The sequence below is a fragment of the Orlajensenia leifsoniae genome (assembly GCF_004570845.1).
In the GTDB taxonomy this organism is placed as follows: domain Bacteria; phylum Actinomycetota; class Actinomycetes; order Actinomycetales; family Microbacteriaceae; genus Orlajensenia; species Orlajensenia leifsoniae.
Window position 1 is genome coordinate 112935 of the sequence record NZ_SPQZ01000006.1, and the last position, 112281, is coordinate 225215.

Below are 112281 nucleotides of genomic sequence, written 5' to 3' on the forward strand. Positions count from 1 at the left end.
TCCAGCGCCACGCCTCGAGTCCGAGCCACAGCACGTCGTCGGCGCCGCCGGCGACACCCGCGAGGAGGGCGTCAGACAGCAGGGCGGCGAAGATACCGATCGTGATGGCGAGCTGCTGCAGCGAGGCGAGGCCACCACGGATCTGGCGGGGCGCGATCTCGGCGATGTAGGCCGGGGCGACGACCGAGGCGATGCCGATGCCGAGACCGCCGATGACCCTCCAGAGGCCGAGGTCCCAGACGGAGAAGGCGAGGCCGGCGCCGATGGAGCTGACGAAGAACAGGATGGCACCGAGGAGCATCACCTTGAGCCGGCCCCAACGGTCGGCCAGCGTGCCCGCGAGGTAGGCGCCGAGCGCGCAGCCGAGGAGGGCGACGGCCACGGTGAAGCCCGTGATGACGTCGTTGAGTCCGAAGTCCTTCTGGATCGAGTCGACCGCGCCATTGATGACGGACGAGTCGAAACCGAACAGGAAGCCACCGACGGCTGCCGAGACCGCGAGGCCTATCGCCCGGCGTCGATACTTGCCGGTCGGGGCCTTGCCGCTCGTCTCCGTCGACTTGGCACTCTCATTGGAAGTCGTCACGACTCTCCCCTTCAATCGGTCCGGCGCGCTCGTCTGGGCGTGCTCGTGTCAGCTGCGCACTGCGGATGCGATGACGTGGCTGAGTGGAGTTTCGTACGGACTGCAGACGGCTTCCTCGGCATCATCAGGTCCTCGGCTCGCACAGGAGCCGCCCTTTCCACGGCATCCATCGTATGCCTGCGACAGGTTGCGAACGTCAACTCGGGGGAGGGTTGACAACGCGGGTTCCGGCGCGGTCGATCCCGGCGACGCCGAAGAGGCATCCGCTGACCACCAGCACGACACCCGGCAGGAAACCCGTTCCGATCGGGGAATCGTGGGAGGCGAGGAACAGGTTCGACAGGATCACGAACTCGGCGACCTGACTGCCGAGGCACAGCCCGATGGCGAGCACGGCCCAGGCCAGGCGACCCCGGCGCGACGGGGAGAGCACGAGCAGGACGACCGAGGCCACGACCGGCGCCAGGAGTGCGATGAGGCCGAGAACGGATGCCGGAACCCAGCCGAGCACACCGAGGGCGCCATCCGTCAGCGCCGCCAGAAGCTGGCCCGAGCCGATGACGGCGCTCGACGCCGCTGCCACGAGGCAGGCGACCACAGCTGTGCGCGACGCCGCGGCCCAGGACGCCCACAGCAGCCAGAATCCCGTCATCACGAACGAGGCGAGGGCGGCGAGCACGACGGCGCCGAGGATCGGCTCGAACGGTGCGCTGACGATTCCGTAGTCGCGCAGGTGATCCTGCGCCGCGACGCACGCCCGGGTATCGAGGCCGATGACGCACGGACGCCACCTGATGCCGGCAGCGAGGAGGAGAGCGGTTCCGGCGACTACGAGGAGGATGGCGGTCGGAACCCAGGGCGCGCGGATGGCCGAGCGTGGCGGCACCACCGTCGTTGTCGAGGCAGACGCCGGGTCGGGCGCCGACATCGCCGTCACCGCCGTCACCGCCGCCGCGCGTCGACGGCGAGAGCGCCGATGCCCGTGACGAACACGGGGAAGGCAGCCAGGACCAGCAGGAACGCGATCTTGGTACCCGTCATGACGATGGCGATCCCTGCGATGGCCGCGATGACCGACGTCGCCACGCAGAGCACCCCGACGACCGCCGCCGGCGAGATCGTGCGCGGCATCCGTTCGTCACGTGCTCCCATGGCACGAGTCTGGCCGGATCCCGCCGGCGGCGACAGGGCGTTCAGGTGAACTCTTGCGTGCCGGGTGCTCCGACGGGTTGAGTCGGAGCACCCGGATGCCTACGCGTTCGCCGGGTCGCTCTCCGATTCGACGACGTCGGTTCCGGATGCCGCAGACACCGAGCCGGTGACGGCGGCGAGCTCGGCGTCGATGTCGGTCGCGCCCTGGAACTGCGAGTTGTAGAGGCGGAAGTACGCCCCCTCGCGTGCGATGAGCTCCTCGTGCGAACCCTGCTCCACGATGTCACCGTGCTCCATCACCAGGATCAGGTCGGCGTCGCGGATGGTCGACAGGCGGTGCGCGATCACGAACGAGGTGCGACCGTTGCGGAGCGCCGCCATGGCGTGCTGCAGGAGCAGCTCGGTGCGGGTGTCGACCGATGAGGTCGCCTCGTCGAGGATGAGCACCGACGGAGCCGATACGAACGCTCGCGCGATCGTGATGAGCTGCTTCTCGCCGGCTGACACGTTGGACGCGTCCTCGTCGAGGACGGTGTCGTAGCCCTCGGGCAGGGAGTGCACGAACCTGTCGACGTAGGTGGCCTTCGCCGCCGCCACGATGTCGTCATCCGTCGCGTCCTGACGCCCGTAGCGGATGTTCTCGCGGATGGTTCCGGCGAACAGCCACGGATCCTGCAGGACCATGCCCGTGCGCGAACGCACGTCGTGGCGCCGCAGGTCGGCGATGTCCTGGCCGTCGATGAGGATGCGGCCGCCGTTCAGCTCGTAGAACCGCATGATGAGGTTCACCAGCGTGGTCTTGCCGGCGCCCGTCGGCCCGACGATCGCCACGGTCTGGCCCGGCTTCACGCTGAACGACAGGTCGCGGATCAGGGGGCGATCGGGTGTGTAGGAGAAGGCCACGTTCTCGAACGAGATCGTGCCGTCGCCATCGACCGGCTTCGGGGCGTCGACGGCGTCGGGCTCCTGCTCCTCCTCGTCGAGCAGTTCGAAGACGCGCTCGGCGGAGGCGACGCCGGACTGCACGACGGCGGCCATTCCGCCCAGCTCGGACAGCGGCTGCGTGAACTGCTGCGAATACTGGATGAACGCCTGCACATCACCGAGGCGCAGCTGACCGCTGGCCACCATGAGCCCGCCGAGCACGGCGATGCCCACGTAGGTGAGGTTTCCGATGAACATCATCCCGGGCATGATCATGCCCGAGAGGAACTGCGCCTTGAACGAGGCCTGGTAGAGCTCCTCGTTCTCCGCCTTGAACTTCGCCATGGCGTCTTCCTCGCGACCGAACACCTTGACGAGGGCGTGTCCGGAGAACGACTCCTCGACGCGGGCGTTGAGTCGGCCGACCTTGCGCCACTGGATGTTGAAGGCCTTCTGCGACTTGGGACCGATGACCCCGAAGATGACGCCCATCAGCGGCAGGGAGACGAGGGCGACGATGCTGAGCTGCCACGAGATCGAGAACATCATGATCATCACGCCGACCACGGTGAGCACACTCGTGATGACCGTCGAGAGCGACTGCTGCATCGTCTGCGTGATGTTGTCGATGTCGTTCGTGACGCGCGAGATGAGCTCGCCGCGCTGCACCTTGTCGAAGTAGCTGAGCGGCAGGCGGTTGATCTTCGCCTCGACGGATTCGCGGAGGCGGTACATGGTGCGCATCATGATGATGTTGATCACGAAGCCCTGCACCCAGCTCAGCACGGAGGCCACCAGGTAGAGCGCCAGGACGAACATGAGCACCTGGCTGAGCCGAACGAAGTCGACGCCCTCGCCCGGCGTGATGTTCATGGCGGCGATCATGTTGGCCTGATCGGTCTGCCCGTCGGCGCGGAGGCCCTCCACGACCTGGTCTTGGGTGACGCCGGCCGGCAGCTGCGCGGAGACGACGCCCTCGAAGATGATGTTGGTCGCCTCGCCGAGCACCTTCGGTGCCGCGACGGTGAGGAGGACGCCGATCGCGCCGAGCAACGACACGAAGATGAAGGCGACGCGGTGCGGCTTCAGCAGGCCGATGAGTCGACCGAAGCTCTCGCGGAAGTTGGCCGCCTTGCCCGGCTTGACGCTGTCCCAGTCGCCGGAGGCGAGACGCGCCTGCTCGGCGAGTTCGAGTTCGAGCTGCTCCTCTGCGGAGATCGCGCTGGTTGTCCCGGTGCTCATGCGCTTGCCTCCACTCCGAGCTGCGATTCGACGATCTCACGGTAGGTCTGGCTCGACTCGAGCAGCTGCTCGTGCGTTCCGACCCCCACCATCCGGCCGTCGTCGAGCACGACTATGCGGTCGGCATCGGTGATGGTCGAGATGCGCTGGGCGACCACGATCTTCGTCACCTGGGGCAACTCCCTCCAGAGGGCTTGTCGTAGTCGGGCGTCGGTGGTGAGGTCGAGGGCCGAGAACGAGTCGTCGAACACGAGCACGTCGGGCTGGTGCACGATGGCCCGCGCGATGGCGAGGCGCTGGCGCTGGCCGCCCGAGACGTTCGTGCCGCCCTGGGCGATGCGGGCCTCGAGCTGGCCGTCCATCTCGGAGACGAAGTCGGCGCCCTGGGCGATCTCGAGTGCGCGCCACAGCTCGTCGTCCGTCGCATCCTCCCGCCCGAACCGGAGGTTGGATGCGATGGTCCCGGTGAACAGGAACGGACGCTGCGGCACCAGGCCGATGCCGTTCCACAGGAGGTCGAGGTCGGCCTGGCGCACGTCGACGCCGCCGACCGACACGGAGCCGGCCGTCACGTCGAACAGTCGGGGGATGAGCGAGACGAGGGTGGTCTTGCCGGCTCCGGTCGATCCGACGACGGCCACGGTCTCACCCGGCTCGGCCCGGAACGTGATGCCGGAGAGCACAGGCTGCTCGGCACCGGGGTAGGTGAAACCGGCGCCGTCGAAGGCCACCGACCCGGGCTCGGGGAAGGTGGTCGCCGGCTGGGTCGGGCGGATCAGCGTGCTCGAGCTGCCGAGAACCTCTCCGATGCGGTCGGCGGAGACGGCTGCGCGCGGGATCATGATCGTCATGAAGCTCGCCATGAGCACGCCCATGAGGATCTGCATGATGTACTGCATGAAGGCGAAGAGCGTGCCGACCTCTATGTCGCCGTCGTTCACCCGGATCGCGCCGAACCAGATCACGGCGACGACGGTGACGTTGAGCACCAGCATCGCGAGCGGGAACAGGACGACGAAGAGCGAACCGACCTTGCGGCCGACGACCATGATGTCGTAGTTGGCCCCGGCGAAGCGCTCCTCCTCGATGGGCTCGCGCACGAACGCGCGCACGACCCGGATGCCGGTGAGCTGCTCGCGCATGATGCGGTTCACGGCGTCGAGGCGCTTCTGGTAGGTGCGGAACAGCGGCACCATGCGGCTGATGATGAGACCGGCCACGACGAGCAGGGCCGGAACCGCGATCGCGATGATCCAGGTGAGGCCGATGTCTTGACGGATGGCCATGATGACCCCGCCGATGGCCAGCAGGGGCGCTGAGACGAGCATGGTCGCGCCCATCATGGCGAGCATCTGCACCTGCTGCACGTCGTTCGTGTTGCGCGTGATGAGCGAGCCGGCGCCGAACTGCGACACCTCGCGCTCGGAGAATCCGCTCACCTTCTCGAAGATGTTGTCGCGGATGTCGCGGCCCATCTGCATGGCCGCACGAGCGGCGAAATAGGTGGCGATGATCGACGCGATGATCTGGCCGAGGGAGATGCCGAGCATCATGACGCCGGTCGACCAGATGTAGGCGGTGTCGCCCGTGGCGACGCCCTCGTCGATGATCTGGGCGTTCAGGGTGGGCAGGTACAGCGACGCGAGGGCCGCGATGAACTGGAAGACCAGCACGCCGAGCAGCGCCCAGCGGTACGGCTTCAGGTAGCGGACGAGGAGTTTTCCGAGCATCAGATCTCCGAAGGGTGGTGGAAGGCAGAGGAATGCGGGGTGTGAGGGCAGTATCCCGGTACCCACCGACACTGCAGGAAGCAGGAGCTGTCGCCGGTGGGACGAGCGCGGAGGAGGGTGGTCCCCGCGCAGCCGATCAGCCTTTCAGAGTCGCACTTGTTCGCGACGAGGTCAAGCGAACAATGCTCGTTTCAGGTGACGGATGCCGCAGCCAGCGGTCGCGGCCGCCGGGAGATCGAGATGCTCACGACCGCGGCCACGATGCACAGCCCGGCAGCGCCGAACCAGGCCAGTGTGTATTCGCCTGTAGCGTCGCGCACCGTCGCTGCCGCAGTGGCGGCGATGGCGGCTCCGACCTGGTGCGATGCGAACACCCAGCCGAAGACGATGGGGCCGTCCTTGCCGAACACCTCGCGGCAGAGGGCGACCGTCGGCGGGACCGTCGCCACCCAGTCGAGCCCGTAGATGACGACGAAGATGATGATGGGCGGTGCCACGGTGGCCGACAGCAGGAACGGAAGCACGAGCAGGCCGACGCCGCGTCCGGCGTAGTAGACGGCCAGCAGGATGCGCGGGTTCACCCGATCCGTCAGCCATCCAGAGGCGATCGTGCCGACGATGTCGAAGATCCCCACGACCGCCAGCAGACCTGCCGCCGTCGTCTCGGCCATGCCGTGGTCGTGCGCGCTCGGGATGAAGTGGGTGCCGACCAGGCCGTTGGTGGTCGCGCCGCAGATGGCGAACCCCGCCACGAGCGCCCAGAAGGTGCGCACCCTGCTGGCCCTGGCGAGGGTCGACAGTGCGAGCTTCGCCGCGTTGCCCCGCGCCGGCGGCTGGTAGACGTAGGAGTCTGGGGCGCCGAACGGCGTGAGCCCGAGGTCGACGGGGTTGTTGCGCAGGAAGAGGAGGACCAGCGGAACCACGGCGAGCGCCCCGCAGGCCACGAGCAGGCTCGCCTGGCGCCAGCCCTGCTGCTCGACGAGGATCGCGATGAACGGGAGGAACGCCAGCTGGCCCGTCGCGCTGCCGGCCGTGAGGATGCCCACCACGAGTCCGCGGCTGCGCACGAACCACTGATCGGCCACGGTCGCCGCGAAGACCAGCGCCATCGATCCCGTGCCGATGCCGATGAGGAACCCCCACGTAAGCACCAGCATCCACGGCTCCGTCGCGAAGATGCTGAGGCCTGCACCGGCCGCGACCAGCAGCAGTGCGCAGGTGGTGACGATGCGCATGCCGAAGCGGGCCATGAGGGCCGCGGCGAACGGCGCCATCAGGCCGTAGAGCAGCAGGTTCACCGTCACGGCCACCGAGAGCTGGGTGCGCGACCACCCGAACTCGGCCTCAAGCGGCAGCATGAGCACGCTCGGTGCCGCTCGGAACCCGGCGGCACCGACCAGCGCGAGGAACGCCACCCCGGCGACGATCCACGCCGGGTGCACGCGCCAGTTCGGGTGCGGGCGCTGCGTGCTGTTCGGCGCTGGCGGGATGGACATGGTCTCGAGTATGGCCGACTCCCGGGCGGCATCCGTTTCACCAACCCCATGCGATGACGGTGCCCGACCTAGGCTGGGTCGTGTGAGAAGACTCATCGCCCTGACCATCGCCGCCGCGATCGCCGTCGGCGGAGCAGTGCTCCCGGCGGCCCCGGCGCTCGCCGACGTCGACGACTTCACCTTCGAGAGCTTCCACGGGGACTATTCGCTGGATCGCGACGCGGAGGGCCACTCCACGGTGGACACCGTCGAGACCCTCGTGGCGGTGTTCCCGGATGCCGACCAGAATCGCGGCATCCGTCGCAACCTGAACGCCGAGTACGACGGGCATCCGACCGAGCTGACCATCGTCTCGGTCACCGACGGCGACGGCGAGAAGCGTGCTTTCGAGGAGGACAGCGACGACGGCGTCGTGAGCCTGACCATCGCGGGCGACGAGTACGTGCACGGGCGCCAGACCTACGTGATCACCTACACCGAGAAGTACCTCGACAAGTACTACTCCGACACCGATGCGCAGGAGTTCTACCGCGACACGAACGGCACGGACTGGGCGCAGCCGTTCGGCCGGGTCACCGCCAGCGTGCACCTCACCGACGAGCTCCTGGAGGCGCGCACCGGAGAGGCGGATGCGGCCTCGGGCGCCGAGGGCGCAGACGGACCGGCCCAGATCTCCGAGACGGCCGACGGCTACGAGTTCGCGGCATCCGATCTCGGACCGCACGAGAACCTGTCCTTCTCCATCGGCTTCGAGAACGGCACGTTCGTCCCGCGCGACGACAGCTTCACTGCGGCCCCGTGGCCGATCATCGCGCTCGTGTTCACCCTGCTCACCGTGCTGGCCATGATCGGGGCGTTCGTCGTGCGCTCGACCCGGCTGAAGGATGCCCCGGGCCGGGGGATCATCGTGGCCGAGTACCTGCCTCCGCCCGGGGTCGGCATCGCCCTGGCCGGTGTCATCCTCAACAAGACCACGACGGCCCCGCCGGCGCAGATCCTCGCGCTCGCCGTGGCCGGACGCGTGCGCATAGTGGAGGTGGCGAACGAGAAGCCCGGGGGCAAGGACTCCTACGAGATCGAGTTCCTCCAGACCCGCGCAACGGGTCGCGAGGCCTACCGCAATCCCGAGCCGAGTGTCGACGACCTCGAGGTGCTGCATGCCATCTTCGGGGACGAGCTCACCCCCGGCGAGCGCCGGCCGCTCGGTAAGACGGACTCGAAGGCGCTGAAGCGCCTCACCGCTGCGGGCAAGAGGGTGCGGGCTGACGCCGTGACGGATGCCTACCGCAAGCCGTTCCCCACGGGAGCCGTCACGCTCGTCATCGTCGGAGCGATCGTGGCCGGCGTCCTGGCGGTCCTGTTCTCGGCCATCTCCCTGGCCACCGTCTACGGCGGCTTCTGGCCCGGCGTGTTCATCGGCGTCGCACTGCTGGCCCTGGTCGTGGCGTGCATCGCCGTGGCCAAGTACCCTCTCGACGCCAAGGGCGTCGCGGCCCGAGACCACCTCAAGGGGCTCGACGAGTACATCGAGCTGGCCGAGGCCGACCGCATCCGCTACCTGCAGTCGCCGCAGGGAGCCGAACGGACGCCGATCGCCACCGACGACAGCGAACAGATGCTCGACCTCACCGAACGGCTGCTGCCCTGGGCCGTGCTGCTCGGTCACGAGAAGAAGTGGACTGCCGAACTCGCCCGCTACTACGAGCAGACCGGATCGCAGCCGGATTGGTACGCCGGGTCCCATCCGTTCAATGCGGCGCTCTTCGCGACGAGCATCAGTTCCGTCTCGACGAGCGTCACCTCGAGCTACTCGGCCGCGGGTGGCGGCTCCTCCGGCGGTGCGTCGTCGGGCGGCGGCAGTGGCGGAGGCGGTGGCGGCGGGGTGTAGCGAGCCAGGCGCCCACCGCTCGCTGAGGGCCGAGCGCAGCGACCGCCCGAAGCGCGCTTAGCCCGCGGACTCCATCCGGGGCTCAGCGAGCGGGGATGCCTACGCCGTCGGCGGATGAGTCATGTCGGTGAACGACAGGGCCGAGTCCCACGCCAGCCGGCTGGAGGCCTCGCCTCGGCCGGTGCGCACCCGGTACGCCGCCCACTTCGCGTACCGGCCGTCGGCCCGACGCGCCAGCACGGGAACGGCGCGCAGGTGCACGCCCTCCCGCGGCAACTCCTCGCCCGGGAAGGTCAGCGGAGTCGGACTCAACGTGACGCCGCTCGGAATGACCGGCACCCCGTCGCGCAGCAGGGCAGCCTTGCGCAGCGACACCTGACCGGGCTTCAGGGCCACCGGCGCCAGCGGAATCCAGTGCGCCGGCACCGGTGACTGCAGCCTGTAAGCCCGCTCCTCCTGAGTGAGGCCGGTCGGCCACGGATCCGGCTCGGGAGGCCGCTCGCTCGAGCGTCGCCGCGGATCGCCGCTGCGACCCTGCACGGAGTTCTCGATGGCCCACGCCATGTTCGCCATCTCGTCGCGAAGGAACAGCACGTCCTCGAGGGCCTCGCCCACGAGGGTGCCGACAGCGGTGGGAGGAAGCACGATGCCGGGCAGCATCCGCCCGGCGGCAGACGCCACCCCGAACATCGTGAAGGCCGGATCGACGAGTTCGGGCACTGTCACGGCATCGCCGAAGTCGTCGGTGAGGGTGACGACGCCGACTCTGTTGACGGCCCCCAGCAGGCCGTCGACAGGCACGGCGAGCCAGTCGTCGCCGGAGGACAGTGCGAACTCGGCCAGGCAGAGTCTGGCGAGGTCGTTGGTCTGCGCCTCGATGGCGCCGAGGTCGACGGCGCCGTCCTCCAGCTGCCAGTAGCGGTCGGCTGGCATGCCCGGGAACCGCAGCGGAGTGGCGAGCATCGTCGCCTCGCTGGTCACGGGGGTGCCCGCCGCCGACTCGTCGGGGACCGCGCCGCTCGCGCCTTCCACCCACTCGAGGTCGCTCCAGCGCACCGATGCCGAGCCGAACTGGGTGCCGCGTGCGAACACCGCGTTGTCCTCGTCGCCGAAGCGCAGGGCGAAGCTGTATTCGAGCCGCTCGGTCGACCACGCTCCCCCTGAGTCCGGCGCGCCGCCCAGCCAGTCGAGCCACTCGACGATCACGGCACGAGTGGCAGCGGCATCCGTCGCCTCCCCGATCCAGGATGGGTCGCCCGCCCCCAGCTCGGTCGCGAGGGAGCCGCCGTCGGGCACCGCACCTCCGAGCACGGCGAACAGCCGCGCGGCCTGCGGGTCGTTGAGGCCCAGGGGGTCGTTGGGGTCGTCCTCGAGGGCGAGCGGATGCCGCGCTGCGAGCGACCGCGCCAGTGTCTTCTCGCCGGCGTCAGTCAGCAGGTCGACGAGCTGGGCGCCGGCCTCGGCCCGCTGCCGCAGGCCGTCGCCGAAGGCCAGCTCGGGGACGTCCTGCACGAGTTCCTCGAGCAGGGCTCCCTCGCGCCAGGGCCGCCACTCGACCCCGGCCAGATCGGACGAGGAGGCCGCAGCCCCCACGAGCGGCGCCCACGCCGTGATCGGCAGCGCGCTCGACGCCACGTGCACGGAGACGACGGAGCCGGCGTCCTCGCCGGTGAGCTCGCCGAACTGCCACTGCCGCCCGAGCATCCAGGCCGGGTCGCCGATGCGCGCCTCGGAGCCGGGAGCCGGATCGCCGGTGATCGAATCGGGCTCGAGTCGCACCATGGCCGGAGGATCGGCGACCTGCAGCAGCTTCACGATCGCCGCCAGGTTCTGGTCGGTCACGGCGTTCACCATCATGTCGATGGGGATGTTGACGGCCATCACTTCACCTCCGAGAGGAACGGGATGGCATCCCCGGACCATTTCACCTTGGCCAGTTCGGCGAACTGGAGTCCCTTGCGGATCTGCAGCCACGGGCTCGCCACGTAGATCGCGGGCAGGATGGCCGCATCTCCCGGGGTGTGCTCGTAGGTCACCAGTCGGGCCTTGGCCAGGTCGACGGCCTCGAGCACCGTCGCCACGACGGAGTCGGTCGTCCACCGCTTCCCGTCCGGTGACACAGCCGAGAGCAGCACCTGCGGAGCTCGCGCCGAGGCCTGATTGGCATGCACGGCCAGTCCGGTGGTGGCCCGAGCCGCGCGCAGCGGATTGTCGGGAGCGGCCGGGTCGAACGCCCGAGGGTCGGGCTGGTAGGGCAGCGTCTCGGCCCAGCCGTCGATGGCGAGCCCGGCGAAGGCTCCGGCCACGGCATCGTCATCGCCCACGATCTCGACGACGAGATGGCTCGCGGATGCCGCGGGCCATGGCACGTCGTCGGGCAGGGGCCCGGCCAGCCAGCGGTCGGTGCCGGTGGCCGGCTTGCCCGTGGCCTCGTCGCGCTCGGTGAGTTGCACGACGCGCAGCGGGATCGGGGTGCCGAGGGCGCCGCCGAGAAGCTGCGCCTCGGCCAGCCGCCCCACGCCGGCCTGCACCGTCGCGTGGTCGCGCACGAAGGCGTTGAGCTGCGCCCGAGCCGGCTGCTTCTTCAGAGCCGGCTTCGTGACGGCCTCGGCGAAGGAGTCGGCGCCGGCCGGCTTCGCCAGCAGCGGAAGCAGCAGGAAACCATCGCCGAGGATGCCCTCGGCCACGGCGCGGCAGGCGTCGACGATCTCGCCCTCGGTGGCGGCGGGGTTGCGGGTGGGGTCGCGCAGGGCGGCCAGAGTCGCCCTGGCCTGCTCGAGGCGAGCGGATGCCGCCTGCCAGGCGCCGACGGCCCAGGCCACGTTCGACGGGATCGCGGCATCCGGAACCAGGGGAATCCCGAAGGCAGCGAGTCCCCGCACGGCGGCGACGACGTCGGCCACGTCGTCCTCCTCGATCGCGAGGGTGTCTTCATCGACGGCGGTGATCACGGCCTGGCCCGAGGCCAGCACGTCGCCGAGCGCGTCGAGCACGGCGTCGCAGCGACCCAGCAGTTCGGCCGTGTCGAACCGGCGTTGGGGGGTGACGCCGGTTCGCACGAGGGAGTCGGGGCCGAGCGGTGTTCCGCCGGCCGCGAGGGAACGGAGGCTGCCGGCGAGCGCGGCAGCGTGCAGCAACTCGTCGGCGAGCGGGGCGTCGGCCATCGCGGGGATGGCGGCGCGCAGCTCGCGGTCGAGGGAGGCCGCGTCGTCGGTGAAGACCAGGTCGAGGGCTGCCCAGCCGGCCTCGGCGAGGGTGTGCCTGTTGCCTGCGGCATCCGTCACCGCGATCTCGGCCGGATCACCGAGACGCCTGGCCGCCCACGCCTCGAGCCGGGGTTCGGCCAGAGCCCGGGGGCGGGTGCTCGACCAGCCCGTCGCCCCGACCGGAATGACCGCGAACACCCCGTGGGTGAGGATCCGGCCGGTCTGGCGCACGTTCAGCACCCCGAGGTCGGGGTCGACGGCGGCGCCGCTGGCCATGGCGTCCATCGCGGCGGAGGCTCGCGACGGGTTGCCCGACGAGTACTGCAGAACGCTCTCGCTGAGGAGGGCGTCCGAGACGGCGTCGAGGGTGGCCGCAGCCCCACGCAGGGCGGCGAGCACGAGGTCCCACTCGGCGTTCGACACCGGATCCCAGGTCTCGATGAAGGCGTTGTCGGGCTTGCGTGAGAGGCGCGTGCGCAGCGGTGGGCTGCCACCTTCGAGTGACTCGAGGGGGAACAGCCGCAGCAGCTCGGCGCCGTCGACGACGTCGCCACCGGCGACCCGTGCCGCAGCGACCTCCTGTGCCTCGTCGTTGCCGAGCTGGTCCGTGGCCTCCGGCGCGATCTGTCGCAGCGACAGCTGGAAGCGGGCTGCCGATGTTCCGGCGAGTCCTCGCTCGATCTGGTAACCGAGCAGGGCGCCGATGGACTGGCCGGCCTGCACGCCCTCGAGCACACGGCGGAGCTCCACGCCCCGGCGGCTCGACAGGTCGATCGCGAACGGCTGGGCGCCGGGCTTCGCGCCGATGTTGGAGCGGTGGGCACTGGCGAGCACTCCGGCGGCGACGGCGTGCGAACTGCTCGGCGCGTGGATCCAGCCGTCGGGATCGCGGCGGGTCGCCCCCAGCCTGATCTGCTCGACGTAGCCGAACGCCCCGATGGTCATGCCGACGGGGGCGGATGCCGCGAGCGTGGCCCGGCGCGACGTCGCCAGGCCTGTCGCCCAGGCATCGACGCGGTGCGACGCGAGGTCGAGCGCGTGGGCGACGGCGATGCGGCGCTCCTCGAGCGGAGACGCCGCGAGCGCGATCATGGCCGCCCGCACCTCGCCGCCCACGCCGAAGGCGTAGAGCAGCTCGGTGATGGCGCTGCCGCCCAGCCACTTCGCCTGCGCCGTGTCGCCCAGGTCGAGGGCCACCTGCGCGAGCGAGGTGCGCGCTTCGGCGACGGGCTCGAGGGCGGAGATGCTCACGCGCTCCGCCGGCTGCCCGTCGAAGTGCTGCACGGCGGCCACCTTCTCTGCCGCGGCGAAGAAGCGCGACGGTGCCGTGTCGTCGACGGCGGCGTCGGCGGATGCCGCCGTCTTCACGATCGCGGCGATGTCGGGGTCGAGCTGCACGAAGTCGAGCAGGGGGCCCACGAACTCCTGCGGCGTCGCCCGGAAGCGCAGCCGCTGGGCGCTGTCCCACGCGATGTCGAGCAGGGCCTGCAGCACGCTGTCGACCTTCGGAGTGGTGCCGGCGAGGATCTCGGCCACGACCTCGGCGTCCCGATCCGACACCAGCGGCAGGCCGATGGTGCGGGACTCGTCGTGCGGCGCCGGGGTCTTCAGGATCTTCGCGGCATCCACCGAGAACTGCGCCAGCATGGCCGTGCGCAGCTGCGCCTCGGCGAGCAGCTGGGAGGGGTCGGCTCCCGTCGCCGCTGCGAAGGGGGCGAGCTGGGGCCCGTCGACGGCGGGCCTCGCCCGCACGCCTATGGCCACGGGGCTGGTGCCCAGCATGTCGAGCAGGTCCTGGTCGCTGAGCTGGTCGCCGGGGCGCACGTGCGGCACCACGGGTGCCCGACTCGCCCAGCGCGCCAGCGTGCGGCGGATCAGCGGCACGAGGTGCGCCGTGATCTCGCCCGACCTCGGGCTCCAGGCGTCGAGATCCGTCACGGGAAGCACGCCGTAGGGCTGGGCGCCGATGCGCAACGTGGGCGCGGGGCCGGCTCCGCGCACGTGATCGCGGTGCAGGCGCCGGGCCGACTCGATGCTGCTCGGGGTGACGGCCGGGATGGCGGCGTCGTCGAGGCGCTCGAGCACGCCCTCCCAGGTGGCGAACCAGAGCGCGGTGTTCGCGGCGGCCTCCGCCTGGTCCTGGGTCGAGACGGGGTCGTTCGGATCGAGGAGATGCTCGACGGATGCCGCATCGAGGCCGAGCGCCGCCGCGAGCCGCGTCGCGTCTCGCGACGGCGTGCGCGGCTCCAGCGCGGGGGCGCCGACGCTCGCGGCCGGGCGGTAGGGCGAGCGCTCGGCGTCGGCGTTGTTGGTGGCGGTTCCGGCGGCGAGGAGGGAGACGCCGTCACTGAACCGGTGGCTGGTGAGCAGCTCGACGAAGTCCGCAGCGTTGGCCTCCTCCGACACCGAGTTGCGGGTGCCGACGACGACGATGCGGTCGATGAGGGTGGTCCCTCCGGGCAGCGGTACCTCCACACCCAGGCCGGCCTTCATCGCCGCGGTGAAGTCGATCGTCCACTCCGAGCCGACGGGAACGTTCAGGCCGGCCACCTCGCTCAGCTCGTCGTCGCCGAAGGCGATGGGCGAGAGCGGAACGTCGGGCGCGACGGGCGACCCCGTCACGGTGATGGGCGCTCCGCCGCTCGGGAACACGCGCACCACGAACTGGTCGGGCAGGCAGCGCGCCACGGTGCCATGAGCGACCTCCTCGGGAGTCTCCGGGAAGGCGGGGTCGCCCTGACCTCGTGTCGCGAGGTTCGTCGGTGTCGTCACCTCGGCCACCCAGCCGGCGCGGCGGGCGCCGACGGCCTCGGTGAGCTCGGACCAGGCTGCGGGGTCGGCTGCGTCGACCCAGACAGTGCGCCAGTAGGCCTGGCCGGCGGCCACTTCCGCATCCGTCACCGACCGCAGCAGGCTGTCGATGTGCGCCTCGTCGGGCGAGATGCGCACCCGAAGGGTCGAGGTCCCGGGTGCGAGCTTGCTCTCGATGCGCACGGGCAGCAGCACGAGCGGCACCTCGGGGGAGGCGTCGCACGGGTCGAGTCGATCGCGGAGGCCGCCGATGATCTCGCGCAGGTCGTCGTCGAGTTTCAGGATGTCTCCGCGCAGGCCGCGGTCGGCCGGCTTGCGCAGGAGCGTGCGGCGTTTCTCGGCCAGGGTCGCGATGCTCTCGCGCACCCTGGCGAGGTCGGCGGGGGTCTCGACGGGCATGGTCTACGCCTCTCTCACGATGAGGTCGGTCGCCTGGAACGCGACCCGCACGGGGCGGTGCAGGTGGTCTTCGGCGTAGTCGGCGGAATGCGGTGCTGAGTCGGTGAGGAACTTCTGGGCTGCCGGCAGGTCGGAGTCGGCGGGGCGGGTGAAGCGCGTGGCGCTCGGATGTTCGGCGATGGTGATCCACCACTTCTCGGCGTCGAGCTCGTCGACGCTGAGATCGACGCCCACGAGCGCGATGTCGGGGTCGAGTACCTCGGAGAACAGGATGCGGGCTGTCTTCTGAGGCGAGTCGACCTTCTCGAAGACGGGGTCGCGTACGGTGCCCTGGTTCTCGACGGCCTGGATGATGAGATCGGGGAAGCGCCGCACGAGTTCGCTCTTCACCACGATCACGGCGCAGTCCTTTCCACCGCTGCCGCCCAGGGAGACCTGGTCGGCCAGGGCCTTCTTCGGGAACAGGTGGATGGGCTTCGGGAGCTCGTCGGCGTTCGGGTTCCAGAATCGGTGGAAGTAGGTGCCGCGCTGGTCGGTCGGGTAGCCGCGCCAGAGCAGCTCGCGCCCCATCTCGTCGCTGAGGCCGACGAAGAACGCCGCCATGAACTCGCGGTTGGTCGAGAGCACCGTCACGAAGTCGTCTGCCGGCAGCAGGCCGAGCCCCGGCACGAGCCAGTCCCGGTCGTACTCCTCGAGGGCCCGGTACATGGGCCGGTCGAAGCGCGGCGCCGCCATGATCGGCGCGATGCGCGGCTGTGCGACCCACCGCTCGGCGAGACCGGCGCTGAGGTGCAGCCGCCCCGCGAGCGAGGCGCGCACAGTGTGCCGCGGATCGATCGCCGACGTGATGGCGGCGGATGCCACCTCCAGGGCCTCGCGATGGGGAACCGTGTCGATCGTGAGCAGGGCGCCGGGGTCGATGAGGGTGGTCATCTCGGCGCGCAGCACATCGAAGGGCAGTTGGTCGATGCGATCGAGGGTGGGGGTGAGCTTCACCTCGGCCAGGTCGGCGAACTGCGCCAGCCCGGCGTCGAGTTCGGCCACGTCGCGGGTGTCGCCGAGCTTCTTGAGGTGCTGCACGTCGATGACCCGCAGGCCGCGGCCGCCGATGAGCACGTGGCCCTCGACGGGGATGCGGCGAGCTCGCAGGGCGCCGCCCCCGGGCACACCGCCGCCGACGGGGATCCGGACCGCGGGTCCTGCGCCGCCCTGCGGCAGGCGACCCACAGCTCCGCCGATGGGGGAACGGCGGGTGAGCGGGATGCGCGGGTTGAGCGGCGAGACGACGGGACCGCGGATGACCGGGCCGTCGATGACCGGTCCGCGGATGATGGGGCCGTCGATCACCGGTCCGCCGATGATCGGACCGTCGATGACCGGGCCGTCGACAACAGGCCCGTCGGGCGGCACGTCGACCACGCCGAGATCGACGAGCACCCGGTCGTTCAGCGTCACGGCCGTGCCCTTCAACTGCTCGCGCAGCGGGCTGGAGCTCGTCGCCTTCGACAGCGACAGCTCGGCGGCGAGCGGTCCGACGCGCTGGGCGCGGATCGACTCGACAGCGGGGATCGGCGAGGAGCGCAGCAGCTTCTCGGTCCACTGGGTGGCCACGGCGGCGCCGAGGTCGAAGCTCGTGTCGGCCGCCTTCCACCGGCTCGGTTCGGTGAGGTAGGTGGCGAAGCCGCCCTGGCCCTCCACCTGGGCATTCGCCTGCTTCAGCAGTCCGCCGACGGCATCGACGGGCGTGCCGATGGCGGCGCTCACCAGCTGCAGGTCGAGGTGGGACACGACGTCGGAGGTGAGCCTGCCGATGCCCTCGGGGTTCGCGTACACCCGGGTGAAGTCGCGCAGGGTGGCCTCGGTGCCCACCACGTTGCCCGCGCGCTCCTGGGAGGCGGCATCCGTTCGCCGGATCATCGGACCGGCCGGCCGGGTGACCCGTCGGAACGCGCCGCTCGTGGCCGCGACGGGAGTGGCGCTCAGGGTGACGTCGGCGAACAGGGTGCTTCCCGCGCTGATGGAGATGCGCGTGGTGAGGGGCGATGCCACCTGCAGCAGGTGTCCGGTCTGCAGCTCGCCGAGCCTGTTGTGCAGCCTGGTGGCGAGGAGCTCGGCGAGCTGGGCCAGACGGATGGCGCGGTTGGCCGCCTCGACCTCGCCGAGCTGCGCCCAGGCCGACTGCATGAGGCGTTCCTGGTCGCGCTGCACGACGCGGGTGCCGAGACCGCCGACGATGCGCTTCACCGGAGCGAGGTTGAGCTCGGCGAACCAGTCCGAGCCCTCGATGACGGCGCTGCCGCGGTGCAGCTTGGCGTAGATGCGCGGCCCGATGATGGGCAGGTCGGGAACACCGTCGGTCTGCTTCTGGGTGCCCTCGATGGTTGCCGGGAGGTCGAGCTCGGCGTGCAGCTCGTCGATCATGGCGTCGGGCCAGACCGCTGTCTCGGCCACCTTCTGCTCCGGGGTCTTCGGCTGGCTGGGGGAGAACAGGGCGCAGCGCAGCACCTGCTTGCGCCCCACCTCGTCGGCGCCGAGGGCGCGCAGCGGCTTGCCCGGCTGCGAGGTGTCGATGAATTTGCGTCCGACCTCGTAGGGTGCGGCGATTCCCTGCAGCTCGAGTGCGAGCGAGCGGAAGTCCCCGTCGGGACCGGTGCGGAACTCCCAACTGTCGTAGACGGGCAGGCGCACCGGGTCGGGAGAGGAGGTGGTCCAGGCCGGCTCGAGGGTGCCGCCGGTCAGGCCGAGTCCGCCGCGCACCCCGACGTCGGTCGTCGGAACGAGGGCGGCGATGTAGTCGGTGTCCTGCGTGAGGATGCGCGGGGAGATGACCCGCGAGAGGTTGACCGGAGCGTGTGCCGGCGAGAGCCGCGCGCTCAGGTCCTGCCCCGTGGTGGTGGCCGGCGCCTGAGCGTGCGCCCAGAGGTCGGCGTGGGTGAGCGCCGGCAGCTGCGCCAGCGGAACCTGGAACACCGGCAGCAGGGCGCTCGTCGCCGGCTCGCGGACGACGCTCGAGCGTTCGAGCACCACGAGGGTGAGCCACGGGCGCAGGACGGCGGCCTGCTTCGTCGCGCTGAACGCCCAGGGCAGCTCGGGGCGGTCGAACTCGATGTGCGCGAGCACGGTCTCCTCGGCCGTCTGGGCGCCCGGCGCCGGGAAACGCCGCACGATCTGCGCCGGGTCGATTCCGCGCACGTCTCCCGGGCCGTAGAGCGTCACCGAGAGACCCGCGGATGCCGCTCCCCCGGCGCTGTCGGCCAGGGGCACCTCCACTCGCGAGGTCGAGCGGACGGTGCCGGCCGCCGGGGTGCTCGCGGCCGACGACAGGCCGCCGACGGCCGAGGAGGCGAACTCGAGCGACTCGATCGCGACGGCGCTCTCGTCGAACTCGTCCTCCGGCTTGATCACGAGAGAGAAGGCGTCGCGCACCACGTGGGTGGCCGTGCTGGTGAGAGGCGAGACGACGCTCGCGGCGATGGCATCAAGGTCGGCCATCAGGTCACCCCTTCACGATCAGGCGCGTCGCCGATGCGGCGCTCGCGGAGTTGACTGCCGCCGTCACGAGGGCGGCCTGCGTGGCGCTGAGTTCGCCGAGGCCGGCGACCAGGGCTGCGCCGGTGACGGCATCCGCGATGGTCGAGGTGCCCTTGTCGGAGACCGTGACGCCGGCGTTCGGCGGTTTCGGTTGGGAGTAGGGATTGCCGACCTCGGCCACGGCGCGCCCCACGTTGGTCTTCGTGGCGTAGGAGCTGGCGTAGACCCCGAACTTTCCGGCGAACTCGATGAGCGACCCCGGCTCGTCGGGGTTGCGTACGTAGGTCCGGTAGGCGACCTTCGCGGGGGTGGCCGTGCCGACCTTGGGAGTGGTGGCGGCTGCGATGCGGCATCCGCCCGTCATGTCCTCGAAGCCGGAGCGGGCGAGGAGGCCCTCACCCTCGAGCTCGAAGAACTGGCCGGGGGCGAACGCCGTCTTGAGCTCGCTCACGGCGCCGACGAGGCCGGAGTCCGGTGTCGACGTGGGGGTGCCGATGGTCACCATGTCGGCGGCGACCGGAGCCGAGCCGATTCGGGCGATCTTGACCCCGAACGGCACCTGCGTCTGCGAGACCTCGACCCCGGCGAGCGGATGCGCGATGCGTCCGTCGATGTCGTCGACCTCGGCGAGGGTGACGAGCTGCGCGGCGTGATCCGGCAACTGCACCTTCCACGCGTCGTCCTCGTTCATCGCCTTCGCCGCGATCTGGAGCGCGTCGACCTTCGTGAGGATCGGAGCGGGCTGCTCGCCCCACTCGACCGGACCGAGGTCTTCGTCGAAGGTGGGAAGGAACCAGACGTCGACCTTGATGTGACCTGCCAGGCGGAAGGGCTTGGTGCCCTCGAGCGAGCCGCGGAACACGATGGAGCAGAGGGTGCAGCCGAACAGCTCCACCTCGACGCCCACCTCGATGGAGATCGTGAACGCGAAGCGCGGCGCCCAGATGAAGATCATGTCGAGGGTGAGCCAGGCCTTCGCCGAGATGACGGCGAAGTCGGCGTTCAGGCGACCGTCGACTCCGAGCATCACCGATCCTGCCGTGATGGCGAAGTAGGCCTTGATGACGAAGCTGATCGCCTTCGAGGGCGACAGGTCGATGGTGACGCGGTCCATGTCGCCGAGCTTCGGCTTGCCGCCGGTCAGCTTCTCGTACTCGGGGTGGAAGCCGCCGACCGAGAACTCGAATGCGCCGCTGCCCGACCACTGGATGTAGAGCCCGAGGTCGCCCGAGATCTTGATGCCGGCGACGGTGGAGTCGCGCATGCTGGCGAAGAGCAGCAGGTAGTCGGGCGTGATGGCGACGAACACGTCGGCGCGGATGTCGGTGATCGGCGCCTCCTTCGTCGGCACCCGCACCCGCAGCGAACCGAGGATGACGATCATCGGATCGGGCAGGGCCAGCACGACGCCGAGCTTCATCTCGACGAACTTCGCCTGCGAGCCCCAGCCGAGCTCGACGATCGGACCGAAGACGAATCCGCCGTCCTTCGGCGGGAACACGTTCGCCACCTTGTCGAGCAGCTTCGGCGCCTCGGCGACGGGGTTGTCGGGGAACAGCATCTTGTCGAGGATGTGCTCCTTCATTCCCGACCGCAGGGCTTCGAGGTCGAGACCGCGGTTGATGGCGAGGATGCCGCCGATGCCGTTCAGCGTGAAGCCCATGCTGAGATCGATGGCCACGGGGAAGCGCACGCCGATGACCAGCACGAGCGAGAACGGATCGGGCGACAGGATGACGATGGCCGACACTCCGAACTTGAGGATCTGCAGTTGCACGACCCCGCCGAACTCGATCCGCTTCACGTCCTGGCCGTCGACCTTGTAGGTGCGCTCGACGCGCTGGATGAAGCCGCCGCCCGTGACGGGGCCGGCCTTCACGCGCAGGCCGATCGCATCGGGCCAGCGCGGCGAGACCGGGATGTCGAAGATCGCCTGCTGCTCCACGTCGCCGTTCAACGCGACGATGAAGCCGGTGCCCACGATCTGCAGGCCGACGGCGTCGCCGAGCTTGGCGGCGATCGACGTCGTGAGCTCGAACCCCGTCACGTCGCGGGCCTCGTTGCGCCGCAGTCCGAATGCGACCTCGCGCAGTTCGACGCCGGGGAAGGAGAAACGCACCGGCAGCACCGCACGCTCGTTGCCACGGCCGTCGCCGAGGTAGACGCCCTGCCCGGTGTCGATCGAGATGGTGGTGAGGGTCGTGGTCTTCGGCTCCTGCGAGCCCGGCATGACCTTGGAGAGCAGTGGGTCCTTCGTGAGACCGGGCTCGAGCATGGTCTGCATCCGCAGGCCCAGGATGGCCACGTCACCGATGAACCACTTGCCGTCGCGCTCGAGCAGGCTCGTCTCCTCCTCGGCGGTGGGGTTGGCGATCTCGCGGTCGCTGAACTGCAGGAACGCCTCGAACGAGACCTTGTCGAGCGTCATGGCGCCCAGCGTCACCGGACCGAGGTTCTGCAGCTTGGCTGCGAGCAGGAACGTGCCGCCCGTGCGGTCGAGCACGAGCACGTCGCCGAGCTTCTTGGTGAGGTTCTGCACCCCGAGCACCGTCGAGCCGAAGCTGTCGAGCAGCTTCCCGGAGCCGGCGCCCAGATCCTTGAACGGCTGGGCCCACGGGTTCCAGAGATCCATCAGGCCGGAACGGATGGTCTCGTCGACAGTGCCGTCGGCCTTCTTGGCGAGCTCCTTGGCGACGATGTTGAACGCCTCGTCCATGGCGGCCAGGGCCATGCCCAGTCGCACGGCGACGCGGGACGCCGTGTCGACGTCGAAGTCGTCCTTGTCGATGTCGTCAGCCGACTCCTTCACCATCTTGGCGATGAGGTCGGTCTGCTTCTTGATCGCCTTCGCGATCGGCTCGACGAGGGCGACGGCGGCTTTGATGTCGGCCTTGAGCTTCTCGAAGGTCGGCTTGACGTCGCCGACGATGCCGAACGTGACGATGGACTCGAGGAACGGCACCGTGTCCTTGAACGACGTGCCGCTCATCTCGCCGAGGCGGGAATTGGCGAAGGCTTCGATTCCGTTGAGGAATCCGGTTCCGATGTCGGTCATCGTGTCCCACTGTGCGGTGCGGGCGCTTCGTGGCGGCGTGCGTGCCGTGACGCCTGGCTTCCTGGTGTGCGTGCGCCCGCGACGGTGCGGGCGAATCGGCTCCGGGCGAGCGATCGGGCGGGTGGAAGCTCGACGCGCGGGCGGAGGACGCCCGAACACAGCGGGCATCGCGAGAATTCAGTTTGTTCGGGAGGCAGTCAACGACGCGAAGGGGCGGAAGCTGACGACTGATCTGCAGCCGACTATAGACCCGGCGCGGGGCGCGCTTCTAGGGGCAGACCCCTGACCTCGGTTCGCCGAGAACCGCGTGGAGCGACCGTCCGAAGCGCGCGGGCACACCTGTCGAAATCGCGCAGCCGGCATCGACATACTGATGGGAACGCCATCCGGGTTCCCGAATCCCAGCGCAAGGAGTGGACCGTGAAGTACCTCATCCTCATCAAGAGCAACCCCGAGTGGGCCGGCGCCTTCGCCTCGTTCACGCCGGAGCAGCAGGCCGAGGGCATGGCCCTCTACGAGCAGCTGTTCGCGGACCTGCAGGAGTCGGGCGAGCTCGTCGACGCCGAGCAGCTCGCGGCCCCCGAGACCGCGCGCGTCGTGAGCGTCGGCGCCGATGGCCCCGTCGCCAGTGACGGCCCGTTCATCGAGGCCAAGGAGTGGTTCGGCGGCTACTACATCGTCGACGTCGCCTCACTCGACCGTGCCGTCGAGATCGCCGGGCGCCTGCCCGAGGCCCAGGGCGGCATGGTGTCTGTGCATCCGGTCATGGCCAACGCCGGCATGGAGCTCTGACCACCTCCGGCCGCTGATGACCGACATCGAACGGATGCTGCGGGCCGCCGCCCCGTCGGCCCTCGCGATCCTCGTGCGTCGCACCCGCGACTTCGAGGCGAGCGAGGACGCGATGCAGGAGGCGTTGCTCGCGGCATCCGTTCAGTGGCGGACCGACCCACCCGAGAACCCGCGCGCCTGGCTCGTGACGGTCGCCCACCGCCGCTATGTCGAGCAGGTGCGCAGCGAGGTCGCCAGGCGTCGTCGCGAAGAGGGCGTGTTCGATCTGGAGCCGCCTGGCGACGCCGTGCCGTCGCGCGACGATTCCCTCACCCTGTTCCTGCTGTGCTGTCACCCGGCGCTGCCCCTGCCGGCGCAGGTCGCCCTGACGCTGCGCGCTGTCGGAGGCCTCACGACCGCCGAGATCGCCCGAGGGCTGCTCACGCCCGAGGCGACGATCGGACAACGCATCTCGCGGGCGAAGACGCGCATCCGGGCCAGCGGCTCGGAGTTCCGGATGCCCTCGGACGACGAGTTGGGTGACCGGATCGCCGCTGTCTGCGCCGTGCTCTACCTCGTATTCACCGAGGGGCATACAGCGACGGGCGGGGAGTCGCTCACGCGAGTCGACCTGTCGTCCGAGGCCATCCGGCTGGCGAGGCAGCTGCAGACCGCCACGCCGGTGACTGCACCGTGGCGAGGGGAGGTGGCGGGATTGCTCGCTCTCATGCTCCTGACGGAATGTCGACGTGCTGCGCGCATCCGCTTCGACATCGACGGCGGTCCCGGCATTCTCGTGCCGCTCGCCGACCAGGATCGCTCGCTCTGGGACCGAGCACTCATCGACGAGGGCGTCGAGCTGGTGACGGGCGTGCTCGAGTCGGCCCCGGCCGGGCCGTATCAGTTGCAGGCAGCGATCGCCGCCGTACACGACGAGGCGCCATCGACGGCCGACACCGACTGGCCGGAGATCCTCGGGCTCTACGAGCTCCTGCGCCGCATCGCGCCGGGCCCGATGGTGGAGCTCAACTGGGTGGTGGTGATGGCCATGGTGTGGGGCGCCGACGTCGGGCTGCGCGAGCTCGAGACGGTCGCGCTCGAGCCGGCGTTGGCCGGACACTTCAGGGTGCATGCCGTGAGGGCTCATCTTCTGGAGCTGTCGGGGGCGACGGATGCCGCCCGCGCCGAGTTCGCGACGGCGGCGCGGCTCGCGCTCAACGCCGCCGAGCGCCGCTACCTGGAGGGCAAGGCCGGCTGAGCCGCCCACTCGCCCACCCCTCGCTCGCTGAGGGCCGAGCGCAGCGACCGCCCGAAGCGATGAAGCGGGCCTGCACCCTTGCGCGCTGCACCGCTGCGGGCGTGGGATGGGTCTCGCGATGCGCCACCCGACGCACCTGCACCTGCACCTGCCAGAAGGAGCGTTCTCATGACCAGTCCCATGTTCTTGAAGCTCGCCGGCATCACCGGCGAGAGCGTCGATGCCGAGCATCCTGACGAGATCGAGATGCTCTCGTGGAGTTGGGGCGCATCGAACCCCGGTGGCGGAGGATTCGGAGGTGGTGGCGGCGGTGTCGGGCGGGCCGGCAAGGTGACGTTCCAGGACTTCCACTTCACGCATCACGTCGATGCGGCATCCGCCGGTCTGCTACTCGCCTGTGCCACCGGCAAGCACAGCCCCGATGCCGTGTTCGCGGCGCGGCGACCGGGCGAGAGTCCGTCGCAGTACCTGGTGGTGCGCTTTCGAGATGTGATGGTGACGTCTGTCTCGGGCGCAGGTGCCGCGACGGACGACGCGTCCCTGGAGAGTGTGAGCCTCGTCTACGACGCGGTGAGCTTCGAGTACAGCAGGCAGATGCCCGACGGGTCGCTGGCTCCGGCCTCGGTGTTCCAGTGGGACGTGGCGGCCAACCACGAGGGCTTCTGACTGGTGACAGCGGATGCGGTCGGGGCGTAGCGTGGCGCCATGGCCGACTGGGACGAGGTGCGACGGCTCACGCTCGAGCTGCCCGACACGACCGAGGCCGTGAGTTGGGGCAGCGCGCACTGGCGGGTGCACGACAAGGGCTTCGTGTGGGAGAGGCCGTTGCGCAAGAAGGAACTCGTGCACCTCGGACTCGCCGAGCAGACCGAGCCCGTGCTCGGCGCGCGGGTCGAGGAGGAGGCGACCAAGCTCGCGCTGCTCGAGGAGGACCCGGCCGTGTTCTTCACCACTCCGCACTTCGTCGACTTCCCGGCGATCCTGGTGTGGCTCGATCGCATCCCGCAGCGCCGCCTCGAGGAGCTCGTGGTCGAGGCCTGGTTCGCTGTGGCGCCGCCCAAGCTGGCGAAGGGCTGGCTGGCGGCGCATCCGGACTGACGAAACGGGGCCGACCCGAAGGTCGACCCCGTACCCGTCACGGCTGACTCAGGAGGTCAGCGCTCTCAGTGCCCCACGGCGCGCAGCGCGTTGACGATGCCGGATCCGTAGAACCCGTTCTTCGCCTTCGTGCCCTCGCAGGTGTGGGTGTCGGTCACCACGGCACCGGTGGGCAGCGTCCGCGTGTAGGTGAACGCAGCCGGTACCGGGCAGGCCGTGGCGACGGCGCTCTGCTTGAGCCGCGCCTCCACCAACTGGGCCGGCAGGTACTTTCCGCCCCGGATGATGTCGGGCAGGCCGTACTTGCTCACGATGAGCGCGGCGACTCCGACGGCGTGCGGCGATGCCATCGACGTGCCCTGCAGGTACTGGTAGTACCCGCAGGTGGTGCCGGCTGCATCGCAACTCTTGACCGCCCACGGAACGACCACGTTGCCGGCGTCATCGATCGCGCCCTCCGACGCCGCGAGAGCGGCCGGGTAGGCGGCCAGGATGCCACCCGCGTAGTCGCGCGTGCCTGCCGGGGTGTCGTAGACGTCGCCACCGGGAGCCGCGACATCGACGTAGCCGTTGCCGTAGTCGGAGTAGTACGCCTTGCGCTTCGTCTGGCCCGTGCTGCTGACCGCGACCACGCCCTTGCCCTCGGACGGCATCGAGACGCAGCTCGCGGGGTCGAGGAGGTCACGCGTGTAGGCGACCTCGCCGGGAACGTCGGCGAAGTCGGGGCTGCCGGCATCCGTCATCGCCTTGGTGTAATCGGTGGCGCCGTTGCCCGCGGCCGCGATCAGCGTCACGCCGCGCAGGCGTGCGAAGTCGAGCGCGCGCTGCATGGCCGTGATGATGGTGCGCTGCTCCTGCTGGTCGGCGGGGGAGTCCGCCGAGTTGTTCGTGCAGTTGAACAGCCACGGGTCGACGTAGTAGCTCATGTTGACGACGTCGACGCCGATCTTGCCGGCGTAGGTGAGGGCGTCGAGCGACGGCTGCAGGAAGAAGTATCCCGAGTCCTGACCGGCACGCAGGTTCACCAGCGACACGTTCGGAGCGACGCCGGCGATGCCGATGCCGTTGATGGGCGAGCCGATGGTGGAGGCGACGTGGGTTCCGTGGCCGTTCTCATCGACGTCGGACGGGTCGGTGCACGACTGATCGGGCTCCTCCTCGCACGGCCCATCGATCGTGGCGCCGTTGGCGTCGACGGGGATGTCGACGGTGAAGTTGCGGCTGCGCTTCGCATCGAAGTTCGGTGCGATGTCGGGATGCGCTCCATCGACGCCGGTGTCGAGGATGCCCACGAGCACCTTCTTGCTGCCCTTCTCGTACTTGTACGAGCCGTCGGGCGTCGCGCCGATCTGCTTCATGTCCCATTGCAGCGATGCCAGTGGTTCCACGGCGGCCGCACCCTTCTTGGCGGCGGCGACCTTCGGCGCCGTGGCGGTGCCGGCTGTGGCGCGCACCTCGGCCTCGGCCTCGTCGAGCTTCTTCGCGTCGCCCGAGGCTGAGCGGGCTTCAGGCACGTCGGCGACGACGCGGTTCTGCGCCGTTCCCTCGATGACTCCCTGGGCTGCGGCATCCGCCACGAAGTCGGCATCGGTCGTGCGCACCGTGGCCACGCCGACGTCGGTGTTCTCGGAGACGATGGTGCCACCGGCCGCTGTCACCGCGGCTGCGGCGTCGGCCTTCGAGGTGCCCTCGGCGAAGAGGACGACGAACTCCTGCTCGCCCGTCACCTCACCTGCCTCGGACGTGACCGCACTCGCCGGAACGGCTGCCAGAGCCGTGAGGGCGAGTGCGATGGTCGATGTCACTGCGATGGTTCTCAATCTGCGCATGTCTATCCTGACGTCGTAGTAGGAGTGCGCGCCGGTGGACTCCGGCGTATGAGTCGCGATGATTCCACCGCTTCATCGCAGCCTGCAAGGGTCGGGAGCCAAGAACGTCGATGTCCCACAAACGGGTGACATGAAACCGCAGATCCTGCGATGAGAGAGCCGGGATGGTGTAGTCGCGCGCAGCATCCGCAGAGGCCTGTTCGACGGCCGTGTCGATTCCGCTGCGGCCCGTTCGACGTCATGATGAGACGGATGCTCCGCCTCACGCAGAACGACAGGGAACCCACATGCGCACGCTCATCGTCACCGAATTCATCTCCCTCGACGGAGTCATCGACTCCCCCGGCGGAGGCACCCACCCGCGGGCCGGGTGGACGTTTAAAGAGGTTCCCTTCGTCGCCGAGGCCTACGAGATCAAGGGCACCGAGCAGCTCGAGGCCGGCGCCATGCTCATGGGTCGCGTGAGCTACGAGGAGTTCGCGCCGGTGTGGCCGAGCATGGTCGAGGACTTCGCCCAGTACAACGCGATGCCCAAGTACGTCGTGTCGACGACGTTGACCGAGGAGCCGACGTGGAACAACACGTCGATCGTGCGGTCGCTCGACGACGTGGCGGACCTGAAGCAGGGCGATGGCGGACCGATCATCGTGCACGGGAGCGCGACGCTGGCGCAGGGCCTGGCCGCGGCCGGGCTCGTCGACCGCTACCACCTGCTCGTGTTCCCGGTGCTGCTGGGCGCGGGCAAGCGGCTGTTCGCCGACGACGCCGGGGCGCAGTTCGCGAAGCTCGAGCTCGTGGAACAGGCGGCCTACGAGAACGGGATCATCAAGGCCGTGTACGACGTGGTGCGGTAGGAGCCCGCTCGGGGCGCTTCGACCGCCGACTGCGTCGGGGCCTCAGCGAGCGGGTCCTGAGTTCCTGCTCGCTGAGGGCCGAGCGAAGCGACCGCCCGAAGCGCTTTCAGCGAGCGGTCTCCCTGATGATCCGCACGGCCCCAACCGCCACCTCAGTGTCGGCGGTGACCGGCTCGCCCGTGGCGAGGTCGGTTCCCGCGACGCCGACGGATGCGGCCGTATCGGCGTGGTTGATCAGGACGGTGAACCGCGTGCCGTCGTCGGCGACACGGGTAACCCGCTCGAGGCCGGGGGCCGGGCGGGAGACCGAGACGCCCGCCGAGGTGAGCACGTCGGAGACGAAGCCCTCGAGGTCGGCGCCGTCGAGGCGGGTCGAGAGGTACCAGGCCGATCCGTCGCCCAGGTCGTTGACGGTGATGGCGGGCTGACCGGCGGCCGGGCCGTCGACGTAGCTCGTCACCGCTGTCGCGCCCTCGAGCACGATGGCGTCGCTCCAGACCGAGCCGGACCAGGCGGCGGAGGTCGAGGCGGCAGCAGAGGGCGAGCCGGCGGCATCCGTCGCCGCAGACAACCCGACCCGATCGCCCGACTTCAGCGGCAGGAACTCCTCGATCGACAGCCCGAGCACCTCGCGCAGCTGGCCGGGGTAGGAGCCGGCGGGCACGTCGTCGTTCGACGACACGATGCCCGAGAAGTACGAGACGGCGAGGGTTCCTCCGCCGGCGACGTAGCCGCGCAGGTTGGCAGCGCCCTCGTCGTCGAGCAGGTAGAGCGACGGCGCGAAGACCGTCGAGTAGCCCGAGAGGTCGGCGGACGGGTGCACGAAGTCGACGGTCACGCCGAGGCTCCAGAGAGCCGTGTAGAACGCCTCGACGCGCTCGCGGTGGGCGAGGTCGACCGAGGGGCGCCACTCCAGGTCCTGCGCCCAGAACGATTCGGTGCTCCAGACGATGGCGACGGATGCCTCCACCCGCGACCCGCGCAGCTCCGACGCGGCGCCCAGCAGCCCCCCGAGCGACACGACCTCGCGCCAGGTGCGCGACGACGTACCGGCGTGGGGGAGCATCGCCGAGTGGAACTTCTCGGCTCCGAACCGGCTGGCGCGGAACTGGAAGAACAACACGGCGTCCGAGCCTCGGGCGACGTGCGACAACGAGTTGCGGGCGAGTTCACCCGAACGCTTGGCGATGTTGCGCGGCTGCCAGTTGACCGCGGACGTGGAGTGCTCCATGAGGATCCACGGCTTGCCGCCGGCGAGGGAGCGGGTGAAGTCGGCGTCCATCGCGAGCATCACGTGGTTGTCGTCGCGCTCGGCCGTCAGGTAGTGGTCGTTCGAGACGATGTCGACCTCCCGCGCCCACGCCCAGTAGTCGACCGAAGGGCAGCTCGTCGCCATGAAGTTCGTCGTGATGGGCTGCGGTGCGTGCGCGCGGATGGCGTCGCGCTCGCCGATGTAGCAGGCGAGCAGCGCATCCGAGGAGAACCGCTTGAAGTCGAGGCGCTGAGCGGGGTTCGTGATGGAGGCCGATAGGCGTGGAGCGTCGATCTCGTCCCACTCGCCGTAGCGCTGGCCCCAGAACGACGTGCCCCAGGCGGCGTTCAGTTGCTCGAGGGATCCGTAGCGGTCCTGCAGCCAGCGCCTGAAGCCGAGCACCGAGTAGTCGTCGTAGCTCTCGCCGATGGGTGCGCCGTACTCGTTGTGCACGTGCCAGAGCACGACCGCGGGGTGCTGGCCGTAGCGCTCGGCGAGGGCCGAGGCGATGGCGACGGATGCCGCACGGTACTCGGGCGACGACGGGCTGACGAGCCCGCGCGAACCGAAGCCGAGGGTCACGCCTTCCCGCGTCACCGGGCGGGATGCCGGGTACTTCTTCCAGAACCAGGCCGGCGGCACCGTCGTGGGGGTTCCGAGGTCGACGTCGATGCCGGCGCCGGCCAGGAGGTCGAGCACCTCGTCGAGGAAGCTGAAGTCGTACTCGCCCTCGCGCGGCTCGAGAAGCGCCCACGAGAAGATGCCGACGCTGACGAGGTTCACGCCGGCCTGGCGCATCAGCTCGATGTCCTCGAGCCAGGTCTCGCGCGGCCACTGCTCGGGGTTGTAGTCGCCGCCGAAGCGCAGCCGGCTGGTTCCGGGGATCCAGCCGGAGCGGACGGATGCCGCAGGGGAGGAGCCGACGGTGGGCTCGGCATCCGCCACCCCGTCCGACACGACGAACGCGTGCTCGGCAGGTGCCGCGAGCGGGCTTTCCGTGTGCTGGGTCGACATGGGGCGATCTCCTTTGACTGTGTGCGTTCCCAGTTCTAGCACACAAGCAAACACAAGCAAAAGCAGGCTGCAACCGTGTTGACAACCCATTCAGTCTGTGCGTTACTGGGATCGCTCACAGGCACATCGGCGTTCTTCTCAGCGAGAGCGGTGGTGCCGAAAACCTGCACAACACAGCTTTCGACAAGGAGGACGAAATGCGAGCTCGACTTCGCATCGGCGCCATTGCAACAGCCGCCGCAGCAGCGCTCATCATGACGGGATGCACGGCGACAGCCGATTCCGGCAGCGGGAGCGGATCATCGGACGAGAAGGTGGAACTCACCTACTGGGCCTGGGCGCCCAACCTCGACAAGGTGGTCGACATCTGGAACAAGGCGAACCCGAACATCCAGGTCACCGTCGCCAAGCAGGACGGCGGCGACCCGGCCATCACCAAGCTCCTCACGGCCATCAAGGCCGGCAGCGGTGCCCCCGACCTGATCCAGGCGGAGTACCAGAAGATCCCCACGCTCGTCTCGGCGGACGCCATCGCCGACATCGCGGGCGACGGTGCGAAGGATCTCTCCTCGACGTTCCCCGACGGCGTCTGGAACTCGGTCACCCTCGGCAGTGACGCGGTCTACGCGATCCCGCAGGACACCGGGCCCATGATGTTCTTCTACCGCGATGACATCTTCCAGCAGCTCGGCGTGAGCGTCCCCACCACGTGGGACGAGTACGCGGATGCCGCCCGCAAGATCCACACCGCAGACCCCACCAAGTTCCTCGGAACCTTCTCGGCGAACGACGCCGGCTGGTTCACGGGCCTCTCGCAGCAGGCCGGCGCCTCGTGGTGGAGCATCGACGGAGACGCCTGGGGCGTCGACATCGACGCCGAGCCCACGCAGAAGGTCGCCGAGTACTGGGGCGGACTCGTCGAGGAGGGCGTGATCGACAACAAGCCGATGTACACCCCCGAGTGGAACGCCGGACTCAACGACGGTTCGCAGGTGGGCTGGACCGGCGCCGTCTGGGGTCCGGGTGTGCTCTCGGGCAACGCCGCAGACACCGCAGGCAAGTGGAAGGCGGCTCCGCTCCCCAACTGGGACGCCTCCAGCCCCTCGAACGGCAACTGGGGTGGATCTTCGACCGCCGTCACCACGCAGTCGAAGCACGCCGCGGCCGCCGTCGAGTTCGCCACCTGGCTGAACACCGACCCCGCGGCCGTCCAGGCCCTGGTCACGGAGACCGGCATCTACCCGGCGGCGACGGATGCAGCGGCATCCGCCCTCACCGAGGCTCCGGCGTTCTTCAGCAACCAGCCCGACTTCTACGACGTGGCCGCCGAGGCCGCTCAGTCGGTCGGCGACTTCACCTACGGACCGAACGTCAACGTGGCATTCAGCGCCTACAACGACGAGTTCGCGAAGGCGGCGGAGTCGAAGCAGGCCAGCGCGTTCCTCGAGGCCGTCACGGCGATGCAGAAGATCACGCTCGACGACATGAAGGCCAGCGGCTTCACCGTCAAGTAGTGCCACAGGGCGGGGGCCGAGTCCATGCGGCCCCCGCCCACCCTTCCCTCGCTCATACTCCAGGAGAACCTGATGACAGCCACAGTCGAGAGGTCGGTCAAGCAACGACGGGCCTCGCAGCGACCCGCAGCGCTCAGCCCGGCCAAGCGCAAGGCGGCCCGCAAGCGGGCGGTCGTGCCCTACATGATGCTGCTGCCCGGCATCGTGCTGTTCGTCGTGTTCATGGCGGCGCCCATCGTCTACACGCTCTATCTCAGCTTCCAGAAGACCGTCGTGAAGGGTCTGGGCCTCGGCTCGGGCGCCCGCTCGCAGGTCTTCGCCGGGTTGGACAACTACATCGCGTCACTGACGGACCCCGCCTTCGCGGCATCCGTCGGCCGGGTGCTCCTGTACGGGCTCATCCTGATTCCGACCATGCTCGTCCTGGCATTGCTCTTCGCGTTGCTGCTCGACTCCCGCCGCACGCGCGCCCGCGGCTTCTCGCGGGTCTCGATCTTCCTGCCCTACGCCGTTCCGGCCGTCATCTCCTCGCTGCTCTGGGGCTTCCTCTACCTCCCCGGCGTCAGCCCGTTCTACTGGATCTTCGACCAGCTCGGCTGGGACGTCCCGTCGATGCTGTCGCCCGGTCTGGTCATGTTCGCCATCGCCAACATCGCTCTCTGGGGCGGCGTCGGCTTCAACATGATCGTGATGTACACCTCGCTGAAGGCCGTGCCGAGCGAGATCTACGAGGCGGCCACCATCGACGGCGCATCCGAGGTGCAGATCGCACTGCGCATCAAGATCCCGATCATCGCGCCGGCGCTGGTGATGACGGCGCTGTTCTCCATGATCGCCACGCTGCAGGTCTTCGCCGAGCCGATGACGCTGCGCCCGCTCACCAACAGCCTCTCGACCACGTGGTCACCGCTCATGTTCGTCTATCGCGACGCCTTCATCCGAGACGACGTGTACACGGCGTCGGCAACGTCGATCCTCATCGCCCTGGCCACCTTCGCCATCTCGTTCTTCTTCCTCCGCGTCGTTCAGCGTCGCGCCTTCGGTCAGGAGGACTGATCCATGACTGCCACCACGAACATGCCCGCCGTGAACCCCGGCGCATCAGGCTCGGGTTCGGGCTCCGGCGCCGGCCTTCCGTCGACGACGGATGCTCCGCGCCTGCCGTCGCTGTCTCGCCGGTCGTCGTCGGCTCCGGCCGCCCGGCGCGCCAAGGCGCCGATGTCGATCGGCACCACGCTGGTGCTGCTCATCGGGGCCCTGTACTGCCTCACACCCGTTCTCTGGGTCGTCATCGCGTCGACCAAGGACGGCTCCGAGCTGTTCAGCACCTTCACCTTCCTGCCGTCGAGCCACCTGTGGGACAACATCGTGGAGCTCACGCAGTACCGCGGCGGCCTCTACTGGCGCTGGATGGTCAACACGGCGCTGTACGCCGGAGTGGGCGCCATCCTGTCGACGTACGTGTCGATGCTCTCGGGCTACGCGCTGGCCAAGTTCACGTTCCCCGGCAAGTCGGGCGTCTTCAAGGTGCTGCTCATGGGCGTCCTCGTGCCCGGCGTGATCCTCGCGATCCCGCAGTACTTCATGCTCGCGCAGGTGGGGATGACCAACACCTACTGGGCCGTGCTGCTGCCGCAGATCATCAGCCCCTACGGCATCTACCTGGCACGCATCTACGCGGCCGCCGCCGTGCCCACCGAGATCATCGAGTCGGGCCGCACCGAGGGTGCCAGCGAGCTGTTCATCCTGCACAGGCTCGCCATGCCGATGATGCTGCCCGGTCTCGTGACCGTGTTCCTGTTCCAGTTCGTGGCCATCTGGAACAACTTCATGCTGCCGTACATCATGCTCGGCGACGACAAGCTGTTCCCGATCACCGTGGGGCTCTCGGGCCTGCTGAACCAGGGGTCGACCGTGCCGGCGCTGTACACATTGGTGATCACGGGCGCGCTGCTGTCGATCATCCCGCTGATCGCCCTGTTCCTCGTGCTGCAGCGCTACTGGCGGGTGGACCTCGCGGCCGGTGCGGTGAAGGCGTGACGAGCGCCCTTCCGCCCCTAGGCTGACACCGTGGCAGAGAGCACCCCGCGCAAGCGCCCGACGATCGAGGATGTCGCGCGCGAGTCCGGCGTCTCGCGCGGCACGGTGTCGCGCGTGCTGAACGGTGGCCATTGGGTGAGTCCGGATGCCGCAGCCGCCGTCGAGAAGGCGATCAAGAAGACCGGCTTCCGAGCCAACCCGCACGCCCGCAACCTGGCGACGGCCCGCGCGAACTCCATAGCGTTCCTGCTCACCGAGTCGCACGAGCGACTGTTCGAGGACCCGAACTTCTCCGCCCTCATGCGCGGGGCCGCCCAGGCGCTCGCCGAGCGCGACCTCCCGCTCGTGCTGCTGATGGCCGGGTCGGATGACGAGCAGCGCCGCGCCACCGAGTTCATCACCGCCGGTCACGTCGACGGAGCCCTGCTCGTGTCATCGCACCGCGGACGCGAGAGCTTCCTCGGGGAGCTCGTGGCCGCCGAGATCCCGGTGATCGCCTGCGGCATCCCGCTCGGCTACGAACGTCGCATCGGCTACGTCTCGGCCGACGATCTCGAGGGAGCGCGCGACATGGTGCTCTACCTGCGCGGCCTCGGACGCAGGCGCGTCGCCCACATCGCCGGCCCGCTCGACACCTCCGGGGGAACCGGGCGCCTCGAGGGGTATCGCCTCGAGATGGGCGACGACTTCGACGAGTCCCTCGTCGAGGAGGGCGACTACTCGCGTACGAGCGGGGAGCGGGCCATGCGCGCACTGCTGGAGCGGCATCCGGATGTCGACGCCGTCTTCGCCGCCAACGACCTCATGGCCGCGGGCGCGCTCGACGTGCTGCACGCCGCCGGACGCTCGGTGCCCACCGACGTCGCCGTCGCGGGCTTCGACGACGCCCCCATCGCCACCCGCACCTCGCCCGAGCTCACCACGATGCGCCAGCCCTTCGATCGCATCGCGCGCGAGATGGTGCGGATGCTGCTCGAGGTCATCGACGGGCAGCCGGCCGCACGGCTCACGATGCCCACGGAGCTGGTGGTGCGCGGGTCGGCTTGATCCGCCCGTCCGGCCGCGCGTTCCTCCCTCCGCTGATCGAGTAGTGTCGCCCGCCGTCTCGCCTCGCTGATCGAGTAGTGCCCGACGAAGTCGGACACGTATCGAGATCACCCCGACGTGGTCTCGATACGCCTGCTCGCTGCGCTCGCGGGCTACTCGACCAACGGACAGCAACGTCGTGTCGAAGTTGGGGGTAGACGCAGCGACGCTCGCGCTTGTACCGTGATCGAAAGGCTCCATCGAGGGGGGTGGTCAGCATCGACGCAGAAGTTCGATCCAGCCTGTACCCCGTTCGGCGGTTCATTCTCGGCGGGCTGCTCGCCTCGACCGCCCTCGGAATCGCCGGCTTCTTCTTCGGCTCGGCGTCGGCATCCGCCGAGGAGGCCTCGCAGCCGCCTCGCTCGCCGTCCGCGGTGTCGTCCCTCGTCTCGACTCTCGGCTCGACCGTCGGAGGGGTCGTGACGGATGCCGTCGACGTCGTCGACGCCACGGTCGATGCCGTCGTCCCCACCGTGACAAGCGTGGTCCCTGAGCCCGTCGCCCCGGTGGTCGACGCCGTGACCGACCCCGTGTCCGACGTGGTTCAGGCCGTGGCCGATGCGGACCCCGTATCGAACGTGGTGACGCCGGTGACCGACGTTGTCGACGATGTCGTCGGGGGTGTTCCGATCGCCTCAGACCTGCTCGGCGACTCGCCGACCGGCGACCTGCTGAACCCGGCCGTCGACGCCGTCGACGGCACCCTCGACGTTCCCGCGCAGGCCCTCGACGACCTCGGCGGCACCCCCGGCGTTCCCGGCCTGCCGCCCGTGATCCCGCCGCTGATCCCGCCAGTCGAGGGCGCCGACGCGGACGGAGACGACCCTGTCGGCACCCCTGGCACCGATGGATCCAGCGTTTCAGGCCACTCGCCCGAGCAGCTCGGTCCGCGCGCGCCGCTCGCCGCCGACGCTCCCGCGCTCGCCCCGTTCGCCGGCCTCGAACTCTCGGGATCGCCCGCCGACTCGGCCGGTTCTGCCGCGCTGTCGTCCGCGGCATCCGTCGCCGGATCCGCCTCGGCGCCCGACCCCTCGGCTCCGTTCGCGCCCCGCGACGGCTCGCCGGCTCCAGCACTTCCCGCGGGCCCGACCACGGCCGGCGGATCATCGGGCGCGTCCGGCGGCGGTGGCCACGGCGGCGTCGCAGCCGAGGCATCCGCTCGCACGGTCGTCCCCGACCCGACGACAGCACTCTTCGACCGCCCGACCGACGACCGCATCCCGGCGTCGCCCGTCGCCGCGCACGACACCACCCCTGGCTGAGTGGGATCCGTCTGCCCGTGAGGCAGAACGCGATCCGAAGCCTCCCGCATGGGAGCACCAACACTCGACCAAGGAGTTTCATCATGAACAAGTACGTCTCCAGAGGGCTCTGGCTCGCCCTCTTCGTCGGCGGTCTATCGGTGGGCGGGGCCTGTGCAGCGAACGCTGCAGAGACCGACGGCACCGACGCCATCGCCTCGGGCACCCAGAGCGGGTTGTCCATCTCAGTGCCGGTCACTCTCGTCGGTGACGCCATCAGCGTTCTCGGCGATGCCGTGACGGATGCCGCGGCTCCTGCTCCGGCTCCGGCTGAGGCTCCCGCACCGGCCGCTCCGGAAGCATCGCCGGAGGCCGTGCCGCCAGCGCTGTCGACGTCGGGTTCCGATGGAGTGGCATCCGGAACCCAGGCCCCTATCTCGATCGAGGTGCCGGTGACCATCACCGACACGGCGGTCAGCGTGCTCGGCGACGCCGAGAGCTCGCACGAGGCCGAGGCCCCGGCTGCGACTGAGCCGGCTGCCCCGGCTCCGGCGTCTGGCGGGGACCTCTCCACCTCGGGAGAGGACGGCGTCGCATCCGGAACGCAGGCGCCCATCGCGGTGAGCGTGCCGATCACGATCGGCGGCAACGCCATCAGCGTGCTGGGCGACTCGCAGACCGCCGGAACCGATGACGCGGCCCCTGCCGCGCCGTCGGCGCCCGCCGGTCCTGCCGCTCCTGCCGCTGGATCGATCACCGACGGCAGCGGCAGCATCCTCGGCGGCACCCAGCTGCCGATCGACGTGGCGATCCCGGTGACGATCGACGGCAACGCGATCAGCGTCGTGGGCGATGCGGCCAGCGCGACGGGCTCCCCGTCAGGAGAAGCATCCGGTGAGGCACCCTCGGGCTCCGCTCCGGCTGCTCCGAGCGTCACCTCGGGCGACGACGGCGTGCTCTCGGGCACGCAGCTGCCGATCGACGTCGCGGTTCCGGTGACCGTCACTGACACGGCCGTGGCGGTCGTGGGCGACACCACCAGCGCGGGTTCGACGGGTACGACGGATGCCGCTCCCGTGGGTCCGGCTGCTCCGAGCGTCACCTCGGGCGACGACGGCGTGCTCTCGGGCACGCAGCTGCCGATCGGGGTGTCGATTCCGGTGATGATCAGCGGCGACGCCGTGAGCGTCATCGGTGATGCCGAGACCGGCGGATCGGATGGGAGCGATCCGGTGACGCCGGTCGACCCGACCGACCCGACCGACCCGACCGAACCCGTCACGCCGACTGATCCCACGGACCCGGTGACACCGACGGATCCGACCGACCCGGTGACGCCGACCGATCCGACCGACCCGGTGACGCCGGTGGACCCCCAGGGCCCGCAGGACACGACCGACTCGGCCACGACGGCCGGAACGTCGGCCGCAACGCCCATCGCGGCGGCGGCGGACGCCGGCGCCCTCGCGTCCACGGGAACCGACGTCGGATCGGCCCCGCTGTTCGCGCTGATGCTGCTCGCTGCGGGGGTGCTGCTCATCGTGACGCGTCGGGTGATGATGACGCGGCGGTGATGCTGCCGTCGTGACCGCCGCCACCATCGGCGGCTGGCAGAATCCGGCATGGGGTGGAGTTCGGGTCTCCACCCCATGCCGGCCTGCCCGCGCTCGCTCGGCTCTTGTCCGATCCGGCACCCGGGTCTAGCGTGAGGAAGACCGCACTGTAACCATTTCGGGGGACAAGCTCATGGTCACCATCTCCACGCACACTTCTTCGCAGCGTCGGCGCCCGATGCTGCGACGGCTGGCGCTCGCCACCGTCGGCGTTCTGGCGTTCGGCGCTCTCGCGACGGTCGCTCCGGCGACGGCTCAGCCGCAGAACGCAACGGTCTCGGCGGCATCCGTCGCCGGGAACGGAGGAGGCCACGGCGGCCATCCGGGCTCGAAGCCGACCACCTCGACCTCCACGGGGTACGGCGGCGCGGTGTCGTCGGTCGACGCATCCGCGAGTCGGGTGGGCATCGAGGTTCTGAAGCGCGGCGGCAATGCCGCGGATGCCGCAGTCGCCACGGCGGCAGCCCTCGGCGTGACCGAGCCGTACAGCGCGGGGATCGGCGGCGGCGGATACTTCGTCTACTTCGACGCGAAGTCGGGCGAGGTCAGCACCATCGACGGCCGCGAGACGGCACCGGCGGGCATCACCCCCGACGCGTTCATCGATCCGGCGACCGGAGCGCCGTACCCGTTCACGCCGCAGCTCGTCTCCTCGGGCGTCTCGGTGGGAGTGCCCGGAACCCTCGCCACCTGGGATGCCGCCCTCGACGAGTTCGGCACGAAGCGACTCTCGACGATGCTCGCGCCGGCCATCCTGTTGGCCGCGAAGGGCTTCCCGGTCGACGACACCTTCCGCAACCAGACCCTCGACAACAAGGCGCGCTTCGCCGCGTTCCCCGACACCGCCAAGCTGTTCCTTCCGGGAGGCGACGCGCCGAAGGTCGGCACGACGTTCCGCAACCCCGCGCTCGCCAAGACCCTCGCGCTCATCGCCCTGCGCGGACCGAATGCGCTGTACAAGGGACGCCTCGCCGCGGAGATCGCCGATGTGGTGCAGAACCCGCGGATCGACCCGGCCTCCACCCTCCCCGCGCCGGCCGGCACCATGACCACGGCAGACCTCGCGGCCTACGAGGTCGTGCAGCAGGCCGCGACCCAGGTCGACTACCGCGGCCTCGACGTCTACGGCATGGCGCCGTCGTCGTCGGGCGGCATCGCCGTGGGCGAGGCGCTCAACATCCTCGAGAACCACGATCTCTCGTCGACGGATGCCGCAGCCGCCCTGCACCTCTACCTCGAGGCATCGGCCCGGGCCTTCGCGGATCGCGGCGCGTACCTGGGCGACCCGGCCTTCGTCGACGTCCCGACCGAGACGCTGCTCAGCCAGGAGTTCGCGGACGCCCGCGACTGCACCATCGACCCGTCGGCTGCCTCGACCCGACCGGTGGCCGCCGGAGCGCTCGACGCCGTAGGATGCGCGTCAGTCGCCTTCGAGGAGGCCGCCGACACCGAGAACGTCTCGACGACGCACCTCTCCGTGGTCGACAAATGGGGCAACGCCGTGGCCTACACGCTCACTATCGAGCAGACCGGCGGTTCGGCGATGGTGGTTCCGGGGCGCGGATTCCTGCTCAACAACGAGCTGACCGACTTCAGCACGGTCTACAACGCCACCGACCCGAACCGCATCGAACCGAACAAGCGCCCTCGGTCGTCGATGTCGCCCACGATCGTGCTCGACGACGGCACGGTGAAGTTCGTCGTCGGATCGCCCGGCGGCGCGACCATCATCACCACCGTGCTGCAGATCCTGATGAACCGCATCGACCTGGGCATGACGCTGCCCGAGGCCGTCGCGGCGCCGAGGGCGTCGCAGCGGAACGGTCCCACGACGTCGGCCGAGCCCGAGTTCATCACGGCCTACGGTTCGGCGCTGGCGCCCTACGGCCAGGTGCTGGTGCCCTCCGGCGACCAGTTCACCTCGGCCGCGCAGATCGGCGCGGCGGCGGCGATCGAGGTCGGGCGGAAGGGCCTGCTCACGGCGGCCGCGGAACCCGTGCGTCGCGGCGGTGGCACCGGCTTGGTGGTGCGCCCGGCCCGGTAGCCGTCGGCGCACTCGGCGGGGTCTAGGTGCCCGGGCGGAGGCTCCTACCTCCGCCAGGACATCTACGCTCCGCCAGGCCGGAGCCTGGCGCGAGCGGACTGTCCCGTGCAGCGAGGGTAATGTTGTGCGTTCGCGGTCGCGCACTCAGCGGCCGCATCCGTTCTTCCACCCCGCCGTCGCTGCCGACGGAGGTGGACTCCCGCGCGACGGTGCGCTCACCACAGCCCCCTCGTTTCCCGTGCTCTCCGGAGCACCCAGCCGGAGTCCGACCTCATGCCTGCTGCCCAGCGCCCCGCCCTCATCCGCACGCCGGTCACGGTCCTGACCGCGCTGCGATCTCCGCGCCAGCTGTCGCGCGAGGCGCTCGCCGGTATGGTCACCACCCTCGCCCTCGTGCCCGAGGTCATCTCGTTCTCGATCGTCGCCGGGGTCGACCCGATGGTGAGCCTGGTCGCGTCCATCGTGCTGGCGCTGACGATGTCGATCCTCGGCGGTCGCCCGGGCGTCATCACGGCCGCCGCCGGATCCGTCGCCCTGGTCATCGCGCCGCTGGTGCACGAGCGCGGCGTCGAATACGTGCTCCCCACCGTGATCCTCGCCGGCCTCATTCAGATCGCCTTCGGCCTCGCCGGCCTCGCCCGGCTCATGCGCTTCATCCCGCGCTCGGTCATGATCGGCTTCGTCAACGCCCTCGGCATCCTCATCTTCGTGGCGCAGGTTCCCCACGTGATCAACGTGCCCTGGCTCGCCTACGTGCTCTTCGCCGTGACGCTCGCGATCATCTTCATCGTGCCGCGCTTCACGAAGGCGGTGCCGTCGCCGCTCATCGCGATCGTGGTCGTCACCGCCATCGTGATCATCGCGACCATCACCGTTCCGAACGTCGCCGACGAGGGGCCGCTCACCGGGCAACTCCCCGGCATCACCCCGTTCCTGGTGCCGTTGAACCTCGCGACGCTGCAGATCATCCTGCCGACGGCCTTGAGCGTCGCCTTCGTCGGCCTGATGGAGACCCTCCTCACGGCGAAGCTCGTCGACGAGATGACCGACACCCCGTCGCACAAGGGCCGCGAATCGTGGGCGCTCGGCGTCTCGAACATCCTCGCGGGCTTCTACGGCGGCATCGCCGGCTGCGCGATGATCGGCCAGACCGTGCTCAACGTCAAGACCGGCGGAGCCCGCACGCGCATCTCCACCGTCGTCGCCGGCGTCTTCCTGCTCTTCCTGGTCACGGCGCTGAGCCCGATCATGGGCCAGATCCCGATGGTCGCCCTCGCCGCCGTCATGATGGTGGTCGCCGTCACCACAGTCGACTGGCACAGCCTCAAGCCGTCCACTCTGCGACGGATGCCGATCCCCGAGACACTCGTCATGGTGGTCACCGTGGTGGTCGTCGTCGCGACGAACAACCTCGCCCTCGGCGTGATCGTCGGCGTGATCCTGGCGATGGTGCTCTTCGCCCGCCGGGTCGCCCACGTCATCGCCGTCGAGCGCACGCTCGGCGACGACGGCGAGAGCGTGCACTACGAGGTGCTCGGCCCGCTGTTCTTCGGCAGCAGCAACGACCTCGTCGACAGGTTCAGCTACGCCGACGATCCGGCATCCGTCACCATCGATCTCAGCCGGGCGCAGATCTGGGACGCCTCCACAGTCGCCGCCCTCGACTCCATCGAGACGAAGTACGGTGCCCACGGGGCCGCCGTCACGATCGAGGGACTTGACGCGCGCAGCACCGGATTCCACAGCCGCCTGACGGGACGATTCGGGGTCTGACGGATGCCGCCGGCCCGCATCCGTTCTGCTCTGAGCGGATAGGGGGTGACGCGGCGACGCTCGCGAACTAGCCTCGCGCTATGGGTACCGTCATCCCGATCCGCCGACTGGACACGTTCACGATCCCGACGCAGCGCGAGCCGCACCGTCAGGTGCCGAGCCACGTGCCGAGCCAGGCGCCGAGCCCGGGCCCGCAGCGCGAGCCGCTCTGGCGCGATCTGGTCGGCGCCTTCCTCCGCGAAACGCGCGCCGAGCAGCACCGCATCCTCGCCGATGTGGCCTCGGCCGCCGGCGTGAGCACGCAGTACCTCTCCGAGATCGAGCGCGGGCGCAAGGAGCCGTCGAGCGAGATCCTCGGCGCCGTCGCCGAGGCGCTCGGGCTCACGCTCCACGACATCGCGGCGGGCGTCGGCGCCATGATCGAACGCCGAGACGGCGAACGGATGCGGCGACTCAGCGCGCTGCGTCGCTCGCGCCCCTCGTCGGCAACCGCGCCCGTGCGCGGCGAGACCGATGTGCCTCCCGTGCCCGATGAGCCGAGCGCTCCCGGTGTGCCCGAGGCCCCTGAGCCGCCGTTCATCCCGTCGGAGCCGAACGGGCCGGGCGACCCGGGAGCTCCGGACGGTCCGAGCGAGCCGGACTACCCGCTGACCCCGACCGAGCCCGGCATCCCGATCGCCCCGGAGCCCGGCTTCCCGGGCGCACCCGAGGAGCCCATCGCGCCGTTCGGTGCCGCGCCCGTGTACGTGATGGCGGCCTGAGACGCTGCGGCAGCCGCACCCACCCGCCCCACCCGCTCGCTGAGGCCCGGACGAAGTCCGCGGTCGAAGCGCACCACACCACAACGCTTCGGGCGGTCGCTACGCTCGGCCCTCAGCGAGCGGGGGCTCAGCGGAGCGCCAGGGCCGGCGCCCCCGCCCGCTGCGTCGCCACGACCGCATCCGCCAGCCCGTACTCCACGGCAGCGGCCGCAGGCAGGATGAGGTCGCGGTCGGTGTCGCGTCGGAGCGACGCCAGGTCGCGCCCGGTGTCCGCCGCCAGCACCTCCTCGAGCTCGGCCCGCACTCGCAGCACCTCGTCGGCGTGGATGATCAGGTCGGGGATCGAGCCCTGACCCTGCGTCGACGGCTGGTGCAGGATGACGCGCCCGTGCCGGAGGATCGCGCGGTTGCCCGGAGCCCCACCCGCGAGCAGCACCGCTGCCGGCCCCGCCGCCTGGCCGACACAGGTCGTCGCCACCAGCGGACGGATGTGCTGCATCGTGTCGTACACGGCGAGCATCGCCGACGGAGAGCCGCCGGGGGAGTTGATGTAGAGGCTCACCGGCGCATCCGTGCTCTCGGATTCGAGGTGCAGCAGCTGCGCGATGAGCACGTTGGCCACTCCGTCGTCGATCTCGGTGCCGAGGTAGACGATGCGCTCCGAGAGCAGGCGGCTGTAGACGTCGAGCGAGCGTTCGACGTTGCCGCGCCGCTCGACGACCGAGGGGATCGTATAGGTGCTCATGCGGGCCGCGGCGCTCATGCGCGCGGTCCGATCGGCAGCGTCCCGAAGGTCCGCGGATAGATGTCGGGCATGCTCGACACCACCCGGTCGAGGAAGCCGTACTCGCGCGCCTGCTCCGCCGTGTACCAGCGGTCGCGCAGCGAGTCGACCGTGAGCGTCTCCACGGTCTGGCCGGTGGCGTCGGCCATGATGCCGAGCACCAGGTCGCGGGTGTAGCGCAGGTCGTCGGCCTGCAGTTCGACGTCGACCGCGGTTCCCCCGATGCCCGCCGAGCCCTGGTGCATCAGGATGCGCGCGTGGGGCAGCGCGTACCTCTTGCCGGGTGTGCCCGAAGTGAGCAGGAACTGCCCGGCGCTCGCCGCCATGCCGATCGCGAGGGTCGACACGTCGTTCGGGATCGCCTGCATCACGTCGCGGATGGCCAGCATGGCCGACACCGAGCCGCCGGGGGAGTTGATCCAGAAGCCGATGTCGGCGTGGGCATCTTCGGCGCTCAGCATCAGCAGTTGGCTGCACAGCCTGTTGCCCAGGTTCTGGTCGAGCTCGCTGCCGAGCATCACGACGCGGTTCTGGAACAACCGGGTGACGAGTTCATGGTCGATGGGCTGGATGGCGGTGTCTGTGCTCATGCCGTCCACTCTCCGGGGAACGGATGCCGCGGCTCCACCCTTTCCGCGCAGGGCGGTTCTGCCCTCAGCGGTTCTGCTCTCAGTGGTCCTGATTCGAGTGGTCGCGCTCTCATCGGCTCCGCGCTCGAGAGCACTCCATCGAGCCGCGCTCAGCCGGGCGAGTGACCCTTGTTCTGGGGGAGCGTCGATGCGAGCATGAGCATATGCGCCACCGCTCGGCTCGTCCCATCGCCCTGGTCCTCGCGGGTGCGCTCACCGCTGGTGCCGCCATCGTCGGCGGACTCGTCGGAGTTGTGGCACCCGCCGCCGCCGACGTCGGTCCGGTCAATCCGGTCCGGGTTCCGATCACCCCGACGCCGCCACCGCTTCCGGACCCGCCGTTCCCAGCGCATCCGGCGAACAGCGGCTTCCTGGTGTTCATCGAGGGGGACGTCTACCTCAACGCCGACGAGTCCGAGGGCACCCTCGCCCTCGGCGGCGACCTCTCCTTCGGGACCACCTACAACGTCGAGGCCGGAGGCGTCACGCCGACCCCCACCTTCACAGCGCCCGGTGACACCGTCCAGACATCGCTCTATGTGGGCGGTGGCATGGACTTCGACCAGTCGGGCGGCAATATCCTCCGGGTGCTGAACGGCGGTTACGCCAAGGTGGCCGACACGACGACGTACCTCGCGCACGACACCGATCAGAACGGTGCGGCGATCGACTGGCGCATCACGGAGCCGGGTGCTGCCGCCGAGTCCACTCCGCGCATCGAGGGCACGTCGCGGCAGACCCCCGCTTCGGTCGGCACCCCCGTGCCATCGAACCTGATCGACATCCCGACAGCCTTCGCGACCTATCGGGGCCTGTCGACGGATCTCGGCACGTGCCCGAACACCGTCGTGCTCACCGATGACCAGGGCGCTCCGCTGGCCTCGCCGTTCGCCACAGGAGCGCGCGGTCACCTCAGCCTGGTGCCGGGCCAGACCAACGTGCTCAACATCACAGCCGACGACCTGTCGGCGCTCGGCGAACTGGCCTTCGATGACGAGCCCTCTGAGACGACACCGTTGCTCGTCAACGTGACCGGATCCGCGTTCAACGGTCGGATGCCGAACTCCCCCGGCTCGTCATCGGCGCAGGCTCCGTTCATCCTCTACAACTTCCCCACGGCGACGACGGTCACTGTGACCGGCGGGGACTCGCTCGAGGGAACGATCTACGCGCCGCGTGCCGACGTGCGGTGGCAGGTGACGCAGAACATCGAGGGCAACATCATCGGCGCCACGTTCACCCACGGCCCGGGTGGCCCGATGGGCACCACGCCGCGCGAGGTGCACGACTTCCCGTTCAACGCCGAACTCAGCTGCTCGACTCCGGCGACGCAGGCCGAGCTCACCCTCGTGAAGGTCGTCGAGGGCGGCGACGCGGATGCGGGCGACTGGGAACTGTCGGCCGCGGGTCCCACTCCGATCACGGGTGCGTCGGGGGAGGAGGCGGTGACGGATGCCGCCGTCGATCCCGGCGACTACACGCTGAGCGAGTCCGGTGGTCCCGGCGACTACATCGCTGGCGACTGGATCTGTGACGGGGCCGAGGTGGTCGACGGCGTGGTCTCGATCGAGGCCGGTGACGACGTGACGTGCACGATCGTGAACACCTTCGACCCCGTCGATCCGAAGTTGACGCTCATCAAGATCGTGTCGGGCGGCACGGCGTCGCCGACGGACTGGGTGCTCTCGGCGGCGGGTCCGACACCGATCACGGGAGCGACGGGTTCGACGGCCGTGACCTCGGCGGAGGTGCTCCCGGGTGACTACGTGCTCAGCGAGTCGGATGGACCCGACGGCTACGAGGCCCGCGGCTGGGTCTGCACCGGCGCCACGGTGGTGGGAGACACCGTGACCGTGGACTGGGGCGACGACGTCTCCTGCTCGATCATCAACTCGGCCGACGGCGGCACGGGTGGTGGCGGAGACGGTGGAGGTGGAGACGGCGGCGGCGGTGATGGCGGTGGCACCGGTGGCGGCGGCACCGGCGGAGACGGAACCGACACCACGTCAGGCGGCGGAACGAGCACGCTGCCGTCGACCGGAGTGGACCCGCGAGGCGCGGTCGGGGTCGCGCTGGTGTTCGCCCTCCTGGGCGTCACGCTCCTTGGAGCCAACCGCATCCGTCGCAGTTCAACCACGGCTCGCTGAGGGCAGAGCGAAGCGACCGCCCGAAGCGCTCGGATCAGCGATCGAGAATGATCGGCCCTAGCGCCGCCGGCGGTGGAACAGCACCGCGAGGCCGATGTTGAAGACGCCGCACGCGATGATCACCCAGGCGAGCAGGGCGTTGTCATCCGTCGTCACCAGATTCAGCACGCCGACGACGAGCATGATCAGCCCCACGATCACGAACAGCGTCGTGTAGGTGCGTACGGAGCGGTCCTGATCATCAGCCATGTGGCTGAGCGTAGTGGCGGAGGGAGGCGTTCGTCACGCACCTGCACCCTGCACCTGCGCGAGCCGCTCGTCGATCCGCTCGTCGGCGATCCGCCCGTCGACGATGCGCACCACGGCGTGCATCCGCGGCAGGTGCACGAGATCGTGCGTGACGAGGAGGGTCGACGTGCTGCGTTCGGTCGACAGCCTCAGGATCAGCTCGATGATCTCGGCGCCGCGCTCCTGGTCGAGGGCACTCGTCGGCTCGTCGACCAGCAGCACGCTCGGGTCGTTCATGAGCGCTCGGGCGATGTTGACGCGCTGGCGCTGCCCGCCCGAGAGCTGATGCGGACGCTTGTCGCGCTGGTCGGCCAGTCCGACGGAGTCGAGCAGAGCGTCTGCGTGGGCGGCGGCATCCGTTCGCCTGCTCCGCGAGTGCCGGGCGCCGAGCTCGTTCATCACTCGCAGTTGCTCCCGCGCCGTGAGCGACGGCACCAGGTTGGACTGCTGGAAGACGATGCCGATGGAGTCGCGGCGCAACCGGCTGGCGTCGCCCGCCGCGAGTCCGGTGGTCTCGACGCCGTCGACGATGACACGGCCGGAGTCGGGCCTGATGAGAGTTGCGGCGACGGCCAGCAGGCTGGACTTGCCGCTGCCGCTCGGCCCGGTGATGCCGGTGACGGTTCCCGGATGCGCGGTGAGCGAGGCGCGGTCGACTGCGGTGACGCGGCGGTCGCCGTCGGGGAAAGTGAGGGTGACGTCGTCGAGGGTGATCATCGGTTGCTCCCGAGTGCTGTGAGGGGGTCGGCTGAGGTGACGGAGCGGAGTGCGAAGGCGGCGCCCGCGAGCCCGAGCACGATCATGATCGCTCCGGGCAGAAGGGTGGTGAGAGGGCTGAGCAGGAAGGGCAGCGCCGTTCCAGCCAGGGCGCCGAGCCCGGCCACGACGGCGAGGCCGACTCCGATGCCGAGCACGAGAACGATGAGCGCCTGGCCGAGGGAGTCCTTGATCAGCGATGCCGTGCTCGCGCCCAGCGCCTTGAGCACGGCGATGTCGCCGGTGCGCTGGATGGTCCACACGGTGAAGAAGGCGCCGATCACCAGTCCCGAGATGCCGAACAGCATCGCGACCATGAGCAGCAGCGAGCCGATCTCGGAGCGGAACGCGCCGATCGCGGTGAGCGAGCCGAGGAGGCTCTCGGACTGGGTCGCCGCAGTCTGGTCGACGGCTGCCCAGTCGGGGTCGCCGTCGACGGCCAGCGCTGTGGCGAAGGCCTCGGGGTTTCCGGTGGCGGCCGAGTACGACCGCCAATCGTCGATGGTCATCTGCACGACAGGCGTGTGGCTGTACCACCAGTCGCCCTCGATGGTCTCGACGGTGTACTCGGTTCCGGCGATCGTGACGTCGTCGCCTGTCGTCACGCCGAGCTCGTCGGCGGCCGTCGTGGAGAGGCCGAGGCGGCCGTCGGCGGTGGGCGACGTGGCGTCGTAGCCGGGCTCGACGCCGAAGAGGGCGATGGCGGCGCGGATGTCGCCGGCCTCGGCGCGCGTCTGGCTGATGCCGAGGGGCTGGGCCGAGTCGACGCCGTCGGCTGATGCCCAGGCCGACGCCATCTGCTCGGTGATCGCCGAGTCGGAGAAGCTCGCCGAACCGGAACCGTCGGTGGGCTCCGAAAAGACGAGCCTGTCGGCGGGGAGGGCGAGCACCCCCGAGATGTTCTGGATGGCGAGGCCGCCGGTGAGTCCGCTGAGGAACCCGACCAGCACGGTGATGAGGGCGACGACCGAGCCGATGAGCACGAATCGGCCCTTCGCGAAGCGCAGGTCGCGTAAAGCGACGAACATGGTGACTCCATTTCCGTCACCGCATCCGGTGACCATTCGACTCTCTCCTTCCGGCGAGCCCGGGTCATCGGCCGCGAGCATGCTCATCGCCGCCCGAACTGTGGCTCGCGGAGTCGTCCTTTCGAACGATGACCGGCCTGCACGCCGCGCGTAGAGTCGGCACATGGCCCACAACCCGCTGACCCCGGTGTTCGCGGGTCTGCGTGCGGGACTGCACGTGCTGTTCGTCGCCCTCGTCGTGCTGGTGATCGCGCGCGCCGTGCTCGTGCCGACCGACTCGAGTGGCGCCGTGATCGCGCTGTCGGTCGTGCTGCTCGTGACCTACGTCTTCGGCGCCGTACTGGCCGGCGGCATCCGTTCCCGGGGACGGATGCCGCGACTCCTGTGGCTCGCGCTCCTCAGCGCCGAGTGGATCGTGCTGCTCTGGCTCACGCCCGATGCCGCCTACATCGTGTTCCCGCTGTTCTTCCTCTACCTGCACCTGCTCGGCCGCTGGCTCGGCTCCGTCGCGATCGTGCTCTCGACACTGGTCGCGATCGTCGCGCTCGGGGTGCACGGCGGCTGGAGCGTCGGCGGCGTCGTGGGTCCGCTGGTCGGAGCCGGTGTCGCCCTGCTCATCGGGCTCGGCTACCAGGCGCTCGCCCGGGAGGCCCAGCAGCGCGAGGCGCTGATGGCCGAGCTCATCGCCACCCGCGACCAGCTCGCCATGACCGAACACGAGTCGGGCGTGCTGGCGGAGCGGGCACGGCTCGCGCGGGAGATCCACGACACCGTCGCACAGGGGCTCTCGAGCATCCAGATGCTGCTGCACGCTGCCGAGCAGGCCGATCCCGACCGTCCCGGCGTCGAGCACATCAGGCTGGCGCGCGAGACGGCGGCGGCGAATCTCGCCGACACGCGCCGTTTCATCCGCGAACTGAGCCCGCCGGAACTCGACGACCAAGGGCTCGGCGGCGCCCTCCGCCGTCTCGCCGCGACCCAGTGGCAGCCGCTCGAGGTCACCGTGCGGGTCTCCGACGCGGTGACCCTGCCCATGCACCTGCAGACCGCCCTGCTGCGCATTGCACAGGGAGCCATCGCGAACGTCATCCAGCACGCCGACGCGCGCACGGCCACGATCGAACTCACCGTCGATGGCGGCGTGCTGCGCTTCACGATCGTCGACGACGGCTCGGGCTTCGACATCTCTCAGACGGATGCCGACTCCGGCGCGACGTCCGACTCCTTCGGGCTGCGCGCCACCCGCGAGAGGGTGCAGCAACTCGGTGGCACGCTCGAGATCGACTCGGCGCTTGGACGCGGCACCACTCTCGCGATCGAGCTCGCCCTCACTGGCGTCGAGGCGGGCGCGGAGGCGGGAGCGTCATGATCCGCCTCGTGATCGCCGACGACCATCCCATCGTGCGGGCGGGCCTCCGCGCCCTGTTCGACCTCGAACCCGACCTCGAGGTGGTCGCCGAGGCCGAGACGCCCGAGGAGGCGGTGCGCGCTGCCGAACGTGAGAACCCCGACGTGGTGCTCATGGACCTGCAGTTCGGCGCCCGCTCGACCAGCACCGGCGCCGACGCGACCCGGAGCATCCGTGCCCTCGATGCCCCGCCCTACGTGCTCGTGCTGACGAACTACGACTCGGATGCCGACATCCTGGGTGCCGTCGAGGCCGGAGCCAGCGGGTACCTGCTGAAGGACGCCCCGCCCGCAGAGCTGACGGCTGCCGTGCGGGCCGCGGCCGCGGGCGAGAGCGCCCTGGCGCCGGTGATCGCGTCGCGTCTGCTCGACCGCATGCGCGCACCGCAGGTAAGTCTCAGCTCGCGCGAGATCGAGGTGCTCGAACTCGTCGCCGCCGGACTCTCGAACACCGACGTCGCCGGGCGGCTGTTCGTCAGCGAGACCACGGTGAAGTCGCATCTGGCCCACATCTTCTCCAAGCTCGACGTCGCCTCCCGCACGGCGGCGGTGTCGGAGGCGCGCCGTCGGGGGATCCTGCGCTGAGGCGACGGCGGGCGGCAGTCAGGGCCGCAGCGCGTAGAACCTGAACGCCGCGAACCCCTCGACCGGCAGCACGTCGACCGAGGCGAACCAGGCTCGCGCCGCATACGACTCCAGCGTCGAGCGCCGCATCACAGTTCCCGTTGCCTCCGAGGGTGTGTGCGAGCGTCCGTCGGGGAGGCAGACGAGCAGGCTGAAGCCGTACATCAGCTGCTCGGTCTCATTTCCGGGCGCGGAGAACTCGTCGGCGACGGCCTCGTCGACGACGATCATCACGCCGCCGGGAGCGAGCGCCGCCCGCGCCGCTGCCAGCACCGGAACGGGCTGCGGCATGTCGTGCACGCACTCGAAGGCGAACACGACGTCGAAGGTTCCGGCGAGGTCCGACCCGTTCGCGAGGTGGAAGTCGATGCGATCGTCGACGCCGGCGTTCGCGGCGTTCCGACGGGCGAGGGTGACGGATGCCTCATCCACGTCGAACCCCTCGATGGAGGCATCCGGGAACCCGAGAGCGAGGGCGATCGAGGCGTGACCGCCGCCGAAGCCGATCTCGGCGATGCGGGCGCCCGGCCGCTCGAGCGAGGCCTTCAGCTCGGGGACCGAACGCAGGGCGTCGGCCAGTCGGCTCTCGAACCACGGGCGGTTCATGTCGGCCTGAGCCTCGCGCATGTCCTCTCCGTAGGCGGCCCACCCCACACCGCCGCCCGAGCGGTAGGCGTCGAGAAGGTCGGGCATGCGCAGCGCGGCGGCCGTGAGGCTGCGCGCGAACGGCGCCAAGTAGCTGAGGCTGTGCTCGTCGGTGAGCACCTCGGCCGCGGCCGGCGGCAGGCGAAACGTTCGGGTGGCGGCGTCACGCGACGCGGCATCCGTCGCCTCGAGCAGCCCGAATACGGCCTGCTGCTCCAGCCACTCGCGCGCGTATCTCTCGTCGGTCGAGGTCGCGTCGGCGAGCTGAGCCGACGTGCGCGGAACCCCATCCGCCAGCGCCCGGTACCAGCCCAGCCGATCACCGATGTGGATCGACAGCATCTGGGTCATCCCGAGCCCCGCAGTCAACAGGCGCTCGCCGAGGGCGTCGACATCGTCGTCAGTCATGGGGCCGAGCGTAGACCCGGCGTACGGATGCCGCATCCGCAGCGTCCCCAAGCATCCCGCCCACACCCACCGCCACCCGGCCGAAACCGACGAGTCGTTCGAGCGCGCCGCGCAAGCCCCAACGACCGAGCCCCCGACCCTGCCAAGCTGGTCGCATGCTCGCGCTCGAGGTGATCGTCGCGATCGGACTCGCCATCATGGTCGGCGGCCTGATCGCCGCGCGGCTGCGCGTCACGACGCCAGTGCTGCTCATCCCGCTCGGCGTGCTCCTCGGCTTCATCCCCGACTTCCGCGAGGTCGAGCTCCCGCCCGAGGCCGTGCTCCTGCTGTTCCTCCCTGTGCTGCTGTTCTGGGAGAGCCTCACCACGTCGACGCGCGAGATCCGCCGCTTCATCCGCGTGATCCTGCTGAACGGCACCCTCCTCGTGTTCATCACGGCGTTCGGCGTGGCCATGGTGGGCACCTGGTTCGGGCTCCCGTGGGTCGTCGCTCTGGTGCTCGGTGCCGTTCTGGCGCCGACGGATGCCACGGCCGTGAGCGAGCTCGCGGGCTCCCTGCCCCGCCGCCAGCGCACCGTGCTCCGCGCCGAGAGCCTCATCAACGACGGCACCGCGCTGGTCGTCTACGCGCTCGCCGTCTCCGTCGCCGTGAGCGGACAGGAGATCACCCCGCTCGAGATCACGTGGACGCTGATCGTCTCCTACGTCGGCGGCATCGCCATCGGCGTGGCGATGGGCTACCTCGGGTCGCTCGCCTTCCGCATCCGGATGCCGCTGCCCAGCAACGTCGGCCTCATCATCACCCCCTTCGCGGCCTTCCTGATCGCCGAGGTCGTCGGCTCGTCGGGAGTGCTCGCGGTCGTGGTGTGCGGACTCGTGATGGCCCGCATCGCCCCGCGCGTGGCCGGACCGGAGGCGCGCGACCAGGCGCAGTCGTTCTGGACGGTGTCGACCTACCTGCTCAACGCGGCGCTGTTCGTGCTCATCGGGCTCGAGCTGCATGTCGTCATCCGCGAGCTGCCGCCGTCGCAGCTGGGGCTCGGCGTGGTGTTCGGCATCGTCGTGTGGATCGCGCTCATCGTCATCCGCGCGGCGTTCGTGATGCTCACGACGGTGATCATCCGCACGGTCGACCGTCGGCCGTACCAGCGCACCCTGCGCTCGTCGCGGCGCGGCCTCGTGATGTCGTCGCTCGCCGGATTCCGCGGCGCCGTCTCGCTGGCCGCCGTGCTGGCCGTGCCCACGCTCATCGCCTCGGGAGACCCCTTCCCCCATCGCGACCTCGTGGTGTTCGTCACGACGATCGTGATCGTGCTCACCCTGGGCGTGCAGGGTCCGCTGCTTCCACTGGTCATCAAGTGGGCGCGGCTGCCCGCCGACGACGGCATCGACGAGGAACGGAACTTCGCCGAACTCGCGGCATCCCGGGCCGCGGTCGAGGCCATCCCCGGCCTGGCGGACGAGCTCGGCATCGAGGACAGCGTGCGCGACAAGGTGCTCGCCGAGACCGAGCACCACATCGAGGTGCTCGAGGCCGTCGCCTCCGATGAGCCCGACGAGGAGGCCACCCGGCAGAAGGAGCAGTACAACCGCCTGCGCCTCGCCGCCCTCGAGCTCAAGCGCGAGACCATCGTGAACCTGCGCGACGAGCAGCGCATCGACGACATCGTGCTGCGCCGCATCCAGTCCCAGCTCGACCTCGAGGAGCTTCGCCTGACGGGTCGCACGGAGGAGTAGCAGCATCCTCCCTCCCTAGCCCCGCTCGCTGAGGCCCGGACGAAGTCCGCGGCCGAAGCGCATCGCATTCCCCGCCGCCCGCCGGGGTTGACCTCCGCCCGCCTGGGAGAGATGCTGTCGGCATGGTCCAGTCGGCATTCGCGATCCTCGAAGTCCCCGACCTCAGCGCCGCTCTCGCCTTCTATCGCGACATCGTCGGCGGCGAGTTGCGCTACGCCTTCCCCGATGAGACCGAGCCCGTCTACGTCTCCCTGCAGCTCGGCTCGAGCGCACTCGGCCTCGGCCTGACTGAGCACCCCGACCCGGTGGGCGGCATGCTGCTCTGGATCTACGTCGACGACGTCGATTCGGCGACGGATGCCGTGCGCTCGGCCGGCTTCCCCGTCGACGAGGAACCCGCCGACCAGCCGTGGGGCGAGCGCGTCTCCCTGGTGCGCGATCCGTTCGGTACCCGCGTCAGGTTCGGTGCGCCGCTTGAGCCCTGATGCGCTTCGGGCGCCTCAGCTGCCGGCATCCGTCAGCGACGCAGCGAACTCCCGCATGCGCCGCGCCAACTCCTCGGGGATCTCAGCTGCAGTGAAGTGCCCACCCTCCTCAAGTCGGTCGAAGGTGCGGATCCCGGTGTAGTGCCGCCGCGCCAACGACTCGGGGTAGCCGCCCTCGTGCTTCTGGATCGCGATGGCGGCCGGCACCGACGTCGGCGGGATCGAGTCCGGCCTGTCGGCACCCTCGTAATACGGGCGGAACGACGTGCCGATGCTCTGGGTAACCCAGTAGATCATCGCCTCGGTGAGAATGCGGTCGCGCGAGATGCGCCGCTCGACAGCGCTCGGGTCACCGGGCGGGGTGTCGCTCCACTCGACGAGCTTCTCGGCGAGCCAGGCCAGAAGGCCGGCGGGGGAGTCGTTCAATGCCGCGGCGAGGGTGTCGGGCCGGGTGTTCTGCACGTGACCGTAGGCGCCGTCGGGCCCACCCTTGGCCGACAGCTCGTCGAAGAAGGCCTTCTCCCCGGGGTCGGTCAGCGCGTCACGCTCGTCATAGCTCGGGAAGTGCGCGCTCGTCGCCAGGATCCCGATCACCTGCTCGGGATGCTGCGCCGCGAGAAGGTCGCTGATGTTGGCCGTCACGTCCTCGCCGTACGTGATGTACCGCTCGTAGCCGAGCACCTCGGTCATCAGAGCATGCATCGTGTCGGCCAGCCGCGTCTCCGAGATCGGACCGTCGGCGTAGGGCGAGGAGAACGCGAAGCCGGGCAGGCTCGCGACGACGACGGTGAAGTCGGGCAGCTGATCGGCGAAGTCGAGTTGCAGAGCGAAGGTGTGCGGCCAGCCGTGCATGATCAGGAGCGTCGGTGCCTCGGCGGCGCCGGCTGCGGCATCCGTCGCCCGTCGATGCACGAAGTGCACCGCGGTGTCGTCGATCTGCGCGATGAACTGCGGATGGGAGTTGAGCCAGGCCTCACGCGCACGCCAGTCCCAGTCGAGCCACGTGTCGATGAGCTCGCGCAGATACGCCGAGCTCATGCCCGACGCCGGTTTGCGCGGCGAGTCGGGGAGCAGGCGGGTGCGCCTCAGGCGATCGCGAAGATCGTCGAGAACGTCGTCGGGAACATGGAGCTCGAATGCCTGTGGAGCGCTCATTCACGCAAGCTACTCCGCCCCACCGACACGCTCTTGCCGCTGTCGGCGGCTACAGGGAGCATGGGCTCATGGCCGCCGAGAAGATCACCCCGCAGCAGTTCTCCGAAGCCGATGGCGTCGACGACTGGCGGGTGCTCTACTGGGGCGCGCACGCATTCTTCCGCGCCGAATCCGCCGAGCCGTACGCGCAGGGCGCCGCCTTCGTCGCGGACATCGCTGAGCTCGTGGCCGACGACCGGCACGACCCCGACGTCGACCTGAGGCGAGAAGGTGTGGCGGTGAAGCTCGTCACTCGCGGCATCCGGGATCTCAGCACGCGTGATCTCGAGCTGGCGAGGGCGATCTCCGCGGCCGCCGCGCAGCGGGGACTGGTGGCCGACCCGAGCAGGATCCAGGTCCTGCAGGTGGCCATCGCCTCGGTTCCGGATGCCGCGGTGCTGCCGTTCTGGCAGGCGGCGCTCGGTTACGTGAGGCCGAACGAGACGCATCTCGTCGACCCGCTGCGGCGAAACTCGTCGTTCTTCCTGCAGGACGAGATGCCGGCCGATCGCCCTCGCCGCGGGCGGATGCATATCGACGTGGCCGTGCCGCACGACCAGGTGCGCGCCCGCATCGACGCGATCGTCGCCGCCGGTGGACGCATCGCCGACGACAGCGAGGCACCCGAGTGGTGGACCCTCGCCGACGCCGAGAACCACGGCGTCGACATCACCACCTGGTGGGGTCGCGACTCGGTACGCCTGGAGGAGCAACGCGAGGAAGGCGGCACCCAGCAGCGCGACGGCTGATCCCGCCTACTCGGCCGCCGCCCGGATATCGGCGACCAGCTCGGGAAGCCCATCCGTGAAGACGTGCCCGCCGTGGTCTAGTCGACGCACCTCGGCGCCGGCCAGCTCGCGGGCGTAGAGGTCGAGGTGGTCGGCCGGCACCACGTCGTCGTCGCTGCTCTGATAGAGGAAGATCGGCAGCCCGGCCGGCAGTCTGCTGCCGAAGCCGTCGGGCAGCACGAACTCCTCGAGCTCGCTGCCCCAGTAGGGCGTGGCCACGAGGAAGAGCGCGCTGAGGGAGGCATCCGTCGCCCCCTCCGCGAGAACCTTCAGCAGCACCGACGCCCCGAGTGAATGGCCGACGACCAGCAGCGGACCCGTGGCACCGTCCAGCAGTCGCACGACCTCGGCCTTCCACGCGGCGTAGTGCGGATCGTCGGGCTCGGGCATGATCGGGAAGTCGACGGCGAAGGTCGATCCGAGTTCCGTGCGCAGTGCCTCGACGAGGTTCGAACTGCCCTCGCCGGCATCCTGCGGCCCGGCACTGTGGATGAAGAGCACGCGGGCGGGGGTCTTGTGGGGTTCGCCGCTCATGTGAGGGCTCCTTCCTCCGGCTGACGGTGGCGCTCAGCTGGTGATGGGGGCACTGTACTGCGCATCGGGTGGTGCCTTCCACCCCTCCCCATGGCAGTGCGATGGGTCTACCGTCGAAGAACGCGACGATGCGACGACGATGATGCGGAGCTTCCATCATGCCCACGACTGCCATGACCTGCATCCTGTTCGAGGGACCTCTCGACGAGGCCGCCGAGTTCTACACCTCGCTGGTGCCCGACTCGGAGATCCTCAACATCGACCCCTGGCCGGAGGGATCCGACCACGCCGGGGAGCCGCTCGTGGTCGACTTCACCGTGGCGGGTGCCCGCTACCAACTGATCGCGGGCGGCCCGGATGTCGCGCTGACCCAGCTGGTCTCGATCAAGCTCGAGGTCGACGACCAGGCCGAGGTCGATCGCCTGTGGGACGCCCTCGTCGCCGACGGCGGCGAGCCCAGTCGGTGCGGCTGGCTTACCGACAAGTACGGTCTCTCCTGGCAGCTGGTTCCCCGCGGTTTCACCGAGTTGATGGCGACGACGGATGCCGACCTCAAAGAGCGGTTGTTCAAGGCGATGCTCACCATGAACAAGCTCGAGATGCCGGTCTTCGAGGCGATCGCCGCGGGCGAGGCCTGATACGCCCGAGGCCTTGAGTTGACGGAGGCGCCCGAGACATGAAGCTCCACCGAGTCGACTCGAGCGGCATCCGCGCGCTCGGATACGATCCCGATCGTGAGCTGCTCTGCGTGCAGTACGACACTGGGTCGGTCTACGAGTACTCCGGCGTGCCGGAGGATCTCTACCGCCGCATGATCGCCGCGCAGCCGCACCCGTGGTCGCACTACGGCGAAGAGGTCAAGTCGTACCCCAGCCGGAGGGTGCGCTGAGCTTTCGCAGCTCGGCATCGTCGCCGAAGGGTCAGTGTTTCGGCGACGCCTTCGGTATGAGGCTGATGGCCTCGAGGCCATGAGGGCCTTCACGCGGCGGCCGATCTCGGCAGGCTGAACCTGGCTTTGCCGCCGAGTCGGGGTACTTGGTCGGGGTCGACGTGGGGTGGTGGGATGAACCACACTTCGGTCGGGGTGGCGTGGATGTTCCAGCCGTCGCGGTGGATCATGTGGTGGCAGAAGCTGCAGAGCAGTACCCCGTTGGTGATGTCGGTTGGGCCGTGATGTCGTTTCCACCAGCGGATGTGGTGGGCGTGGGTGTAGTTGATGTTCTGTCCGCAGCTGGCGCATCCGCCGTCCCGTTCGTGCAGGGCGAGGCGTTGCGTCTTGGTGAACAGGCGTGCTGTGCGGCCGACGTCGAGGGGCACGCTGTCGGTGCCGAGGACCATCGGGATGAGGTCGGCGGATGCGGCCAGGCGTCGGATGGTTCCGGCTGAGACGGGTTGGTCGATGCCGTCGATGCTGCCCGACCCGAGCCCGGTACGGAGGGCGTCCAGGTCGATGCGGGTCACGGTGGTGACGGCGGCGAGTGGGGCGATCGTCTGGGTGCAGCCGAGCACGTGACGCATGATCTCGACCAGCGCGTCAGCCTGACGCTGCGGAATGCTGCGGTCATCGGTGATGACCGGTTCATCGTCAGCACGGGCACTTTTGGCGCGCAGCCCGTCGGAGACGAGTGCCTCGATGGCCGTCGTCACGAGTGACGCCGATTCCGGGTCGAGGCGAGCAGTCAGCTCGGTCATCCCGTGGCGGTTCTCCCGGATAGTCAACGACCGCCCCAACCAGCGCTCCTCATCACGCAGATCCGCACCATCGGGATCGAGCCGCGCCTCGGCCTGCTTGATGACCCGCAAAAGCAGGCTCAACGGCAGCTCGGCTGCACGCTCGGCGAGGATCTTCTCGATGCCCTCGACCACGGCGGCATCCGCTCGGGGTGCCACCCGGTCGAGCATTCCGGTGATCGCTCCTGCCGCGTCGACGCTGATGAGGCCGGCGTCCAGTGCGGCGGCGACGTGGGGATGCCGTGCCGGGCGAGCCTGGCCGCTGAAGTCCTGACGGGATGCCGTCGCTGCCCCCACCGCGAGTAACCGCGCCGCCTCGCCCGTGCTGCCCCCGGTCGACGATGCGAGCAGCCGGGTCGGGGTGGAGAACCCGTTCTTCTTCGCCAACCCCTCGGTACCGAACTCGGGACCCGAGCGTCGGCCGACCTCTCCCGCTGCCCGCACCAGAAGAGCATCAGTGGTGCGACGGAGTCGGGTGAGAGCATCCGTCACCGACACCAGACCGGAACCGCTCATCAGCTCGAAGGATCCCTGCGCATCAGACGGCAGCACGCCGAACGCGGGCAGAGCGCCCGCCCATACGGCGGCCAGCGCTGCAACATCCTGCTGCAACGAAGCCAACGGTGTCGGGGTTTCCATACCTTGATACTCGCAGCACCCACCGACACTGCCGGCGCGTTTTTCACCGTTTGATCAGGTTTTTCGAAAGAATTTTCTGTGGAATCAAGTGCTGCGAACGAGGGCTGTGGAGGAGTGCCGGAATCCCCTCAGCCCCTCAGCCCCTCAGCCGGCAGCCGCCCCGCGCACCCGCCCCGGCCCGTTGCAGAGTTTGAGCGAACGCCACGGCGACCCGGTGGCATCGCGCTCAGATCAGGCGCGCCGGCGAACCGCACGCGGCAACCGCCTCGTCGGCAGTCAGCAGCGTAAGCCCCTCGATACGGGCCCGGGCCAGCAGCATCCGATCGTGTGGATCCTTGTGCAGCGAAGGGAGCTCAGCGGCCACGATCGCGTGGGTGCCCCCGATGACGAGCTCCCCGTATCCGATATCGAGGAGGGCGCGCCGCAGAATGCGCGCAGTGGCGGTGAAGTGCACCGGGCCGCCCATGCGTCGTCGGTAAGGTCGGAGGCATGGGGGCGTGGGAGGCATGGGGGAGATGAAGAAGAAGCGAACGCGGGCGCCCGCCGTCAAACGCACGGGCAGCTATCGCTTCACCCCGCGGTTCATCTCGGTGACCACCCGCGTGCTGATGGGGGTGCTGCTGGGAATGGTCGCGCTCGGCTTCATCCTGGGGTTCATCAGCGACGGCGTCGCGGGCGAGGCGGGCGAAACCCTCGGGACCATCGCGCTCGGCCTCATCCTGGGCGGCTTCCTCCTGCCTCTGCTGGTCGCCGCCGTCCTCGGCGGCGAGGCCATCATGGCCGGCGGTGGCATCATCGGCTTCCTGCTGATCGTCGGTCTGGTCATGACTGCCGCCGGATCCACCGAGATCGGCCGTGACTTCGTCGGCGACGAGTGGATGCCGGGGCTGTTCTCGGGCGGCATCATCCTGTCGGTCCTCGCCGTCGCGGGCTTCTGGGTCATCGGCTGGATCATGAAGGTGCCGATGTGGATCCTCGGATCCCGCCGGACCTATCAGAGAACGGATGCCGCAGAGTCGACAGACGTCGATCCGGCACGTTCTGTGCGGCGTCGCTGACGCTGAAGCCGCTGTCGGTCCCGCTGTCGCTGTCGCGGGACGTGCGCGGTCGCGGTGTCGTTCACTCTGAGGCACCGGATGCAACGCCTGCGTCCTCACACCCTCGCGACCGCCCACCGGAACGAGTTGTGGAGCATGTAGCCGCCCTGCCCGTCGCGGAACGGGGCGGCGGCCGCCACGATCACCGCATGCAGCGAGGCCATCACGTCGGCGTCCTCCCCGAGCAGGATGCCGCGCACGAGAGTGACCTCGTCGGGCGCGAACCACGGCACGTCCACCACGCCGGAGTCCACGACCTCGAGCCCAGCAGCCGCGAGCGCCGTTTCGATGCCGCCGGTCGGCCGCAACGGGCCGTCGGGGTACGGCTCGTCGTCGCGGGCCTCGGCGATCGCGGCCTCGACAACGTCTATGTCGTTGAGGGCGGCCTCCGCCCAGTTGGACACGGCCACGAAACCGCCCGGCCGCACCACCCGGGCGAGTTCTCGAACTGCATCCGTCGTGTCATCGGCGAACTGGAGCGCGTTCACCGCCGTCGCCACATCGAAGGCTGCATCCGAGAAGGGAAGGTCTTCGATGTCGGCGAGCACGACGTCGGCGCCATCGCCGGCCCCCCGAGCGAGCGCGACCATGGCGGGGGCGGGATCGGCACCGACGGCATCCGCGCCGTGCTCGGCGAGCAGGCTGAGGAACTCACCGCTTCCGCAGCCCGCGTCGAGCACGCGCGTTCCGGCCCCGATCGCCGCCGCCTCGACGAGGGCCCGTCGCGCCGGATCGGCGAACGATCCCCACAGCTCCGCCCAGCCCTGGGCGACCTGCGACCACCCATCCGCGTCTGCGCCATCCACCATGCGGCCACAGTATCTCGAAGAGAGCCCGCAGAACTCCCTGGCCTGAAACGGATGCCGCGGCCCGCGCGACGCGGAGCGCGGCACTCTCGGTGGCCGCCCGTGGTGGAGGAGTGCGCTCCCCCTGTGTGAGGTGCCCTATAGGACAACGCTGTCAGAAATGCAACCCGAATGCCGCCCGAACTGTGTGGTATGGGCGTACAGATGCGCGAAACACCTAGCGCGGATGTACCCCATTTCAATAGGACAACGTTGACACACTCGTCATTCCATAGTTGGGTAGGAGAACGGATGCCACGCGCATCCGTTTCTCCTGCTGTTCAGTGTCGACAGACCCGTGCGGCGGAGCGTCCAGCCGTCACCACGCGTCAAGGAGGACCGTTGTCCCTCGCCCCCGTCCCTCATCGCCCACGAGAGCGAGCACGCGGAAAGCGGCTCGGAAGGCGGCTCGGAAGGCGGAGCGCAGCATCCGTCACCGCATCCGTCACCGCCGTCCTCGTCGCGGCCGCATCGTTCGCGTTACCCGTGTCGGCTACCAGCGCCACCGCCGCACCGGCCGATGACTATTCGAGCCTTGTGAATCCCTTCGTGGGAACCGAGAGCGAGGGGAACGCCTACCCGGGCGCGACCCGCCCGTTCGGCATGGTGCAACTGAGCCCCGACAACACGAACAGCTACCAGTCCACGTCGTACTCGGCCGACCTCGGGAGCGTGTGGGGCTTCAGCCACCGGCACATCAACAGCGCGGGCTGCCCGGCTGCCGGCGAGGTGCTCGTGACCCCCGGCATCGCCGAGGTTCCGCGCACTACGCGCAGCCTCATTCCGATCGAGGAGGGCACCGAATCGGCCGAGGCCGGGTACTACGCCGTCACCCTCGATGACGGCGTCACCGCTGAGCTCACCGCGACGGAGCGCACCGGCGTGCACCGCTACACGTTCCCGGCCTCGCAGACGTCCGCGGTCTCGTTCAACGTCGGTCAGACCCTGCGCGATGCCGGGGCCAGCTCGGTCACCTGGGTCGACGACCACACCCTCGAGGGCTGGGTCGACAACAGCGGATTCTGCGGCGGCAGCGAAGAGTCGCGCTACTTCTTCAGCGCGCAGTTCGACCGCCCGACGTCGAGCTCCGGCATCTGGTCGGCCGACGGCGCCCACCAGCCAGGTGTGGCGTCGAACGAGGTGGCCGGCGGCGACAACGGCGCCGTCGCCGTGTTCGACACGACGGATGACGCCGACGTCGAGATCTCGGTCGGAGTCTCCTTCGTCGACGTGGACGGCGCTCGAGCCAACCGCGTCAGCGAGGTCGGCGAGAACGCTACCCCGTTCGACGAGGTGCGGGCCGCCACGAAGTCAGCCTGGAACGACCAACTCGGATCGATCGCCATTACGGCATCCGAGCAGACGAAGCGGGTCTTCTACACGCAGCTCTACAAGTCGCTGCTCTCGCCGACGATCGGCAGCGACGTCGACGGCCGCTACCGCGGCATGGACCTGGCGGTGCACGTCGCCGACGGATGGACCTACCATCAGACCTTCTCCCTCTGGGACACCTACCGCACCCAGGCCACGCTCCACGGCCTGATCGAGCGTGATCGTGCGAGCGACATCGTGCGCTCGATGTACCAGCACCGCATCGAGGGCGGATGGCTGCCCCGCTGGTCTCTCGGACCGGTCGAGACGAACATCATGGCCGGGGATCCGGCATCCGCCTGGGTGGCCGAGAACTTCGCCCTCGGCACCGTGCCCGACGACATCTCCGACGAGCTGTGGGACGTGCTGGTCGAGAACGCGACGACGGCTCCGCCCGAGGGTGTCGCATCCGTCGGCCGCCAGAGTGCGGACTTCTGGATCAAGAACCGTCACATCCCGTACTACTCCGAGAACGAGCCCGGCCTCGGCCAGCAGTTCGAGGAGTACCGTCACGGCGGCTCGTCCTCGCTGGAGTTCTCCATCTCGGATGCCGCCATCGGTGCTGCCGCCCAGCGCATGGGCAAGACAGAGGAGGCGGCGCCGTTCCTCGAGCGCGGCCGCAACTGGCAGCGACTCTGGAACCCAGATGTCGCCCTCTCCGGCGGCTTCACCGGAATCGTCAACGCCGTCACCCCCGAGGGTGAGTTCGTGACCACCGGCGAGAACGCGTCGGTGCAGGAGTCGGGCTTCCACGAGGGCACGGCCTGGCAGTACCAGTGGATGGCCAACCAGGACTTCGCCGGACTGCAGGACGTGATGGGCGGCACCGACCAGATGCTGAGCCGACTCGACTTCTACTTCGGCATGGACGAACTGAAGAGCAACCCAGGCGTCTCGCCCACGCACTGGGCCCCGGGCGGCAGCACCTACTACACGTCGATCGGCTACAACCCCGGCAACGAGCCCACCATCATGAACCCGTGGCTCTACAGCTCGGTCGGCCAGCCGGCGAAGGTGAACGACGTGCTCGCCGCGAACCTCAACCGCTTCGGCACCACCCCGGGCGGCGGAGTCGGCAACGACGACCTCGGTACGCTCGCGTCCTGGTACGTCATGGCGAGCCTCGGCTTCGCTCCCGTCGTGCCCGGCTCCGGCATGTTCGCGATGAACGCCCCGCGCGTCGAGCAGGCCACCATCACGCTGGACGACGGCAACACGATCGACATCACCGCGCCCGGTGCGAGCGACAGCCAGCCGCGCTACATCGAGTCGGTGTCGGTCGACGGCGTCGACACCCCGCGCACCTGGTTCGACCTCGACGACATCAAGGCGGGCGGGTCGCTCGACTTCACTCTCGCCTCATCTTCGGATGGCCTGGCCTGGGGCACGGAGAAGGCGAACCGGCTGCCGAGCGTCGCGGCTCCCCAGCGGGTGACTCCGCAGATCACCCCGGCGACGGGCGGCGAGCTCACCGCCGGCACGGCGAAGGTGCTCGACGTCGCCACGGTGGCGTTCGGCGACACCGCGGCATCCGAGGTGCCGATCACGGCGACAGCGTCGTTCGGAGGCGACTTGCACGGGCTGCAGGTGCGCGAACAGGACGGCGCCTGGGTGCTCTCGCTCGAGGCGAAGAGCGACTCCGTCGGAACGCAGACCGCGGCCATCACGGTCACCTCCGCTGCTGACGTTCCGCGCTTCGCCCCGACTCCGTTCGAGCCCGCGACCGCGGAGGCGTCAATCGCCGTGGTCGCGGGGTCGACGCCGCCGGTGACGGATCCGGAGCCGCCGACGGAGCCCTCGGGTGACGGCGACGGTAATGGTGGCGACGGCGCGGGCAACGGCGGCGACGGCAGCGATACCGCTGCCGGTCCGAACGGTGACCTCGCGAGCACGGGATTCGAGATCGTCCCCGGGCTCCTGGCGGCACTCGCGGCGCTGCTCGCGGGCGCGCTGCTGATGGTGGTTCGTCGCCGTCAGGTGCGCGCTGGCACGCGTCGTACCGAATCGTGAATCTGACGAGCTACTAGAACGGATGCCGCGGCCCGCGCGAACTGCTCGGGCCGCGGTGTTGCGCTGGCGCGGCGCCGGCGCCGCGAGCGTGCGCACGGGTCAGATTGACGGCATCCGTCACCCCGACCGACCAAAGTGTGGGCGCGCTACCCGACGTACGCCGTCATCCGGATCGACACCAGCACCCCCGGAATCACCGCGCCGAGCTTCGCGGCGTACCGCGTGGGCGGCTCGATCGGGAACCAGCGCGCGTACTCCTCGTTCATCCCCGCGAAGTCGTCGGGGTCGGCGAGCAGCACGCCCACCTCCACGACGTCGTCAAGGGTCGCGTTCGCGGCCTTCAGCACCTCTTCGCAATTGGTCAGCGCCTGCCTGACCTGCTCGCCGATCGTGGGCCCGGCGAGCTTCCCGGTCGCGACGTCGATTCCGGCCGTGCCAGAGACGTAGACGAACGGGCCGGCCTTGACGCCCTGACTGAACATCGGCGAGCTCGGGGCTTGGGTGGTGGCGAGAACCTGGCGCATAGCCACGAGGATGGCCCTCTTCGACCGACGTGTCCAGAGTGGGCGCTTCACTGCGCAGTCGATGCCGAGCTGGCGAGTTCGACAACGGATGCCGCCCTCGAACCACGACACAGCTCCGGATGCAACCCCGCGACGAGACCAAAGGGCCGCGCGCAGACTGGAGCTGTCGCCATGTCGGCGACAGATGAAGGAGGGCACCATGGCGGATCAGGGTGGACTCGGCGACGAGACCAAGGACTATTCAGACGCGGACAAGAGCGCATCGCCGAACGCGGCGGGATTCGCCATGCCGGGTGCTGCCAGTGAGGCTGTCGGCGTCGCGGGCGACGACGGGGGCGACGGTGCGGGCGAATACACGGCTGATGAGTCGACCGCCGACGTCGACAACCGGAGGGCCGGAACGGATGACTCGACCGACGCGGCCGATGACCAGATCGGCGCCGCAGACAGCGCGGTGAACGGATCGGTCGGGCTGTAGAACGAGGAGGGTGGCCGGTGGCCGGCGGACCGCATCCGTCGTCACCGGCGTACCGTGAGAACGAGGAACGCGAGGAGGAACGATGCCCGCACGCGAGGAGTTGCCGTCGACGATCGCCCGGTCGCCGAAGCACGCGCAGGAGATCTGGCTCGAGACCCACGATGCCGCGGTGAAGAGTTACGGCGAGGGCGAGCGTGCGCATCGCACGGCGTTCGCGGCGCTCAAGCACCAGTACGAGAAGGTCGGGGATCACTGGGAGGCGAAGGCCGAGTGGGGTCCGAGTGACGAGGGCGCGGCTCAGCCCGGCCCATCCGGCGACACCGCGGGCGGGGTGGATGCGAACGCCTCGAAGCGCCACCTCTACGACATCGCGAAGCGCCTTGACGTGCCTGGCCGCTCCACCATGACGAAGGACGAGCTGGTCGAGGAGATCCAGCGAGCCAACGACCGCGAGACCCGCCGGAGTCGTGAGCGCGAGGGCTGAGGGGGCGGCTTCGAGCGAGCACCCCCTCACCCGAATAGAGCACCCGCATCGGCGCCCAGGCTGGGCGGCGTCGCCCCAGTTCTGGGAGAAGATTGGCCGCGCCAAGACCCCGTAAGGTGTCGAGCTGAGGGGGACGCATGTCGACACCGGGCGAGAAGCTCAAGGCACGCTTCGCGCGCCGGTTCGATGCCACGTCGATCGACGGCGACCTGCTCGTTCACGTCGCCGAACAACTGAGCTTCATCGACACCTCCTGCGCTGCCTACGACCTGGGAAATCGGGCCGAGGCCAAGCGACTGGCCACGACGGTGCGTGTACTCGCGCACGATTCCGAGGTGGCGACGAGCCTGCTGTCTCGCATGTCGATGCGCGATGAAATGCCGTGGGCTGACGGCTCGATTCCCGGTCAGATCGCCCCGATCAGGGAGCGGCAGTCAGCGGGGCATCGACAGGCGGCATCCGTTCTCACGATCGCGCACGCCTCGCTCGGACTCAACGAGGACATGAAGCTCATCGGCTGGGCGCCGGCGTTCGAGGAGTTTCCTGTCGGTCAGCACCATGTGCCGTTCAAGTACTGGTGGGAGTCGTCTCGCATGTGGGACGTTCACGGCACGGAGGTGTCTAGGCGACTCATCGTGCATTGGCTCGCGAACAAGGATGGGGGTGCCCACGTCGACGTGCTCCCCGCCGAGTACGAGGCGATCGCTCGCCTGGGCAGCATGGGCCTGCCGTGGAGTGACGCCGCAGGCGGATTGAAGCGAGAGCACTCGCCGATCCGCGCTGCGATGCGGCAGATCGCTGAGGAGGTGCGGGTGTCGGTGAGGGAAGCTCTTGCACTGACCTGAGCGCGTCGATTCCCATTGCCTTTGGCGTCAGGGCTGGAAGGCGAACCTGACGACAATTGCCGGATCGATCCCACCGATGATGCTGCCGTAGAAGAACTTTGCTTGATCCCTCAAGGTGTCGGAGTTCTTGTCGACGTATTCGCGCTCCGTGTCGTCGTTGAGAATCCGACTGGCCATCTCGAGTTTGTCGATCTCGGGTGTCATCCAACTCAGAACACCGTTGCTCTCAGTCGCCAACTCGAATCGCTCGTTCTCATGACCGATGAACACGAACTCAGGGACCGTGATCAGAAACTCATCGTCGCCGGTCTGTTCGATCGTCACATCCTGACCGTCGATGCCCAACTTCGCATCAAATGAGTACTCGACGTATGAGACTCTCTCTGTCCCCGGGACCGGGATGTCCCACCAAGCGAAGCTCGTCTTGTCTTCCCTCGATTCGAGACCATGGATACCGAGGCTCAGAAGTACGATCTGCTGCTGACGCGTGATCGATTCGATCACCTGAGTATTGCGTGTCTCGGACGATGTGCTGAACGGATCCGCGAGGAAGGGGTTCAGCGGCCCGATGGCCAACGCTGCTCCGCCCGCCGAGCAAGCCAACTACTAGCAGCGGCGCCGCCAACCACAGCCCTACTTTTGTGGGCGTCCTCATCTGGATCGGCCGATGGTCGCTCGCGCCGGACCCACGGATTTCAGGTTCTCGCCAATCGTTGCTCGGTCATCTTCTTGATGACACTGATGAGAGTGGGACTGTAATCGCTCCAAGCGCTACTGACCTGGGTCGGATCGATCTTGCCCAAATGGATCTGTTCACACAGCCGCAGCCAAGCTTCTCCGGTGGCCGCGGTGAGAGCAAAAGCCACGGCCGCGTTCACGACGTTGCCGGCGCCAGGAATCAGCTTGATGAAGCTGCGCGCCAGTGCCTTTCCGGCAATCTGGGCTCCCAACTGAGCTAGGACAGACGTCGAGAGCATTGTCTTGAGTTCGAGGTCGTAGATCGCGGCGATTCGCCCCATCATCGTCATCTGAATCGGCGCCAGAGCCGCCGCATCTGCGAGGGGGATCGGGACTGCAGCGGTGGTGGCGGCTGCAGTCGCTGCAGCAGCAATGACCGGTCGCGCCAAGTCGCGCTTCCAAGGAAGATTGAGTCGCTGAGCGATGCGAAACGCGTCCTTCTCGTCTTCTGGAGAAAGAGCAAGAGTTTCCGCCACGAGCTCACCGAGTCCGTGACCCTGACCCTTTCCATGTTTTCCGTGCGCCGAGGTGAGAATCACGCGCTGGACGGGTATATCGATGGGGCTACCGTTCGCGTCTATGGGGTCCAGGAGCCAATCGCGGAACTCCTCTACGCCCTTCGTCGCTTTGTGGGTTCCAGTGATCGGATTCTTGGTCCATGCGACTTTGGTGAGAACGAGGATGACGGGAAGTCCTGATGCATGGAGTTCACGAATCATCTCGATGTCGGGCTTCGTGAGCCGGTCTGCATTTGAGGTGACGCAGTACCAGACGACGGCGATCTGCTGCTCAGTAGGCCCATTCGAGATGGTCCTCAGGTGTGCTCGGAGGGTGTCAGCCGGAGACTTGCTTGAACCGATCTCGAATCCTTCGAAGTCCCAGATCCCAAGAGACTCATCGTGGTAGTAGTTGACGCCTTCCGTGACAGGAAGGCCCTTTCCAACCTTGGCTCGGTCCCTTCCGAAGACCGCGTTGACGAGCGAGGATTTCCCCACGCCAGTTCCTCCGACGATCGCAAGGTTGAATCGGCCGTACCGACTTTTGGCCTTCTCGTTCGCCTGGATGAAAGGCTGATCATCGATGTCGGCGCGGCTGTCATCGGCGCGCTCGGCGGGCTCTGCTTCCATGCTGCGGTTGAATTCCTCTGGCCGGATTAGAGCAGGGCGGACGACGTGCTCGCGGACAAGCTATCTCAAGGGGCCGCGTCCATGGTGCGACTGTACGATCCAACACGCCGAACACGAGCTCACCATGGGACAGCGTCCCTCTCGCTCGGAACAGACGCCACGTGCCCGTACCGGATATCCTCCGGGATAGATATGGAACCCAAGGGAGGGGGAAACGGTGGCGCCTAGCCCGCCCCATGGAGGTAACGGTCTCGACTATCTCGGCTCCGACGCGGTCTGGACGCCGTGGGATCCTAAGCCTGCAGTCCCCGGCGTGGCGGGCGTTTCCTCGCCAGAATCGTCGGTGGCCACACTTGCGGAATTCAATTCCGGGCTGCTGATTTGGCTATCCGAAACCATCGCGCCCACGATCGGCTCCGGTTCCAACTCTCAACAGATGAGAGTCTTGATAGGGCGGACGGTGTGTTGGCTCCGCCCCGACACGACTCGTGGTGGCGTCACTGCCTACTTGGCAGGCCTCATCGCCGGGGAAACGACGTACTCCGTGGTTCCGAGTTCGAAGGGGGTGGTTCATCGGATCGCGATCGGCGACACGAATATACGCATCCCTGGTTTCTACCTCTACACCCTCGAATCTTTTGACATCCCGACGACCATCGACCCCGATGCATCTGCCTTTGACCTCTGGTCCGTCTGCCGGCTGATCCTTGAGGCGGTCGCCCTCTTGCACTCTCGTGGCCATCAGCGGCTACGCATCCTTCCGAACATCTCCGGATCCGGGATGCAATGGCGCGCGACGATCGGGAGCGTTGACGCCCTCCGGGATTGGCCGGGAACCTTTGATCCCGGCTCATGCTTCGTCTACACGACCGGCGATGGGTTCACCGTCGCTGGACTTCCTGTAGATGCTCAGACGGACGCTGAATCCATGGCCGACCGAATCCTCGATGCGTGTCGGGATCCAGGGCTCGGCCAGGACTGGGAATACGCAGGTTGGTACGTCGAGATGCTCGGCACCGTGCGTCGAAATCAGACTCTGCCGAACTTCGAAGACCCCGGCTGGCCGTTCATGCCCGGCGATGAGACGTAGGGCGATTCCAAAGAGCGTCGCTAACCGAGGCTTGATGTCTTCCATCAGTCGAGAATGCGCAACGCTGCTCGGGAGGAGAGGTCGCGATCCAGCGCATCCCCTCCTCCCTCGACCTCATGTCAGCCGACCGTCAGCGCCCACCCGCCGTCAGCCTGCACGCTGATGACCGACGGGCCGGCGCTCAGTGGCACGGTGCCTGAGTAGGCGCCGATCTCGTTCACCAGCAGGCCGAACCTGAAGGCGTTATTCGTCTCCTCCATGACCACGAAGTTGGCCATGCCGTCGTGCGTGGCGGTGAGTTTGCCCGCGCCTCCGTCGTAGAGGAAGACGGCGTCGCCGGCTCCGGATGCTGTAAGCGCCGGTGCCGCAGAGACGGGCGACACGGTGATCGACCAGTTGCCGTCGGCCGTGATCTGGAGCGTGGTTCCCTCGCCGAGAGCGTTGAAGCCGTAGGCGCGGGTTCCGGAGTAGGCGCCGATGGTGTTCACCAGCAGCTCGCCGGTGGGCTGGTTCGACGTGTCGAGTACCGAGATGGCGAAGTTCGACGACCCGTCATGCGTCGCCGTCACGATCCCCGCGGAGGCTCCGGCGGGGAGGGTGATGAGATTGTCGCCCGCTCCGGTGTGCGGTTCCGGCGCGAACGTGCCGAACGAGTCGTCAGCCCAGGTGGCGGGTGTCTCCACCTCAGGAGCCGGTGCGGGCTCGGCGGCCGGTGCGTCGTCGGCGGCATCCGGAGCCTCCGACGTCGAGTCGTCCGCAGCCTCTTCGGCCGCCGGCGCACTGATCGGCGCTGCTGTCCGCGATGCCGAGGCGTTGGTCACGCTCGACACGATGATCGAGAAGGCCACCACGACGCCGGTGATGATCCACGCGATCTTCTTGTGGGCGTCGTAGCCGGCGAGGCGGCGACCCTGCCGGTCGCGCTGGGCTCCGGCGAGCACGAGGATCAGGTCGACCAGCACCCAGATGCCGAGGCCGCCGAGCGTGAAGAGCTTGGCGAGACCGGTGCCCACCTTGCCCAGGTAGAAGCGGTCGACGCCCCAGAATCCGAGGAACCAGGCGAAGAGGCAGGTGAGCACGAACGACTTGTCGGAAGCGCCAGCGTCCGCGGGTGCGGCTGTCGGCAGCGGCGCATACGCAGGCGGCGCCGGCTGCTGGCCGTTCGGCTGCAGCGCGGGCTGAGCGGATGCGGTGGTCTCGGCGGCCGGATCGGCCGGGGGCAGGTTCGACATGGGTGTTTTCCTCACTGCGAAGAGCTCCGCCGCCCTGTCCACGAGGACATCAGGGCGCGACGGAGCGACATTGACGATCACCCGCCGGCATCGCATTCCACGTATGGAATGCGACGCCGGCTCGGGAGTGGGTGCCGACGGCCCGAATGGGCAGTAGAGCAGGATGACAGGGCCCACCGACACTCAACTTCTGCGGGCCTTTAGTCATCGGGGAAGTCGGGTGTCGATGACCTCGTCGGGAGGCGACAGTTCGGCCGTTGGCGGCGGTCTTCGGCGTCGGGCCGCACTCATGTATCCCGGCGCTCGTTGTCTAAACCTTCACCATGGTTCGAGGCCGAGTTGCGGATACGAATTTACCGCTGTCGCGGCGCTACCTCGAGATTTCGGCGAATTCTCGCAAGGAGCGTTGCGGGAGTCGCCAAAACCACCAGCACAATCGCCGGCAAATGTCCCGCCGTGTTCGCAAGCCCACCCGAGCACCCCGTTTTGGGTCTGGATGGCGCCTTTGCGCCGCCCGGCCAACTGGCTAGGGTGTGAAACAAGGGCACGATGGAGTGGGGGACAAGGGGTATTTCAGTGGGTGCATTCCGGCTCGGCGTCGGAGACCATGTGACTTTCGCGGGTGCTCCAGGCATTGGCATAATCGCCGGGCTCGCCGACGATTTGGCAACGGTGGAGTTTTTCGAATCAGTCGCCGAACCGTCCGTTGGCGTCGTTGAGGTGGCGACAATGCAGTTGTCGCCGGTCTACCTCGGGCGCCAGACCCGTGTGTTCTTGAAGGACACCGGGGGGCAGTGGCACGCTGGGCGGATTACGGCTGATGGCGTCGGGGCCGACGGGCGCCCGACGTACTACGTGAGACTGCCTAATTCGAATGGCGACATCGAAGTGCCGGGCCGTATCGTGCGGGTGCGGTGGGACAAGAGGCCAAAGCATCCCGTCGACATCCTCATCGCTGGCGGCAACGAATCTCCGCGATACCGCGATTCGCGCCTACCAGTTAGGGCGATGCTTCTGGCTGATCGGGCCTCTAGCGCCTCCGCAACGGGAATAGCCTCGTCGGGAGTGCAGATGCACTCGCACCAGGTTGCGGCTGCTTTCCGAATTATTCGCGATCCGGTCCAGCGATACCTGCTAGCCGATGAGGTGGGCATGGGCAAGACGATTGAAGCTGGGTTCGTCATTCGCCAAACGCTCATCGATGACCCGAGCCGGAAAGTCGGTGTTGTCTGTCCGGATGCGCTCGTTGAGCAGTGGCGCTCAGAACTGAGGGACAAGTTCTTCATTGGCGACTTCGGGCAAAGGGTAAAGGTCGTCGGCCATAGCGACACTCGGTCGTGGGCCGAATTCGGCAGCGTCGACCTCCTCGTCGTCGACGAAGCCCACCTACTCGCGACGGTGGAGAGCGCGGATGAGCCGACCTATCGCATGCTCGCCGCCGCTGCTCATTCTGCGCCAAGGCTCCTGCTCTTGTCGGCCACTCCATTCACCCGGGCTAGTAGTACGCATCTAGCAATGTTGCATCTCCTCGATCGCGACTTGTTCTCTTGGGAGCGGCGCGCGGAATTTGAACTACTGCTTGACGCACGACGCGAACTCGCATTGGCGGTTTATGCGCTGGATGAGGATCCCGATCCCGAGAACCCAGATTTGCTTGAGTACCAATTCGGTCGTCTGACGTCACAACTTCCTGCCGACGATCTATTGAGCAATTTGGCCGCGGCCACAATGAGGACATTTCCGTCGATCGGTGCGGCCGATCAGACGGAGTTGAGTCGGAGGGTCGCGATGGTACGCGCCCACGTTTCCGAGACGTACCGTCTCCACCATCGCGTCATCCGCAACCGGCGTCACAGCATCGGTCACGAAAGACTCGATGACGACGGAATCATGGCGCCGTTCTCGGTGACGGGCCGCAGTAGGCCCCGAGTGGAGGCGCTCGATTCGCGGGAATTGGACCTCGCTGCAGACGTGGTGGAACGGTGGGTTTCTGGCTGCAGCATCGAGATTCTTGATCATGATCTCCCACCCGCACCGTATGGCCGGCTTGCAGGACTTCTCATGTCCCGCGTCGGCGGGACGGCAGAGGATCTCGCTGACATCTTGCGGTCCCGCACAGAAGGTGGGCCAACGCTGGCGCTTGCGCCCGAGGAACGCGAAATCGTCGAAGCCGCTCCGCTCCTCCCCTTCGAACTTGCATTGAGTGACGAACTCGGTAAACGAGAACTCGATGCGCTCCCACAACTCGCTGAGCGTATTGCCGGGAGCACGAGACACAAAGGAAGGACTGTTGTGTTCTGCGGCCGCGGGTCGCTGGCCTCAGCGCTCTTGAACGGCCTTCAAGATTCGATGAGCGGCCGCCGATCGGCATTCGGGCACCTCACCTCACAGACTGATGCTGAACGGGAGGAGTCTGTCGCCAAATGGCGCGCGAATGGCGGCGTGCTCGTGGTCGACGAGTCCGGAGATGTGGGGCGAAACCTTCAGGATGCGACCCTCGTGATTCACCTCCGCCTTCCAGCGAATCCGAATCAACTCGAGCAACGCATCGGTCGCGTGGACAGATACGGAAGAGCACTCACGGCGCGAAGCATCATTCTGAGCGACACTAATTCATACAGTTTGTTCGCCACCTGGGCTCGTCTCCTCGCTAGTGGCTTCGGCTCATTTGATCGATCCGTCTCCGCCGAACATGAGGCGATTGACCGCCTGTCCGTCGCGGCGTGGAGAACGTTAGTGCAGGACGGTGTGGAGGCCTTCGCGGCGCTCGGAGAGGACATACGCGAGGCAATTGCCGATGAGACGAGGCGGATCAATGAACTAGACGCCCTGGAGTCGAGTTGGGATTCGGTGAGTCAGGAGGCCGCACTCGCTGAACGAATCTCGCGGTACGACGACAGGCATACGGCCATCGACCAGCGATTCAGAGCGTTGATCGCTGGTGATGACGGATTCCGATTTGAAGAGCGCCCATGGGATGGGAGCATCAGGTTCGCAGCCGACGTTCGGGCAGAACCTCTGCTAAGCCCTCAACTTGTAGGGCTCCTCAACGTCGCCGAGAAGTCGCGGATCGGCAACTTCGATCGCTGGTCGGTGAAGCCCGCGAGGCGACTCTTCCGGCGGGGGAACCCATTCATCGATGGTGTCGAACGGGTTCTCGAACTCGACGATCGCGGCCAGGCGAGCGCGATGTGGAGACTCGATCCGCTATGGGCTGAGGACACTCTTGTCTACTTCGGGTTCGACTTCCTTGTGGAGGCAGATACCTCGCGGATTGTGGAACTGCTGGGAGGAAGCCATACCCAATTTCCGACAGCTCTCAGGCGCTGCGACTGGGCGTTGCCGCCATTCGAACAACGTGTGTGGATAGCGAGTAGCACCATGCGTTCCGTCAATGATGAACGAACGCTGGAGTTCCTTAACGCGCCGTTCAACCCAAGGGCTGATACCAACCTCAATCGCAGTCGTATCTCATCACTCCACGAAGTACTCGGGTGGGGGAACCTCGCCACCACTGCTACGAACGCCCTCGACGCTGCGAAGGATGCCCTTTTGGCTACGACCTCACTGAGGGAGGTGACCTCGCATGCGGCAGCACAGGTTGCCAATGAGACTGACGTCATGCTTGCGCGTAGTCGCGCGCGAGCGGCAGCGGCAGGCATGGTGGCCGATCCTGACTCGTTCGCCTTCGACGTCGACCTAGGCCGGGCCGTTCAACGGGGAATAGAGTCTCCAAGCGTGCGCGAACTCGCAGTCACATGCCTAGTTCGCTCAGCAATTGACTGGCAGGCTAATGCGAAATTCTGATGTGGCCGAAGCCCAGGATGCGATCAGCGGGTGGCCCGTGATAGGGCATACGGGGACCCCGGTCGGCGACGCCTGTCGACGCCTGCTGGACGCGCTCGGCACCTTTCAGACGCTCGGTGTGTCAACTGGCTGGCGTGATGTAGGCGGACTCGTCAGGCAGGTGCTTCTCACCGACCAAGGCGTGTACGGCGGCGCGCCTCAACTCACAGTCCCGAGTGTGCACCCGTGGCCATCCATAGAGCAGTGGCGGGCTCTGAAATGCCGGGCGATTTCCGTCGGACAAGAGAAGTTGCGCATTACAGCCGATCAGTGGTTGCCGTCCATCGATGAGTCGGAGGAAGCGAAGTCAAAGGCCGCCGAGCAGATGGCTGCTGTCTATCGGGGCGAACTGACCCACGAGCCGTCTACACGTCGGGCCGACCCGTTTTGGCAAGCCACTCACGGCTACGACGCGTATAGAGGGGCCGCTCAGCAACAGGCGGCACGAGCCGCCGTCACCAATGACGGACAGCCGCTCCTCATCTCCCTCCCGACGGGCCGCGGTAAGACAGCCGTCGCTTGGTCGAGGGCTCTCTTGGCGACGGTGGGTGTGACGGTTGTGATTGTCCCAACGGTTGTGCTCGCGTTAGACATGGAACGCAGGACTCGGATTCAAGCGAAGGAGAGCAGACTGCCCCTTAGCCCCGTCGATCGATATGCATACATCGGCAGTCTCGACCCGGAAACGAAACGAGTCATCCGCAGCGCGGTCAGGGCGGGCACGCAACGGATTATCTATGCAAGTCCAGAGGCCTTCGTATCGGGACTAAGCCAGGCGATTATGGATGCTGCACAATCCGGGCTTTTGCAACAGATCGTGGTGGATGAGGCGCACCTTGTCGATCAGTGGGGCAACGACTTCCGGCCTGAGTTCCAGATGATTCCCGCCCTCGCCCGTGAGGCATATGAGAGGGCTCCTGCCGTCAAGAAGCCCTCGGTGCTTCTGATGAGTGCGACGATCGCGCAGCGCCAAGTTGAACTGCTCACGAAACTCTTCGGACATGATGATGTCTCGGTCGAGTTGCTCTGGGGTTCTGCGCTACGCGCGGAACCGGCCTACTTCGTGCACGCATTTGTTGACGAGCAGGAGCGTGTGAACGCTGTAGTCGACGCCGTGTCGATGCTTCCGAGGCCGATGATCCTCTACACAACGACCGTTGCCGATGCGAATGAATGGGTCAAGCGTCTTTCCGACCTTGGACTGCAGCGTGTCGGCATCGTCACGGGGAAGTCCAGCGATCTCGACCGACAGACTGCAGTCGAGAAGTGGCGCGGACTCCTCACCGACGGTCGCGACAGCAGGACTCAATTCGACATCATGGTTGGGACCTCCGCGTTTGGCCTTGGCATTGACGTTCCCGACGTCCGCACCATCGTTCACGCGTGTCTGCCGGAGTCCATAGACCGCTACTACCAGGAGGTAGGGCGCGCGGGCCGCGACGGGCGTGCGACGGCAGCTGTGCTGTACGCCGGGCCACGTGATTCGAAAATCGCTCGTCGGTTGGCTTCGGCAACTTTCATCGGTGAGGAGAAGGGCTGGAACCGCTGGCGGGCCCTCGTTGCCAAGGCCGAACGCGTCGAAGGTGCTCCAGGGCAGAGGTATCGCGTCAAGAAAAGCACCCTGCCGACATACATGGATCGCGGCTTCGGCGAGAGTGAGGCGTGGAACATCCGGACGCTGACCCTCATGGCACAGGCCGGCGTGGTAGCTCTGCGGGCTCCTTTCTGGATTCCGCCTGTGGGCGCGAGCCCGGAGGAGGCTGCCATCGCGCAGGAACAGTACTTCGAGAACGCGCCCGACCTGGTCGAGTTCGAACTGCTACATGGCGACCTGATGGCCCAAAAGGACTGGGTTGATGCGCTCAGTGCGGAGAAAAGCCGAGCGCACCGCGAATCCACTGCAGCGCTCCGGGCTGTTGAGAATCTCGTCGCGGGTTGCGAGTGCGTAGGCATGTTGCTCGCGCGACACTATGGCGTTGCTATCCACGGTGGGCGACATCTCACCGCCGCGAGTTGCCGCAGTTGCCCGTGGTGTCGGGCGAACCCCGATCGCGCAACTGGGATCGATCCGGCGGAGTACTCGGTACCTCGAATCCCGAGTCCACGGAACCGGGCCGATCCGCTCCGCTCCTGGCGCGGCCGCGACGCGGCACTGCTGTTCATCGCTCTCGAGGAGGGCGACGACGGATTCAACATTCTGCGGCGTCTCGCTACGCTTGGTGTCAACGTGTACTACGGCCTCACTGAGCCCCTCGGGAAAAGATTGCAGCAGCAAGTTCGCAATGTGCCCATCATCCGCGCCGACATCTCCGATGCGTCCGGCCTCGCGGAGTATTACCACGACAGCGTCGTCTTCGTGGCGAACGACGATAACTGCACGCTGGCGTTCGACCGAGCCGATCTGGGCCTCCCGACGTACCTGATTGCGCCCGATGATATTGAAGATCCTCAGCGCCCAGGTTGGAAACTCCGGGATACACATGCGGCAGTCGTCCGAGGATCAGTATTGCTGAGGGAGTTGTAATTGGAACTGCTAAACATAGCCCCGGCCCCGATCCTGCCGACCACGATGTGGCTCGTCTTTCGGGTTCTAAACGAGACAAATGAACTTACGCGGGAAGAGTTGATTGATGCGGCGTGCCCGCCCACAATGCTGGAAGGCACGCCGGGTTCCGGCGCGCATATCAAGCGCGCAATCGATGCGCTGAAGATTTTCGACATGATCGAGATCGGGGCTGGCGACGTGCACCGTGTTCGCACGGCTCTCGATCTTCAGGCGTTCACTAGGACGTTGCGCCAACGCGTCCTAATTCCGAGCAACGAATCCGAACAGCGCGCAGACGACTTGCTTCGAGCCCTGGACTGGCTTGTTGATCAGACTCCCGGCGTGCCCTATGAGTTCCCCACTTCTGGAGTGTTCGTCAATGACACCCGCTGGAACAGTTTCAACTATTGGGCTTCGTTCCTCGGGTTCGCTCGAGATTGGCCGCTGAGTGAGAGTGAACGGAGCGTCGATCCGTCTGCGGCGGTTTTTGACGCGATCTTCCATTCCGCGGGCGTCGCGTTTCGTGAGGGCACCATAGAAATCGCACTCCTGCTTCAGCACATCGAATCCGAACTGCCCTTGCTTCGCAGCGCTGAGGTGGACGGCGTGCGGACTGTGCTTCCGTCAACGGCTTTCGCGCTTCGGTCGCTGGTCGCCCAGGGCAGACTGCGACTCGAACGGGCGGCGGATGCAAAGAGCGTGGTGCGCCTCCCTGCTGGTGCAGGCGCGAAGGAAGAGAACTACATCTCACACGCCACAGTGCTGGGGGCTACGTCGTGACTACATTGACAAACTTCACCTGTTGGTCGCCGGAGATCGTGACCTCTACGATTGCCACAGAGGCGGCGAGCCCCTCAGACGCAGTTCTCCTCGCGACTCACACGCCGTTGCGTATTCGAAGTCGCGGAGATGGCGATGCCGGCGATTTCATCACTGAGCGAGAATTCATCGACGCGTTCCTGAACGGACCAGTAAAGGAAGGCGTGCTGGTTGCGCCGGTCGTTGGCGAATCGGGCTCTGGAAAGTCACACCTGGTGCGTTGGGTATACGCGTCGCTCGAGGCGAATCCCCTGCGACATGTCATCTACCTTCCGAAAGCGCAAACGAGCCTGCGGGACGTCATCGAGCGGTTGCTTCGCGACCTGCCCGGCAGCCAATTCGACGAGGTGCGCTCCAAACTCGGTGGGTTGAGCGAGGCCGTTTCGAGGGAGACGCTTGAGCGGAAGATCCTCGATGAGTTGGCCGCAGCTGTGCGCGACGTCCAGGTTGAACGCGGTGACTTTCTCACGAAGGCTCTCGTTGGCGATAGGGGCCTCTACGTTCTCCTGCATGACCCGCTCTTCCGCGAGTACCTTCTACGACCCGAGTCCTTCATCCCCAGGCGAGCGGAACACGCCCTCCGCGGCCGAGGTGTCGACGAGGACGATGTGCCACCGGTGTTCACAGTTGACGACCTTCCACTCGAGATCGCCAACGTCAACAACGCGAGCGATCTTGCGAGGGCGGCGTTTAGGAAGGTCAGCGCTGATTCCCAGATGCAGGTGGCAGCCGTAAAACTGCTAAATGATCACCTGGACGTCGCGGTAATGCGGGCAGCTAATCTCGGAGTGGGGAGTATCCAGGCTGCGTTTATGGCGCTCCGAGAGCATCTAGTTGGCCAGGAGATTGTCCTCCTCATTGAAGACTTTGCGCTCATCCAGGGAATTCGTCGCGATCTGCTCGATGCAATCATCGAGGTTGGCACCGTCGGCGGCATAGAGAAATACGCCCCTGTGCGGACCATGATGGCCGTCACCCACGGCTATTACAGTTCCCTCCCTGACACTTTTCGGACGCGCGCTGAAGCAAGTTCGCCGGTTTACGTTGTCGACGTTGACATGGCTGACGTCTCAGAGGGCACCGACAGGACCGCGGTCAACTTCGTTGCGCGATACCTTAATGCTGCGCGGTTGGGGGCGAAGGCGCTCGAGGATTCAGCACCCACGACGCCGAACGCCTGCGAACGTTGCCCACTCCTGGACGCGTGTCATGCCGCCTTCGGGGCGTCTGACGACGGTTACGGCCTGTACCCCTACAATGAGTCCGCGCTTAGGCGGGCCGTGGCGATCACCGCTGATCCAGAACGTAAATCGATGTTTAATCCTCGACGAGTGCTTGCGCGGATGGTGCGTGGAGTTCTTACCGAAGAAGCGAGTGCGATTCGGGACGGGCGATTCCCGACTGCGAACTTCTTGAGGGAGGAACGAGCGCGGGATCGAGAGCAAACGGCCGCGCGACGCCAACGAGATCTCCCGCTCGCAGAGTTGAGCGCACTCGACGAACGCTACAACGAACCGGAGCGCACGCGATACCTCCTAACGTTCCAGTTCTGGGGTGGTGTGTCGTTTAATGTCAGGCCGGACGTCCTCTCGGCGTTCTCACTCCCTCCGGCTGATCTCCAGTTCGACGAGGGAACGACGGCGCGGCCCCCCTCAATCGAAAACGAGATCCAGCAGCGGCCACAGGCTGCGACCATCCCGCCAGCCCTACAGCGGCAACTCGAAGACGTGGACAATTGGGCCAGAGGTGGACAACTCTCCCAGGAGACGGCACGGACGATTCGTACCGTTGTCCGAAGGGCGTTGGTCGCAGACATTTCATGGGTCGATCCGATCATGAAGGCACCGTTGGGTCCCGTGCTGTCTCGCGCAGTGCCTGATGCCGGCCAGATTTCGCGCAGCGTGTCGATCGCGGGCGCTCGCGAGAATCTTGCGCAGGGTATATCTCCGATCCTGCGGTTCGAACAAACTCCCGCGAACGGACTTCTCTTCAAGAGTCTGCTGCATTTCCAGGTGGCGCCATCTTCGGCTCCCGACGCTCTGATTGAACTCCGACGCATTTCCGATGAGTGCCGCAGCGATGTCATCGCGAGAGTGGTCGCCTCCATGGAATACGAGAGGACTCAACTGATCGTGGCGGCCGCGTCGCTCATCGCCGGCGCTGCATTGCTTGGGCAGTTGGCGCTCAAGCCGCGTGTGCGCGACTTCGTTGGAGCAGCGCTCTGGAGTGGGGACCACTATGTGCGCGCGGACAACTCGCGGAGCGATCAATGGTTGCAAACTGAGGCCAAGTACCTCGCCGACCGGAAGACTGCTGTAGTTGCATTTCGGGCTGCGGTCGGCGCGAGCCAGGGCGGCGGCGCCGTCCATGCAGTTGATGATCCGCGCGTGCGAGACATTGTGACGGCGGCGGCGAAACTAGTGGATTCGTTCGCTGTGGACGAGACGCCAAGTTGGGCGCGGGAGGCTGAGCAATCACGTCTGCGACTTGTAGCGGTCATCGACCGTCAACTTAGCGAATGGGACGCAGCAGTGAATGTGATTCGCGGCGAAGTGCCGGAGGGTGTTTCATATCTCGGGACTGTTGATGCGGTCAAGGCAGCCACTGAGATGGGAACCAACCAAGGCTTCGTGAGGGCAAACCTGGTCGAAGTTGAGTCGGCGAATGTAGCAGCACGGGCGCGTGACTTCTCCTCGGTGACTCAGTTGGAGAGTGCGATCGAACTGGCCCGCGCTTCTGATGGCTTGGATCGGTGGAGCGTTGTCGGGCGCGCAGTCGGCGACGAAGCCGTGGCGATCGCGAAGTACCTGCGTGATACCGCGGTGTGGCTCGACGCCGGACTACGGAATGCCGAGGGCCGCGATCTTGCGGGCACGCTTGACATCGACGCGGACATCGAGACTGTGCTATCCAAATGGGGCGATATCGTGACGGCGGGTGAGGAGGCCAACGGTGAGTGAACTCATCGCACGCGCAAACCGTCTTGAGAAATTGGCGAAGGCGGCGCGAGACAAGGAAGGCGACCAGGCGGAGATCGAGAGATTGAAGTTCGCCGTCGATAAACTGAGTCTCACGCTGAACGACCTCGAGGGAGAACTCTTGACGAGGTCTGCGCTCGATCCCCTTCAAGCGCGGGGTCGCATCGATCTCAAGGTTGAGACGCCCTGGGCGGAGCTCAAGAGTTTTGTCGAGACACGGGGGCGGCCGACGCTGCAGCGCCTCCAGGCCGCGAACAGAAAAGTGAGCGATCAGGTCGATGCTCTTCGGGGTGAGTCGCAGTCCCGCTGGGCTGAGTGGGCAACCAGCGAGGTGCGTCAACTTCCACGTCACTTGGTGACGGCGATGCCATCGACCGAACGGGTCCGTGTCGAGACCATCATTCGTGAACTCGACGATGCGGTAAGGAAGGCGGCCAGGTCGGCGCCGACTGCCGACGGGATTAGGATCTTCGGCTTCCAAGTGCAACGGGTTCGAGAAGAACTCGGGCAAATTGACCTTGACGAGAGCGTGCTGAAAGTCTTGGAGAGATTCACGTCACCAGACGGGGTTCCACTTCTGGAGATCACGGATGCGGAATTAGACATTCTGAGATCGAACCCTGCCATCGCCGGCCAATTCGTGGTTCGGCGGCAGGTGTGAGCGACAATCGCTGGTTGAGACTCCCGGAAGCCCTGTCCGCGCTCGAAGATCTCGAGTTGCCACGTCTTTCTTGGGGCGTTGTCGATGGCTTCCTGAGCGAGCAGGAGGTTCGGGATGCGATCGACGAGGTGCTTTGGGATGACGTCCAAAAGGGGCTGGATGCACCTACGGTCGACGAATACATGGATCGCCTGATCCAAGACGGACTTCTGTATGACGTTCCTGATGCGCCTCAGAGGCAGTTCCGCACACGACTCGCGGAGGAACTCCGGCTCATACGTAACCTTCGTCAACTCTGGCCACCCGCAAACGAGGACTCGCCCGGGTGGTGGAACGCGGGTGCAACGCTGGTTGCGGATTACCGACTTCGGGTCGCGGCCCGCAGATATCCCCGACGGGATCAGCCTGAGGAGGCTGTTAGAGCACGCCTCAGTGATCTCGAGAGGTGGCGGGCGGAGTCGGCGGCTGTCGCAAGTGCAGTCATCGAAGGGCGCTCGCTCGCTCGATTCCAGGTCGACGCGGCGCAGAGTGTGCTCGCGGCGATCGAAGGTGATCGTACTCGCGGCCGCATCGTTACTGCCGGGACCGGTTCGGGTAAGACGCTTGCCTTCTACCTCCCTGCGCTCTTGGATATCGCAGCCAATAGTCGGCAACGCACGAAGACGCCGCACACACTAGCCCTGTACCCGCGGAACGAGCTCTTGCGTGACCAAGCGCGCGAGGCGCTGATCCAGTGCCGGAAGGCGAACGCGGTGCTGCCATCCGGCTCGCGCCCTATCCGTATCGGGTTGCTTTACGGCGGGACTCCCCACGATGCGCGGTCGCTCTCAAGCCGTGGGATGACCTACGGATGGCGCCAAACTTCCGGGCGAGACGGATGGGTCGCACCCTACTTTCCCTGCCCGACCGACGAGTGCCACGGTGACCTCGTGTGGTCCGACGTCGACCGGCGGCGCGGAACTGAGAGCCTTAGATGCAGTCTGTGCTCCTCTGTCATCGATGGCAGCGAACTTGCACTCACTCGTGAGTCGATGCGTCGAAACTGCCCCGACATCCTCTTCAGCACGACGGAGATGCTCAGTCGCAACTCAACGAAGGCCCTAGGGGGAATCCTCGGTTGGCGGGGGAACAGTAGCATCCGACTCGTCCTGCTAGACGAAGCACACACCTACTCGGGCGTACACGGTGCACAGGTCGGGCTCATGTTGCGACGCTGGCGGTTTGCGAACGGCCAGTTCGGATCGCCGAACCCTGTTTTCGTCGGGTTATCTGCAACGCTGCGTGATGCCGGCGACTACTTCGCGTCGCTCATCGGGGTCGACCGCTCTGACGTTGAGGTCATCGCTCCGACCGACATGGAACTAGTGCCAATCGGGCGCGAGTATGGCTTGGTTCTGCGAGGTGATCCGTCGTCGGGGGCGTCGCTACTCTCGACAACCATTCAGACGGTGATGCTGACCTCTCGACTCCTGGACCGCACACCTGGCATCTTCGGGTCTTCGGCCTTCGTCTTTACTGACGATCTTGATGTCACGAATCGTTTGTTCGACGACTTGAGGGATGCAGAGGGCTACTTCAACGGGCGCCCGAACGCAAAGAAGCGCCTGGCCGAACTCCGCGTGTCCGGGGCGTCGCAGGCGGCGGCCCGATACCGAGACGGACAAGTGTGGGGCCTAGCGGAGCAACTTGGCAGGCTTCCCGCTGGGCTCAGCGTTACGCGGACTTCATCGCAGGATCGCGGCGTAGATTCGGCTGCGGATGTTGTCGTTGCCACCGCAGCACTCGAAGTTGGGTTCAATGATCCACGCGTCGGCCTAGTCGTACAGCACAAGGCGCCCCGCGACATGGCCTCATTCGTCCAACGACGCGGTCGCGCCGGGCGATCCCTAGGGATGCGACCGATCACTGTCGTCGTTCTCTCGGACTACGGCCGCGACCGGAGCATGTACCAGACGTACGAGCGGCTGCTCGATCCCGAAATCGATCTTCGGTCACTACCGATCCGCAACCGCTTCGTCGAGAAGATCCAGGGCACACATGCACTTCTGGACTGGCTTCACCGGCGGCTTCGCTCTGACGTTCGTGCACTACTTACGCCGCCGCTGGACCCCTCAAAGACCAGACAGTTGGCTGACGCCCTCGCAGACGAACTTGACCGAGTTCTTAAGGACGCGGCCGTCCAATCGCACCTGCAGGCATTTCTCGCCTGGTCTCTGCGTGTGACGGACGACGAAGCCGCGGCCCTCCTTTGGGACGAGCCGCGGTCGCTCCTCCTTTCAGTTGTTCCGACGGCCCTCAAGCGATTGAAGTCCGGCTGGCGCATGGCGGGCGGCCACCCAGTGCCGCCCGGTGGGACACCGCTCCCTGAATTCATGACGGGCGCGCTATTCGATCCTTTGAACAGTCCGGACATCGTGTTCTATCTGCCGCCGAACGTGGGTACCGGGGACGAGGAATCGATGCCTATCGTCGCCGGATTGCGTGAAACAGCACCAGGCCGGGTCAGCCGTAGGTTTGGCTTTAAGCATGCGTCACATCGGACTTGGGTTGCGCCGAGCACGAACCCCGGTGGTCTGCAGTTGTCTGATTTTGTTGCTGCCGGCCAGAACATGGGGGAGTGGGCGACTGAGGATGGCGATCGTTACCTCGTCGTGCGGCCGCTGACGTTGAAACTGGTGTCGCCCCCGCCGGAGGTGCAGGACAACTCCAACGCGATTCAAATCTGGCGCACGGCGATCGTTCCACCCGAGAGTGGATTGACCGTAGCGGACTTCCCAGACCAAACGGTTTGGGGCGAGTTGGTCGCAAGTTGCGAGTTCGCGCTGCATGCGACGGGGAACGCTCTCACCATTCGGCGGTTGACAATCGGATCTGACGGCGAAGTCATCCTGAAGAGCGGCGGGCGGACTCCGCATGCGACCCGTTACTTTCACGGCGATGTGCCCGCCGCGCTCGGATTCGAACTCGAGGTCGATGCTTTCCAGATCAGCGGAAGCCTTCTCCAGGTGAGTGAGCTGGACTTGCAGGCCTTCGCCCGCGGGCCGGCGTGGCGGACACTCTCATTCCGGACTCGAATCGCGGAAGACGATCGGCTATCGGAAATTACGAATGTGTTCGCTCGGCAATGGCTGGCGGATCTGTTCTTGGTCGCGTACGCGAGAAATGGCCTCCTCCATCACGATCGGAGTGCGGCTCTCTCCGCCACCGTTAGAGGTGCGTGGCGTTCTCATGTCGACGAGTACTTCCGAACGATGTATCGCTCATCTGACCCATCGCAAGCCCTAAAGCGCGCAGACGAACTAAAGAGCCTCGGGCTCCTGGCGGTGGTTAATGAGGTACTTGACGAGCACGCACAACTCCTGCTCGATCCGAGCATCCACGACACGACCGGCGACCTTCTTAGTCGTGCCGTGTTGGATACCCTCGGATCGGCGGTGCTCGCCGCAATCCACCGAAGGGTGCCGGACGCGCAAGACTCCGACCTCGTCGTAGACGTCATCGTCGGCGGCAACGAGCAGGTTTACCGAATCGTCGTCTCCGAGACTGAGATCGGGGGCCTTGGCTTGCTTGAAGAGTTCCAACGCGACTACGCTGCGGATCCGCGTCGCTTCTGGGAGCAGGTTGCAGTGATGTGCGACAGCGGAGAGTACGACGATCTCAACGCCTCGATGGAGAGTGCGGTGCGCCATTTGGTTGATCCCGGTTCGTCGCTGGCCGGTGCCGTCGCTCAATACCGATCGGCAGCGTCGTCGGTGGCGCTCGATAGTGCCCTCAGTAAGGTCCGAGAGGCGCTCGAGGAAAACGACGGACCCCCGTCGCATCTTCTGATGTCGACTCTCAGCGCGCGCGTCCTTCGCCCTGGCGCATCAGTGGCGACCGATGAGGTCACGGCGTTCCTTGCTCATACCTGGAGCACGACCGAGACCGACCTTGGGGTGGAGATCGACGCGCGTGTCATCGCGTTCCATGCCGCGACCGGCGCGCTTGGGCGACCTATCGCGCCCATGAATGCGGATTCGGCATATGCGGCATTATGGCTCCGCGGCCCGGCTGCGCGGAACGGTGTCTTGAACGACTGGCAACCCTACGTGCCGGACCGACTGCGCGAGAGAGGAGTCTTGGAAGCCGTCGTCGCCGATCGGTCTGCAGTAATCGACGTCGCTAGTGACCGCTGGCAGTCAGAGTACATCGACGCGATCACTCGCGATCGCGTCGTGCGTCTTCAGTCGAATGTCGAAGATCGTCAGCAACTGGCGCGGGCGCTCAGAGTCATCACCGCTCTCCCGATCGACACGGGAATGCTCAGGGTCTACGGAACGCTTCGTCGTGTGAAGCGCCGGGGCCCCTATTTCCACGCGCTAATTGCACTTGCGGAGGGACACCAGTGAGGCTCGCCAGAACTATCAGAACCCGACCGCGGAACGGGGTCGCGATTTCGGAGGTGCTAAGTGCTGTCCTAGTGTCCGAACTCCTGTCGCCGAGTCAGGAACTGTGGCTCGTGACCGGGTGGGTAAGCGACATCCCCGTCATCGCGAACCCAAACGGCGAGTTCGGTGAAATCGGTGAAGATCTCGATGCTGGTGCTTTCACATTGAGCGATGTTCTCGCTTCTCTGACGCGAAAAGGGGTGCAAGTAAGGGTCGCCGTGCGGGAGGACCGCCACAACAATGCGTTTCTCGACAAACTCAAGCGGCGTTGCGCGCCGGGCAGGTTAAGTATCTACAGCAGCCCAGACCTCCACGAAAAGGTGTTGTGCGGTGAAGACTGGCTCCTGAAAGGCTCCATGAACTTCACCTGGAACGGACTCAACGTTCACGAGGAGAGCATCGAACTGGTGGTCGATCAGATCGAGGCAGCCAAGAGTCGCCTCGAGTTCAGCGTCAGGTGGAATGACTCATGAATGCATCTGCAGCGAACGATGTCTTTCTGGACGCCTTCTTCTCAGCACCAAATGAAAGCTGGCCCGGGCGATTGAGCAGTCACGCTTCTGCCGCCTACCTGCAGCGGTTTCTCAGCGCTTTGGACGAAGACGGAGATGCCCCACTAGTTCTTCCGCGGAAGGACGCCGGATGGCCTGCGGCATGCGCGTATGTAATTTGCGAGAGCCCTAGCCACGCTGCACGCATGCGCGGCTTGTTGGGGGCCGCAGTGGCGCAAAATTGGTGCGATTTCGACGGGCGCCTCGCAAAACTTAAGCCAAGCGATCCAATCGATGCGGCAGTTCGCGGACGCTTCGGCGCCAACACGACCTATGTTCTACGCCCGCCGGACACTTTCGCACAGCAGGGGATGTTTGCTGCGCTGAGCCAATTCGTGTCTTCCCTCGAGCAGCGACCGACTCGCGCGAACCGCATCGCGAGACCAGTTGGACGTCTGCTTCGCGACTTCGAAGTCTCCCTGGCCGCCGGTCAGGCGGCGACGTCCCTTGATTTACTCGAAGAGATCGAGCGCACAGGGGGCATCTCACATGAAAACATCGCGTTTCTCCGATTCCGACGGCTAAGTCAGCTCGGAGAAGACCGCCAGATCCTCGATGACCACGCATTGCGCACTCTCGTTGCGACGGAACCGCCGCGTCTTGTGCGCGAGGCAGTTCTTGCAGCCTGGTATCGGGTCAATGCGCGGGACGGCAACGATCCGATCGAGTTGATCCAGCAATTGCGGGACTTCCGGGTGGACATAGCACTCCTCGTCGATAACTTGAGTGCGGCGACCGTGAGCGCAGACGTGTGGGGCACGGTGGCACTCGTGGCGCTCGCGAGAGGAGACATCTCGCTTGCTCGCGATCTCCTCGGCAACGATTCTGTAAATGGTGGCGAACTCCGCAAGCTTGTTAGGTCGCTGGCAGGCGGAGCCCAACCGCTGCATCCAAGCGATGCGGAGGCGGCGGGAGCCACCGTCGAACGGGTGAGTGCGGAACAAACGGACGACACGACTGAACCTGCCGTCTCAGATCACTCCGGCGAGACCGGTGACGATACCAACCCTTCCAGCACACCGCAACGCACGGCGAAAGGCACCGAGGCAGGCGACCGCGATTGGCCGATGGATTCGTGGACGGCGTGGCTGAAGTCACTCAACAGCGACGACCCGGCACCACCTCTAGACACCGACCTGGCTGGAATGTGGCCCGCGCCAGGTGAATCCGATGCCGAACTGTCCTCAGCGATCGATAACTTGCCCGATGCTGCGACAGTTCGCATCTTTGCAGGTCTGGCCGCATTCATCGATTGTGATGACTATGCGAAGCCGGCCTGGAGGACGGCAGCGGTATTGATACGCAGGCACCTGTACAGTGACAGCCTCACGCCGAGTGACCTGGGGGCAATCTCGGCGTTGCTCGCTATTTTCCTTCGCGGCGGGCCCGACGTAGGTGCATATCGAGAGTTGCTCGGCGACCTGGTGGACGACGACATACGAGGGCGTTGGGCTGCCGTGTCGACCGCTTCTGCGGCGATGGATATCGCCGACCTAGTTGTAACTTCGCCGACCGCGGACCGGGCAACACAACAGGGGTTCGTGGCCACGGCGCTGGAGACCCTACATGCTCAACGTCATCGTCTGACCGAATCGCTGCGCGTAATCGGCGACCTCGCAACGAGCGACTCTGTGCTCACATGGGACTGGAGCGTCACGCAGAGCGGTGAGGCTGATGCGCTCGTGGACTCGGAAAACTACCCCTCGTCGATACTGCTTTACAGCCTCGAGGAAGCAGTTCTTGCGCGTGCCAAGGCTGCAGTCGAACGGATCTACCCTGGAATTCAGGTTGTGCTGTCCTCCACGAAGGTAGGGAGCGTCGGTCTTCGAGAGCACGCGCGTCGGGCGGGGTTGATTGTCCTCGCTACACGACGCGCAGCACACGCCGCCACCGGCTTCATCCAGACACACGCGGGCGATGCCCGCATCGAGTATGCGGATGGATGCGGATCGGCGTCGATGCTGCGGGCCGTTGAGCAAGGCCTCCGGCTCACCGCCGAATAGCGAGGACTCCAGACGCTCGCACGTGCCGGAGAAGGTGGCTTGTGAGCAGACGCACGTCGTTCGGAGTGTTCTGGATTCCATTCCAGCGGCGCACCTGGTCTGGCCCGAAGTCCCACGTGCCTTCCGTCCAGGCGCAGTGCTCCCGCAATTCAATGAGGACCTCTTCAATGCCGAGGCCGGGCAGTTCCGCCGCGGGTACCCCTTCGGTCAATGTGTCCATGACGTACCCGAGGGACTGGATGCCCGCACCATGTGTGAGGCGCGACTTGGTCGGCGGAAGGCGCCATGCGCTGGGGAAGACTTGCTCAACTGCACCCCAAAAGAAGTTCAGGTGCATCAAGATGGATGGGATGTCGCCGGTCCCGTCCTCGCTATTTCGGTATTGATAGAGCGCACCCTCATAGAGGCTGTTTTCGATCATCTTGAGGACGCTGTTGTCGCGGATGTAACCGTTGGCCATGGTGGGCGTGCTGATTCGACCCGTGAACGGTCCTTCCCCGCCATCGACTCCAAAGTTCAGGGTGTTCAGCACGGACGCCGGCAAGCGACGGCGGGCGTAGGCGGCGGGCAATTCCGCCGTCGTTGTCGGAAGCAGTTCGTGGATCAACCCCTTCGGAAGGGGCTTGGTGTTGTTCACGAGGATGAACTGCGACCGCTGCTCGGCCTCGTCCTTCGCGATGAAACCAACAGCTGCCACGGGAAACTCTTCGAGATCTGCGTCGCGAATTGCAGCACTCCGTTGCTGGCCGTCGACCAACCACGCGGGCTTCTCGTCATCTGCCAGTTCGGGATCCATCGGAATGATCAAGTGGCCCACCGTAGAGTACGCAACCTCAGAAGTGTCGTCATCAAGCGCCCTGAACTCGACTCGGCTGTCGAACGCCAGGACGATGGCATTGGGTAGAAGCGCGGCGTCAGACTCGAGGTAGCGACGGATGGCGCGAATGTGTGACAGAACTTCAGGGCGCTGGTATCCCGCGAGCGTCTGATCGGTGCGATGTACCCGGCTCACTGCAGCGAACTCATGTACCCGCTTGCCGTCGACGCCGAACGCGAAGATGTGCTGATTGCCCTGACGAATACGGATTGCAGGGAGAACGATTGTCTGCTTAGGCATAGTTAGGCGAAAAACTCCGGTTAGTGAGGGCAGATACTTTGTTGGCGAGAACTGTCAAGTTGTGAAAGCCGCGACGCTTGTTTCGCTCGGTCCCCCGGAAGATCGCAATTTCGATTCCGTGCATCCGGCAAAGCCGACATTTGCAGTCGGCCCATGGTGCAGCGACGAGGGTTTGCTCGTACGCCTGGAGGTAACTCTTCTTCGCCCCTACGACAATCTCATAGTGGCCGAGCGCAGCGAGCGCTCTGTCGATTCCTGCGCGGGAACCATCGAGCAACCGGAGAACTCTCAGCGTGTCCCGCTCTGCGGCGATCGCATCCTGTTGCGAGACGGCCCCGGCGAGGATAGCCCGCCGAAGAGTCGGGTTACCGTCGACTTGTGGGACGCGAATTGCGACGTGGGCGCCATTCGGTGTGTGGAAGTTGTTTCGATCATCCATGAACGCTTGTCGGAAAGGGGAGGTGCTGTCGAAGCTTGTGACGCCGAGTTGGGCGAACTCTTCCATTGCGTCCACGCGTGTCAGACCAAGGAGGTGCAATTCAGTCGAAGGAAGGCGGATATTGCCAATCGTTCGAAGGCAGTCGAGCACGTCCTTGGTCTTGAGAGGCACCATGCCCCCGAGCGCAATCCGTCTATAGCCCATCTCTTGGAGTCGAGCCACACTATCCGCGTAACTCGCGGGACTCCACCCCTGTGCAGCACCGACGGGTTGGACCCGTGAGCCTCGCTCCTCGATGCGACGGCGGAAATCGGCCGCCAATTCAAGTGTCAACTCGCGTCGACGACTCCAAGCTGGATCTACGTTGTCCAGCCCGGCCGTAGCCTCGTAGCCGAAGATGATGTGATCAACGCTTACTCCTGCGTCGAACCCGCACTCGTCGTAGAAGTCGAGAGTCTCGTCGACGGTCACCGGCGGAACCTCCTCGGTCACATAGTTGAACGCGCCGTTGTCGCCTAGTGTCGTGATTCCGTCAGGAAGTCGAAAAAAACGCCGGACGCCCATTCGGTATAGGCGCGCACGCTGCGACGAAGTGTACTTCCCCGAGCCCGAGACGCTGCCGTCGACTATCGCCTTGCTGACGAGCATGCCGTGATAAGGCGAAGTATCGAGAACTTCGTGCGCATAGCGGTCGTCACGTTGGCGAACGCGCGTTGGCATGTACTCGTCATGCTCGAAGTCGTACGTCGGGCTGATGAGATCTTGGCTGTCGGGGAAGTAGAACCTCAACGTGCTGCCGATCTTTCGGCAAGGTATGCGCGAGCGAGGAAGTTCGAGAGCGCGCTGATGTGCCGAGGCGTGTTCTGGAGCTCGTTCCATGGGAGGCCGAGATCGGTCCACGTGCCATTCGTCCAGTGGCACTGAGACGCGATCCGGCCCACTTCCCGACGCGCCTGCGCCGCGGCATCGGACGATTCCACGTCCACATGCGCCATGACGCGCTCCATCAGGCGCCCCATCGCACGAATGCCGACGCCGCCCATGAGGCGCGACTCCGTCGGATTCTTCCCCCATGCAGAGGGGAACGTGTCGCGGACGGCACTCCAGTACACAAGGAGAGTCCGGCGGATTCCCTCAGTGTCGGTGGTTCCTGCCGCGATATTCCGGTACGGGAACAGGATGCCGGACGGAGACTCAACGGATTCGCGCAGTGCCTCGACGAGTCCGGTGTCGGTCACAATCGCGCTCGGACGATTCTCGGTAGCCGTTGACGAACGTCGAACTAGCCCGTAGAAGGGCGAGTCCGGGTCGGTGTTAAGCATGTCGACGAGGGCGGATGGCAACTTTCGAGTGGATAGGCGCGCGGACGGCACACGCGCGATCTCGGGAAGTAGTTCGGTAACTAGCCCGACAGGTAGGGGCTGCACAGTATTCACTCTCAGGAACTGCTCGCGTTGCACTTCGAGATCGTCCGAGACGAAGCCGGCAACGGGAACCGGGAGGCGGCGATTGCGAGTCCGCGCCAGTGCGAGACTGCGTTGCTGGCCGTCCACGATCCACGCCGGTCGGGGCCCACCCTCGCCATTGACGATGGGGATCTCCAGAGTGCCGGCCGTCGCGAGTCCATCGCTAACGGCGGGGCCTCGGCTGGACTTGAATCTCACTTCCCTTGGCAGAGCAAGGATGAGACCGTTGGGAAACAAGACGTCGTCACTATCAAGATATTCCTGTATTTGATTTACGTGTTTGCGTTTCTCGGGGCGCTGATAGCCGATGAGTTTGCCAGCCTGATCTCGCGAAATTCTAGCCACGTCCGCGACTTGATCCACTTCTTCCGCGGCGAGCGTAAAGAGGTAGAGCGGGATCTCCCCTTGTAACAACCGCAGTGCCCGTCGTTCGATCCATTCCTCTGTCACGATGCTCCTCCTCGAGCGCTTTCGAACAGTTGAGTGAAGCGTTTCTGCTCACACGCGTAACCGTTCTCTCTGAGCGCGCGGAGCGCGCGAGTCTTCCTAATGGTTGGTTCCTGTTCTCGCATCAGGCCGATCATTTCGAGGACTTCCTGGTCGGCAAGCGGAGTCCGCTCGTAACGCTCGTGTCGGGCTGCGCTCGTAGCCCAGCGATGCCAAGACTGCCGATCGCCCACGGAATCGATCGTTGACGAGGTCAGTCTCTCCATCCACGAGACCGCCGTGCGCATGTTTAAAGCGCCGAGGGTGCCCCCTAAACTCGATCTCAGTTTGGCGTCTGCAGGTAGACGTAGTGAAGACGCGATTGCATCAGATCCGCCGATTACGAGGACCGGGTTCATGTCGGCCGTCTCGGCGACGATTGGTGCAAGCACGTCTGCATATCGTTGTGACAGGACGAACAGCGTCGAGGCATCATCAGGCAGAGCGCCCTGTGATCCGTTCCATTCGTTCAATCCGTCCCACCAGGCTCTCTGCTGTGTCGTGGAACCAGGGACCGAGTCGGGCTGATTTGGAGTGAATGTAGCGCCGTAGGCTGGCGCGGTGGCCGAAACTGGGCGCAGCCCGAGTCCTGCAGACGCAACGAATGTAACTGGCTCGAATCCCGCACCGCGCGCGGCATTCTCGAGGCGAGGGAGCTGAGACCAGGCGTCGCCCTGATAGAGGTTCCGTAAGGGCACAACGGTGTCAGCGGATTCGATCCGCTGTGTCCAGGCGGACACCCTCTTGCGGGAACTATTGAGCGATCGGAGCTTCCTCTGCTCGGGAACTACAAGAGACTTGCGGTCCGTGCAGGTCACGACAATCGTGAGTTTCTGCGACACGTGACACCACCTAACTGCGTGTGTTTCGATGTTACTGTACCCAACAGTTTCGATCTATCATTGCGGTGCGTGCAATCTTCAATAGAGCGGAGGCTCATATGTCAAAGCGCAAGGCAGTTGTTCTCCTCAGTGGCGGGCTCGACTCAACAACGGTCCTAGCAATCGCGAAAAATGAGGGGTACGAACCATACGCTCTCAGCTTTCGGTATGGACAGCGTCACGTCGTGGAACTGGAGGCGGCAAAGCGCGTGGCAGAGGCTCAGGGTGTTGCGCAGCACGTCGTCTGCGACATTGACCTTAGGACTTTCGGTGGGTCGGCGCTCACCTCGGCGACTGACGTGCCAAAACACGACCGCGCGGAGGACCTCTCTCCCGACGAGATCCCGGTCACGTATGTGCCGGCCCGCAACACGATTTTCCTCTCCTTCGCTCTCGCATTCGCCGAGGTCGTGGGTGCAAGTGATGTGTTCATCGGTGTCAACGCACTCGACTATTCCGGTTACCCCGACTGCCGCCCCGAGTACATCGAGGCGTATGAGACCATGGCGAACCTCGCCACTCGTGCAGGCGTCGAAGGCGCGCGCCTCAAGATTCATACGCCTCTCATCTCCATGACGAAAGCTGACATCGTTCGTGCGGGTATGGAACTCGGAGTTGACTACTCGCTGACCCTCTCCTGTTACGACCCCGACGACGAGGGTAAGTCCTGCGGACACTGTGACTCGTGTCTACTTCGAATCCGTGGATTCCAGGAGGCCGGGTCGTCCGACCCGGTTGCATACCAAGCAGTCTGATGTCCTACAAAATCAAAGAGATCTTCTACACCCTCCAGGGGGAGGGAGCGCACGCCGGGCGTCCCGCGGTTTTCTGCCGATTTAGTCTCTGCAACCTCTGGACCGGGCGCGAGCGAGACCGCCCTCGCGCCATTTGCCAGTTTTGCGATACGGATTTTGTCGGTACGGATGGCCCCGGTGGGGGCAAGTTCGCCACCGCGGACGATCTTGCCGATGCCGTTGAGGCAGCATGGCCGGTCGGTTGGGAATCCAACCGGATGGTCGTTTGCACCGGCGGCGAACCACTCCTGCAATTGGACGAGGCTGTTGTTGAGGCCCTCCACCGACGCGGGTTTTATGTGGCCGTTGAGACCAACGGAACCCGGCTTCCTCCCCCCGGAGTTGACTGGCTATGCGTTAGCCCGAAGGTAGGGGCTGAACTGGTGGTGAAGCGGGGGGATGAACTTAAATTCGTTTATCCCCAAAAAGGAGTGGACCCTGCTTCATTCCAGCATCTGGACTTTGGAACTTTCCGAGTTCAGCCGATGGATGGCCCCGACGCCGTTGCGAACACAGCCCTCGCCGTTGAGTACTGCCTGAATCATCCAACGTGGCAGCTCAGCCTTCAAACCCATAAATACCTAGGAATCGCATGACTTTTTACGCCGAATTAGCCCGGACATTCTCATTTGAGTCTGCGCACTACCTTCCCAATGTCCCGGACGGTCATAAGTGTGGTCGAATGCACGGCCATTCCTACACGGTTGAGGTACAAGTAGCCGGCAATGTCGGTGACAAGTCCGGCTTTGTCCAGGATTTCGGGGACCTGTCCGTTGCGTTTGCGCCGGTGCAAGAGCAACTCGATCATCACCTTCTAAATGAGATCGAGGGCCTTGAGAATCCGACTAGCGAGCACCTCGCTCGTTGGATTTGGCTCCGACTCGTTGACGAACTTCCTCTCCTATCCGCGATCGTGGTTAGCGAGACGCTCCGCTCGACGTGCACGTATCGCGGCGAGCCGAACGGGGCAAAGTAATGCTGCCCGAATTGACGCAGGCTCTGCCGGACATCCAGGATGAGGTTGACCCTCGTGGGATCGAGTTGGATGCTGTAGGAGTGTCGGGCGTTCGCACTCCGATCCGTGTTTCGGACGGCGAAGTGGATGCCATGGGGGTAGGTTCCGCCGAGTTCGTCGTAACCCTCGCCGCAGACCGTCGCGGCACACACATGAGCAGGATGGTCGAGACGCTTGCCGTCCAACTCCGTGAGTTCGATCCGCGCGCGGCGCATGCCTTGATTGCATCCGCGATGGATCGTCTCGATGCATCGAATGCTCAGATCTCGTTCGATCTCGCGGTTCCGTTTGAGGTTCGGGCGCCGGTGTCGGATGTGCCAGCCTGGCAGACCGCCGATGTCCAGTTCTCGATCCAGGGCTCGTTGGGGTCGGCTGCGATGACCACGACGTTGACGACGCACGTCACGAGTCTCTGTCCTTGCAGCAAAGCCATCAGTGATTACGGTGCGCACAACCAGCGAAGCGCCGTCACCCTGTCCGTAACTGGACGCGGAGATGACCTCTATCCAGTAGCCCTCTCGGATATGTTCACCCTGGCGCGCCAGGTGGGATCGTGCCCGATTTTCCCGGTTATCAAGCGCCCTGACGAGCGCTGGATCACGATGGAAGCCTACGATCACCCAGCCTTCGTTGAGGACATGGTCCGCGACCTCTCAGCGACCTGCCGCGCTCGTGGGCTGAGCCATTCGATCGCGGTTCGCAATTTTGAAAGCATCCACAGCCACGATGCAGTCGCGTCCCTGTCGTGGTCGCCGAACACTGACCGTGGGGCTCATTCGTGAGCGCAGGAGCTTACAACCGTCGCAAATTAATTCGAGGTTCCATCGCGCTCGCTGTCTATATCGGAGCGATTCTCGCCGCAAACATTCTCTCGGCGAACTTCGGTCTCGTTCCGGTCGGATTCGGCCTGGTCGTGACTGCTGGGACATATGCGGCCGGCTTCGCACTCCTCTCCCGTGACTTCGTGCATGTTTACCTCGGGATGCGAGGCGTGCTGGTCGGCATCGCCGTCGGACTAGCCCTGTCCTGGTTCTTGGCCACGCCCGCTCTCGCTGTGGCGTCCGCAGTCGCATTTCTTGTTGCTGAACTCGCGGACATGTTCGTTTTCCTGCGGATGCGCCCGCGCGGCTTCGTCCGGGCAGCCCTCATCTCGAACTGCGTATCTGCTCCTATCGACTCAGTGCTCTTCCTCTGGATCGCAGGGTTCCCGCTCATGTTTGAAAGCATTGTCGGGCAGATGGTCGGAAAGATCCTTTGGGCGACCATAGTGCCGCTCGCGATCTTTGTTGGTCTTCGCGCTCTGATTCGTTTCTACCGGGAGAGGCCAGTTGGTCCGCAACTAGCGAAGTCGAGCGACGGCCGGTCTCCGGCTTGAACTAGCACTCATTTCAGTTGTCGCCCGCGCGCGCCCGCCGCGTGCTCTGAAGTGCATTATCGACGGGCCCCGACCTCTATGGTGCAAACAGGGGTAGCAAATGCGCCCATGGTGTGAGAAGGCGCTTTATCCCTACTCGGTGCAGCAGGCTCCCGCGGCCTCGAGGGTGCGGGCTAGTTGGTGGCGGCCGCCAACAGGAACGCGGGGATTCCGCGAATCCGGAAATAGTGTCGAAGAGAAGACGGAACCGATAACTGCGCCATCATGAGCGGGTGAACAATCCGAACTGGACCGACGTTGTTATAGCATTCACCGGGATCGTAACTCCGGTACTTGTTGCCGTCTTTGGTGTATTTCTCGCGCGGCGACAATCCCGCAGCCAACTACTTCAGCAGACTCGGTTCGAGTACTACAAATCACTCGCTCCTGATCTGAACCGGCTGATGTGTTATCTGACATTCATCGGAACCTGGCGAGACGACAGCCCGCCGGAGATTGTGGCTCTAAAGAGAAGGCTTGATTCCACCTTCCACGTTGCGGCCCCCCTCTTCAGCGGCGAGGTCTCCGCGGCGTATCGAAGGCAAATGGATCTCAGCTTCGCGACATTCGGTAACTGGGGCCAAGATGCAACTATTCGTAGTAGCGCCTACCGCAGGCAGCAGACGTGGAGCCGAGCAGATCTGCCTTGGGAACCCGGCTGGCAAGCGATGTTCGATCTCGACAATGCTGATTCGATCACGGCAGAGTCACTGGCGGCTTACAGGAAAGCGTATGACGATCTGCTCTTCGCTTTGGTCACCGATCTGAGCCTCACCCGTGCACGCGAGGAATATACGACCCCGCGTGTATCCCGAAATGCCAGCCCATCGATCGTCCGGGATATACCGGGAACTGCCCGCCCCTGAGGCTCAGACCCCGAAGGCTTGATCCAGATCGATCTCGAGCGAGTGGCCACGGTCCCTCTGGCATTAATTGCCGCGCCGATTAGTTGGCGCCCATATCGCAAGCGTCCCACCCGCCTTCTAGAACGAGTTGCTGGTGGCTCTCGGGCGACGAGAGGAATGAAAGGGCGGCGACTGCCGCCTCAACCCCGAGGCAGTCCGCCCGGCGGCGCGCCAGCAGGTCGTCCAGCGCGGCGGCGACCAACGCATCCGCGTTAGCCGCTGCAAGGAATTCGATCCAGAGCACGCTGGTGCGGGCGTTGGCTGCGGCGACGAAGGCGGCGGTGGCGGTGAGGAAGGCATCCGCATCCGTTATCGCCAGAATCTCCTGGGCGGGGTCGCTGTCGACGACGGGCGCGGGGCCCTCGGTGCCGGCGAAGGCCTGCTCGAAGGCTCCGAGGAGGAGTTCGCGCTTGGGGCCGTTGTTCTTCACGGTCTCGGGGGAGACTCCGGCGCGGGCGGCGATGTCGGCGAGCGAGGTGCCGCTGTAGCCGTTCTCGGTGAAGCAGGTGGCCGCGGCTTCGAGGATGCGCCGGCGGGTGGTCGCCGCCCGCTCGGCGCGCAGGGTCGAGACATAGCTGCGGGAGGGGACCACAGCGCTGCCGCCGCGTCGGCGGCGCGCAATACGCTGATGGCATGTCTGCGACGACAGATCTCGACCGGCTCGGCTCCGAATTCTGGGGATGGAAGGCGGCGACCGGCTTCCACACCTCCGACGATGTGCCGCGGATGGCGCGGCCTGCGGGGTGGGTGCCGTTGTTCGATGCCGCATCCGTCGCCGAACGGCTTGTGCAGCTGCGCGTGTTCGCCGAGAGGCATGCGGCTATCGACGTGAGCGCCGAGCCCGTGCCAATTCAGGTCGACCATCGGCTTCTCGGCTCCGCCCTGGCGCGCGTGCACTGGGAGCTCGACGTGCTCCGCAACTGGCAGCGCGACGCGGTGTTCCTCTTCGGGCAGATCGTCGGCCCGTGGTTCGACCTGCTGCTGCAGCCACCGCCCTTCCACGCCGAGCGCCGATCCGACCTCGTGACGGTGCTCACCGCGATGCCGGATGCCGTCGACAGTGCCATCGCCAACCTCGCCGAGCACGGCGTCGCGTCGCTGGCCCACGTGGCCATCGGAATGCTGGACGACATCGGCGAGCGGCTCGCGACATCCGTCACCGCGGTCGCCGATCACGTCGATGACGAGACACGAGTCGCCCTCACGGCTGCGCTCCCGCCGGCCCGCGACGCCCTCGAGCGCTATCGCGCCTGGCTCGAGCAGAACGCGGACGATCTCGGGCCCGACGCCATCGTGGGGCGCGAAGCTTTCGTCTGGTACCTGCGCCATGTCGCGATGATCGCCGGCGAGCCCGAGGAGCTTGTGCGCGCCGCCGAGCAGGACTATCGGCGTGCGGTGGCAGCCGAAGCGGCCGCTCGGGCGAGCTTCGCGGGGGAGCCGGAACCGCCGGTTGCGGCATCCGTCGACGCAGAAGTGTCGGCACAGATCGCGGGAGAGCTGGAGGTGCGCTCCTTCTACGAGCGGCACGGTCTGCTCAGCCAGCCCGTGAGCCTGCGGCACTACGAGTTCGCCGCGACTCCCGCCTACCTGGAGCCGTTCGCGATGTTCGGGGTGACCGACGACCTGGGCAGCCACGCTCGCGTTGAGACGGCCACCTCGTACATCCCCGAGCCGTCGACCGAGCTGCCCTACTTCGACGCGGCGAGCGCGCGAGATCCGCGGCTCGGCATCATCCATGAGGGCGTGCATGCCCAGCAGCTCGCGCTCTCCTGGGGCAATCCGCGGCCGCTGCGGCGCCATGTTTACGACTCGGTGCCCAACGAGGGCCTCGCGCACTACAACGAGGAGCTCATGCTCACCGCCGGGCTGTTCGCCGACGCCCCGCACTCGCAGGTGATCGTGCACAACTTCATGCGGCTGCGGGCTCTGCGGGTGATCGTCGACGTCAACCTGGTCACCGGTGTCTTCAGTCACGCGGATGCTGTGCGCTTCTTCGTGGGACGGGTGCCGATGGACCTCGCCACGGCCACCGAGGAGACCGCCATGTACGTCGCGACGCCGGGGCTCGCGATGTCGTACAACGTGGGCAAGCACGAGGTGCTGCGGCTGGTGGCGGATGCGGCCGTCGCGGGCGGCGGCGGTGGCGACGCCTTCGACCTGCGCCGCCTGCACGACTTCCTCTGGGAGAACGGCAACGTGCCGGTGTCGCTTCTGCGCTGGGAACTGCTCGGCGACCGTTCGGATGTCGACGTGCTCGACGCCGCTGGGTGACGCGGCCTCCTTCACCGCAAAATCGAGGCCGCGCTCAACGCACGTAATTCAGGGCGTCGCTTCCTCGCTCGGCGATGGGACCGTCACCGAGCTCGCGTACTCCGGTCCCGTCAGGGTGAGGGAGTACGAGGCGCCATCGGCGCTCACGACGTAGTCAGCCGTCGTCCCGTCGGGCAGGTCCACCAGGGTCACTCCGGCATCTGTTTGAAGAACGGAAGCGCCTCGCGTCACGATGAGCGACGTGGGACGAGTGCCGTTCGGGCTGTTCGCATCGATCGCTGTGACAGCAGCGGACGCGGCATTTTCGAGTGCCAGCTGCTCGGCGCCCTGTGAAGCGAACTGTTGGGGGCTGGCATCCTTGAGTGAGGTGTTCGACATGGATGACGCGACACCCCACACTATGAGCAGGACGACGAGGCCGCCGATGAGGGAGCCGAGCGACGACTCCTTTTTCTTGTTCTTTTTGCGCGGCCTACTTGCTGGCCGGGATGGTCGTTGGATCGGGGGCCGAGGCTGGCGGGTTGGCCTGGTTGCGGTGGGCGAACGCACCGTTCTTGAGGCTGGCATCGGAGTCACCCCGAGCCGTGCATGGATGCGTTCGAACTCGGCGTCCAATTCACCAGCGGACGTGACCGACATGGGTTCACGCGACCATGTCTCTGCGCGCATCGCCGCAGCTGCAATCTGGGCTACCTGATCATCGCTGTAGTTGCGTCGGTGGGCGCGGAGCACGGAAAGAAGCTCGTCAGCGCTGACCACCTCGACGAGCGCCCCGTCGACGAGAGGTTCGGCGCGTACTGTCAACGTCGCCCCCACGACCACGATGACCCCGAATACCTCGACAGAGAGACCGCTCGCGTGTGCGAGCAGACGCTCAGCGCGACCTGCTTCGTGCGCCGAGTTCGTGAGGTAGTGCTGAGGCCGATTGCTGACTCGGAACGCACGCCCCGCCACCCATACGGCCTTACCGGGGTGATGCTTCGTGTTGAGTGTGAAGACTCCAGGAGGGCCGATCAGAACGTGATCGATGTCGCTCCCGTCGGAGCCGACGGGGACCGAATGCAACACGGTCCATTCGGGTCCCAGGTTGGACAAGATGTTCGCAACATGGCGCTCGCCGATCGCACCGGTATGCCACGATCGCATTTCGGCGTGCTGGCCGGCGGCCTGCAGTTCGATGAGTTTCTCGATCACAGCGTGGGCCGGAACTCGATCGCGAAGGTCGTTCGGCGTACGGGTGACGGATGCCGCCACCATTGGAGGCCCGGCCGGCTCGTTCTTCGCGGGTGCGGCCGGTGCGAAGTCAACGCCGACGTCCGGGTCGCGCACGCAACGGAAGTCCGCCCACGCGTCACCGGTCCACCAACGCCATTGTGACGTGTCCGCCTGGTCCGTGTACCAGCCCTGAGGCGGGCGCGGGGGCAGCGGGGACTCGAGCATGACTGCCTCATCCTCGATGCCGTCTTCCACTGCAGCTGAATGACGACCGGGGGGCATCCGTCCACGCTATCGACGCGGAACCTGTCAGCGCTGGCCCCAGAGTACGGGCGACTGGAGTTGGGGCCCGTCGTGGTTGCCCGTCGTCGAGGGCTCGTGCTCGCTTCGCTTCGCCGGCTGGCATCGCCGGATGATCGATTGGGTGATCCGTCACCGCTTCGGGGACTGGTGGCGGCGCGTGGGCGATTGGTAGGTTGCGGCTCGTGGGAGAAGGCAGGAGCGACTCGGAGCGCAGGCTTCGCAAATGGGCACGCGAGCTGCCCGAGCTCACGTTCGCATCCGACGACCTCGAGCAGCTACGCGATCAGCTCGGTTTCATTGATGCGTCCTGCGCCCGCTACGACGAGGGTTACCGTTCGGAATCGAAACGGCTCGCCCTCGCCGTTCGTGTGCTCGCGCGTGACAACGACCAGGGACGTGGCCTACTGAGCCGCCTCGGCATCACCGACTTGCTGCCATGGGCCGACGGGACCATCCCCGGCGGAGCGCGGACGGTGCGTCTAGCCAAGGAGGCTGGAACGGCGCCGGTCGGTTCCCTGCTCACGGTCATTCCGCATCTGACCGCACCGACGTGGCAACCAGCGTTCACGCAAGTGGCACTCGGGTCCCATCGTGTGGGCTTCACCTACTGGTGGAAGGTGCCTCGCATCTTCGATTCTCGAGGCACTGAAGCTTCGCGGTCGCAGATAGTCCTGTGGCTGGCACACCACGATGGAGGTGCTCACGTCGACGATCTGCCAGACGACTACGAGGCGATCGCGCGTGGCAGCAGCGTCGGGACCTACTTCAGTCGGGTCGGGGGTAGCGGGCGATCGGCCAGGGACGACTCCCCGATTCCGGCGGCGATGCGGCAAATTGCTGAGGAGGTCCGTTTCACCCTGCGCGGTGCCTTGGATGAGCGGATGCCGGCGGATGAGGCTGACTCACCGGGGCGACGTCGCTCGGGGATCATCGATGACGCACTTGCTTCCCTCGAGGTGCCGCGAACCGCTTGAGTGCGCGTGTTTCCGAACCAAGTTGGAGGGCGGGAGCGGGGTGAGAGGCGCCGGCTATATGAGCTTGAGCTGGCGTCCCTTCTCCTGAGCCAGGCGGCGGCTCACTTTCACTTACGCCGCTAACTGACTCTGCGCCGCGTCGGCGAGCCAGACTTCGTACCGCTCCATGGCCCACCCACCCTGCAGCACCAACTGCTGATGACTCTCGGGCGACCAGAGGAATGACAGTGTGGCGGCGGCTGCGTCTCTGTCTTGCGAGCCGGATGCGATCCCGCGCTCGATGAGCTGCTCGACGACCCCGCGGTAGTCCGCCCGACGCCGCGCCAGCAGGTCGTCCAGTGCTGCTGCGACGAGCGCGTCCGCGTTGGCTGCCGCCAGGAACTCGATCCAGAGCACGCTGGTGCGGGCGTTGGCTGCGGCGACGAAGGCGGCGGTGGCGGTGAGGAAGGCATCCGCGTCCGTGATCGCCAGGATCTCCTGGGCGGGATCGCTGTCGACGACGGGCGCGGGGCCCTCGGTGCCGGCGAAGGCCTGCTCGAAGGCTCCGAGGAGGAGTTCGCGCTTGGGGCCGTTGTTCTTCACGGTCTCGGGGGAGACGCCGGCGCGGGCGGCGATGTCGGCGAGCGAGGTGCCGCTGTAGCCGTTCTCGGTGAAGCAGGCGGCCGCGGCCTCGAGGATGCGCCGCCGGGTGGTCGCCGCCTGCTCGGTGCGCAGGGTCGAGACGTAGCTGCGGGTAGGGGCTTTCCCTGACATGTCGCCACTCCTATTGCTTAACCCATGAGGGTGGTGAATACTGCGTGAGGCGATTCAATCGTAACCCGCCTTCCACTCGACCCGAGGAATCTCGCAACCATGACATCTGTGCTCATCACGTCCACGCCCGTCCACGGGCACGTCACGCCCCTGCTCTCCGTCGCGGCCTCGCTCGTTGCCGCCGGCGATCGCGTGCGCTTCCTCACCGGTGCGCGCTACCGCGACGCCGTGGTCGCGACCGGCGCCGAGTTCCTGCCGCTGCCGGATGCCGCCGACTACGACGACAGCGACATGGACGCCGCGTTCCCGGGGCGACGTGGGCTGCGCGGGCCCGCGGGCATCCGTTACGACATGATCGAGATCTTCCTGAAGCCCGTGCCCGCGCAGCTCGCGGCCGTGCGCGACGCTCTTGCGGCTGAGAGGACGGATGCGATCCTCGCGGAGTCGATGTTCGCCGGCGCCGCGGTGCTCAGCGGGCTGCCGCGCTCGCGGCGTCCACTGCTGGTGAACCTCGGGATGATCCCGCTCGGTCTCAAGCACCCCGACGTCGCGCCGTTCGGCCTCGGCATCAAGCCTCTGCCCGGTGGGCTTGGCCGCCTGCGGAACGCCTTCCTGACCGCGACCGCCGAGAAGGGCGTGTTCGCGCCGGTGCAGCGCTACGCCAACGAGATCGCGCGGGCCGAGATCGGTCGCGAGCTGCCGCGCTTCTTCCTCGACTGGCCGAGCGGCGCCGACCTGGTCGTGCAGTTCACCGTGCCGGAGTTCGAGTATCCACGGGCGGGGCTGCCTGACACCGTGCACTTCGTGGGGCCGGTTTCGCGTTCGCGGGCGTCGACGGCTTCGCTGCCCGCTTGGTGGGGTGATGTACTCGCTGCTCAAGGTGTTCGCCCGGTGGTGCACGTGACGCAGGGGACTGTGGCGAACTCGGACTGGAACCTGGTCGAGCCGACGGTGCGGGCGCTCGCTGGTGTCGACGCTCTCGTCGTGGTGGCGACGGGTGGGCGTCCGGTCTCGTCGCTGCCCGACTCGCTTCCGTCGAATGTGCGGGCGGCGTCGTTCCTGCCCTACGACCAGCTGCTGCCGCTGACCGATCTCATGGTGACGAACGGCGGATACGGCGGCGTGCACTACGCGCTCGAGCACGGCGTTCCACTCGTGGTCGCCGGGATGACCGAGGACAAGACCGAGGTTTCGGCGCGGGTCGATTGGGCTGGGGTGGGCGTGAACCTGAGGACGGATACCCCGTCGGCCGCGAAGGTCGAGGCTGCGGTGAAGCGGGTGCTCGGGGATGACCGTTACCGTTCGCGGGCTGCGGAGATCGGCGAGGCGATCCGGCACTCGCCGGGGCCGGATGCCGTGCACGGGATCATCGCGGAGGCGCTGGCGAAGAAGCGGCAGGTTGCCTGAGTCCGATGTTCGCAGTGCCATGACGCTATGCCGTGCTTCCACCCATCCGGATGCGCTCGCGCATCGGGATGCACGCGCGCTTCGCCCGCTCAGGGGTTCCCAGCCAGTGTCACAGGCTCGTGGACACGCCGGCGAGCCTGAGCCAAGTCGTGACGAGCCACTGGCTGTACGTGGCTCGATCCCATTGAAGGCTGCGGGTGATGAGGAGTCGAGACTCGGCCGCCGAGAGCACCATCCCTGTCTCGGCGAGCCACTCGACGTCGGATTCCGGAGGAAGCAGCGCATCAGCCGCGGCCTGCCGCCAGAACGCCTGAAGGAACTCGACCGTGTCGTTCCTCCATTTCCTGGCGGACTCCTGCACATCGGGCTCGGCCATCTCGACCTCGCCGTTGACAGCCATCAGTGGAGCCAGGCGTTCGTTCATCTCGCCCACGCCCTCGGCGAAAGCGACGACGCGCTCACGCAGAGTGGGGGCAGTGAAGGCGATCACGCTCCAGGGACGTTCCGTGAGCGGAATCGCTTCGGCGTCGCCGACGACGCTGAACTCGATGACCCGTTGGAACAGTCGCACCTTGGTGCCGAATCGCAGGTAGATCGTGCGTTCAGCCACGTCAGCGCGCATCGCGACATCGGTGATCGACGTCTTCGAGTAGCCGTGTCGAACGAACAGTTCGGCCGCGGCCAGAATGATCGCATCTTCAGTGCGGCGCCGTCTCCGGCTCTGCCTGTCCACGTCCAACGGGGCTCCCCTCTTGTGCGCTCCGGGAATTCGGGTGCACAATACACGCAGTAATGCAGTAACACTGCACCATTGGAGCGCAAGGGAGTGGCGACATGCCGAAGAAGTTCGAACCGATCACGCTGCCGGATGGGCTGAACAACCTCGGGCCTGTCCTGAAACCGGCGACGAGTATCCCGATCGTGGACAAGATCCGCCAAGTCGATCACGACAAGATCATCATCGATGCCCCCGTGATCTCGTCCGTGATGCTCGAGCCCCGGGTGAGGGACGCATTCGATTCATTCGCGGCGTCGCATCCGGCGGCGGGTGCGCCTGAAGGCGACATACAGACGCTGAAGGGCGGCGGAGCCCGCCGTCGATATGCCAACGCGACCGCCTACCTCGGCCCGGGCTCGCAGACAGCCTTCGAGGTGCATGGCGCGATCCGTGACCGGTTCGATGCACTGGGCGGCCACAGTTTCGGCTACCCGGTGACGGATGAGCTGGTCGCACCGGACGGTGTCGGGCGTTTCAACCACTTCAGCCCGGATGGCGCCGGATCCGGCAGCGCTTCGATCTACTGGACTCCCGCGACCGGAGCGAACGAAGTGTACGGCGCAATCCGCGAGGCTTGGGCCTCGCAGGGTTGGGAGCGCGGGCGACTCGGCTATCCCCGCACAGGAGAGGCGGCAGAGGGTGCTGGCCGCATCTCGCGGTTCGAACGCGGCCATGTGAACTGGAGCGCCGAGGGAGGAGTGCGAACCTGGACGATGCCGGCTCGCCTACTGATGCGACTGCGATACATCCACGAGCACGAGTCCACGGATGACACCCTGCAGGGGGCGCGAGATGAGATCGCCATCAGCGCGGTCGGCCTCGACTCGAGCACAGTGCACGTCGACACGGCGGGGACCGTCGTTGCCAGGGAGATCACGGGGAACCGGATCACTGACTTCGTCGCACAGCGTGAGGTGACGAAGTCGCAGCCGTTCGCGCTCCTGGGCTTCGATCTTGCCGGGCCGGCCTCGTGGCCGCGCACCTTCACGGCGACGATCCTCATCGTCGAGAAGGACAATCAGGACCTCGCTGACACTTTCGCCAAGCTGGAAGCCGCGGTCGGGGACGACGCGAAGAAGGCCGCGGTGAATGCTGCGTCCAGTCTGGTCGGCGCCGGGGTGGGAGCGCTCGCGGGCTCGGTCGTGCCGGGCATCGGAACGGCAGTGGGTGCTGCGGTGGGTGCCGCAGTCGGCGCGCTCTACGACACCGTGATCAAGGCGATCCAGGAGGGTCTTAGCAATGAGGTCTTCCGACCGCTGCCAGTGACGCTCACCGTGGATGCTCCTGAAAACCTCGAGATCGGAAGCGGCTTCACTCTTCAGCGAGAACTCGACGTTCGCGAGCACGGCGCTCACTACGTGATCTTCTACGACTGGTGGACTGAGTGACGGGCGGGTAGTGCAGGGCCTTCTGCGTAGCGTGCCTCGCGGATGCCTACCGCGGCCCATCGACGAAGTCCTCTTTGATGGACGCCAGTCGTGCCAGAGCGGCGCGTCGGGCTTCGGCGTCGGCGACGCGTCCCTGACGCAGGTCGCTGACGAATCCGCGATCGGATCACATCGCCCGGAAGAGTTCGCGCGACGTCGTCCTGTCGGCGGCAGACAACTGCGACCACGACTCGGCGATCGGCGGGCGCGAGAGGGGAGCGAGCATCCGTCGAAGCCCGGAATCCGAGCGGGCCATGCGGTGTACCAGGCCCCAGACCGCACCCTGCACGACAGGCAAGAAGGCCAGTCGTCCGCCGATGGTCGTGGCGCGGGTGACGGGAAAGGGCAGCGCGGAAGCTGCGCAGCTGTGCAGCACGAGTCGACGGATGCCGAGACCCGAGTCTCTGACGGTGTGAACGGCCTGCAGCCCGCCGAATGACACCCCGACCGCCGCACCGAATACCGCCAGGCCGAGGTGCTCGCACACCTCGCGCGCCAGCGGAATGAATTCCGCCGAGGTGAGCGCGCCGACCCGCTTGGCTCCGCACCCCGGGCCTGAGATGGCTATGGCCTCGTGGCCCGCCTCGGCATAGAGGCTCTGCCCGTGATCGACGGCGGCCGAGCACTGTCCGCCGGGGAGGATGAGCACGGGCGGGCGCGGGCCGAGTGCGTGCACGATCTCGACGGGTCCGGCGGTCGTCGAGACGATGCGAGTGGCTGGCATGTGCCCAATCTGGACCTGTGGGGTCGTGATCGCAGACGAGCTGGGAACGGCGTTCTGCTCCGCAGCCATCACCACCATCTGCTGCACCGGGACGGATGACCGGTGGACCAATGGGCCGCAGAGTTCAGCCGCCATCGAGGTCTGCGGCTTGCGCTCGGTGCGGCATCCGGAGTTTTCTTACAGGTACGGATGCCGCCACCTCGGCCTCCGCGCTTCACCCTCCAACCCGAATGGAGTTCTTCATGTCTGCAACGATGCTTCCGCCCAGCGGTGACGTGCCCGAACGGCCCGGCGGCGCGGCCGGGAAACACGCCGCCGTGCCGGCCGCATCCGTCACCTGCGATGCCTCGGGGATGGAGGAGATCCACCGGATGTTCCGCGCCGGCTTCGGCGAGGGGCCCGATCTGGTGGCAGCCGTGTCCCCCGGCGATGTCGCGCATGCCGGGGTGGTTGCCGACCACCTGACGCTGCTGTCGACCGGCCTGCACGCACATCACGAAGGCGAGGACGCGGCCCTCTGGAGCAAGCTCGAGGAGCGCGCGCCGGCGTGCGCGGCGCATGTGGCGCGCATGAAGTCGCAGCACGCCGAGATGCTCATCTACCTCGAGGCGCTCGATGAGGCGCTGCCCGCCTGGCGATCGAGTGCGTCGATGACGGATGCCGCCCCCGTGCGCGGAGCCCTCGACGGCGTGAACGCGGCGCTCGCCGTGCACCTCGGCGACGAGGAGGCGAACATCGTGCCGGTGATGGAGACCACGCTCACCCAGGAGGAGGTGGACTGGTTCGGCGAGCACGGGCGCAGGGCGACGCCGAAGGGGGCGATGTTCCTGCAGCTCGGCGCGATCCTCGCGGCTCAACCCGACGGCGGTGACGAGTGGCAGCACAAGCACCTGCCGGCGCCGGTGCGCGTCATCTGGAGGGTGGTGGGCAAACGGAAGTACCTGGCGAATCGGGCCGCGCTCGAGGGGAGTGCGGCGCGACGGTAGCTGCGGCATCCGTGCCCAAGCCCTGCAAGGGAGCTGAGCATCCGGTCGATGGTGTAATCGACAGGTGTAGATTAGTTGTGACGGGACCGACGAAGCGCCCCGCCGACCCGGTGTCGGATGACGGCCGGGTCCTCACGACAGAAAGGTCAGCACCATGGCACGCGTCAGCGGCAAGATCGCCCTCATCAGCGGCGGAGCACGAGGCATGGGAGCCTCGCACGCCCGACTGCTCGTCGACGAGGGAGCGAAGGTCGTCATCGGCGACATCCTCGACGACGCGGGCCAGGCGCTCGCGGCCGAGCTCGGCGACTCGGTGCGCTACGTGCACCTCGACGTCACCGACTACGCCCAGTGGGAGAACGCGGTGAAGACCGCCGTCGACACCTTCGGCGGACTCGACATCGTCGTGAACAACGCGGGCATCGCCAACTTCAGCCCCATCGAGGACTACTCGATCGAGGCGTGGAACACCATCATCTCGATCAACCTCACGGGCGTCTTCTACGGCATCAAGGCCGCGATCCCCGCGCTCAAGAACTCGAAGGGCGGATCGATCATCAACGTGTCGTCGACGGCCGGGCTGCAGGGCTACGAGGCCCTTCCCGGCTACAACGCCTCGAAGTTCGGCGTGCGCGGCCTCACCAAGAACGCCGCCCTCGACCTCGGTCGTTACAACATCCGCGTGAACTCGGTGCACCCGGGTGCCATCCGCACGCCCATGACCGAGGGTCTCGACACCTCGCAGAGCCACGTCGCCCTGCACCGCGTCGGCGAGCCGATCGAGCTGTCGAATCTCGTGCTCTTCCTGGCGAGCGACGAGTCGAGCTTCTCCACCGGATCCGAGTTCGTGGCCGACGGTGGCGAGACGGCCGGGCTCGCGCACTACGAGTCCTGATCGGGGAACGGATGCCGCAGGCTGCGGCGGGCGCGGGCATCGTGGTGTCGCATCGGGCGCCCGTCGTGGTCGCGGCATCCGTCGCCCATAGGGTGATGCCATGAGTGAAGATCCGCGTCAGCGTCGCACCCGGGAGTCTCTCGGGGCGGCGCTGGCGCGTCTGCTTGAGTCGACGCCGCTCGACGACATCACGGTCGCCGAGCTGTGCCGAGAGGCCGGAGTGCACCGCACCACCTTCTATGCGCATGCCGACAACGTGCACGACTTCGCGCTCGCCGAGTTCAGCCGCGGCATCGACCGGCTGACCGCCGTGGCGGTGGAGCCCGACTCGGAGTCCGTGGGCAGTGTTGCCGCGCGCTACGTCGAATCGCTGCGTCAGGTCTTCGAGCACGTCGCCGAGGACCGCGCGGGCTATCGGGCGCTGTTCGGATCGAGCACGCGCGGCGTCTTCCGGGGGGTGCTCGACGAACGGATGCGGGCACGCGCGCACCGCGCCCTCGAGGTGTGGGCGGAGCAGGGCGTTGCGGGGGCGCCGACCGATGCGGCGGAGCAGGACGAGGCGGCGGCCTTCATCGCTGGCGCGCTCGTCGGGGTGATCGAGAACTGGGCTCGCAGTGACGATGATGACGCTGGTGCTGCGGCGGCTCGGGTGTCGAAGCTGATGCCGGGGTGGTGGCCCGAGGGGCGGTAGCGAGACGGCGTGTTCGCCGCGCATCAGCCCTTTTCGCCAGCGCCGGGGGCGGCATCCGGAGCAGCGGCATCCGGAGCACCCGCATCCGCAGGCCGCGTCGCGTGCTCCCCGCGGCGCAACCGCGAGTGCCGGATCGAGTACGCGAAGTAGATGATGAGGCCGGCCACGAGCCAGCCGACGAAGCGCACCCAGGTCTCCCACGGGAGCTGCGCGATCAGGTAGGCGCAGAGCAGGATGCCGATGAGCGGCACCACCGGTGAGCCGGGCACGCGGAACGGCCGCTTCATGTCGGGGCGGGTGCGGCGCAGGATGATGACGCCGAGGTTCACCAGCACGAAGGCGAACAGGGTGCCGATGTTGACGAGCTTCACGATCTCGTCGAGGGGCACGAGCGCGGCGAGGACGGCGATGAGCGTGCCGAATCCGAGAGTGAGGCGAGCCGGAGTTCCGAAGCGCGGGTTCACCTTCGCGAGGCGGCGGGGAAGCAATCCGTCGCGGCACATGGCGAAGAAGATGCGCGTCTGGCCGTACAGGAGCACGAGGATGACGCTGGTGATGGCGATGAGAGCGCCCGCCGCCAGCAGCCCGCCCGCCCACGGGATGCCGGCGCCCTCGTCGAGCGCCGTGGCGAGCGGGGCGTCGCTGCCCGACAGGGTGTCGACCGAGGCCACGCCGACGGCGGCGATGGCGACCAGCACGTAGAGCACGGTGGAGATGAGGAGAGATCCGATGACGGCGATGGGCAGGTCGCGTCCGGGGTTCCTTGATTCCTCCGATGCGGTGGTCACCGCGTCGAAGCCGATGTAGGCGAAGAAGATCACGCCGGCCGCGGAGGCTATGCCGGCGAACCCCTCGGGGGCGAAGGGCTCGAAGTGATCGGCCTGGAACGCGGTGAACGCCACCACGATGAAGAACACCAGGATGAGGATCTTGATGCCGACCATGACGGCGTTGGCGCGCGCGCTCTCGCGGGTGCCGAGGGTGAGCAGGATGCTGATCAGCATCACGATGAAGACGGCCGGGAGGTTGATCACGCCGCCGTCGGACGGCGAGGCCGTGAGGGCTGTGGGCAGCTCGATGCCGAACACCGACTCGAGGAACGCGTTGAGGTTGCCGCCCCAGCCGACGGCGACGGCCGCGACCGCGACGCCGTACTCGAGGATCAGGTCCCAGCCGATGATGAAGGCGACGAATTCGCCGAGCGTCGCATAGGAGAAGGTGTACGCGCTGCCCGACACGGGCACGCTCGACGAGAGCTCGGCGTAGGAGAGAGCCGAGAACCCGCAGGTGATCGCGGCGAGGATGAAAGCGAGGAACAGGCTGGGCCCCGCCAGCTTCGCCCCCTCGCCGATGACCACGAAGATGCCGGTGCCGATGATGGCGCCGACGCCCAGTGCCGTGAGCCCGACCGGTCCGATGCTGCGCCGGAGCCTCTCGTCGCCGTACTCGGTCTCATCGATCAGGTCGCTCACGGAGCGAGTGACGAACAGGTCCTTGACGCGCATGGGGTTCCTCTCGGTGAGGTCTCGGTGAGGTCGATGCTCTGGTGGTCGCTGGTGGTGTCGCTGTCCGTCGCGTCTCGTCGTGAGCCGGGGCGCCGCTGATCCGTGCGAATACTCTGGCACCAACGGATGCCCCCGAACAGGGGTGGTGCGGGATTTCTTCGGGGAGTAGGTTCGCCGCCGCTTGGCCCGTGGGCGGACGGGCGAGCGGATGCCGCGGCTCGGCGCGCTTCGACCGCGGCTTCGCCGGGGATCAGTGGGCGCCGAGCGCCGGGCGGGTCGAAGCGCCCACGCCCCCGATCGGCGCCCCGTCAAGCCCCTCACGGCATCCGTTCGCGAGGCCTATCGTCACAGCATGCTCAGCGCCAGCGCCAACCGGATCGTCACGAAGATCTTCACCCCGGTGGAGAACACGACCGCGCTCGATCCGCTCATCTCCGGTCTGCAGAAGGCGGTGCGCGCGATCGTGCCGCCGGGGGAGGTGCGCGATGTGCTGCACGGTGTTCCGGCGGGGCATCCGGTGCATCCGGTTCTGGTGCAGATTCCGCTGGGAACGTGGACATCCGCCGCCCTCCTCGATCTGATGCCCGGAACGGAGAACGCGAGCAGACGGCTCATCGGGGTCGGCGTGCTCGCGGCGGCGCCCGCGGCACTGACCGGAGCGACCGACTGGTCGGAGCTGCACGAGCAGCAGATGCGCACGGGTGTCGTGCACTGGGCGGCCAACCTCGTGGCGGTCTCGCTCTACGCGGCGTCGTACGTGCAACGCCGGCGTGGTCGCGACGCCAGCGGCAAGGTGCTCTCCTACCTCGGACTCGCCGTCGCCTCGGCCGGGGGATTCATCGGCGGCCACCTCGCCTACCACCAAGCCGCCGGCGTCAATCATGCCGAGGAGGTTCCGCACGTCATCCCGACCGGATGGAACGCCATCGGCTCGCTCGACGACTTCCCCCAGGGTCGCGTGACGAGGAGCGCAGTGGGCGACGTGCCGATCCTCGTCTTCCGCGACGGCGAACGCCTCTCGGCGCTCTCGGATCGCTGCAGTCACCTCTCGGGTCCGCTGAGTGACGGCGATTTGGTGACGGATGCCGATGGCTCAGCCTGCATCGAGTGCCCGTGGCACGGCAGCACGTTCGCGCTCGCCGACGGCAGCGTGCGTCGGGGGCCGGCGACCGCGCCGCAGCCGACGCTGCAGGTGCGGCAGGCCGGTGGGCGCGTCGAGGTGAGGATGCCGAACGCGGGGTGACGGTGCCGAACGAGGGCTGAGGGTGCCGAACGCGGGCTGACGGGGTGATGTAGGGCTCGCCGTGCATCGGTTCGCACCGGGCGGGGTGGCGAGCCCGATCAGGCCCGTACCAGTCCCGCTCGCTGAGGTCCGTACTGGTCCCGTTCGCTGAGGCCCGGACGGAGTCCGCGGCCGAAGTGCCTCGAGCGGCGATGCTGCACAGTGCGTCGAGCTGTCGCGTTGCTCGGCACGCTGCGAGCGCTGGCCACGCGACTGCTTCGCTGTCCGCTTCGCCGCCCGTTCGGACACGAACCTTGTTCTTTGCCGTTGCCGTCGCCGTTGCCGTTGCCGTTGCCCTTGGGCGGGGCGGCAACGCACCCCGGCGGTTCCGGCTTCCTTTCTTACTCGTATGTTAGTGCCCATAAATCGCCCCACTGAGTTATCCACATTCGAACAATAAGTCGAGGAAATGTCAGTGGGTCGCGCGAGAATCAAGGCATGAAGAACCACTTCCGGCTCCTGCGCGACAGCCTTCTGGCGCTGCGCACCGCGTGGAAGGGTGCCCTGCCGGCGGTGCTGATTCCGGGGTCGGATGCCGCTGCGGCGGTGCGGTCGATGAGCGATGCCGGGCTCGTTAGGGTGGTTGATGCGTTGTCGGCTGTGGCGCGTGCGGTGGGATCGTTGCAGGTGCTCGTCGCCGGCGAGGTCGCGCGGCGATCCCGGCCGGAACTCGGTGCCGAGGGGTTGGCAAAGGCACAGGGATTCTCCTCGCCGGCAGCGTTGCTGGCGGCCAGTGCGGGTGCATCCGTCGGAGAAACGACGGCTCTGATCACTGTGGGGGAAGCGACCGCAGGGCGGGAGTCGTTCACGGGCGAGCGGATGCCGTCCAAGCACCCGTTCGTGGAAGCCGCCCTGGCGGCCGGGGCGATCAGTGTGGCTGCGGCGGCGATG

Annotated in this window: 87 protein-coding genes and 1 pseudogene (1 of these 88 cut by a window edge); 52 read left to right on the plus strand and 36 right to left on the minus strand. The window is 67.0% G+C overall.

Going from position 1 to position 112281, the window contains the following annotated elements; all coding sequences use genetic code 11:
* The 6 genes from E4M00_RS14950 to E4M00_RS14975 form a co-directional block, all read right to left on the minus strand.
* Positions 1-601, minus strand: partial view of a sugar porter family MFS transporter gene (locus tag E4M00_RS14950; protein WP_135121286.1) — the 5' end (the start) only. Its footprint begins 908 nt before the window's first position; 601 of the gene's 1509 nt are visible here — the first part of the coding sequence; it begins with the start codon at positions 599-601; its stop codon lies off the left edge, out of view.
* A gap of 181 nt (positions 602-782) precedes the next feature.
* Complete coding sequence (locus tag E4M00_RS14955) at positions 783-1475, minus strand: hypothetical protein (protein ID WP_135121287.1); 693 nt, start codon at positions 1473-1475, stop codon at positions 783-785.
* A gap of 53 nt (positions 1476-1528) precedes the next feature.
* Positions 1529-1738 carry a hypothetical protein gene (locus tag E4M00_RS14960; protein WP_135121288.1) on the minus strand — a complete coding sequence of 70 codons (210 nt, stop codon included), beginning with the start codon at positions 1736-1738 and terminating at the stop codon, positions 1529-1531.
* A 99-nt stretch (positions 1739-1837) separates the two neighbouring features.
* Positions 1838-3904, minus strand: coding sequence for an ABC transporter ATP-binding protein (locus tag E4M00_RS14965; RefSeq protein WP_135121289.1), 2067 nt, complete (start codon positions 3902-3904; stop codon positions 1838-1840).
* Positions 3901-5634, minus strand: coding sequence for an ABC transporter ATP-binding protein (locus E4M00_RS14970; protein ID WP_135121290.1), 1734 nt, complete (start codon positions 5632-5634; stop codon positions 3901-3903). The genes E4M00_RS14965 and E4M00_RS14970 overlap by 4 nt, the downstream gene beginning before the upstream one ends.
* A 191-nt stretch (positions 5635-5825) precedes the next feature.
* The gene (locus E4M00_RS14975) at positions 5826-7130 is read right to left on the minus strand and encodes an MFS transporter (RefSeq protein ID WP_135121291.1); all 1305 of its coding nucleotides are present in this window, start codon (positions 7128-7130) and stop codon (positions 5826-5828) included.
* Positions 7131-7212: 82 nt separating this feature from the next.
* Between E4M00_RS14975 and E4M00_RS14980 the strand changes: the two genes are divergently transcribed.
* A complete protein-coding gene (locus E4M00_RS14980; protein WP_240037180.1) occupies positions 7213-9018 on the plus strand; it encodes a DUF2207 family protein in 1806 nt (601 codons plus the stop codon).
* Positions 9019-9117: 99 nt separating this feature from the next.
* Here E4M00_RS14980 and E4M00_RS14985 read toward each other — a convergent pair whose 3' ends face one another.
* Genes E4M00_RS14985 through E4M00_RS15000 form a run of 4 tightly spaced genes read right to left on the minus strand, consistent with a single transcriptional unit; the run spans position 9118 to position 22020 of the window.
* The gene (locus E4M00_RS14985; RefSeq protein ID WP_135121293.1) at positions 9118-10899 is read right to left on the minus strand and encodes a hypothetical protein; all 1782 of its coding nucleotides are present in this window, start codon (positions 10897-10899) and stop codon (positions 9118-9120) included.
* Positions 10899-15434, minus strand: coding sequence for a hypothetical protein (locus E4M00_RS14990; protein ID WP_135121294.1), 4536 nt, complete (start codon positions 15432-15434; stop codon positions 10899-10901). The genes E4M00_RS14985 and E4M00_RS14990 overlap by 1 nt, the downstream gene beginning before the upstream one ends.
* 3 nt (positions 15435-15437) lie before the next feature.
* On the minus strand, positions 15438-18926 hold the full coding sequence (locus E4M00_RS14995) for a hypothetical protein (protein ID WP_135121295.1): 3489 nt from the start codon (positions 18924-18926) through the stop codon (positions 15438-15440).
* Positions 18927-18930: 4 nt separating this feature from the next.
* Positions 18931-22020 (minus strand): DUF6603 domain-containing protein, encoded by a 3090-nt coding sequence (locus tag E4M00_RS15000; RefSeq protein WP_135121296.1) that lies wholly within the window; start codon positions 22018-22020, stop codon positions 18931-18933.
* Positions 22021-22440: 420 nt separating this feature from the next.
* Here E4M00_RS15000 and E4M00_RS15005 point away from each other — a divergent pair, with 420 nt between their 5' ends.
* From E4M00_RS15005 to E4M00_RS15020, 4 genes are all read left to right on the plus strand, one after another.
* Complete coding sequence (locus E4M00_RS15005; protein ID WP_135121297.1) at positions 22441-22812, plus strand: YciI family protein; 372 nt, start codon at positions 22441-22443, stop codon at positions 22810-22812.
* 16 nt (positions 22813-22828) lie between these two features.
* Positions 22829-24049, plus strand: coding sequence for an RNA polymerase sigma factor (locus E4M00_RS15010; RefSeq protein WP_135121298.1), 1221 nt, complete (start codon positions 22829-22831; stop codon positions 24047-24049).
* Positions 24050-24217: 168 nt separating this feature from the next.
* Positions 24218-24715, plus strand: coding sequence for an Hcp family type VI secretion system effector (locus E4M00_RS15015; protein WP_135121299.1), 498 nt, complete (start codon positions 24218-24220; stop codon positions 24713-24715).
* 39 nt (positions 24716-24754) lie between these two features.
* Positions 24755-25147 (plus strand): MmcQ/YjbR family DNA-binding protein, encoded by a 393-nt coding sequence (locus tag E4M00_RS15020; protein WP_135121300.1) that lies wholly within the window; start codon positions 24755-24757, stop codon positions 25145-25147.
* A 65-nt stretch (positions 25148-25212) separates the two neighbouring features.
* Here the strand turns inward: E4M00_RS15020 and E4M00_RS15025 are convergent, their stop codons facing one another.
* Positions 25213-26952, minus strand: coding sequence for a S8 family serine peptidase (locus E4M00_RS15025; protein WP_204773018.1), 1740 nt, complete (start codon positions 26950-26952; stop codon positions 25213-25215).
* A gap of 311 nt (positions 26953-27263) precedes the next feature.
* Between E4M00_RS15025 and E4M00_RS15030 the strand changes: the two genes are divergently transcribed.
* Positions 27264-27830 carry a dihydrofolate reductase family protein gene (locus E4M00_RS15030; RefSeq protein WP_135121302.1) on the plus strand — a complete coding sequence of 189 codons (567 nt, stop codon included), beginning with the start codon at positions 27264-27266 and terminating at the stop codon, positions 27828-27830.
* Between the two features lie 106 nt (positions 27831-27936).
* On the opposite strand, the gene E4M00_RS15035 is transcribed toward E4M00_RS15030, so the two are convergent.
* Positions 27937-30096 (minus strand): beta-galactosidase, encoded by a 2160-nt coding sequence (locus E4M00_RS15035; protein ID WP_135121303.1) that lies wholly within the window; start codon positions 30094-30096, stop codon positions 27937-27939.
* A gap of 197 nt (positions 30097-30293) precedes the next feature.
* Here E4M00_RS15035 and E4M00_RS15040 point away from each other — a divergent pair, with 197 nt between their 5' ends.
* From E4M00_RS15040 to E4M00_RS15080, 9 genes are all read left to right on the plus strand, one after another.
* Positions 30294-31610: an ABC transporter substrate-binding protein gene (locus E4M00_RS15040; protein WP_135121304.1), complete on the plus strand. Its 1317-nt coding sequence runs from the start codon at positions 30294-30296 to the stop codon at positions 31608-31610.
* A 72-nt stretch (positions 31611-31682) separates the two neighbouring features.
* Positions 31683-32666 carry a carbohydrate ABC transporter permease gene (locus E4M00_RS15045; RefSeq protein WP_135121305.1) on the plus strand — a complete coding sequence of 328 codons (984 nt, stop codon included), beginning with the start codon at positions 31683-31685 and terminating at the stop codon, positions 32664-32666.
* A 162-nt stretch (positions 32667-32828) separates the two neighbouring features.
* The gene (locus tag E4M00_RS15050) at positions 32829-33650 is read left to right on the plus strand and encodes a carbohydrate ABC transporter permease (protein WP_135121376.1); all 822 of its coding nucleotides are present in this window, start codon (positions 32829-32831) and stop codon (positions 33648-33650) included.
* A 30-nt stretch (positions 33651-33680) separates the two neighbouring features.
* Positions 33681-34697: a LacI family DNA-binding transcriptional regulator gene (locus E4M00_RS15055; protein ID WP_135121306.1), complete on the plus strand. Its 1017-nt coding sequence runs from the start codon at positions 33681-33683 to the stop codon at positions 34695-34697.
* A gap of 248 nt (positions 34698-34945) precedes the next feature.
* Positions 34946-35998 carry a hypothetical protein gene (locus tag E4M00_RS18095; RefSeq protein ID WP_135121307.1) on the plus strand — a complete coding sequence of 351 codons (1053 nt, stop codon included), beginning with the start codon at positions 34946-34948 and terminating at the stop codon, positions 35996-35998.
* 83 nt (positions 35999-36081) lie between these two features.
* Positions 36082-37551 (plus strand): chaplin family protein, encoded by a 1470-nt coding sequence (locus E4M00_RS18100; protein ID WP_135121308.1) that lies wholly within the window; start codon positions 36082-36084, stop codon positions 37549-37551.
* A 172-nt stretch (positions 37552-37723) separates the two neighbouring features.
* Entirely contained in the window at positions 37724-39634 is a 1911-nt protein-coding gene (ggt, locus tag E4M00_RS15070; RefSeq protein WP_240037181.1) for a gamma-glutamyltransferase, read from the plus strand.
* Positions 39635-39907: 273 nt separating this feature from the next.
* Positions 39908-41407 (plus strand): SulP family inorganic anion transporter, encoded by a 1500-nt coding sequence (locus tag E4M00_RS15075; protein WP_135121309.1) that lies wholly within the window; start codon positions 39908-39910, stop codon positions 41405-41407.
* An 80-nt stretch (positions 41408-41487) separates the two neighbouring features.
* Positions 41488-42168, plus strand: coding sequence for a helix-turn-helix domain-containing protein (locus E4M00_RS15080; RefSeq protein WP_135121310.1), 681 nt, complete (start codon positions 41488-41490; stop codon positions 42166-42168).
* A gap of 127 nt (positions 42169-42295) precedes the next feature.
* On the opposite strand, the gene E4M00_RS15085 is transcribed toward E4M00_RS15080, so the two are convergent.
* Complete coding sequence (locus tag E4M00_RS15085; RefSeq protein ID WP_135121378.1) at positions 42296-42913, minus strand: ClpP family protease; 618 nt, start codon at positions 42911-42913, stop codon at positions 42296-42298.
* A gap of 14 nt (positions 42914-42927) precedes the next feature.
* On the minus strand, positions 42928-43542 hold the full coding sequence (locus E4M00_RS15090) for a ClpP family protease (protein WP_135121311.1): 615 nt from the start codon (positions 43540-43542) through the stop codon (positions 42928-42930).
* Positions 43543-43745: 203 nt separating this feature from the next.
* Here E4M00_RS15090 and E4M00_RS17970 point away from each other — a divergent pair, with 203 nt between their 5' ends.
* Positions 43746-45728 (plus strand): collagen-binding domain-containing protein, encoded by a 1983-nt coding sequence (locus E4M00_RS17970; RefSeq protein ID WP_135121312.1) that lies wholly within the window; start codon positions 43746-43748, stop codon positions 45726-45728.
* Positions 45729-45785: 57 nt separating this feature from the next.
* Here the strand turns inward: E4M00_RS17970 and E4M00_RS15100 are convergent, their stop codons facing one another.
* The 3 genes from E4M00_RS15100 to E4M00_RS15110 are packed head-to-tail and all read right to left on the minus strand — an operon-like array spanning position 45786 to position 47800.
* Complete coding sequence (locus E4M00_RS15100) at positions 45786-45977, minus strand: hypothetical protein (protein WP_056165233.1); 192 nt, start codon at positions 45975-45977, stop codon at positions 45786-45788.
* Positions 45978-46010: 33 nt separating this feature from the next.
* Positions 46011-46733: an ABC transporter ATP-binding protein gene (locus E4M00_RS15105; protein ID WP_135121313.1), complete on the minus strand. Its 723-nt coding sequence runs from the start codon at positions 46731-46733 to the stop codon at positions 46011-46013.
* Entirely contained in the window at positions 46730-47800 is a 1071-nt protein-coding gene (locus E4M00_RS15110; protein ID WP_135121379.1) for an ABC transporter permease, read from the minus strand. The genes E4M00_RS15105 and E4M00_RS15110 overlap by 4 nt, the downstream gene beginning before the upstream one ends.
* Before the next feature lie 163 nt (positions 47801-47963).
* On the opposite strand from E4M00_RS15110, the gene E4M00_RS15115 reads away from it, so the two are divergent.
* Complete coding sequence (locus E4M00_RS15115; RefSeq protein WP_135121314.1) at positions 47964-49169, plus strand: sensor histidine kinase; 1206 nt, start codon at positions 47964-47966, stop codon at positions 49167-49169.
* Entirely contained in the window at positions 49166-49792 is a 627-nt protein-coding gene (locus E4M00_RS15120; protein WP_135121315.1) for a response regulator transcription factor, read from the plus strand. Before E4M00_RS15115 ends, E4M00_RS15120 begins: the two co-directional genes overlap by 4 nt.
* An 18-nt stretch (positions 49793-49810) precedes the next feature.
* Here E4M00_RS15120 and E4M00_RS15125 read toward each other — a convergent pair whose 3' ends face one another.
* A complete protein-coding gene (locus E4M00_RS15125) occupies positions 49811-50884 on the minus strand; it encodes a class I SAM-dependent methyltransferase (protein WP_135121316.1) in 1074 nt (357 codons plus the stop codon).
* Between the two features lie 155 nt (positions 50885-51039).
* On the opposite strand from E4M00_RS15125, the gene E4M00_RS15130 reads away from it, so the two are divergent.
* Both E4M00_RS15130 and E4M00_RS15135 read left to right on the plus strand, forming a co-directional pair.
* Positions 51040-52620: a Na+/H+ antiporter gene (locus E4M00_RS15130; protein ID WP_135121317.1), complete on the plus strand. Its 1581-nt coding sequence runs from the start codon at positions 51040-51042 to the stop codon at positions 52618-52620.
* Between the two features lie 122 nt (positions 52621-52742).
* Positions 52743-53105, plus strand: coding sequence for a VOC family protein (locus E4M00_RS15135; protein ID WP_135121318.1), 363 nt, complete (start codon positions 52743-52745; stop codon positions 53103-53105).
* A 15-nt stretch (positions 53106-53120) separates the two neighbouring features.
* On the opposite strand, the gene E4M00_RS15140 is transcribed toward E4M00_RS15135, so the two are convergent.
* On the minus strand, positions 53121-54260 hold the full coding sequence (locus tag E4M00_RS15140) for an epoxide hydrolase family protein (RefSeq protein WP_135121319.1): 1140 nt from the start codon (positions 54258-54260) through the stop codon (positions 53121-53123).
* Between the two features lie 68 nt (positions 54261-54328).
* Here E4M00_RS15140 and E4M00_RS15145 point away from each other — a divergent pair, with 68 nt between their 5' ends.
* Positions 54329-55048 (plus strand): 4a-hydroxytetrahydrobiopterin dehydratase family protein, encoded by a 720-nt coding sequence (locus tag E4M00_RS15145; protein ID WP_135121320.1) that lies wholly within the window; start codon positions 54329-54331, stop codon positions 55046-55048.
* Between the two features lie 6 nt (positions 55049-55054).
* Here E4M00_RS15145 and E4M00_RS15150 read toward each other — a convergent pair whose 3' ends face one another.
* Positions 55055-55621 carry an alpha/beta fold hydrolase gene (locus tag E4M00_RS15150; protein WP_135121321.1) on the minus strand — a complete coding sequence of 189 codons (567 nt, stop codon included), beginning with the start codon at positions 55619-55621 and terminating at the stop codon, positions 55055-55057.
* Between the two features lie 158 nt (positions 55622-55779).
* Between E4M00_RS15150 and E4M00_RS15155 the strand changes: the two genes are divergently transcribed.
* Positions 55780-56259: a VOC family protein gene (locus E4M00_RS15155; RefSeq protein ID WP_135121322.1), complete on the plus strand. Its 480-nt coding sequence runs from the start codon at positions 55780-55782 to the stop codon at positions 56257-56259.
* A 38-nt stretch (positions 56260-56297) separates the two neighbouring features.
* Positions 56298-56510: a KTSC domain-containing protein gene (locus E4M00_RS15160; RefSeq protein WP_135121323.1), complete on the plus strand. Its 213-nt coding sequence runs from the start codon at positions 56298-56300 to the stop codon at positions 56508-56510.
* A gap of 89 nt (positions 56511-56599) precedes the next feature.
* Here E4M00_RS15160 and E4M00_RS15165 read toward each other — a convergent pair whose 3' ends face one another.
* Together E4M00_RS15165 and E4M00_RS15170 are read right to left on the minus strand one after the other, a co-directional pair.
* Positions 56600-57991 carry an HNH endonuclease signature motif containing protein gene (locus tag E4M00_RS15165; RefSeq protein ID WP_135121324.1) on the minus strand — a complete coding sequence of 464 codons (1392 nt, stop codon included), beginning with the start codon at positions 57989-57991 and terminating at the stop codon, positions 56600-56602.
* A gap of 226 nt (positions 57992-58217) precedes the next feature.
* On the minus strand, positions 58218-58457 hold the full coding sequence (locus tag E4M00_RS15170) for a type II toxin-antitoxin system VapC family toxin (protein WP_135121325.1): 240 nt from the start codon (positions 58455-58457) through the stop codon (positions 58218-58220).
* Positions 58458-58506: 49 nt separating this feature from the next.
* Between E4M00_RS15170 and E4M00_RS15175 the strand changes: the two genes are divergently transcribed.
* Positions 58507-59049 (plus strand): hypothetical protein, encoded by a 543-nt coding sequence (locus tag E4M00_RS15175; protein WP_135121326.1) that lies wholly within the window; start codon positions 58507-58509, stop codon positions 59047-59049.
* Between the two features lie 95 nt (positions 59050-59144).
* Here E4M00_RS15175 and E4M00_RS15180 read toward each other — a convergent pair whose 3' ends face one another.
* A complete protein-coding gene (locus E4M00_RS15180; protein WP_135121327.1) occupies positions 59145-59897 on the minus strand; it encodes a class I SAM-dependent methyltransferase in 753 nt (250 codons plus the stop codon).
* 288 nt (positions 59898-60185) lie between these two features.
* On the opposite strand from E4M00_RS15180, the gene E4M00_RS15185 reads away from it, so the two are divergent.
* Entirely contained in the window at positions 60186-63314 is a 3129-nt protein-coding gene (locus E4M00_RS15185) for a GH92 family glycosyl hydrolase (protein ID WP_275668212.1), read from the plus strand.
* Between the two features lie 146 nt (positions 63315-63460).
* Here the strand turns inward: E4M00_RS15185 and E4M00_RS15190 are convergent, their stop codons facing one another.
* A complete protein-coding gene (locus E4M00_RS15190; RefSeq protein ID WP_240037185.1) occupies positions 63461-63889 on the minus strand; it encodes a RidA family protein in 429 nt (142 codons plus the stop codon).
* Positions 63890-64037: 148 nt separating this feature from the next.
* Between E4M00_RS15190 and E4M00_RS15195 the strand changes: the two genes are divergently transcribed.
* The 3 genes from E4M00_RS15195 (at position 64038) to E4M00_RS15205 (ending at position 65645) form a co-directional block, all read left to right on the plus strand.
* Entirely contained in the window at positions 64038-64316 is a 279-nt protein-coding gene (locus E4M00_RS15195; RefSeq protein ID WP_135121329.1) for a hypothetical protein, read from the plus strand.
* A gap of 82 nt (positions 64317-64398) precedes the next feature.
* Positions 64399-64800 carry a ChaB family protein gene (locus E4M00_RS15200; RefSeq protein ID WP_055908328.1) on the plus strand — a complete coding sequence of 134 codons (402 nt, stop codon included), beginning with the start codon at positions 64399-64401 and terminating at the stop codon, positions 64798-64800.
* Between the two features lie 137 nt (positions 64801-64937).
* Positions 64938-65645, plus strand: a complete 708-nt coding sequence (locus E4M00_RS15205) for a hypothetical protein (protein ID WP_135121330.1) — start codon at positions 64938-64940, stop codon at positions 65643-65645.
* Between the two features lie 27 nt (positions 65646-65672).
* Here the strand turns inward: E4M00_RS15205 and E4M00_RS15210 are convergent, their stop codons facing one another.
* A complete protein-coding gene (locus E4M00_RS15210) occupies positions 65673-66149 on the minus strand; it encodes a hypothetical protein (RefSeq protein WP_135121331.1) in 477 nt (158 codons plus the stop codon).
* Between the two features lie 191 nt (positions 66150-66340).
* On the minus strand, positions 66341-67510 hold the full coding sequence (locus E4M00_RS15215; RefSeq protein WP_135121332.1) for a GTPase domain-containing protein: 1170 nt from the start codon (positions 67508-67510) through the stop codon (positions 66341-66343).
* Between the two features lie 343 nt (positions 67511-67853).
* Between E4M00_RS15215 and E4M00_RS15220 the strand changes: the two genes are divergently transcribed.
* Positions 67854-68600 (plus strand): hypothetical protein, encoded by a 747-nt coding sequence (locus E4M00_RS15220; protein WP_135121333.1) that lies wholly within the window; start codon positions 67854-67856, stop codon positions 68598-68600.
* 119 nt (positions 68601-68719) lie between these two features.
* Here the strand turns inward: E4M00_RS15220 and E4M00_RS15225 are convergent, their stop codons facing one another.
* Positions 68720-69832, minus strand: coding sequence for a TM2 domain-containing protein (locus E4M00_RS15225; protein WP_135121334.1), 1113 nt, complete (start codon positions 69830-69832; stop codon positions 68720-68722).
* A 549-nt stretch (positions 69833-70381) separates the two neighbouring features.
* Here E4M00_RS15225 and dpdE point away from each other — a divergent pair.
* From dpdE to dpdD, 8 genes are read left to right on the plus strand one after another with little or no spacing between them, the layout of a single operon-like run.
* On the plus strand, positions 70382-73639 hold the full coding sequence (gene dpdE, locus E4M00_RS15230) for a protein DpdE (RefSeq protein WP_135121335.1): 3258 nt from the start codon (positions 70382-70384) through the stop codon (positions 73637-73639).
* A 1-nt stretch (position 73640) separates the two neighbouring features.
* The gene (gene dpdF, locus E4M00_RS15235) at positions 73641-76202 is read left to right on the plus strand and encodes a protein DpdF (protein WP_204773019.1); all 2562 of its coding nucleotides are present in this window, start codon (positions 73641-73643) and stop codon (positions 76200-76202) included.
* Positions 76203-77003, plus strand: a complete 801-nt coding sequence (locus E4M00_RS15240) for a hypothetical protein (protein ID WP_135121337.1) — start codon at positions 76203-76205, stop codon at positions 77001-77003.
* Positions 77000-80002: a protein DpdH gene (gene dpdH, locus E4M00_RS15245; RefSeq protein ID WP_275668214.1), complete on the plus strand. Its 3003-nt coding sequence runs from the start codon at positions 77000-77002 to the stop codon at positions 80000-80002. Before E4M00_RS15240 ends, dpdH begins: the two co-directional genes overlap by 4 nt.
* On the plus strand, positions 79995-80681 hold the full coding sequence (locus E4M00_RS15250; protein WP_135121339.1) for a hypothetical protein: 687 nt from the start codon (positions 79995-79997) through the stop codon (positions 80679-80681). The genes dpdH and E4M00_RS15250 overlap by 8 nt, the downstream gene beginning before the upstream one ends.
* The gene (dpdJ, locus tag E4M00_RS15255) at positions 80678-85069 is read left to right on the plus strand and encodes a protein DpdJ (protein WP_135121340.1); all 4392 of its coding nucleotides are present in this window, start codon (positions 80678-80680) and stop codon (positions 85067-85069) included. Before E4M00_RS15250 ends, dpdJ begins: the two co-directional genes overlap by 4 nt.
* Positions 85066-85581: a phospholipase D-like domain-containing protein DpdK gene (gene dpdK / locus E4M00_RS15260; RefSeq protein ID WP_135121341.1), complete on the plus strand. Its 516-nt coding sequence runs from the start codon at positions 85066-85068 to the stop codon at positions 85579-85581. Before dpdJ ends, dpdK begins: the two co-directional genes overlap by 4 nt.
* Complete coding sequence (gene dpdD, locus E4M00_RS15265; protein WP_275668215.1) at positions 85578-87662, plus strand: protein DpdD; 2085 nt, start codon at positions 85578-85580, stop codon at positions 87660-87662. The genes dpdK and dpdD overlap by 4 nt, the downstream gene beginning before the upstream one ends.
* Here dpdD and dbpB (E4M00_RS15270) read toward each other — a convergent pair.
* Genes dbpB (E4M00_RS15270) through dbpB (E4M00_RS15280) form a run of 3 tightly spaced genes read right to left on the minus strand, consistent with a single transcriptional unit; the run spans position 87649 to position 91134 of the window.
* The gene (gene dbpB, locus E4M00_RS15270) at positions 87649-88779 is read right to left on the minus strand and encodes a DGQHR domain-containing protein DpdB (protein ID WP_135121343.1); all 1131 of its coding nucleotides are present in this window, start codon (positions 88777-88779) and stop codon (positions 87649-87651) included. The genes dpdD and dbpB (E4M00_RS15270) overlap by 14 nt on opposite strands.
* Positions 88772-90007, minus strand: coding sequence for a tRNA-guanine transglycosylase DpdA (gene dpdA, locus E4M00_RS15275; protein WP_135121344.1), 1236 nt, complete (start codon positions 90005-90007; stop codon positions 88772-88774). Before dpdA ends, dbpB (E4M00_RS15270) begins: the two co-directional genes overlap by 8 nt.
* Positions 90004-91134, minus strand: coding sequence for a DGQHR domain-containing protein DpdB (gene dbpB, locus E4M00_RS15280; RefSeq protein WP_135121345.1), 1131 nt, complete (start codon positions 91132-91134; stop codon positions 90004-90006). The genes dpdA and dbpB (E4M00_RS15280) overlap by 4 nt, the downstream gene beginning before the upstream one ends.
* A gap of 976 nt (positions 91135-92110) precedes the next feature.
* On the opposite strand from dbpB (E4M00_RS15280), the gene queC reads away from it, so the two are divergent.
* From queC to E4M00_RS15310, 6 genes are all read left to right on the plus strand, one after another.
* Positions 92111-92806, plus strand: coding sequence for a 7-cyano-7-deazaguanine synthase QueC (gene queC, locus E4M00_RS15285; RefSeq protein WP_135121346.1), 696 nt, complete (start codon positions 92111-92113; stop codon positions 92804-92806).
* Complete coding sequence (queE, locus tag E4M00_RS15290) at positions 92806-93441, plus strand: 7-carboxy-7-deazaguanine synthase (protein WP_135121347.1); 636 nt, start codon at positions 92806-92808, stop codon at positions 93439-93441. The genes queC and queE overlap by 1 nt, the downstream gene beginning before the upstream one ends.
* Positions 93438-93821 (plus strand): 6-carboxytetrahydropterin synthase QueD, encoded by a 384-nt coding sequence (gene queD, locus E4M00_RS18270; protein WP_135121348.1) that lies wholly within the window; start codon positions 93438-93440, stop codon positions 93819-93821. The genes queE and queD overlap by 4 nt, the downstream gene beginning before the upstream one ends.
* On the plus strand, positions 93821-94642 hold the full coding sequence (locus tag E4M00_RS15300; RefSeq protein ID WP_135121349.1) for a GTP cyclohydrolase I FolE2: 822 nt from the start codon (positions 93821-93823) through the stop codon (positions 94640-94642). The genes queD and E4M00_RS15300 overlap by 1 nt, the downstream gene beginning before the upstream one ends.
* On the plus strand, positions 94639-95235 hold the full coding sequence (locus tag E4M00_RS15305) for a VUT family protein (protein ID WP_204773021.1): 597 nt from the start codon (positions 94639-94641) through the stop codon (positions 95233-95235). Before E4M00_RS15300 ends, E4M00_RS15305 begins: the two co-directional genes overlap by 4 nt.
* A 272-nt stretch (positions 95236-95507) precedes the next feature.
* Positions 95508-96140 (plus strand): hypothetical protein, encoded by a 633-nt coding sequence (locus E4M00_RS15310; RefSeq protein ID WP_135121350.1) that lies wholly within the window; start codon positions 95508-95510, stop codon positions 96138-96140.
* A gap of 79 nt (positions 96141-96219) precedes the next feature.
* Here the strand turns inward: E4M00_RS15310 and E4M00_RS18200 are convergent, their stop codons facing one another.
* Positions 96220-96771: a TetR/AcrR family transcriptional regulator gene (locus tag E4M00_RS18200; protein WP_275668216.1), complete on the minus strand. Its 552-nt coding sequence runs from the start codon at positions 96769-96771 to the stop codon at positions 96220-96222.
* A gap of 41 nt (positions 96772-96812) precedes the next feature.
* Between E4M00_RS18200 and E4M00_RS15320 the strand changes: the two genes are divergently transcribed.
* Positions 96813-98450 (plus strand): DUF885 family protein, encoded by a 1638-nt coding sequence (locus tag E4M00_RS15320; RefSeq protein ID WP_135121352.1) that lies wholly within the window; start codon positions 96813-96815, stop codon positions 98448-98450.
* A 48-nt stretch (positions 98451-98498) separates the two neighbouring features.
* On the opposite strand, the gene E4M00_RS15325 is transcribed toward E4M00_RS15320, so the two are convergent.
* On the minus strand, positions 98499-99920 hold the full coding sequence (locus E4M00_RS15325) for a nuclease-related domain-containing protein (RefSeq protein ID WP_204773022.1): 1422 nt from the start codon (positions 99918-99920) through the stop codon (positions 98499-98501).
* A gap of 230 nt (positions 99921-100150) precedes the next feature.
* Between E4M00_RS15325 and E4M00_RS15330 the strand changes: the two genes are divergently transcribed.
* A complete protein-coding gene (locus tag E4M00_RS15330; protein ID WP_135121353.1) occupies positions 100151-100942 on the plus strand; it encodes a hypothetical protein in 792 nt (263 codons plus the stop codon).
* A 111-nt stretch (positions 100943-101053) separates the two neighbouring features.
* Here the strand turns inward: E4M00_RS15330 and E4M00_RS15335 are convergent, their stop codons facing one another.
* Positions 101054-101695 carry a TetR/AcrR family transcriptional regulator gene (locus tag E4M00_RS15335; protein WP_135121354.1) on the minus strand — a complete coding sequence of 214 codons (642 nt, stop codon included), beginning with the start codon at positions 101693-101695 and terminating at the stop codon, positions 101054-101056.
* A 99-nt stretch (positions 101696-101794) separates the two neighbouring features.
* Between E4M00_RS15335 and E4M00_RS15340 the strand changes: the two genes are divergently transcribed.
* A complete protein-coding gene (locus tag E4M00_RS15340) occupies positions 101795-103102 on the plus strand; it encodes a glycosyltransferase (RefSeq protein WP_135121355.1) in 1308 nt (435 codons plus the stop codon).
* Positions 103103-103211: 109 nt separating this feature from the next.
* Here the strand turns inward: E4M00_RS15340 and E4M00_RS15345 are convergent, their stop codons facing one another.
* Positions 103212-103835: a TetR/AcrR family transcriptional regulator gene (locus E4M00_RS15345; RefSeq protein WP_167756913.1), complete on the minus strand. Its 624-nt coding sequence runs from the start codon at positions 103833-103835 to the stop codon at positions 103212-103214.
* Positions 103836-103936: 101 nt separating this feature from the next.
* Here E4M00_RS15345 and E4M00_RS18000 point away from each other — a divergent pair, with 101 nt between their 5' ends.
* The gene (locus E4M00_RS18000; RefSeq protein ID WP_135121357.1) at positions 103937-105268 is read left to right on the plus strand and encodes an LGFP repeat-containing protein; all 1332 of its coding nucleotides are present in this window, start codon (positions 103937-103939) and stop codon (positions 105266-105268) included.
* Between the two features lie 166 nt (positions 105269-105434).
* Here E4M00_RS18000 and E4M00_RS15355 read toward each other — a convergent pair whose 3' ends face one another.
* The gene (locus E4M00_RS15355) at positions 105435-106031 is read right to left on the minus strand and encodes an alpha/beta fold hydrolase (protein WP_135121358.1); all 597 of its coding nucleotides are present in this window, start codon (positions 106029-106031) and stop codon (positions 105435-105437) included.
* A gap of 242 nt (positions 106032-106273) precedes the next feature.
* On the opposite strand from E4M00_RS15355, the gene E4M00_RS15360 reads away from it, so the two are divergent.
* The 3 genes from E4M00_RS15360 (at position 106274) to E4M00_RS15370 (ending at position 108603) form a co-directional block, all read left to right on the plus strand.
* Positions 106274-107017, plus strand: coding sequence for a hemerythrin domain-containing protein (locus E4M00_RS15360; protein WP_135121359.1), 744 nt, complete (start codon positions 106274-106276; stop codon positions 107015-107017).
* Positions 107018-107171: 154 nt separating this feature from the next.
* Positions 107172-107912: a glucose 1-dehydrogenase gene (locus tag E4M00_RS15365; protein WP_135121360.1), complete on the plus strand. Its 741-nt coding sequence runs from the start codon at positions 107172-107174 to the stop codon at positions 107910-107912.
* Between the two features lie 100 nt (positions 107913-108012).
* Positions 108013-108603 carry a TetR/AcrR family transcriptional regulator gene (locus E4M00_RS15370; protein ID WP_135121361.1) on the plus strand — a complete coding sequence of 197 codons (591 nt, stop codon included), beginning with the start codon at positions 108013-108015 and terminating at the stop codon, positions 108601-108603.
* 23 nt (positions 108604-108626) lie between these two features.
* On the opposite strand, the gene E4M00_RS15375 is transcribed toward E4M00_RS15370, so the two are convergent.
* Entirely contained in the window at positions 108627-110108 is a 1482-nt protein-coding gene (locus tag E4M00_RS15375; protein WP_135121362.1) for an amino acid permease, read from the minus strand.
* A gap of 352 nt (positions 110109-110460) precedes the next feature.
* Here E4M00_RS15375 and E4M00_RS15380 point away from each other — a divergent pair, with 352 nt between their 5' ends.
* Both E4M00_RS15380 and E4M00_RS15390 read left to right on the plus strand, forming a co-directional pair.
* Complete coding sequence (locus tag E4M00_RS15380; RefSeq protein ID WP_135121363.1) at positions 110461-111351, plus strand: Rieske (2Fe-2S) protein; 891 nt, start codon at positions 110461-110463, stop codon at positions 111349-111351.
* 477 nt (positions 111352-111828) lie between these two features.
* A pseudogene (locus tag E4M00_RS15390) lies at positions 111829-112281 on the plus strand (hypothetical protein); the annotation flags it as partial.

Excerpts from the sequence above, each read along its gene's own strand:
- E4M00_RS14960 (WP_135121288.1), bottom strand. The coding sequence starts at position 1,738 with ATGGGAGCACGTGACGAACGGATGCCGCGCACGATCTCGCCGGCGGCG.
- E4M00_RS14965 (WP_135121289.1), bottom strand. The coding sequence starts at position 3,904 with ATGAGCACCGGGACAACCAGCGCGATCTCCGCAGAGGAGCAGCTCGAA.
- E4M00_RS14970 (WP_135121290.1), bottom strand. The coding sequence starts at position 5,634 with ATGCTCGGAAAACTCCTCGTCCGCTACCTGAAGCCGTACCGCTGGGCG.
- E4M00_RS14975 (WP_135121291.1), bottom strand. The coding sequence starts at position 7,130 with ATGTCCATCCCGCCAGCGCCGAACAGCACGCAGCGCCCGCACCCGAAC.
- E4M00_RS14985 (WP_135121293.1), bottom strand. The coding sequence starts at position 10,899 with ATGGCCGTCAACATCCCCATCGACATGATGGTGAACGCCGTGACCGAC.
- E4M00_RS14990 (WP_135121294.1), bottom strand. The coding sequence starts at position 15,434 with ATGCCCGTCGAGACCCCCGCCGACCTCGCCAGGGTGCGCGAGAGCATC.
- E4M00_RS14995 (WP_135121295.1), bottom strand. The coding sequence starts at position 18,926 with ATGGCCGACCTTGATGCCATCGCCGCGAGCGTCGTCTCGCCTCTCACC.
- E4M00_RS15000 (WP_135121296.1), bottom strand. The coding sequence starts at position 22,020 with ATGACCGACATCGGAACCGGATTCCTCAACGGAATCGAAGCCTTCGCC.
- E4M00_RS15010 (WP_135121298.1), top strand. The coding sequence starts at position 22,829 with ATGACCGACATCGAACGGATGCTGCGGGCCGCCGCCCCGTCGGCCCTC.
- E4M00_RS15015 (WP_135121299.1), top strand. The coding sequence starts at position 24,218 with ATGACCAGTCCCATGTTCTTGAAGCTCGCCGGCATCACCGGCGAGAGC.
- E4M00_RS15020 (WP_135121300.1), top strand. The coding sequence starts at position 24,755 with ATGGCCGACTGGGACGAGGTGCGACGGCTCACGCTCGAGCTGCCCGAC.
- E4M00_RS15030 (WP_135121302.1), top strand. The coding sequence starts at position 27,264 with ATGCGCACGCTCATCGTCACCGAATTCATCTCCCTCGACGGAGTCATC.
- E4M00_RS15035 (WP_135121303.1), bottom strand. The coding sequence starts at position 30,096 with ATGTCGACCCAGCACACGGAAAGCCCGCTCGCGGCACCTGCCGAGCAC.
- E4M00_RS15040 (WP_135121304.1), top strand. The coding sequence starts at position 30,294 with ATGCGAGCTCGACTTCGCATCGGCGCCATTGCAACAGCCGCCGCAGCA.
- E4M00_RS15045 (WP_135121305.1), top strand. The coding sequence starts at position 31,683 with ATGACAGCCACAGTCGAGAGGTCGGTCAAGCAACGACGGGCCTCGCAG.
- E4M00_RS15050 (WP_135121376.1), top strand. The coding sequence starts at position 32,829 with ATGTCGATCGGCACCACGCTGGTGCTGCTCATCGGGGCCCTGTACTGC.
- E4M00_RS18100 (WP_135121308.1), top strand. The coding sequence starts at position 36,082 with ATGAACAAGTACGTCTCCAGAGGGCTCTGGCTCGCCCTCTTCGTCGGC.
- ggt (WP_240037181.1), top strand. The coding sequence starts at position 37,724 with ATGGTCACCATCTCCACGCACACTTCTTCGCAGCGTCGGCGCCCGATG.
- E4M00_RS15075 (WP_135121309.1), top strand. The coding sequence starts at position 39,908 with ATGCCTGCTGCCCAGCGCCCCGCCCTCATCCGCACGCCGGTCACGGTC.
- E4M00_RS15080 (WP_135121310.1), top strand. The coding sequence starts at position 41,488 with ATGGGTACCGTCATCCCGATCCGCCGACTGGACACGTTCACGATCCCG.
- E4M00_RS15085 (WP_135121378.1), bottom strand. The coding sequence starts at position 42,913 with ATGAGCACCTATACGATCCCCTCGGTCGTCGAGCGGCGCGGCAACGTC.
- E4M00_RS15090 (WP_135121311.1), bottom strand. The coding sequence starts at position 43,542 with ATGAGCACAGACACCGCCATCCAGCCCATCGACCATGAACTCGTCACC.
- E4M00_RS17970 (WP_135121312.1), top strand. The coding sequence starts at position 43,746 with ATGCGCCACCGCTCGGCTCGTCCCATCGCCCTGGTCCTCGCGGGTGCG.
- E4M00_RS15100 (WP_056165233.1), bottom strand. The coding sequence starts at position 45,977 with ATGGCTGATGATCAGGACCGCTCCGTACGCACCTACACGACGCTGTTC.
- E4M00_RS15105 (WP_135121313.1), bottom strand. The coding sequence starts at position 46,733 with ATGATCACCCTCGACGACGTCACCCTCACTTTCCCCGACGGCGACCGC.
- E4M00_RS15110 (WP_135121379.1), bottom strand. The coding sequence starts at position 47,800 with ATGTTCGTCGCTTTACGCGACCTGCGCTTCGCGAAGGGCCGATTCGTG.
- E4M00_RS15115 (WP_135121314.1), top strand. The coding sequence starts at position 47,964 with ATGGCCCACAACCCGCTGACCCCGGTGTTCGCGGGTCTGCGTGCGGGA.
- E4M00_RS15120 (WP_135121315.1), top strand. The coding sequence starts at position 49,166 with ATGATCCGCCTCGTGATCGCCGACGACCATCCCATCGTGCGGGCGGGC.
- E4M00_RS15125 (WP_135121316.1), bottom strand. The coding sequence starts at position 50,884 with ATGACTGACGACGATGTCGACGCCCTCGGCGAGCGCCTGTTGACTGCG.
- E4M00_RS15130 (WP_135121317.1), top strand. The coding sequence starts at position 51,040 with ATGCTCGCGCTCGAGGTGATCGTCGCGATCGGACTCGCCATCATGGTC.
- E4M00_RS15135 (WP_135121318.1), top strand. The coding sequence starts at position 52,743 with ATGGTCCAGTCGGCATTCGCGATCCTCGAAGTCCCCGACCTCAGCGCC.
- E4M00_RS15140 (WP_135121319.1), bottom strand. The coding sequence starts at position 54,260 with ATGAGCGCTCCACAGGCATTCGAGCTCCATGTTCCCGACGACGTTCTC.
- E4M00_RS15145 (WP_135121320.1), top strand. The coding sequence starts at position 54,329 with ATGGCCGCCGAGAAGATCACCCCGCAGCAGTTCTCCGAAGCCGATGGC.
- E4M00_RS15150 (WP_135121321.1), bottom strand. The coding sequence starts at position 55,621 with ATGAGCGGCGAACCCCACAAGACCCCCGCCCGCGTGCTCTTCATCCAC.
- E4M00_RS15155 (WP_135121322.1), top strand. The coding sequence starts at position 55,780 with ATGCCCACGACTGCCATGACCTGCATCCTGTTCGAGGGACCTCTCGAC.
- E4M00_RS15160 (WP_135121323.1), top strand. The coding sequence starts at position 56,298 with ATGAAGCTCCACCGAGTCGACTCGAGCGGCATCCGCGCGCTCGGATAC.
- E4M00_RS15165 (WP_135121324.1), bottom strand. The coding sequence starts at position 57,991 with ATGGAAACCCCGACACCGTTGGCTTCGTTGCAGCAGGATGTTGCAGCG.
- E4M00_RS15170 (WP_135121325.1), bottom strand. The coding sequence starts at position 58,457 with ATGGGCGGCCCGGTGCACTTCACCGCCACTGCGCGCATTCTGCGGCGC.
- E4M00_RS15175 (WP_135121326.1), top strand. The coding sequence starts at position 58,507 with ATGAAGAAGAAGCGAACGCGGGCGCCCGCCGTCAAACGCACGGGCAGC.
- E4M00_RS15180 (WP_135121327.1), bottom strand. The coding sequence starts at position 59,897 with ATGGTGGATGGCGCAGACGCGGATGGGTGGTCGCAGGTCGCCCAGGGC.
- E4M00_RS15185 (WP_275668212.1), top strand. The coding sequence starts at position 60,186 with ATGCCACGCGCATCCGTTTCTCCTGCTGTTCAGTGTCGACAGACCCGT.
- E4M00_RS15195 (WP_135121329.1), top strand. The coding sequence starts at position 64,038 with ATGGCGGATCAGGGTGGACTCGGCGACGAGACCAAGGACTATTCAGAC.
- E4M00_RS15200 (WP_055908328.1), top strand. The coding sequence starts at position 64,399 with ATGCCCGCACGCGAGGAGTTGCCGTCGACGATCGCCCGGTCGCCGAAG.
- E4M00_RS15205 (WP_135121330.1), top strand. The coding sequence starts at position 64,938 with ATGTCGACACCGGGCGAGAAGCTCAAGGCACGCTTCGCGCGCCGGTTC.
- E4M00_RS15215 (WP_135121332.1), bottom strand. The coding sequence starts at position 67,510 with ATGGAAGCAGAGCCCGCCGAGCGCGCCGATGACAGCCGCGCCGACATC.
- E4M00_RS15225 (WP_135121334.1), bottom strand. The coding sequence starts at position 69,832 with ATGTCGAACCTGCCCCCGGCCGATCCGGCCGCCGAGACCACCGCATCC.
- dpdE (WP_135121335.1), top strand. The coding sequence starts at position 70,382 with ATGGAGTGGGGGACAAGGGGTATTTCAGTGGGTGCATTCCGGCTCGGC.
- dpdD (WP_275668215.1), top strand. The coding sequence starts at position 85,578 with ATGAATGCATCTGCAGCGAACGATGTCTTTCTGGACGCCTTCTTCTCA.
- dbpB (WP_135121343.1), bottom strand. The coding sequence starts at position 88,779 with ATGCCTAAGCAGACAATCGTTCTCCCTGCAATCCGTATTCGTCAGGGC.
- queC (WP_135121346.1), top strand. The coding sequence starts at position 92,111 with ATGTCAAAGCGCAAGGCAGTTGTTCTCCTCAGTGGCGGGCTCGACTCA.
- queE (WP_135121347.1), top strand. The coding sequence starts at position 92,806 with ATGTCCTACAAAATCAAAGAGATCTTCTACACCCTCCAGGGGGAGGGA.
- queD (WP_135121348.1), top strand. The coding sequence starts at position 93,438 with ATGACTTTTTACGCCGAATTAGCCCGGACATTCTCATTTGAGTCTGCG.
- E4M00_RS15300 (WP_135121349.1), top strand. The coding sequence starts at position 93,821 with ATGCTGCCCGAATTGACGCAGGCTCTGCCGGACATCCAGGATGAGGTT.
- E4M00_RS15320 (WP_135121352.1), top strand. The coding sequence starts at position 96,813 with ATGTCTGCGACGACAGATCTCGACCGGCTCGGCTCCGAATTCTGGGGA.
- E4M00_RS15335 (WP_135121354.1), bottom strand. The coding sequence starts at position 101,695 with ATGTCAGGGAAAGCCCCTACCCGCAGCTACGTCTCGACCCTGCGCACC.
- E4M00_RS15340 (WP_135121355.1), top strand. The coding sequence starts at position 101,795 with ATGACATCTGTGCTCATCACGTCCACGCCCGTCCACGGGCACGTCACG.
- E4M00_RS18000 (WP_135121357.1), top strand. The coding sequence starts at position 103,937 with ATGCCGAAGAAGTTCGAACCGATCACGCTGCCGGATGGGCTGAACAAC.
- E4M00_RS15355 (WP_135121358.1), bottom strand. The coding sequence starts at position 106,031 with ATGCCAGCCACTCGCATCGTCTCGACGACCGCCGGACCCGTCGAGATC.
- E4M00_RS15360 (WP_135121359.1), top strand. The coding sequence starts at position 106,274 with ATGTCTGCAACGATGCTTCCGCCCAGCGGTGACGTGCCCGAACGGCCC.
- E4M00_RS15365 (WP_135121360.1), top strand. The coding sequence starts at position 107,172 with ATGGCACGCGTCAGCGGCAAGATCGCCCTCATCAGCGGCGGAGCACGA.
- E4M00_RS15370 (WP_135121361.1), top strand. The coding sequence starts at position 108,013 with ATGAGTGAAGATCCGCGTCAGCGTCGCACCCGGGAGTCTCTCGGGGCG.
- E4M00_RS15375 (WP_135121362.1), bottom strand. The coding sequence starts at position 110,108 with ATGCGCGTCAAGGACCTGTTCGTCACTCGCTCCGTGAGCGACCTGATC.
- E4M00_RS15380 (WP_135121363.1), top strand. The coding sequence starts at position 110,461 with ATGCTCAGCGCCAGCGCCAACCGGATCGTCACGAAGATCTTCACCCCG.